This is a genomic window from Mucilaginibacter paludis DSM 18603 (genome assembly GCF_000166195.2).
Lineage (GTDB): Bacteria > Bacteroidota > Bacteroidia > Sphingobacteriales > Sphingobacteriaceae > Mucilaginibacter > Mucilaginibacter paludis.
Genome location: NZ_CM001403.1, coordinates 7,509,588 through 7,624,930, shown reverse-complemented (window position 1 = coordinate 7,624,930; position 115,343 = coordinate 7,509,588). Strand labels below are relative to the sequence as shown.

At 41.8% G+C, this 115,343-nt stretch carries 85 protein-coding genes, 1 CRISPR repeat array and 1 riboswitch (2 of these 87 cut by a window edge); of the genes, 32 read left to right on the top strand and 53 right to left on the bottom strand.

What is annotated here, in order from left to right:
• The 4 genes from MUCPA_RS32350 to MUCPA_RS32335 form a co-directional block, all read left to right on the top strand.
• A protein-coding gene (locus tag MUCPA_RS32350) for a metallophosphoesterase family protein (protein ID WP_008512445.1) crosses the window boundary here: on the top strand, positions 1–128 show its end. It extends 1,039 nt beyond the left edge of the window; the window shows 128 of its 1,167 coding nt (coding positions 1,040–1,167); the start codon falls outside the window, past its left edge; the stop codon is at positions 126–128.
• 246 nt (positions 129–374) lie between these two features.
• Complete coding sequence (locus tag MUCPA_RS32345) at positions 375–1,541, top strand: PepSY-associated TM helix domain-containing protein (protein ID WP_050982191.1); 1,167 nt, start codon at positions 375–377, stop codon at positions 1,539–1,541.
• A gap of 126 nt (positions 1,542–1,667) precedes the next feature.
• Positions 1,668–4,049 (top strand): TonB-dependent receptor, encoded by a 2,382-nt coding sequence (locus MUCPA_RS32340; protein ID WP_008512441.1) that lies wholly within the window; start codon positions 1,668–1,670, stop codon positions 4,047–4,049.
• Positions 4,050–4,286: 237 nt separating this feature from the next.
• Positions 4,287–5,315 carry a LacI family DNA-binding transcriptional regulator gene (locus MUCPA_RS32335; RefSeq protein WP_008512439.1) on the top strand — a complete coding sequence of 343 codons (1,029 nt, stop codon included), beginning with the start codon at positions 4,287–4,289 and terminating at the stop codon, positions 5,313–5,315.
• A 48-nt stretch (positions 5,316–5,363) separates the two neighbouring features.
• Positions 5,364–21,258: a CRISPR direct-repeat array (repeat unit 30 nt; unit sequence ATTTCAATTCCAACATGGTACGATTAAAGG).
• Between the two features lie 207 nt (positions 21,259–21,465).
• Here MUCPA_RS32335 and cas2 read toward each other — a convergent pair.
• From cas2 to cas6, 8 genes are all read right to left on the bottom strand, one after another.
• The gene (gene cas2 / locus MUCPA_RS32330) at positions 21,466–21,729 is read right to left on the bottom strand and encodes a CRISPR-associated endonuclease Cas2 (protein ID WP_008512437.1); all 264 of its coding nucleotides are present in this window, start codon (positions 21,727–21,729) and stop codon (positions 21,466–21,468) included.
• A 24-nt stretch (positions 21,730–21,753) separates the two neighbouring features.
• Positions 21,754–22,758, bottom strand: coding sequence for a type I-B CRISPR-associated endonuclease Cas1b (gene cas1b / locus MUCPA_RS32325; protein ID WP_008512436.1), 1,005 nt, complete (start codon positions 22,756–22,758; stop codon positions 21,754–21,756).
• 12 nt (positions 22,759–22,770) lie between these two features.
• The gene (gene cas4, locus MUCPA_RS32320) at positions 22,771–23,283 is read right to left on the bottom strand and encodes a CRISPR-associated protein Cas4 (RefSeq protein ID WP_008512435.1); all 513 of its coding nucleotides are present in this window, start codon (positions 23,281–23,283) and stop codon (positions 22,771–22,773) included.
• Between the two features lie 6 nt (positions 23,284–23,289).
• Complete coding sequence (gene cas3 / locus MUCPA_RS32315) at positions 23,290–26,046, bottom strand: CRISPR-associated helicase Cas3' (RefSeq protein ID WP_008512434.1); 2,757 nt, start codon at positions 26,044–26,046, stop codon at positions 23,290–23,292.
• On the bottom strand, positions 26,021–26,794 hold the full coding sequence (gene cas5 / locus MUCPA_RS32310) for a CRISPR-associated protein Cas5 (RefSeq protein ID WP_008512433.1): 774 nt from the start codon (positions 26,792–26,794) through the stop codon (positions 26,021–26,023). Before cas5 ends, cas3 begins: the two co-directional genes overlap by 26 nt.
• A gap of 6 nt (positions 26,795–26,800) precedes the next feature.
• Complete coding sequence (locus tag MUCPA_RS32305) at positions 26,801–27,733, bottom strand: type I CRISPR-associated protein Cas7 (protein WP_008512432.1); 933 nt, start codon at positions 27,731–27,733, stop codon at positions 26,801–26,803.
• 20 nt (positions 27,734–27,753) lie between these two features.
• Positions 27,754–29,616, bottom strand: a complete 1,863-nt coding sequence (locus tag MUCPA_RS32300) for a hypothetical protein (protein WP_008512430.1) — start codon at positions 29,614–29,616, stop codon at positions 27,754–27,756.
• A gap of 325 nt (positions 29,617–29,941) precedes the next feature.
• A complete protein-coding gene (cas6, locus tag MUCPA_RS32295; RefSeq protein ID WP_008512428.1) occupies positions 29,942–30,724 on the bottom strand; it encodes a CRISPR-associated endoribonuclease Cas6 in 783 nt (260 codons plus the stop codon).
• 195 nt (positions 30,725–30,919) lie between these two features.
• On the opposite strand from cas6, the gene MUCPA_RS32290 reads away from it, so the two are divergent.
• Positions 30,920–32,044 (top strand): CofH family radical SAM protein, encoded by a 1,125-nt coding sequence (locus MUCPA_RS32290; RefSeq protein ID WP_008512420.1) that lies wholly within the window; start codon positions 30,920–30,922, stop codon positions 32,042–32,044.
• A gap of 365 nt (positions 32,045–32,409) precedes the next feature.
• Here the strand turns inward: MUCPA_RS32290 and MUCPA_RS32285 are convergent, their stop codons facing one another.
• Together MUCPA_RS32285 and MUCPA_RS32280 are read right to left on the bottom strand one after the other, a co-directional pair.
• Complete coding sequence (locus tag MUCPA_RS32285; protein WP_008512418.1) at positions 32,410–34,302, bottom strand: RecQ family ATP-dependent DNA helicase; 1,893 nt, start codon at positions 34,300–34,302, stop codon at positions 32,410–32,412.
• A 70-nt stretch (positions 34,303–34,372) separates the two neighbouring features.
• Positions 34,373–34,648, bottom strand: a complete 276-nt coding sequence (locus MUCPA_RS32280; protein WP_008512416.1) for a hypothetical protein — start codon at positions 34,646–34,648, stop codon at positions 34,373–34,375.
• A 154-nt stretch (positions 34,649–34,802) separates the two neighbouring features.
• On the opposite strand from MUCPA_RS32280, the gene MUCPA_RS32275 reads away from it, so the two are divergent.
• The 5 genes from MUCPA_RS32275 (at position 34,803) to MUCPA_RS32255 (ending at position 41,077) form a co-directional block, all read left to right on the top strand.
• Complete coding sequence (locus tag MUCPA_RS32275; protein WP_008512414.1) at positions 34,803–35,066, top strand: hypothetical protein; 264 nt, start codon at positions 34,803–34,805, stop codon at positions 35,064–35,066.
• Positions 35,067–35,168: 102 nt separating this feature from the next.
• Positions 35,169–35,600 carry a DUF6526 family protein gene (locus tag MUCPA_RS32270; protein ID WP_008512412.1) on the top strand — a complete coding sequence of 144 codons (432 nt, stop codon included), beginning with the start codon at positions 35,169–35,171 and terminating at the stop codon, positions 35,598–35,600.
• A gap of 15 nt (positions 35,601–35,615) precedes the next feature.
• Positions 35,616–36,398: a S1/P1 nuclease gene (locus MUCPA_RS32265; RefSeq protein WP_008512409.1), complete on the top strand. Its 783-nt coding sequence runs from the start codon at positions 35,616–35,618 to the stop codon at positions 36,396–36,398.
• Positions 36,399–36,671: 273 nt separating this feature from the next.
• Positions 36,672–39,908 carry an amidohydrolase family protein gene (locus tag MUCPA_RS32260; protein WP_008512407.1) on the top strand — a complete coding sequence of 1,079 codons (3,237 nt, stop codon included), beginning with the start codon at positions 36,672–36,674 and terminating at the stop codon, positions 39,906–39,908.
• A 470-nt stretch (positions 39,909–40,378) separates the two neighbouring features.
• On the top strand, positions 40,379–41,077 hold the full coding sequence (locus MUCPA_RS32255) for a DsbA family oxidoreductase (RefSeq protein ID WP_008512405.1): 699 nt from the start codon (positions 40,379–40,381) through the stop codon (positions 41,075–41,077).
• Between the two features lie 1,272 nt (positions 41,078–42,349).
• Here MUCPA_RS32255 and MUCPA_RS32250 read toward each other — a convergent pair.
• Positions 42,350–43,564, bottom strand: coding sequence for a BaiN/RdsA family NAD(P)/FAD-dependent oxidoreductase (locus tag MUCPA_RS32250; RefSeq protein WP_008512404.1), 1,215 nt, complete (start codon positions 43,562–43,564; stop codon positions 42,350–42,352).
• On the opposite strand from MUCPA_RS32250, the gene MUCPA_RS32245 reads away from it, so the two are divergent.
• Together MUCPA_RS32245 and MUCPA_RS32240 are read left to right on the top strand one after the other, a co-directional pair.
• The gene (locus MUCPA_RS32245) at positions 43,563–44,165 is read left to right on the top strand and encodes an NADH-quinone oxidoreductase subunit A (RefSeq protein WP_040626756.1); all 603 of its coding nucleotides are present in this window, start codon (positions 43,563–43,565) and stop codon (positions 44,163–44,165) included. The two genes, MUCPA_RS32250 and MUCPA_RS32245, sit on opposite strands and share 2 nt — an antisense overlap.
• Positions 44,158–44,658, top strand: coding sequence for an NADH-quinone oxidoreductase subunit B (locus MUCPA_RS32240; RefSeq protein WP_008512402.1), 501 nt, complete (start codon positions 44,158–44,160; stop codon positions 44,656–44,658). The genes MUCPA_RS32245 and MUCPA_RS32240 overlap by 8 nt, the downstream gene beginning before the upstream one ends.
• Before the next feature lie 72 nt (positions 44,659–44,730).
• Here MUCPA_RS32240 and MUCPA_RS32235 read toward each other — a convergent pair whose 3' ends face one another.
• Together MUCPA_RS32235 and MUCPA_RS32230 are read right to left on the bottom strand one after the other, a co-directional pair.
• Positions 44,731–45,306, bottom strand: coding sequence for a fasciclin domain-containing protein (locus MUCPA_RS32235; RefSeq protein ID WP_008512401.1), 576 nt, complete (start codon positions 45,304–45,306; stop codon positions 44,731–44,733).
• 213 nt (positions 45,307–45,519) lie between these two features.
• Complete coding sequence (locus MUCPA_RS32230) at positions 45,520–46,137, bottom strand: hypothetical protein (RefSeq protein WP_008512400.1); 618 nt, start codon at positions 46,135–46,137, stop codon at positions 45,520–45,522.
• 364 nt (positions 46,138–46,501) lie between these two features.
• Between MUCPA_RS32230 and MUCPA_RS32225 the strand changes: the two genes are divergently transcribed.
• Complete coding sequence (locus MUCPA_RS32225) at positions 46,502–47,641, top strand: 5-(carboxyamino)imidazole ribonucleotide synthase (protein ID WP_008512398.1); 1,140 nt, start codon at positions 46,502–46,504, stop codon at positions 47,639–47,641.
• Positions 47,642–48,372: 731 nt separating this feature from the next.
• On the top strand, positions 48,373–48,879 hold the full coding sequence (gene purE / locus MUCPA_RS32215; RefSeq protein ID WP_008512396.1) for a 5-(carboxyamino)imidazole ribonucleotide mutase: 507 nt from the start codon (positions 48,373–48,375) through the stop codon (positions 48,877–48,879).
• 106 nt (positions 48,880–48,985) lie between these two features.
• On the opposite strand, the gene MUCPA_RS32210 is transcribed toward purE, so the two are convergent.
• The 20 genes from MUCPA_RS32210 to MUCPA_RS32105 all read right to left on the bottom strand — a co-directional run bounded on the left by MUCPA_RS32210 (position 48,986) and on the right by MUCPA_RS32105 (position 71,041).
• On the bottom strand, positions 48,986–51,940 hold the full coding sequence (locus MUCPA_RS32210; protein ID WP_008512395.1) for a TonB-dependent receptor: 2,955 nt from the start codon (positions 51,938–51,940) through the stop codon (positions 48,986–48,988).
• A gap of 561 nt (positions 51,941–52,501) precedes the next feature.
• On the bottom strand, positions 52,502–52,885 hold the full coding sequence (locus MUCPA_RS32200; protein ID WP_008512390.1) for a DMT family transporter: 384 nt from the start codon (positions 52,883–52,885) through the stop codon (positions 52,502–52,504).
• 59 nt (positions 52,886–52,944) lie between these two features.
• The gene (locus MUCPA_RS32195) at positions 52,945–53,913 is read right to left on the bottom strand and encodes a sterol desaturase family protein (protein ID WP_008512387.1); all 969 of its coding nucleotides are present in this window, start codon (positions 53,911–53,913) and stop codon (positions 52,945–52,947) included.
• Between the two features lie 20 nt (positions 53,914–53,933).
• Complete coding sequence (locus MUCPA_RS32190) at positions 53,934–54,845, bottom strand: N-acetylneuraminate synthase family protein (RefSeq protein ID WP_008512385.1); 912 nt, start codon at positions 54,843–54,845, stop codon at positions 53,934–53,936.
• Position 54,846: 1 nt separating this feature from the next.
• The gene (locus MUCPA_RS32185; RefSeq protein ID WP_008512383.1) at positions 54,847–55,407 is read right to left on the bottom strand and encodes a KdsC family phosphatase; all 561 of its coding nucleotides are present in this window, start codon (positions 55,405–55,407) and stop codon (positions 54,847–54,849) included.
• A gap of 8 nt (positions 55,408–55,415) precedes the next feature.
• Positions 55,416–56,219, bottom strand: coding sequence for an SDR family oxidoreductase (locus MUCPA_RS32180; RefSeq protein ID WP_008512381.1), 804 nt, complete (start codon positions 56,217–56,219; stop codon positions 55,416–55,418).
• Positions 56,220–57,563, bottom strand: coding sequence for an aminotransferase class III-fold pyridoxal phosphate-dependent enzyme (locus MUCPA_RS32175; protein ID WP_008512378.1), 1,344 nt, complete (start codon positions 57,561–57,563; stop codon positions 56,220–56,222). It lies immediately after the preceding gene.
• Positions 57,564–57,604: 41 nt separating this feature from the next.
• Complete coding sequence (locus MUCPA_RS32170) at positions 57,605–58,543, bottom strand: transketolase family protein (protein WP_008512375.1); 939 nt, start codon at positions 58,541–58,543, stop codon at positions 57,605–57,607.
• A gap of 1 nt (position 58,544) precedes the next feature.
• Positions 58,545–59,387 (bottom strand): transketolase, encoded by an 843-nt coding sequence (locus MUCPA_RS32165; protein WP_008512373.1) that lies wholly within the window; start codon positions 59,385–59,387, stop codon positions 58,545–58,547.
• Positions 59,388–59,442: 55 nt separating this feature from the next.
• Complete coding sequence (locus MUCPA_RS32160; protein ID WP_008512371.1) at positions 59,443–60,264, bottom strand: cytidylyltransferase domain-containing protein; 822 nt, start codon at positions 60,262–60,264, stop codon at positions 59,443–59,445.
• Positions 60,265–60,269: 5 nt separating this feature from the next.
• A complete protein-coding gene (locus MUCPA_RS32155; protein WP_008512368.1) occupies positions 60,270–61,331 on the bottom strand; it encodes a hypothetical protein in 1,062 nt (353 codons plus the stop codon).
• Between the two features lie 209 nt (positions 61,332–61,540).
• Positions 61,541–62,779, bottom strand: a complete 1,239-nt coding sequence (locus MUCPA_RS32150) for an MDR family MFS transporter (protein ID WP_008512366.1) — start codon at positions 62,777–62,779, stop codon at positions 61,541–61,543.
• Positions 62,780–63,766: 987 nt separating this feature from the next.
• Positions 63,767–64,519, bottom strand: coding sequence for a hypothetical protein (locus MUCPA_RS32140; RefSeq protein WP_008512362.1), 753 nt, complete (start codon positions 64,517–64,519; stop codon positions 63,767–63,769).
• The gene (locus MUCPA_RS32135; RefSeq protein ID WP_008512360.1) at positions 64,506–65,240 is read right to left on the bottom strand and encodes a PspA/IM30 family protein; all 735 of its coding nucleotides are present in this window, start codon (positions 65,238–65,240) and stop codon (positions 64,506–64,508) included. The genes MUCPA_RS32140 and MUCPA_RS32135 overlap by 14 nt, the downstream gene beginning before the upstream one ends.
• A 288-nt stretch (positions 65,241–65,528) precedes the next feature.
• Positions 65,529–66,269 (bottom strand): putative periplasmic lipoprotein, encoded by a 741-nt coding sequence (locus tag MUCPA_RS32130; RefSeq protein WP_008512357.1) that lies wholly within the window; start codon positions 66,267–66,269, stop codon positions 65,529–65,531.
• Between the two features lie 243 nt (positions 66,270–66,512).
• Positions 66,513–67,061: a hypothetical protein gene (locus MUCPA_RS32125; protein ID WP_008512356.1), complete on the bottom strand. Its 549-nt coding sequence runs from the start codon at positions 67,059–67,061 to the stop codon at positions 66,513–66,515.
• A 17-nt stretch (positions 67,062–67,078) separates the two neighbouring features.
• Positions 67,079–67,879 carry a CHAD domain-containing protein gene (locus MUCPA_RS32120; RefSeq protein WP_008512354.1) on the bottom strand — a complete coding sequence of 267 codons (801 nt, stop codon included), beginning with the start codon at positions 67,877–67,879 and terminating at the stop codon, positions 67,079–67,081.
• Positions 67,880–68,064: 185 nt separating this feature from the next.
• The gene (locus MUCPA_RS32115; RefSeq protein ID WP_008512352.1) at positions 68,065–68,673 is read right to left on the bottom strand and encodes a class I SAM-dependent methyltransferase; all 609 of its coding nucleotides are present in this window, start codon (positions 68,671–68,673) and stop codon (positions 68,065–68,067) included.
• 72 nt (positions 68,674–68,745) lie between these two features.
• A complete protein-coding gene (locus MUCPA_RS32110; RefSeq protein WP_157544026.1) occupies positions 68,746–68,970 on the bottom strand; it encodes a hypothetical protein in 225 nt (74 codons plus the stop codon).
• Positions 68,971–70,201: 1,231 nt separating this feature from the next.
• Positions 70,202–71,041: a phosphatidylinositol-specific phospholipase C/glycerophosphodiester phosphodiesterase family protein gene (locus MUCPA_RS32105; RefSeq protein WP_008512347.1), complete on the bottom strand. Its 840-nt coding sequence runs from the start codon at positions 71,039–71,041 to the stop codon at positions 70,202–70,204.
• A 237-nt stretch (positions 71,042–71,278) separates the two neighbouring features.
• Here MUCPA_RS32105 and MUCPA_RS32100 point away from each other — a divergent pair, with 237 nt between their 5' ends.
• Entirely contained in the window at positions 71,279–72,082 is an 804-nt protein-coding gene (locus tag MUCPA_RS32100) for an SDR family oxidoreductase (RefSeq protein ID WP_008512345.1), read from the top strand.
• Between the two features lie 23 nt (positions 72,083–72,105).
• Here MUCPA_RS32100 and MUCPA_RS32095 read toward each other — a convergent pair whose 3' ends face one another.
• Positions 72,106–73,131, bottom strand: coding sequence for a S66 peptidase family protein (locus tag MUCPA_RS32095; RefSeq protein ID WP_008512343.1), 1,026 nt, complete (start codon positions 73,129–73,131; stop codon positions 72,106–72,108).
• A 225-nt stretch (positions 73,132–73,356) separates the two neighbouring features.
• Between MUCPA_RS32095 and MUCPA_RS32090 the strand changes: the two genes are divergently transcribed.
• The 6 genes from MUCPA_RS32090 to MUCPA_RS32065 all read left to right on the top strand — a co-directional run bounded on the left by MUCPA_RS32090 (position 73,357) and on the right by MUCPA_RS32065 (position 81,601).
• Positions 73,357–76,083, top strand: coding sequence for a bifunctional YncE family protein/alkaline phosphatase family protein (locus MUCPA_RS32090; protein ID WP_008512342.1), 2,727 nt, complete (start codon positions 73,357–73,359; stop codon positions 76,081–76,083).
• Between the two features lie 152 nt (positions 76,084–76,235).
• On the top strand, positions 76,236–77,045 hold the full coding sequence (locus tag MUCPA_RS32085) for an SDR family oxidoreductase (RefSeq protein WP_008512341.1): 810 nt from the start codon (positions 76,236–76,238) through the stop codon (positions 77,043–77,045).
• Between the two features lie 190 nt (positions 77,046–77,235).
• A complete protein-coding gene (locus tag MUCPA_RS32080) occupies positions 77,236–78,078 on the top strand; it encodes an NAD-dependent epimerase/dehydratase family protein (protein ID WP_008512339.1) in 843 nt (280 codons plus the stop codon).
• Between the two features lie 97 nt (positions 78,079–78,175).
• On the top strand, positions 78,176–79,792 hold the full coding sequence (locus tag MUCPA_RS32075; protein ID WP_008512338.1) for a Na+/H+ antiporter: 1,617 nt from the start codon (positions 78,176–78,178) through the stop codon (positions 79,790–79,792).
• Positions 79,793–80,054: 262 nt separating this feature from the next.
• Positions 80,055–80,816: an oxygenase MpaB family protein gene (locus MUCPA_RS32070; protein WP_008512337.1), complete on the top strand. Its 762-nt coding sequence runs from the start codon at positions 80,055–80,057 to the stop codon at positions 80,814–80,816.
• Between the two features lie 11 nt (positions 80,817–80,827).
• On the top strand, positions 80,828–81,601 hold the full coding sequence (locus tag MUCPA_RS32065; RefSeq protein WP_008512336.1) for a DUF817 domain-containing protein: 774 nt from the start codon (positions 80,828–80,830) through the stop codon (positions 81,599–81,601).
• Positions 81,602–82,557: 956 nt separating this feature from the next.
• Here MUCPA_RS32065 and MUCPA_RS32055 read toward each other — a convergent pair.
• From MUCPA_RS32055 to MUCPA_RS31995, 13 genes are all read right to left on the bottom strand, one after another.
• Complete coding sequence (locus MUCPA_RS32055) at positions 82,558–83,277, bottom strand: RluA family pseudouridine synthase (protein ID WP_008512334.1); 720 nt, start codon at positions 83,275–83,277, stop codon at positions 82,558–82,560.
• Between the two features lie 98 nt (positions 83,278–83,375).
• Positions 83,376–84,071 (bottom strand): sulfite oxidase-like oxidoreductase, encoded by a 696-nt coding sequence (locus MUCPA_RS32050; RefSeq protein ID WP_008512333.1) that lies wholly within the window; start codon positions 84,069–84,071, stop codon positions 83,376–83,378.
• An 8-nt stretch (positions 84,072–84,079) separates the two neighbouring features.
• Positions 84,080–85,090, bottom strand: coding sequence for an LLM class flavin-dependent oxidoreductase (locus MUCPA_RS32045; protein WP_008512332.1), 1,011 nt, complete (start codon positions 85,088–85,090; stop codon positions 84,080–84,082).
• 272 nt (positions 85,091–85,362) lie between these two features.
• Entirely contained in the window at positions 85,363–87,465 is a 2,103-nt protein-coding gene (locus MUCPA_RS32040; protein ID WP_157544025.1) for an LruC domain-containing protein, read from the bottom strand.
• A gap of 430 nt (positions 87,466–87,895) precedes the next feature.
• Positions 87,896–89,236 (bottom strand): DUF5074 domain-containing protein, encoded by a 1,341-nt coding sequence (locus tag MUCPA_RS32035; RefSeq protein WP_008512330.1) that lies wholly within the window; start codon positions 89,234–89,236, stop codon positions 87,896–87,898.
• A 44-nt stretch (positions 89,237–89,280) separates the two neighbouring features.
• On the bottom strand, positions 89,281–90,168 hold the full coding sequence (locus MUCPA_RS32030) for a hypothetical protein (RefSeq protein WP_008512329.1): 888 nt from the start codon (positions 90,166–90,168) through the stop codon (positions 89,281–89,283).
• Positions 90,169–90,194: 26 nt separating this feature from the next.
• Positions 90,195–91,337, bottom strand: a complete 1,143-nt coding sequence (locus MUCPA_RS32025; RefSeq protein WP_008512328.1) for a YncE family protein — start codon at positions 91,335–91,337, stop codon at positions 90,195–90,197.
• 4 nt (positions 91,338–91,341) lie between these two features.
• Positions 91,342–93,384 carry a TonB-dependent receptor plug domain-containing protein gene (locus tag MUCPA_RS32020; protein ID WP_157544024.1) on the bottom strand — a complete coding sequence of 681 codons (2,043 nt, stop codon included), beginning with the start codon at positions 93,382–93,384 and terminating at the stop codon, positions 91,342–91,344.
• A gap of 104 nt (positions 93,385–93,488) precedes the next feature.
• Positions 93,489–93,677, bottom strand: a riboswitch (cobalamin riboswitch).
• A gap of 297 nt (positions 93,678–93,974) precedes the next feature.
• Positions 93,975–97,052: a PAS domain-containing hybrid sensor histidine kinase/response regulator gene (locus MUCPA_RS36565; RefSeq protein WP_008512326.1), complete on the bottom strand. Its 3,078-nt coding sequence runs from the start codon at positions 97,050–97,052 to the stop codon at positions 93,975–93,977.
• 240 nt (positions 97,053–97,292) lie between these two features.
• The gene (locus MUCPA_RS32010) at positions 97,293–98,546 is read right to left on the bottom strand and encodes a glucuronyl esterase domain-containing protein (RefSeq protein WP_008512324.1); all 1,254 of its coding nucleotides are present in this window, start codon (positions 98,544–98,546) and stop codon (positions 97,293–97,295) included.
• 25 nt (positions 98,547–98,571) lie between these two features.
• A complete protein-coding gene (locus MUCPA_RS32005; RefSeq protein ID WP_157544023.1) occupies positions 98,572–99,897 on the bottom strand; it encodes a sensor histidine kinase in 1,326 nt (441 codons plus the stop codon).
• 146 nt (positions 99,898–100,043) lie between these two features.
• A complete protein-coding gene (locus tag MUCPA_RS32000; RefSeq protein ID WP_008512320.1) occupies positions 100,044–101,168 on the bottom strand; it encodes a DUF3810 domain-containing protein in 1,125 nt (374 codons plus the stop codon).
• A 110-nt stretch (positions 101,169–101,278) separates the two neighbouring features.
• A complete protein-coding gene (locus tag MUCPA_RS31995) occupies positions 101,279–101,815 on the bottom strand; it encodes a pyridoxamine 5'-phosphate oxidase family protein (RefSeq protein ID WP_008512317.1) in 537 nt (178 codons plus the stop codon).
• A gap of 158 nt (positions 101,816–101,973) precedes the next feature.
• Here MUCPA_RS31995 and MUCPA_RS31990 point away from each other — a divergent pair, with 158 nt between their 5' ends.
• Positions 101,974–102,966 (top strand): Gfo/Idh/MocA family protein, encoded by a 993-nt coding sequence (locus MUCPA_RS31990; RefSeq protein WP_008512314.1) that lies wholly within the window; start codon positions 101,974–101,976, stop codon positions 102,964–102,966.
• Here the strand turns inward: MUCPA_RS31990 and MUCPA_RS31985 are convergent, their stop codons facing one another.
• The 4 genes from MUCPA_RS31985 to MUCPA_RS31970 all read right to left on the bottom strand — a co-directional run bounded on the left by MUCPA_RS31985 (position 102,967) and on the right by MUCPA_RS31970 (position 106,671).
• Positions 102,967–104,214 (bottom strand): glutamate-5-semialdehyde dehydrogenase, encoded by a 1,248-nt coding sequence (locus MUCPA_RS31985; RefSeq protein WP_008512312.1) that lies wholly within the window; start codon positions 104,212–104,214, stop codon positions 102,967–102,969.
• An 11-nt stretch (positions 104,215–104,225) separates the two neighbouring features.
• Positions 104,226–105,260 (bottom strand): glutamate 5-kinase, encoded by a 1,035-nt coding sequence (proB, locus tag MUCPA_RS31980; RefSeq protein ID WP_008512310.1) that lies wholly within the window; start codon positions 105,258–105,260, stop codon positions 104,226–104,228.
• A gap of 100 nt (positions 105,261–105,360) precedes the next feature.
• Entirely contained in the window at positions 105,361–105,648 is a 288-nt protein-coding gene (locus tag MUCPA_RS31975; protein WP_008512309.1) for a hypothetical protein, read from the bottom strand.
• A gap of 15 nt (positions 105,649–105,663) precedes the next feature.
• On the bottom strand, positions 105,664–106,671 hold the full coding sequence (locus tag MUCPA_RS31970; protein WP_008512306.1) for a zinc dependent phospholipase C family protein: 1,008 nt from the start codon (positions 106,669–106,671) through the stop codon (positions 105,664–105,666).
• 113 nt (positions 106,672–106,784) lie between these two features.
• Between MUCPA_RS31970 and MUCPA_RS31965 the strand changes: the two genes are divergently transcribed.
• The 4 genes from MUCPA_RS31965 to msrB all read left to right on the top strand — a co-directional run bounded on the left by MUCPA_RS31965 (position 106,785) and on the right by msrB (position 109,204).
• Positions 106,785–107,165, top strand: coding sequence for a DUF4174 domain-containing protein (locus MUCPA_RS31965; protein ID WP_008512303.1), 381 nt, complete (start codon positions 106,785–106,787; stop codon positions 107,163–107,165).
• Positions 107,166–107,177: 12 nt separating this feature from the next.
• Positions 107,178–107,972: an SDR family NAD(P)-dependent oxidoreductase gene (locus MUCPA_RS31960; protein WP_008512301.1), complete on the top strand. Its 795-nt coding sequence runs from the start codon at positions 107,178–107,180 to the stop codon at positions 107,970–107,972.
• A gap of 22 nt (positions 107,973–107,994) precedes the next feature.
• Positions 107,995–108,612 (top strand): fasciclin domain-containing protein, encoded by a 618-nt coding sequence (locus MUCPA_RS31955; protein ID WP_008512299.1) that lies wholly within the window; start codon positions 107,995–107,997, stop codon positions 108,610–108,612.
• Positions 108,613–108,718: 106 nt separating this feature from the next.
• Complete coding sequence (gene msrB, locus MUCPA_RS31950; protein WP_008512297.1) at positions 108,719–109,204, top strand: peptide-methionine (R)-S-oxide reductase MsrB; 486 nt, start codon at positions 108,719–108,721, stop codon at positions 109,202–109,204.
• Here the strand turns inward: msrB and MUCPA_RS31945 are convergent.
• Positions 109,194–109,553: a GIY-YIG nuclease family protein gene (locus MUCPA_RS31945; protein ID WP_008512295.1), complete on the bottom strand. Its 360-nt coding sequence runs from the start codon at positions 109,551–109,553 to the stop codon at positions 109,194–109,196. The two genes, msrB and MUCPA_RS31945, sit on opposite strands and share 11 nt — an antisense overlap.
• Positions 109,554–109,634: 81 nt before the next feature.
• On the opposite strand from MUCPA_RS31945, the gene MUCPA_RS31940 reads away from it, so the two are divergent.
• Genes MUCPA_RS31940 through MUCPA_RS31915 form a run of 6 tightly spaced genes read left to right on the top strand, consistent with a single transcriptional unit; the run spans position 109,635 to position 113,896 of the window.
• A complete protein-coding gene (locus MUCPA_RS31940; protein ID WP_008512294.1) occupies positions 109,635–110,411 on the top strand; it encodes an XRE family transcriptional regulator in 777 nt (258 codons plus the stop codon).
• Between the two features lie 60 nt (positions 110,412–110,471).
• A complete protein-coding gene (locus MUCPA_RS31935; protein WP_008512292.1) occupies positions 110,472–110,861 on the top strand; it encodes a hypothetical protein in 390 nt (129 codons plus the stop codon).
• Positions 110,862–110,919: 58 nt separating this feature from the next.
• Positions 110,920–112,038, top strand: a complete 1,119-nt coding sequence (locus MUCPA_RS31930) for an aminotransferase class I/II-fold pyridoxal phosphate-dependent enzyme (RefSeq protein WP_008512290.1) — start codon at positions 110,920–110,922, stop codon at positions 112,036–112,038.
• A complete protein-coding gene (gene bioD / locus MUCPA_RS31925; RefSeq protein WP_008512288.1) occupies positions 112,035–112,652 on the top strand; it encodes a dethiobiotin synthase in 618 nt (205 codons plus the stop codon). Before MUCPA_RS31930 ends, bioD begins: the two co-directional genes overlap by 4 nt.
• The gene (locus tag MUCPA_RS31920; RefSeq protein ID WP_008512286.1) at positions 112,649–113,542 is read left to right on the top strand and encodes a 3-hydroxybutyryl-CoA dehydrogenase; all 894 of its coding nucleotides are present in this window, start codon (positions 112,649–112,651) and stop codon (positions 113,540–113,542) included. Before bioD ends, MUCPA_RS31920 begins: the two co-directional genes overlap by 4 nt.
• A 60-nt stretch (positions 113,543–113,602) precedes the next feature.
• Positions 113,603–113,896 carry a YXWGXW repeat-containing protein gene (locus MUCPA_RS31915; protein ID WP_008512284.1) on the top strand — a complete coding sequence of 98 codons (294 nt, stop codon included), beginning with the start codon at positions 113,603–113,605 and terminating at the stop codon, positions 113,894–113,896.
• A 107-nt stretch (positions 113,897–114,003) separates the two neighbouring features.
• Here the strand turns inward: MUCPA_RS31915 and argS are convergent, their stop codons facing one another.
• Positions 114,004–115,343, bottom strand: partial view of an arginine--tRNA ligase gene (gene argS, locus MUCPA_RS31910; RefSeq protein ID WP_008512283.1) — the 3' portion only. It continues 430 nt past the right edge of the window; 1,340 of the gene's 1,770 nt are visible here — the last part of the coding sequence; the start codon falls outside the window, past its right edge; its stop codon occupies positions 114,004–114,006.

Below are 115,343 nucleotides of genomic sequence, written 5' to 3'. Positions count from 1 at the left end.
TGATATCGCTCAATACAAATAAGCAAACGCTTACCGTAAGCGAATGTTTGTGGAATACCGAACCCCAAAATCCCTCGCAAAAGGTAATCATCGGCCAAACTGCTACTGTGTCGATTAAAGTACCGTGATAATAACCCGGAATGGCCGACGTTTTTCGGTCTACAAAGAAAAGTGGTTTGCCATCTGCGGAAGCAGCCAACTACCATCATGGATAACGGCGTTATACATTTTCTACTATTGCCCGAAATAAACAATCAAAAACTTGAATCTTATTTGGATTAAGTCTAATTTAGTTGCAAAATACCACTAATGTAATAATTAAGGATATACTTTGGTGCTGGCGACAAAACCATAGCGGAAACATTAAAACTGATATGCAAGGAAAATTAAAAAAGGCCACAGGCTGGCTGCATTTATGGCTGGGTTTGGTTACTGGTGCCATTTTAATTATTGTGGCGCTTACCGGTAGTCTGCTAACCTTTGAGGATGAACTTGAAACGTTGCTTTTCCGCCATGACCACGTGGTTACCATCGAGCCCAACCAGCGTTTACCTGTAGATAGCCTGATTAAAATAGCACAAGCCAGCTTCCCGGAAAAAAAGGTGAGCCGGGTAACAATACCGGCGGAAGCAGACCGTAGCGTAGAGATCCGTATGGGGATAAAAGGCGAATCAAAAGGCGCTAAAGTACTTTTTATCAATCCATATAATGGCTTAATACTTTACCAAGGCGACTACAGCCAGCGCTTTTTTCAGCAGGTGCGCAACCTGCACCGTTACCTGCTGTTAGGCAGCACTGGTAAAATAATTACAGGTATTTCATGCTCCATTACTTTATTTATGGTAATCAGCGGGTTAATTATCTGGTGGCCGGCCAATAAAAAAGCGATTAAGCAACGCTTCCGCATCAAATGGAATGCATCGGGCAAAAGGCTCACGTGGGACTTACATGCGGTATCGGGCTTCTATGTTTCGATCATTTTGCTGCTGATCACGCTGACAGGGTTGATCTGGAGTTATGACTGGCCCGAAAAACTGATATTCCGCCTGACCGACGGAACGGTTGAAAAGGAAGCTAAAATTAAAAATGCATCCAAGGGAAAGCAGGCTAATGCCGGTATCTATCAGCAAATGCTCAACCAAACAGATCAGCTTTACCCCTACCGCGGCGAGCTTTTAATGGCCATACCACCTAAGGCCACGTTAGCGGTAACTGTGCAAAAAGAAGATGCTAACCATACCATTACCACCAGTAATGCAGCCTTTTTTGATAGTAAAACGGGGGCTATGCTTAAAAAACAACCTTATCAAAACCTAAGTACGGGAACAAAAATCCGTAAAATGATGTTGCCCGTCCATACCGGCAGCTTATTAGGCTGGCCCACTAAATTATTATACCTGCTGGTAAGCTTGTTTACAGCCAGCTTACCTGTTACCGGCTTACTGATCTGGCTAAACAGAAAGAAAAAAGGAAGCGCTGCCCGCGCTAAAAAACGTCACCCGGTGTTAACAAAAAAGAAAGCCGCGTATACACCGGTGTAACAATAAACCGGGTTACAAACCTGCATCAAGAAAAATTTTCATCGATTTCTTTCATTTAATTAGACTTATTATAAATAATAATTAGTTTTGTGGCATCAAGTCATGTCTAAATTCTGATTATTTTTGATGAAATCTTTATCTGCCATTCTGTTCAATCTTTTCTTAATTTGCTCTATCAGCGCATTCTCACAAACCACGGGGAACATCAGCGGGAAAATAACTTTGGTAAACGGCGAACCTTATGCCTCGGCATCAGCAACCCTGGTTGAAACTTTAAAGACCACCCTTACCGACATCAAAGGCAATTATTATTTTTATAACTTGGCGCCGGGAACTTACCATGTTAAAATACAGGTATTGGGAGCGGCACAACAGGTTTTGGAAGTTAACGTAATTGCCGGACAAACAGCCATGGCCGATTACCAATTCGCCAAAGAAAACGTGCAGGCTTTACAAGAAGTAACCATTGCTTCCAATACCAACAAGTTTGCAAAAAAAGAAAGCATCTATATTGCCAGGCTACCCTTAAAAAACCTCGAAAACCCGCAAGTATATAATTCAGTATCCAAGGAACTGATCCAGGAGCAGATGGCGGTTGACCTGGGAAGCATTTCAAAAAATGTGCCGGGTGCGGGTATCCCGATGATAGCCAACCAGGGGCGGGTAACTTTTCGCTCACGCGGATTTGAAACTGAGCCCAATGCCCGCAACGGTGTTGCTGGTGCAGCCTTTTCCACCATCGATCCGGCTAACCTGGAGCGCATAGAAGCCATTAAAGGCCCATCGGCCACATTATTCGGTACCAGCGTATCCAGCAGCTATGGCGGTTTGTATAATCGCGTTACCAAAAAACCTTACAATGGCTTTGGTGGCGAGGTGGCTTATTTTGGCGGCAGCTGGAACTTCAACCGCTTTGCGCTCGACCTTAATACACCTATCAATGCCGATAAAACCGCACTATTCCGTATCAACGCCGCTACATCGTTCGAAAAAAGTTTCCAGGACCAGGGTTTCACCAACAGTTTAAGCATAGCGCCCAGTTTCTCGTATCAGGTTACCGACAGGCTTGCCCTATTGGTTGATATAGAGTTCGGACAGGCCAAAGGCACATCGGTGGTCCGTTTTAACCCCTATACAGGCGGCGCGGCCAGAACACTATCTATTGCCAATATGGGCTTTCCTTATAACAAAACTTTTTTTGGCAACGATATCACTTATGATACCCAGATGCTGAACTTTTTTATCCAGCTAAATTATAAGATCTCTGAAAGCTGGACCTCGCAAAGTATCGTTTCGCGGGCGCGCTCTTCCATCGGTGGCTACATTACCGCGCTTAACGGCCGCAGCGATACCGAAATTAGTCCGCAGGCAATTGTTGGTTCAACAGCTTTCATCGCTACCGACCTGCAACAAAACTTTATCGGCGATTTTAAAATAGGCAGTTTCCGTAACAGGATGGTGGTTGGATTGGATTACTACAACAACTCGAACGATTTTGACCGCGTAACGGTTAACCTGCCCAAGGTTAGCTTTGTAAACACGCCGTCCACCTACAGGGTTAGCCGTTTTAAAATCGATTCGCTATCCAGCACCGGAACTTTGCGTAAAGAAAAAAATGGCGACGACACTTACGCTGCTTACGTATCCGACGTTTTTAATGTAACCAGTCAGTTATCCGCTATGTTGAGCCTCCGGGTAGACCGTTATCAAAATAACGGTGTGTACAATATTTCTACCGGCCAAACATCGGGTGGACTAAGTAATACCGGCGTACAAACCGGCCCTTTTGGCCAAACCTCCCTGTCGCAAAAAATGGGATTGGTATACGAGGTATTCCAAGATCGCCTTTCGTTGTTTGGCAATTACCTCAATGGTTTTTTCAACAAAAGTGGCGTAACATCAGATGGAAGCGCGCTGAAGCCGGAACACGCCAATCAACTGGAATTTGGCCTGAAGGGCGACGTATTTAACCACAAATTAGCAGGCACCATTAGTTACTACGATATCAGGGTGGCCAACTCAACCCGGCCAGACCCTGCTAACACCCTCAACTACCTGGTACAGGACGGAACCCAGGTGAGTAAAGGTGTAGAGGTAGATGTAACAGCCAACCCCTTTTCGGGCTTCAACATCGTGGCGGGCTATGCTTACAACTATAGCTTGTATACCAATGCCGATGCTACCGTAAATGGCTTACGCCCCGCTTTATCGGGCCCGCCTAAAACTGTTAATTTCTGGGCAAGTTACCGCATTCCCCAGGGCGACCTGAAAGGCCTGGGCGCAGGTTTCGGCGGAAACTATGGCACATCATCGTTCCAAACCAATACCCAAACGGTTAAAATCATTATCCCGTCTTATACTTTATTGGATGCTACTGTATTTTACGATCAGCCTAAATTTCGCATCGGCTTTAAGGTGGATAACCTCACCAACCAGAAGGCCTGGTCGGTACGTTTAACCCCGCAAGCCCCGGCCAGGTTTATCGGCAGCCTGAGTTTAAAGTTTTAAGGGCGTCAGCAAATTAAACGATGAGAATTGAAGTTAAAAAACATGAATGATACCATATTGGTCAATAAATACTAATTATTGCTAATAATATGTCAAAATTTCATAACGCCTATACCCTATCTAAGTGTAAATTTGTGCATAAACCGATCAATTTCCTTTTCACATGCTAAGCCCACGCTGATATCACTTGCGCTTATGCGGTTAGGGGCATTGATGTTATTTAACTGATGTGCGCGGATGTTTGAACCTGTAAAATTAAAAGATATTGCCAAGGCACTTAATGTTTCTGTTTCTACAGTATCCCGGTCATTAAGCGGCGGCCACGAGATAAGCGAAAAAACCAGAAATATTGTATTACGCTATGCACAGAAATTAAACTATCGCCAAAATCCTATCGCTTTAAGTTTGAAGGAACGCCGCAGCCGCTCTATAGGTGTGGTGATATCCGAAGTTGCCAATAGTTATTTCTCGCAGGCCATCAGCGGTATCGAATCCATCGCTTACGACAGAGGCTACCATATTTTCATCACCCAAACACACGAATCCGCCGACCGCGAGATTGCCAATGTGCAGCATTTATCGTCGCGTTCTGTAGATGGCCTTTTAATTTCCCTGGCATCCGAAACGCAGGAAATCTCCCATTTAAAATCACTGCACGACAAAGGATTGCCGATTGTATTTTTCGACCGTGTATCGCCTGAAATTGAAACGCATAAAGTAATCGCCAATAATTACAAGGGGGCCTTTGAAGCTACGGTACACCTCATCAAGTCGGGCTTCCGGCGGATAGCGCACATTACGGGTGCGCACCACCTATCTACCAGCAAAGACAGGTTGAGAGGTTACCTTGCCGCCCTCGACCTGTATAGCATACCCTGCAAGCCCGAATATATCATTTATTGCGAGAATGGTGGGATGATACAGGCAGAAACCGATGCCGCGATAGCACAGCTGGCGCTTATGCCCGACCGGCCCGACGCCCTTTTTATCGGCGGCGACAAGCTGAGTACCGGCTGCCTATCCGCACTGAAAAAACAAGGCCTACAGGTGCCGCAAGACATCGCAATCGCCGGGTTCACCAACTCCGATGTTGCCGAATTATTTAAACCCTCCTTAACCGCGGTAAGCCAGCCCGCTTATCAAATTGGCCAAAAAGCAGCCGAAATGCTGATCCAGCTAATTGAAAGTAAAAAACCAGTCACCCAGTTTGAAACCGAGATGTTCAGCACCGAGTTGATTGTGCGGAAGTCGACGGATAAGGTTTAGGGGAATTGGACGTGGTGAGCATGCGGTTTTGCCTAATTTTTGATTGGGAGTTCAATTGCAAGATGGAGGGATTAAAGGCATCAGTAAGGCAGAGCTGGATTCGCAGCTGCCAAGCAATTTCAATTCCAACATGGTACGATTAAGGGAGCGTGTCAGCTGACACAATAGCCGCGTTAACCAAATTTCAATTCCAACATGGTACGGTTAAAGGCGGGCAAGGTCATTGATCTGGAAGGTCGCAGCTATATTTCAATTCCAACATGGTACGATTAAAGGTAGATTTTGGCATGCATAAACTCAACATCTGCATATATTTCAATTCCAACATGGTACGATTAAAGGTTACAAACGGGAATGCTCTGCCAGTATCTGCTGTGTTATTTCAATTCCAACATGGTACGATTAAAGGCATAAACAATTCACAATTCAATTTTCAAAAGACAAAATTTCAATTCCAACATGGTACGATTAAAGGGAATCAGCGCGGTAATAATGTTAGCTACTTCCGGATATTTCAATTCCAACATGGTACGATTAAAGGTTAGAAAGCTTTATTTTCATGCGCTATCATATCAAATTTCAATTCCAACATGGTACGATTAAAGGCCAGCAACATCAAATACTTTTTTAATGTAATTTTATTTCAATTCCAACATGGTACGATTAAAGGGAACTTTAATCCTGTAGCTTCCTCAGCTATATATTTATTTCAATTCCAACATGGTACGATTAAAGGTTTATTTTGTCGTTAACGATATTAGCAACAGCGACCAAATTTCAATTCCAACATGGTACGATTAAAGGCCTCGGTAAGGACGTACGCCGATATTATTACGTAATTTCAATTCCAACATGGTACGATTAAAGGCGGCTGTTGAAAATGTAAGAACGGGCAATATATCTTTATATTTCAATTCCAACATGGTACGATTAAAGGGCTGCTCTTTATCGAAGATGTTGTTTTTGATCCAGATTTCAATTCCAACATGGTACGATTAAAGGCGTGGCTACGGTTCGGCCCAGGCTTCCTGATGTAATTTCAATTCCAACATGGTACGATTAAAGGTGGTAATAGCATAGGTTATACCAAAAGTATTCCCAATTTCAATTCCAACATGGTACGATTAAAGGAAAGTATTGATTGATGACGTTCAGGAACTTAGGTTATTTCAATTCCAACATGGTACGATTAAAGGTAAAAGGATTCATAATTGTGATAAGGTTAGGTTGAAATTTCAATTCCAACATGGTACGATTAAAGGATCATTTGAAAAGGATATGGCCCAGGCTGAAATCGTATTTCAATTCCAACATGGTACGATTAAAGGGAATAAGGGTGATATGCGGATGGATAAATTTGATGATATTTCAATTCCAACATGGTACGATTAAAGGGCTTATTAAAAGCGATCCATCGAAGTTTTGTATGAAATTTCAATTCCAACATGGTACGATTAAAGGATGCGCTGGATCATCTACCGGTGGTTTTCCATCTGTATTTCAATTCCAACATGGTACGATTAAAGGGTAAAACATATCTTCCAAAAGGCGGCCCAAATCAAATTTCAATTCCAACATGGTACGATTAAAGGCCGTATTCCCGAAGCAGGGCCGCCGTGTCTTCGCTATTTCAATTCCAACATGGTACGATTAAAGGAGCGAACAAAAAAAGATATATCTGAAAGTACGTTATTTCAATTCCAACATGGTACGATTAAAGGGACTTTACAGGATGTCGATGGATGGATCAATATGGTTATTTCAATTCCAACATGGTACGATTAAAGGTTAGGTCGTACCGTGTTTTGCGCATACTCTGCCTTGATTTCAATTCCAACATGGTACGATTAAAGGCTTGGATAGGAATTGGAAATGGAATTGTACCATTCAAATTTCAATTCCAACATGGTACGATTAAAGGCGTTGGGAGCGTTCAAATCAGATCAACTCCAATTAACGAATTTCAATTCCAACATGGTACGATTAAAGGTGAAATACCACCAATACCAACACCACCAGGTTAAAATTTCAATTCCAACATGGTACGATTAAAGGTTGTTCCAGTTGACTTTACGAAGCCTGTTCCATTAATATTTCAATTCCAACATGGTACGATTAAAGGTTCAACTATATCAATTGATTTGTCGCCTAATTCCTATTTCAATTCCAACATGGTACGATTAAAGGTAGTTAAACTTAATATAATTACGCTATGATAGCACATATTTCAATTCCAACATGGTACGATTAAAGGTTTGCATACAAAGTTGTACCCGTATATGGCCCGTAAACTTGATTTCAATTCCAACATGGTACGATTAAAGGATAACAGTTGTAGAAGGTCCGTACAGGCCCGTATCGATTTCAATTCCAACATGGTACGATTAAAGGCCTCAGTTTTTTCTTCACCAGTTTCAAGGTTTATTTATTTCAATTCCAACATGGTACGATTAAAGGTTGGGTACAGGAACTGCAAGTAGCAGTACAATTCTGTAATTTCAATTCCAACATGGTACGATTAAAGGGGCCCCGGCTGTGAATGACTGGCCCGGCGTGTAGGTAATTTCAATTCCAACATGGTACGATTAAAGGAGCTTCATAGTCTATCCGTTGACGTACAGGTGCATATTTCAATTCCAACATGGTACGATTAAAGGAAGGCTTCAAAGAAGTTAGCAATTAACGAAGGTGGTATTTCAATTCCAACATGGTACGATTAAAGGTAGATTCGATAGGATAAGCCACAAGGTCAAACTTGATTTCAATTCCAACATGGTACGATTAAAGGGTGCTGGCGCTCGTTTTGGCTACCGGCTTTGCAAATTTCAATTCCAACATGGTACGATTAAAGGATCAAAAAAGAATTTCTCAACCTCGTTAGCATGAGCGTATTTCAATTCCAACATGGTACGATTAAAGGCAATTGTCCATGTACCGGCTATCTTTTGCGCGAACATTTCAATTCCAACATGGTACGATTAAAGGCTGTTAGGCCTGCGCGAAAATACTGCAGTCTTAAAAAATTTCAATTCCAACATGGTACGATTAAAGGCCATCGGAACCGGTAAATGCTACCTTATCATCAGCGATTTCAATTCCAACATGGTACGATTAAAGGGGCTCAAACATCCTACTATATCGAACGAATAATTAAATTTCAATTCCAACATGGTACGATTAAAGGTCGGTTTAGGGCTTCCTCCTGTGTCATATTATCGTTTATTTCAATTCCAACATGGTACGATTAAAGGCCACGGGACCGAACAAAGAATTACACGGCACCCCTATTTCAATTCCAACATGGTACGATTAAAGGCAAAGGCGCTTACGTGGCTACAGATAGCCGGATGTTATTTCAATTCCAACATGGTACGATTAAAGGATGGATTAGCGGGCCAGAGCTACAGCGCCAACGGATTTCAATTCCAACATGGTACGATTAAAGGATATTAAATTATTTAGAAGTGTATATCTGTACCCTATTTCAATTCCAACATGGTACGATTAAAGGTTTGTTTTTTTGTTCTGTTACTTCGATACGCGCCTCTATTTCAATTCCAACATGGTACGATTAAAGGCAACTTTGATTTTTCATTTACGGATAGAGCTTGAGCTATTTCAATTCCAACATGGTACGATTAAAGGACCGGATGAAAAAGAAGGATTGCTACCTAAATTTATTTCAATTCCAACATGGTACGATTAAAGGTACCCATAGGCAGCCCGGTTTCTGCTGCTGTTAAATATATTTCAATTCCAACATGGTACGATTAAAGGTGTATTTTAAAAAATGATTGGGCTTGTAAGTTCATATTTCAATTCCAACATGGTACGATTAAAGGGGCCATTACGCCCATTTTGAGCCTGTTTTTAATGTTATTTCAATTCCAACATGGTACGATTAAAGGTGAGCTGGGTCATCTACAGGGGGCTTGCCATCGGTATTTCAATTCCAACATGGTACGATTAAAGGTGTTTGCGGCCTCGATTGGCGCGGCTTAGTATTATATTTCAATTCCAACATGGTACGATTAAAGGGAAAGATTATCGCGAAGAGACTTTATACGCTCTTATTTCAATTCCAACATGGTACGATTAAAGGTATGCCTTTTATTCGGTGATGCCATTGTTAAAGAAATTTCAATTCCAACATGGTACGATTAAAGGAAATACTCCGTTTGATAAGTTTGAAAAGAAAACGTATTTCAATTCCAACATGGTACGATTAAAGGTAAGTTTAACCTTGATTGCCGGAGCAAATGGGACATTATTTCAATTCCAACATGGTACGATTAAAGGCCCGAACCCATAAGCCAGTAATTGTTTAGTTGATATTTCAATTCCAACATGGTACGATTAAAGGGACCTTGGCGGGGCTGACCTTCGCGGGGCTAACCTATTTCAATTCCAACATGGTACGATTAAAGGATGGAGCACCGCATCACATTGTAGTAACTATTAAATTTCAATTCCAACATGGTACGATTAAAGGAGCGCTTGTTAAAGAGGTTAAAGACAATGATGAAAATTTCAATTCCAACATGGTACGATTAAAGGAACTGGAGATTATTTAATTGTTCGTTTGCTGCCTTAATTTCAATTCCAACATGGTACGATTAAAGGACCTACTGTAATAGAGAAAATGTGCATATTATGCTATTTCAATTCCAACATGGTACGATTAAAGGCTAACCTTGGCGACGCTAACCTTGGCGGGGCTAACCTATTTCAATTCCAACATGGTACGATTAAAGGTTCAATAAAGTAAGTTGGTTAGAACCTCAAGTTGAATTTCAATTCCAACATGGTACGATTAAAGGCACCATTCCAATCAGTTTTTTCGGTATCAATTCTTATTTCAATTCCAACATGGTACGATTAAAGGTCGTTATCTCATTACCTAATAAAAATGGAAATACATAATTTCAATTCCAACATGGTACGATTAAAGGTCGTTATCTCATTACCTAATAAAAATGGAAATACATAATTTCAATTCCAACATGGTACGATTAAAGGAAATGGGAATTAAAAACAAAGCTTCGTTAGACGTTATTTCAATTCCAACATGGTACGATTAAAGGGGTGTATATGGGTTCCATATCCTTAGTTTACTTTATTTCAATTCCAACATGGTACGATTAAAGGCGCCCATGGCCATCAACTACGATCGCGTTGTCTGTATTTCAATTCCAACATGGTACGATTAAAGGATTGAGCAGAAAAAGCAGATAGTTTCTGGCTGGACTAATTTCAATTCCAACATGGTACGATTAAAGGCAAAAAGTACACTTCTCTTTACCTAACAGCCGACAAGATTTCAATTCCAACATGGTACGATTAAAGGAGCCGCCTGAGACGCGGTATCAAGAGCCAGTCCATATTTCAATTCCAACATGGTACGATTAAAGGGGCAATACCGGGTATCCGGCGAGGCTATTAATGCTATTTCAATTCCAACATGGTACGATTAAAGGCATTAGTGGGGTTGAGGCGGCAATAGCTGTTTTATATTTCAATTCCAACATGGTACGATTAAAGGCCGAAAAATAACCGGTACGACTGCATCAGGATTACATTTCAATTCCAACATGGTACGATTAAAGGTTGCACAACAGCCACACCATCACCAAATGACCCAAATTTCAATTCCAACATGGTACGATTAAAGGGAGGACATGGGCAACAATAAAGACTTTAATCTCTTATTTCAATTCCAACATGGTACGATTAAAGGCCGCTAATGCCAAGGATGGTAACAAAATGCGCTCAAATTTCAATTCCAACATGGTACGATTAAAGGCCGTATCCCCATTGCAAGGCGTTATGCCATTATCTAAATTTCAATTCCAACATGGTACGATTAAAGGGCTTCACGAATTTGGGAAAATGTTTTTTGTAGAAATTTCAATTCCAACATGGTACGATTAAAGGTCCATTTTTGGGTATAGGTTCAGAGCCTAATCAAATTTCAATTCCAACATGGTACGATTAAAGGTATAGCCAGCTTGTGTTATCCTGGTTGGGTGTGTTATTTCAATTCCAACATGGTACGATTAAAGGTCGGCTCGGTTACTTGAAATTGGCGGCAAAGAAATTATTTCAATTCCAACATGGTACGATTAAAGGTCACGGTGGTAAAAATTAAACGCTTCGCATAACAATTTCAATTCCAACATGGTACGATTAAAGGTTAAGGCTAAAAAACTTCGTGGCAAACGTATTTTATATTTCAATTCCAACATGGTACGATTAAAGGAAAAGGTAAATTTAGTATCTCCAAATGAAAGTGTTATTTCAATTCCAACATGGTACGATTAAAGGATCATCTACCCACGGGTTGCCAAGAATTGCATTCAATTTCAATTCCAACATGGTACGATTAAAGGTTCATACCAACGACCAATCAGCTAAAGGCAATATTATTTCAATTCCAACATGGTACGATTAAAGGTTTTGCGCAATGGCTATTTTCGCTGTTTGGTATTCAATTTCAATTCCAACATGGTACGATTAAAGGAAGATAGGATAAAAGCTGAAGAGTTAGCAAGCGAATTTCAATTCCAACATGGTACGATTAAAGGCAGAGCCGATTACAATATCAAAGTTATCCAACGGGATTTCAATTCCAACATGGTACGATTAAAGGTATATTCAGCTACGGTAGTTTCACGCGGATTAATATTTCAATTCCAACATGGTACGATTAAAGGACATTGTAAACAATTGGAGACGCGCTAATGTGATTGATTTCAATTCCAACATGGTACGATTAAAGGGGGAATTGTTTTTTTTATAGTTATGCAAGGTATTAATTTCAATTCCAACATGGTACGATTAAAGGTGTTGGTTTTCATGAGAATGTTTTTAATAATTATTATATTTCAATTCCAACATGGTACGATTAAAGGGTGGCTGGATAACCCAGATCTCCCGGAAACTATTTTATTTCAATTCCAACATGGTACGATTAAAGGAGCAACCAAAGAACAAACTAAGATGCCAGACTTATCATTTCAATTCCAACATGGTACGATTAAAGGAGCCACTTTGATATTTCGTTTTTAGTAGCTTCTTTATTTCAATTCCAACATGGTACGATTAAAGGCTAAACAGAATTACAAACAGCTATCTAATCCCCCTATATTTCAATTCCAACATGGTACGATTAAAGGCAAGACGGTTGTATATACCGATCTTGGAATATCCCGATTTCAATTCCAACATGGTACGATTAAAGGGCGGCCTCTGCTTCTTTTTTATCAGCTTCGATTTATTTCAATTCCAACATGGTACGATTAAAGGTTTCGATAGGCTTCAAGTTTTTCCTGAAAAATACCATATTTCAATTCCAACATGGTACGATTAAAGGAAAGAAGGCGGCTTTGATTTTGATAGGTTTGATGAAATTTCAATTCCAACATGGTACGATTAAAGGATCTTCCGAATTAACAATCGGTGGTTCTGTAGGTGATTTCAATTCCAACATGGTACGATTAAAGGTTAGTGAAACTTATAAAATGCCTAATCGGGATTCGGATTTCAATTCCAACATGGTACGATTAAAGGTCAAAGATCTGCCAGAACAACCAATTGAGTTCACCATTTCAATTCCAACATGGTACGATTAAAGGATTATTGAGGTTCCTGAGTCTTTTGTTAAATTCAATTTCAATTCCAACATGGTACGATTAAAGGATCATAGAAGGCCATAAGGTCGATACAAAAGATATTATTTCAATTCCAACATGGTACGATTAAAGGGATCAGGGCAACCGTAAAAACAAAATGGGCTAACGTATTTCAATTCCAACATGGTACGATTAAAGGTCACTTCGTCATTAAGAATTACAGCCGGGCAATATTATTTCAATTCCAACATGGTACGATTAAAGGCTATTTTCCCGGCGCTTTCCTGTATTGCTTTTTCGATTTCAATTCCAACATGGTACGATTAAAGGATGATACGTCAGCGGAGTTTACTGATACGGATATTATTTCAATTCCAACATGGTACGATTAAAGGAAAACGACTTGCCTCGGCATTAGGTGGCCGCAATAATTTCAATTCCAACATGGTACGATTAAAGGTAGGGCAATCGCAAATGGCCGAACAATGGCAGACGATATTTCAATTCCAACATGGTACGATTAAAGGTGCCATGCTTTATGGCTAATCTTTTGCAGTACTTTATTTCAATTCCAACATGGTACGATTAAAGGTGGTATGTATGACTTTGAAACAGGTCACTTTATAAGATTTCAATTCCAACATGGTACGATTAAAGGAAAGCATGTTAAGTATCTTACAGATGTATTTACCAGATTTCAATTCCAACATGGTACGATTAAAGGCAATCTTCTGCTAATATTATTGGAGGCTCGCATGGCATTTCAATTCCAACATGGTACGATTAAAGGTTCGTTCTGGAAAGTATAAAACCCCTTACAGCCCAATTTCAATTCCAACATGGTACGATTAAAGGATTTTTATAGCCATTAACGAGGATAAGAAAGTAGATTTCAATTCCAACATGGTACGATTAAAGGATTCACGGTTATCATTCGGATATACTTTGGTTCAAATTTCAATTCCAACATGGTACGATTAAAGGGAAATAGCGGAAGGCCTAACATTGGATAATGTTAAATTTCAATTCCAACATGGTACGATTAAAGGTAATTACTATTAGTAAGCCTATAGTACTCAAAAAATATTTCAATTCCAACATGGTACGATTAAAGGCAAAGATGTGAATTACTAAACAGATTATTAAAATCAATTTCAATTCCAACATGGTACGATTAAAGGTGTCAACTTCATACCAATACTAAGGCCGATATACAAATTTCAATTCCAACATGGTACGATTAAAGGACATAATTGCCCTGAGCATCTTTAGTTACGTGTGTTATTTCAATTCCAACATGGTACGATTAAAGGCATAAACACTGATAGCCTCATTACGTAATAACCAATTTCAATTCCAACATGGTACGATTAAAGGAGTTCTGGATCTGATTTTGGTAGTTATCATTGGTTTAATTTCAATTCCAACATGGTACGATTAAAGGTAAAAGACAAGCTAAGGCGAGCTACATTATCTGCATTTCAATTCCAACATGGTACGATTAAAGGAATGCCCGGCCTAAACCTCCCTGGCCTTTAAAAAATGATTTCAATTCCAACATGGTACGATTAAAGGCAAATACTTTAAAATCACTTTCGGAAACCTCTCCGATATTTCAATTCCAACATGGTACGATTAAAGGCAGGCTCTCACATGGATGGCGCTCAATTTATAATATTTCAATTCCAACATGGTACGATTAAAGGGATTCAAGTTGTCTATTTGCTCATAATTAGATATTATTTCAATTCCAACATGGTACGATTAAAGGCAGGGCATCCCCTTGTTCCTGCTATATTTAAAAACTATTTCAATTCCAACATGGTACGATTAAAGGAATATAAGCAACTTTCTTACCTTGCCGTTCATAATGAATTTCAATTCCAACATGGTACGATTAAAGGATTCAAAATAATCTGATATTTGGTCTAAATTAAAAATTTCAATTCCAACATGGTACGATTAAAGGCATCGTATACGTTATTTGGGTTATTGTAATTCGATGATTTCAATTCCAACATGGTACGATTAAAGGTTCTAATAAGTGTTTAAGTACATATTTTGTAAGTATTTCAATTCCAACATGGTACGATTAAAGGCAACTCCTTACCCTCATCAACATGCTTTATCCATATATTTCAATTCCAACATGGTACGATTAAAGGAAATCTATCATGATTAAATTGGTTTTCTATATTCGATTTCAATTCCAACATGGTACGATTAAAGGAAAAAACCGAAGCTTATATACAGCAATGGGTATAATTTCAATTCCAACATGGTACGATTAAAGGTTGATATCCCGCCCTGGCTACCCTTTAATGCTAATATTTCAATTCCAACATGGTACGATTAAAGGACTCAACACTTTTAAAGCCTAAATCGTCGACCATATTTCAATTCCAACATGGTACGATTAAAGGTTGTTGATTCGCAAAATGGTAATATTAGTTTGTAGTATTTCAATTCCAACATGGTACGATTAAAGGCCAAGTTTCTTATTGAAAACAAATCAGCCTTGATAGCATTTCAATTCCAACATGGTACGATTAAAGGACAGCAACCCATAGAGGTCATTGTCTTGGTTCTGGATTTCAATTCCAACATGGTACGATTAAAGGCCTAATTTTTGGTAAATCGTAAAAGCTCATTATAAATTTCAATTCCAACATGGTACGATTAAAGGTGTGTAGCGAGCTTTAAAAACCATTGTGTAAATTTAATTTCAATTCCAACATGGTACGATTAAAGGTTTTAAAGAACCCAACAGCTGCCAATAAATCTTTATTTCAATTCCAACATGGTACGATTAAAGGGCGGTTAATGTAGTTGGCGAGTTTAGAACGGTTAAAAAATTTCAATTCCAACATGGTACGATTAAAGGCTGTACTGGTCGCTTATCGCACTTAACCGCATAAATTTCAATTCCAACATGGTACGATTAAAGGTTCGCCTTTTTCGTTTATTAAGCCCAAGCCTACTGCAATTTCAATTCCAACATGGTACGATTAAAGGTCGGTAGCCCAGGAATACAGCAAGCCGAAGTTAATATTTCAATTCCAACATGGTACGATTAAAGGTAATAACCAATTACCACACGGTAAAAAACACAAGATTTCAATTCCAACATGGTACGATTAAAGGTGTGCCTGGCTTCGGGTTCGCTTACTAATTTGACTTAATTTCAATTCCAACATGGTACGATTAAAGGATCTCCGCTGAATTAGAAGCTGCAAAGTTGCAGGCATTTCAATTCCAACATGGTACGATTAAAGGGTCAGTAGCGCCGCTCGTAAATGATAGTCCATTTGTTGCATTTCAATTCCAACATGGTACGATTAAAGGCACATTTTCATTCGGATAATGGATAACATAGTATGATTTCAATTCCAACATGGTACGATTAAAGGCTTAGCCAATGCCTCAAATTCGCTTATCAGCGATAATTTCAATTCCAACATGGTACGATTAAAGGTGGGCAGGCCTAATCATATCCGGCATTAAAGATATATTTCAATTCCAACATGGTACGATTAAAGGCATCATATCCTTCAAAACCTGAATTTATGTTAACAATTTCAATTCCAACATGGTACGATTAAAGGTCACGTTATAGAGCCATCAGGCCGGGCGCAAATACATTTCAATTCCAACATGGTACGATTAAAGGATGACGCCGCTATAATTGGTGGCGACTTTGCATTATTTCAATTCCAACATGGTACGATTAAAGGAGCTTCACAATAATAATTCCCGGATTCTATTTGCTATTTCAATTCCAACATGGTACGATTAAAGGTTGGAGAAGATTATTGCAGAACAAGACAAATTAATATTTCAATTCCAACATGGTACGATTAAAGGCCATTATTGCCATGAGAGAAAGGCAGTTGTTTATATATTTCAATTCCAACATGGTACGATTAAAGGATTGCACGGTACGTTTTAGGCTACCAATAAGCGAATTTCAATTCCAACATGGTACGATTAAAGGGGCTTGCGCTTTTGGCAGTAAAAAGCAAATCGAAAATTTCAATTCCAACATGGTACGATTAAAGGCCTTGATGCTGCTGTACCACTTCTTTTAGCATCGATTTCAATTCCAACATGGTACGATTAAAGGTCTTTTTTCAGGCAGGTTTATTAACTCCTGCTCTAATTTCAATTCCAACATGGTACGATTAAAGGCAGGTCATAATCAACGTGTTCTTTTTTAATTTGGTATTTCAATTCCAACATGGTACGATTAAAGGTAGCGCACTTAGCTAAAGAAAAAGAATTATCATTTTTATTTCAATTCCAACATGGTACGATTAAAGGTTGAAACACTTTCAACATGCGTCAATCTAAAAGTATTTCAATTCCAACATGGTACGATTAAAGGCCTGATCGTTAAAAAAGACTTGAATGTAAAGTCAAATTTCAATTCCAACATGGTACGATTAAAGGTAACGCATCTAAGATAATTATTTATTATGTATATTATTTCAATTCCAACATGGTACGATTAAAGGCAGAGTTGGCAGCGTTGATCACGCACTTGAATCTATATTTCAATTCCAACATGGTACGATTAAAGGGGTGGCTTTTTTTATTACATAAGAAATAGGGCTTAAATTTCAATTCCAACATGGTACGATTAAAGGAAGTTGGCCGGATTTGATGTTATTGGATGCAATGAAATATTTCAATTCCAACATGGTACGATTAAAGGCGGTTTGTAGTGCCGGGCGTAATGTAGCCGAAGTACCTATTTCAATTCCAACATGGTACGATTAAAGGTTTCTAATAAGTGTTTAAGTACATATTTTGTAAGTATTTCAATTCCAACATGGTACGATTAAAGGGTGGGTGTCCGGCAATGCGTGGGTGAAATCAAATAAATTTCAATTCCAACATGGTACGATTAAAGGAATATGCTTCATATAATGGGTTCAAACAGATCGAATTTCAATTCCAACATGGTACGATTAAAGGTGAAATGGAAAACATTAGGGTTAAATCGGTAATTAAATTTCAATTCCAACATGGTACGATTAAAGGCGTGCCCTTCACCTTTGATGTTATCTCCCATATCTAATTTCAATTCCAACATGGTACGATTAAAGGTCCATTTGGGAAAACGTTTAGTTGGTAGCCGGTAAATTTCAATTCCAACATGGTACGATTAAAGGCTCATGACCATGAATTGTTTTTGCCTTTAAATAAAATTTCAATTCCAACATGGTACGATTAAAGGATATCGCGTAAATTAACTGAATGGGGCCACACAGGGATTTCAATTCCAACATGGTACGATTAAAGGGTGTTTAATATTGTGTTTGATTGTGGGCAATATTATTTCAATTCCAACATGGTACGATTAAAGGTAATGGGCGTTTTTATTGTAGGCAGAATAATTATATTTCAATTCCAACATGGTACGATTAAAGGTGTGCCTGGCTTCGGGTTCGCTTACTAATTTGACTTAATTTCAATTCCAACATGGTACGATTAAAGGATTGCAACATTGGAAACGGCCGCTAACCTTGACCAAAATTTCAATTCCAACATGGTACGATTAAAGGCACATTTTCATTCGGATAATGGATAACATAGTATGATTTCAATTCCAACATGGTACGATTAAAGGCGCTTCACAATCAGAATATCTACGATATATGTCTAAATTTCAATTCCAACATGGTACGATTAAAGGCCGGAACCAAAACAGTGCAGTTTATGCCGATTCCATTTCAATTCCAACATGGTACGATTAAAGGAATTGCCAATGCTGGCTAATAATCTCCCTATTACTGTATTTCAATTCCAACATGGTACGATTAAAGGAGTTGCAAAAAAAATCAACATCGGTTTTTATTTTATTTCAATTCCAACATGGTACGATTAAAGGTATTCTTTTTTGGTAAATTCAATAGATTCAAGTGCGATTTCAATTCCAACATGGTACGATTAAAGGCGGTGAATGTATCGCTGCCAGGAATTGAACCTTTTATTTCAATTCCAACATGGTACGATTAAAGGTTTTGCAACGCCTGCGAACACATTAGCATGTCATGGAAATTTCAATTCCAACATGGTACGATTAAAGGTTTGAGCATTATCGACTAATCCTTTTTCGGCATCATATTTCAATTCCAACATGGTACGATTAAAGGCTGATCAATTCCAGTCATTTGAAGATATGGGGCTGATTTCAATTCCAACATGGTACGATTAAAGGTATAAGCTATTTGAATTAAAAAAGTAGATTATTAATAAATTTCAATTCCAACATGGTACGATTAAAGGCCGAAACCAAATCATTTGTTTCAATACAAAAATATATTTCAATTCCAACATGGTACGATTAAAGGCCCACGACTTTTTAATTACTGGTTTACGATTCATAGATTTCAATTCCAACATGGTACGATTAAAGGGAATAATTCTCCTGCTCGTGCTTTAAATTAAGCGAATTTCAATTCCAACATGGTACGATTAAAGGGTGTTAAACCTTCGGATAATTCTGATTTTGAAAGATTTCAATTCCAACATGGTACGATTAAAGGAAACTTCGGAAAAGATTATCGCTACGAAGTATATTTATTTCAATTCCAACATGGTACGATTAAAGGTTAATGAAGGATATAATATCAGTAAGGATACATTATTTCAATTCCAACATGGTACGATTAAAGGAAGGGCCGAATTGCTAAAGTCATCGGGTGTGCACAAATTTCAATTCCAACATGGTACGATTAAAGGTTTCATGTGGGTGATGGTAGCGAGCCATTGCCAATATTTCAATTCCAACATGGTACGATTAAAGGAATCTGCCTTAGACACGTATCTCGCAACACAGGGATATTTCAATTCCAACATGGTACGATTAAAGGTATTCCTTCATGCCTTATCTGCTTAATCACTATATTATTTCAATTCCAACATGGTACGATTAAAGGTCATAACCGGGGTGGCTTTCTTTATTTGTTCTTTTATTTCAATTCCAACATGGTACGATTAAAGGGTTTTGATCCATTGATCAGGCCCTGTTGATCGGCGGCATTTCAATTCCAACATGGTACGATTAAAGGCCGGAACCGGGGCGGGAACGTCCCCCACAGTAACTGATTTCAATTCCAACATGGTACGATTAAAGGAAGTGTTCCCTGAAATAGAAAAAAACATGACATTATTTCAATTCCAACATGGTACGATTAAAGGCCTTAAATCCAGTTAATGTATATAACTCAATTAAATTTCAATTCCAACATGGTACGATTAAAGGCAATGCCAATTCTGCCTTATTAAGTGCTGTAAGTAATTTCAATTCCAACATGGTACGATTAAAGGCCAAAAGAGGCCAGCGACATTCATGGTTTTACCGAATTTCAATTCCAACATGGTACGATTAAAGGCAAGTTAAGCGGGAATTGCCGCGCATATTGGCCAAATTTCAATTCCAACATGGTACGATTAAAGGCTCTGATCAAACACTGCCATTTTCAGGTGTTCGGATATTTCAATTCCAACATGGTACGATTAAAGGAGATTTTGCAGCATGTGTACCGACTTAACTTCAGTAATTTCAATTCCAACATGGTACGATTAAAGGAAGTGTTCCCTGAAATAGAAAAAAACATGACATTATTTCAATTCCAACATGGTACGATTAAAGGTCAGTTATAAATACCTCTTCTGATTGGTATAAAGAATTTCAATTCCAACATGGTACGATTAAAGGTCGGTAGCCCAGGAATACAGCAAGCCGAAGTTAATATTTCAATTCCAACATGGTACGATTAAAGGGTTTAAATGCGAGCATGAAGAAACTGGACATATAAATTTCAATTCCAACATGGTACGATTAAAGGGAGCTGCATAAGCCTGTAATGGAACTGGTAAACTAAATTTCAATTCCAACATGGTACGATTAAAGGAGCAAGAGAAAGGCCACGATCTATTTAGGCTGTTAAATTTCAATTCCAACATGGTACGATTAAAGGGAGGATGCTACGGGGAATACTTTGGCAAGTTCATATTTCAATTCCAACATGGTACGATTAAAGGTAGGCAACCCGTGGGTAGATGATAACTCCAGCATCAATTTCAATTCCAACATGGTACGATTAAAGGGAATAGCCGTTAAGGTAAATAGCAAAAGGCAATTATTTCAATTCCAACATGGTACGATTAAAGGCCCACAACGCTAAAGAAGTCATTTAACCTCGCGATATTTCAATTCCAACATGGTACGATTAAAGGCGGGTTATAACATTTGGCCTATGGGGTGTGCTGATATTTCAATTCCAACATGGTACGATTAAAGGCCGTTAAAAAACGGCTAAAAACATGCTCAAATATAGGCTTAAACTGCGTTTAACACACGGATATTTGATAAAAAATTAGTCGCTGTGCAATAACCGGTTTTTACCGGGGTACCGACAACCGCTTTTAATAGGGCTCTGGGCTGCTTTTACTGCTAAAAATAAGTTTTCAATACGTCAAAGAACCATCTTCGTCATCTCACCGACAACTTATAGTATCGTATCAAGCGTGTTGCGCTCCGCTCCTATCACCTGTTTATCAAGCCATTTCTGTTCCCTGCTTTTAAAAATAATAATGCTGTCGGTCTCAGGCTCAATAATCAGTTTCGATTTAGCTAACAGTTCTTTCAGCTTCACCGGTGTTATTTCGCCCTCAAATACCGAATTCTGGATCCAGTTTAGGTATTGCCTGCATAGTTTCAGCATTTTACCAACGCGCTTTTCGCCAATATCGTAAACCAATATTACATACATAGTTTTATCATTAATTGCCTCATGTTACCACCTTGCCTTATAGGGCTTGTATTCGTCGAGGCCGAGCAGGTGTTTGCTTAGTTTATAGCATTCCAGTTTAACCAGATGCTTATAGCTCACATTACGGTTAAGTACGGGGTGCTTAAATGTTTCGCCAATACGTTCTTCCCAGGCACGAACGTAAATTTTCTTGCCCGATTCTTTCAGCATACAGCCGTTCATCTTCAGGTCGAAGTCGTTTTTACCGATCTCCTTTTTATTCAGCAGCCTGAAGATGGTACGGTCGACCAGGATGGGCTTAAATATTTCGGCCAGATCAAGCGCGAGCGAAAACCTGCGGAAACCAGGTTCGTGCAAAAAACTGATGGTGGGGTTAAGCTGGGTATGATAAAGCTGGTTAAGGCAAAGCGAATAGCACATCATGTTACCGAACGATATCATCGCGTTCAGCTCGTTTGCGGGCGGTTGCTTGCTGCGCCCCTCCATGGTAAAATTATTGATGATGGTATCAAAGGCCTGGTAGTAGTACTGGCGGATATTACCCTCGATGCCCATCAGTTCGTCAACAGCGGTAGCGCTTTCTATCTGTAATGCCAGGGCCTCAATACATTCAACTTGCAGACTTACATCCTTTTCGCGGTTAAGGTAGTACCTAAGCGTTTTTACCATATTAAAGGCTGCCCCGCTGATAAACTTGTGGGCAATGATCATCCTTTTTTTATTATCGATGTAGTGCCGGGTTTGCGAGATCTGCATTTTGCCGGCCAGCAAGTATTCTTTAGGGCAAAAGCTCCCCGTATAATTTTCGTAGTAATCAAAAAAATGAACACCTATACCCGCCTTGCCTAAAAAATTATAGAGGGCGCTGTTGGCATCCAGGCTGCCGAAACAAAACAGATCAGAAACGCCCTCTACCGGAATGTATTTTGGCGTACCATCGTTCCCGTCCTCATCAACGGGTACAAATTTAAGGGTATTATCTTTCCGGCTCATCCGGCCGGCATTAAACAGGTAATAGGTTTTCTTCATGGTGATGATCGCTTATTCATTATCTTCCTGTATGTAGCAAAAATCGAAATAGCTGCATTGCTTGCAAATAGGCTTGCGTAATAAAGGCGGGCATTGCTCGCCGGTAATAATCTGTTTGATGCTTTGCTCCCAGCCTGCTATGGCGGCATAATCGGCAGGTTCAAGGTTCACCGTTTCGCGCTGCCGCAGTTTGGGGTATTCAATAATACCTGTAACGCCTTCAATGCCCTGCTTCTGCAATTTATAAATATAATACTTCACCTGGGCAATGTGGGCATTTTCAACCTTATCGCTCTTTTTAACTTCGTGTACTATTTTGTTGCGGGCATCATAAAAATCTATTTTGATGCCGTCAACCTCAATTTCGGTATATTTTTCGGCCCGATTAGTATATGTAGTTTCGCCTATGAGTTTGCCTTCGGCTACCGTTTCGCTGGTATGCTCCATGCGGATGCCGTTGGCATGGAGCCAAAGTTCGCGGTGGCATACATGGTATAGGTTGATGTAGGTGGCTGTGATATGCATTTTGGGCTAAATAAAATAAGAGTCGTTAAATGCCTTACTGTTTAGGCCTGTATGATAATCATACAGCCTGCCTTCGCTCCTATGCTCATCACAATGCGAAAAATAAACATAGCCGTACTCCTCTCGCCCAAAACCATCTTTAATATTCGTTACATCTTTTGAAGCTTGTATTAAAGAGAAAGTAAACTTCGACAAAATACGTTGTAAGCTTTTAAAATCAATCTGGGCTTTTAAATCAAATCCTTGGGGCTTATTATTAATCAGCAGTTTGTAAACCTCCCAAACCCGTTGACCGTCAACTTCCTCGTCTCCATGATTATACCCTCCGAAACGTTCTAAAAAGTCCAGATCGGCAGCTTCAAAAATGCGTTCCAAACGTCCCTCTCCGGCAGCCGCAATAGTAAGTGGTAAAGCAAGCGGTATAAATACGGATACATTGTTCTGGTCAATAATTTTGAACTCACGGTTTACCTTTTCATAATTTAGTTTGTCTACATAATCGCTAAAACCAGAAAAATTATCGGCGTAATTTAAAGCGTTATCCTGGTTTATTTGGGCAAAAACCTCGTTATATAAAAACCTGAAGTCTTTTTCTTTAAGTATCCGTTCATACAATGCAAGGTCTATCTTTTCACGGGTAACCTGGTATCGCTTGTCTTTACCATACAACAGTTTTGCTTCGTTCACCTTAAATAAATAAACCTCACAATTCAGTTTGTTCCCGTTACGGTTTACCCTGCCGGCCAATTGTTCGTCAGAATCGATCAAAGAGATATTTTTAAATCCCAGATCCATATCTATATCAACTCCTGCTTCTACTACCTGGGTTGTTATAAGTAAAATATTTTTATTCCTGTTAGCAGGATTTTTCAAGAAATTAATAACTTCTTTTCGGCGCGATTCTAAAATAGTGCCCGACAAAACTAAAATTTGAACATAGGGATTCGACTGTTCCGAAATTAACTGATGAAACTCTGTAGCCGTTTTTTTGAATATAAACTCAACAATGGTATGCACGCTTTTATGCCGTAAATTAGATGCGGCATATGCTTCCGATTTTGTTATCACAGCATCTGCAAGTGTATCAAGCTCAATCTCGCCTTCAAACAAATCAAACCGGAAGTTAACCCGCTTGCTGAAATTAGGATTTCGAATATACTTGATTGCATTAGGTAATAAACTTACAAATTCGTTTTTCTCCGTTATTAATTGCAAATCGCCTATTTTGGGTAAAGTAGCCGACATTAAAACAAAACGGACGTTAAAATATTGAGCATACTGGCTAATAAAAAAAAGCATTTTATCCCAGATATCCGGGCTGTATGATTGTAGCTCATCGATGATGACTACCGAATTGGCCATTCGATGCAGCAAATAATTAACCTCTTTATTGTTGGATTTTAAGATGTCGAAAAACTTAACGTGCGATAATACGGTAACAGGGAATAAGGCAAATAGCCGGTCGATATAATCCTTTTTTTCATCGCCAAATTCGCCGTCGCTCTTTTCTTCCTTACTTTTAGGGTTGGCCTTTGAATGTAGCTCGGTTAACTCATTTGTTGTTAAACCTAATGTTTCTTTTAATACCTGGTAAGTTTGCGTAATAAGCGTAGTGAACGGAAAAACATAAAAAACTTTATTAATCTCAGGATTGGCCTCCAGTAATTCGGTAACGGCAATCATAGAAAGATTGGTTTTTCCGCCACCGGTGGGAGCTTCGATATAAAACAACCGCTTGTCCGAATTTTTACGGATGGTATGGATTAACTCAACGGCCATTTCCTGCCTGAGCAGGTTAAGATTTTCGTTGGAGCAATCTTGTAGGTCGGCTTCTTTAAAATGATATGCTTTTTCTGTATCGAAAGTATTCCGGTTATGCTTGTAACTTCGCAGAGAAGAAACAATTTCGTTTATCCTTGATCTGTTACAAAAAACGCCGAAATCTATCGTTTTCGAATCACTCATATACTCATGGGTAGCCAGGTAATCCGCAGCGGTAAGCAATGAGAAATTAAGTTTTAACAAAGCAAACAACGGAAATCCTTTTCTATCGGGTAAATCGAATAAGCCATCAAAACAACGATCTTTCTGACTTTTTCCTTCTGTATTTCGGAAAGCAGGATGTTTATAAAACTCCCCACAATCTTCAAAGTCAAATAATTCAAGATAAAATTTCAGGTGAATTTGCAACTCCTCTTTAAAGTCAACATCAGGCTTAACATCACTCAATCGTGATGCGTGATGTTTTATAATCGGATAACTAAACCCAAAAATGAGGCCATATACAAACATCTTTTCATCACCATTCAGCATCAGGCTACTGGCCAATTTTAGGTGATGTACAATATAGATGTACGCGCTTAAAATAGAATGCTGGGAGTCGATTAAATTCGGTTTTTTCTTAAACAACGGATTTTTATTCCGCATCCGTTCAAGCTGAAAATTTTCATTAACCTTTCCATAGTCATGATAAACGGGCACATTAAAAAAAAGTAATTTTATAAATGTGCCCAGTTCAGGGTTTGTGGCGCCAGCAGGTAAACTGTCAAAAATTAACTTGTCAATCACTTGTTCCAGATGATGATCCTGTGCCAGTTGAGTGAAATAATGAAGCACTAATTCATTATGATCATTAAACGGCTCCGGTTTTTTTTCTGAATGCGTATGAGCCCAATAAATCGCCGCATTTTTTATCCCGTCGGCCTTGTAATAAGCCTTCTTCAATCCGGCAAATGTTTCAATAGAGTTGGATATAGTGATCATGCTTTATTTTAAATAGTCTCCCGCCAATGGTATAAGTGGAACTAAGTTGAGCATTGGTATGCTTAAAATCGCCCAGGTTGTATTGTATAAATGGCTTTTCAATAAAATCAACCGGGAGGCGCTCAAAGTAAAAATAAGGTGTAATGTACTCCAACTCATCAAGGCTATTTTCAAGAACAGGCGTAATTTTTTCACCGGTAAACATCCCTTTAAGTTTAAAATTCTCAGTTGGATTAACTTCCTCAACCGGATATTCCCGGAATGAATTTTCGCCGGTAAATTCGTCAAGCCACCAGGCCTGGTATTCATTTTTACCCAGATACGGGATAAATTCGGCTTTGCCTTCTTTTAAATATTCGTACAATTTAAAATGTTCAGGCTGTTCCTCATCCAGCAACAAATAACAACGATAGCAGGGCTTCAGCAACATGGTTTCTTCTATCAAGAGCGTCCCGTCCTGGTTAGCATACCCTACAGTGTTGGTATACTTGACGGATACTTTTTGAAAATTGCCCTTTTCGCTGCCTATTGGTTCAATATTGATCAATAAACTTTTAAGCCTGGTATAATATGCAGGTAGCTCACCTTTTTTTTGATAGCCCTGCAAACCAATTATGGCACCCAGCACCCCTAATAATGCAGGCTTATGCAGCATATTATAGGATAACAGCAGGCCATCATTATAATCGGGCTTTTTAAAAAACGCGAAGTTTGCCTTTAAATCGATAGAGATTAATTTTTGCGACATGATAGGTTAGCATAAGTCAAACAGTTGGGCATTTTCGGGCTCATTAATCACTTGAGTTATGGTTTGGTTATAATAAAGTTCCACCGTATCAATTTCCTTTTTTATGTGTTCTGCCGAAAGCAAGGAGGATATTTTGCCTAAATCAATCTCTTTATTCTCATTTACAGATATTAATTCAACAAAGGATGGCAGAACCAACTTCGAGCTCTCTTTTAATTGTACCCAAAGTAATAATTCATTCTCAACACCCGCTTTGGAGGAGGAATCATAAAAAGTGGCACCGTTTCTTAAGGCTTCTTTTAATATTGCAATGTCGCTTTTTGTAACGCCGTCGCTGTTAACCACTTTATTCATCTCTTCCAAATTGCGGGGATTAACAGAAAGATGATGTACATAATGGCCCTCCTTTAATTTAAACTGCGTGCCCAATGTAGTTTGCATAGAATCGGTGCTTTTATCATTGGAATTTCTAAATGGAGAAGATATTTGTTCCGAATAAATTATGCCTTCAACAAAGCGGTTTAAGCCATGCGTAAATTGCACTGTTCCGTGTAATGATAAATTGGCCCCCTCTTCGGCAAAAGTACCGCCAAACAAGCGCACATCAATACATTTCAATAGGTTTTCCAATACAATTTTTCTGGCTTTAACAGCTTCTTTTTTATCCACTTTAGGAAATTCGCCAAAGTGATTCACATAATTTTGCTTTAAATCGCGCGGCTGCATATCATCATTAACGCTTTTAAAATAAAACACCTTTTCGTTTCCAAAATTTTTGTTGAGGTAATTACGCACAGTGTATTTTAACGCCTTATCGGTAGCGTAAACTGTCCCGTCGGATAGTGTGCGGGGTTGATGTGTAAAATCGGCGTTGTAATTGGCGTTAATGGCTTTGATAATTACACAGCCAAAAACCCGGTTTGTAAATGAATTACTCATATATAAGTTATTTAAGTTGATTATTCTGTTTCTTCTAATTCTACCATATCGGCCTCATCTAAATTGCTAAACAACTCATTAACCGAAAAAATTCCGGCGAGCATGGTAGGCATTAAATCGCGAAGATTTGCTTTTGTTTCATAATCCATTACTTCGGCAAAAGGCCGTCTAAAATTGCTGGAAAAATTTTCGTGCTTGTGAGTATCGAATAAGCGCGCGATAGCTTTGTTTAACTCTTTAGCATGAACTTGTTGCAGAAATGGTTCCAGTCGTTTGTAACTTCTATCTGCAGTTTTGCTCTTTGAAAGCAGGTAATATACTACCTGTCCTATAGCAAAAGCATACTGATCATCAGACTGAATAGATTCTTCTCCTTTGGCTAATTTTTGTATAAAAGCCCTATGGTTTTGTAATTGACTTGCCATTGTTATTTGAGATTTATTTGATTGATTGAATTTTTCGGATAAACTAAACCAGATGTTTAACTTCTGCTTTATGTTAAAATGTTGGGAATGTGAGTTGTTTTTATACTCATCAAGCCTTATATCATCTAAAATACCGGTTTCCATAATGGCATTGAAGATCTGCTGGGTTACAGCCTTTCGTTGCGATTTAAATACAAAATCATAAAAAGCTTTCCTGTAGCTCATCACCATTAGGTAGGTGTTATCTGTTTTGCAATACTTAGCATCAATATCATCAAAGTATTTATGTTGAAAATCACCCGTCTTGGTTTTAGTAATTAAAGCATTGTTGAAAATGGTTACTAAAACCACATACTGAAATGTAAATACATCGGTAACTTTTGCGGTATACTTAATATTGAACCAATCTTTAATTTCCCAAGGCCTGCCATTTTCGTCTTTCAACTCATATTCAAACTTGCTTACAAAATCAAAATCCTTTATCTCGCCAAACTGGTAATAAAGCAGGTAATAGTTACCTAAATCATGATGATGTTTTTGATATAGGGCTTCCATAATATCTTTATAACTGAGCTTTTCGCCGGTTTCAGCTCCTTTTTTAAAAAGTGCAATGGCTTCTCTTTTTAATTCATCTTTATAAATAAACAGAGGCAATGGCTTAGGCATAATACCAATCATATTTTGAAAATCGTATAACGCTTTAGCTTCCAACGATGAAATACGGCTGGCAATATCAAAAGATGCGGTTTGGTGAGTTAGGAAGGGCTTTTTAGTGGGATAACCATTGAAGAAATCACTGGTACCAAAAACGGTTTCTTCAATAGTTTCATTAAAATTATTGGTATTAAACAGTTTGTCGGCCAGGTATACAGCATTGGTTCTCTGATAGTTTTCAATCGGCTCATCTAAATAAAAAATCACGTATTCAGCGTCCTTTAATTCCGCATAAGCCGGAATTTGGTCGAGCCAGGTATGCAGGCTTGCTTGATTGTTTAAGGCCTGCTTAAATATTTCAACCCGTTGTTTTTCAATTTCGCTTTCCAGTAGGTCTTCCGCCTTAGAAAAGTAGGCATTAATCCGATCGTAAACCTGCGATTTTTTCCCCGCCAGATTGCTTTGGTATTTTTCGCCATTCTCCAAATTCTCACGTTTAAGCGCGAGGCAATACGGCGAGCACGAATGAATGGCCTTTACAGGCAAATCAAAACATTTGTTGGTATTTACACACCAAGCCAATTGTGATAAGGATGCCATTTTTTTAAGCAAGGTCAAATCACTGGTCGTCTGCTCCTTATTTTTAGTTGACACCCATCCTGTTAACGATGATTGGTCAATAAACAGTTCCTGACCCACATTTTTGATAGTTAATAAAATATGCAGGCCGTCACGGGGCTTTACGCTTAGTGCTTTAAACTCCGGGTCAATATAATTTACAAAATCTGCAATCTCTTTTATCATAATTCATTTTCAAATATTCTACAACCGTTGCAAACACCGCAATGTCCATAAATGTCATTCTCTTTAATTCCACAACTGCTACATTTCTTATATATTGGCCTGTTCAATTCCATTTGCTTTACTATCATAAAAACAAATGTACAGTTTTTAATCAACATGAATATAAGTTAAAAAAATCAATCAAACACAATATCTCTTCTTTTTATTACCTTTGGGTTAATTAATTTATAGTTCATCATCGCACTATAATGGAATTGAAATACATGGATATAAATTAATTTCGATTACTTAGAAAATCCAGCCCGCAAGCGCTCCTTGCGGGCTATTATTTCACCTCCACACAACCAAACCCCATACTATTCATCCCGCCCAGCCCCACGTCCAACACAAAATTGATCACCCTGCCAGGCGCAGTCATCTCCAGGGCAAACCCGAAAAAGCCACGTACCTTAGTTTCGGCCGCTGTCCCTTCCTTAATCGTCACCAGGCGAGATTTTAGCTTTCCGGGTTCATGCTTTACCTTGATACCAATTCGCCCGCTATAACTATCATTATAAGCAACGGCAAGCTTATCGGCCAGGTTAATATGTAGCAGGGGTATAAAATCCTCATCTTCTGGCGATAAATAATCATCATTGCCTTTAGCGTTGGTCCGGCCTACAACCAAGGGCGAAAGCGGTTTAAACTGCATCGTGTGTATTTCGTCATCATCCTTAAAGGCAGCCGGGAGCGATACAATTTGCTCAACCCTAAACCGGCCCACGGCCCCGCTCCCGCCTATTGATATCAACTGATCGGTAAAAACACCGGTTATTAAATGCGCAGCAAATTCGGGCATGTGGCAGCAAAGCACAAACCCGGTTTGATTACCTTGCAGCAACAGGGCATTTTGCTGTGGCGTAAACCTACCTTCCAGGTTAGAGAAGGTAAAAAACTTAAAATGTTTGGAGTAATTGTTCAGGGCATAACCTTGCTGATGTAAAAAGTTGGCGTATTGCTCGTCGGCAGCGGCAACCTTTTTAAAAATTACCGCCGCAAGGGCATACTGATAATTGAATGGAACGGTCGTTTTACTGCCCGTAGGCAACAATGTTAATTTAAATCGCACAGGTTTATTCTATTTTTTAAATGTATTTATTTTTATCTAAAACAATTATAATATTCTATAATTGTTATTATTTTTTAATTTCATCTGTAATTGAATGATTGGATCAACACAATTTAATCCCCCCCCTCCCACCAAACAGCAACTTTTGACTTTCAACTTATAAACTTAGCTTCTTCATCCGTATCTTTGTACATCATGAATACAGCCGATCTGTTACAACGCGCATTGCAGTTTGAGTTTTTAACCAAAGAGGAAGGTTTGTTTTTGTACCAACACGCTGCTACGGCCGAGTTAATGTATGTGGCTAACGAGTTGCGTAAAATTCAGGTGCCACATGGCAAAGTTACCTGGCAAATTGACCGTAATGTTAACACTACCAACGTTTGTATAGCTAACTGCAAGTTCTGCAACTTTTTCCGCAGGCCGGGGCACGAAGATAGCTACATCACCGATATTGAAACTTATAAAATAAAGATCGAGGAAACTTTCCGCTATGGCGGAGATCAGCTTTTATTGCAGGGCGGCCACCATCCCGATCTGGGATTGAAATTTTATACCGATCTGTTTAGCCAGCTCAAAGAATTATATCCCGCTTTGAAGCTGCACTCATTGGGCCCACCTGAAATTGCGCACGTAGCTAAATTGGAAGGCATGAGCCACTACGATGTGCTTAAAGCGATGAAAGAATCGGGCCTCGACTCATTACCTGGCGCTGGTGCCGAAATATTGAACGACCGTGTGCGCAGGCTGATATCTAAAGGCAAATGCGGTGGTAAAGAGTGGCTGGATGTAATGCGCGCGGCGCACCAGTTAAATTTGCCATCATCAGCCACCATGATGTTTGGCCATGTAGAAACTTTAGAGGAACGTTTTGAGCATTTAGTTTGGATAAGGGAAGTGCAGGCCGAAAAACCTGAAGGCGCTTATGGCTTTGTTGCCTTTATACCATGGCCTTTTCAGGATGATGGAACCTTATTAAAAAAGGTGCGCGGCATTACCAATAATGTATCCGGCGACGAATACATCCGCATGATAGCGTTAAGCCGCATTATGCTACCCAACATCAAAAACATACAGGCATCGTGGTTAACGGTAGGCAAACAGGTGGCCCAAATTTGTCTGCATGCCGGAGCTAACGATTTTGGATCGATCATGATTGAGGAGAATGTAGTATCGGCAGCAGGTGCGCCCCATCGCTTTACCGCAAAAGGCATTCAGGATTCTATCCGCGAAGCGGGATTTGAGCCGCAAATGCGCAACCAAAAATACGAGTGGAGGCAGATACCTGTAGAGATTGAGGAACAGGTGATTAATTATTAAAACAATAAAGGCCCGGTAATACGGGCCTTTATTGTTTTATATAATCTATTATTTGCAATCAAACTACACTACATAAAAAAAGGGCCATACACTCTCGCAGCTCTGGCCCTTTTACATCTACCTATGAAAAACAGTCCTTATTGATAAGGACATGAATAGTTATTCAAAGGGTATGCCAATTTATTTATGCCCTTAAAAATGAAGGATTTGACTATAAGTTAACTCCTTTTAACCTTTACGTAGAAATAAATACTGTAGACCGTGGTAGATATTCCCCATGGGGCGCAATTGGATAACAATTCAACTTCCCGGCTTTCAATACAACCAATGCCGAATTAAATACCAGATACGATAGGGCTTATCAATTACAGATACAGCCGCTCACCATCCGTTTTAATTTTCCCGGCATCAAGCAAAAGGCGAATCACCTCTATCCTTTCTTTTTCTGTCCCGCTGGCCAGGGTAGTCACCAGGCCATCAAGCGGAAGCGGTTCAACACTTAACCAGCGTACTATTTCGTCGGTAATCCGGTCGGATAAATCATGTTCACCTTCCTTTCTTTTTTCTTCAAGGCAGATATCGCAAACTCCGCACTTGCGGGCATCAGGTTCGTCAAAATACGAAAGCAGCATACAACTGCGGCAAAACCGGGCCTCGGCATAATGGAATACAGCATCCATTTTCTGCTTAAATATCTGTTTACGCTGCTCAATATAGCGCTTATCGATAGTAACTTCCTTGATATCCAGCCGCGCATTTAAAAAGGTTACCTGGGGTTTATCTGTTTGTGGCAGGTAATTTAACAAGCCCATTTGCTGCAGCTGGTTTAAACCCTCAATTACCTGCTGCACGCTGGTGTTCATCCGTGTGGCTAAGTCAAACTCACGAATGCTGACGTAATTTTCAAACGAACCGCCGTATGACCGCAACAGCGTTTTAATAAAGGGATCCCAGCCCATATTCTGAATCTGGAAATGATACAACTCTTCGTTCATCACCAAAAACCTAAACCGCGACGGTAAAAAAACACTTTCGGTAAACGATACATAATCGTTCCGCTCCAAAAACTTGAGGCTATTCAAGGTTTTGATGGCATCCAACTGGTATTTGGCGCAAAAGCTACCCAAGTCTAAATCAAAGCTAACACCCGCCCCTGCACCATAAGCCAATTGGTAATAACTGCCTAAGTTGTGATAAACCTTCTTGATTTCATCTACGGTAGGGAAATTCAGCTCAAACTTTCGCTCCAGCTTAAACCTGTCTGCCTGGTTATAAAGCAGAACGGCATAAGCTTTTTGCTCATCTCGCCCGGCGCGCCCCGCCTCCTGATAATAGGCTTCCAAACTTTCGGGTAAATCCTTATGGATTACAAACCTCACATCGGGCTTATCAATACCCATCCCAAAAGCGTTGGTTGCCACCATTATACGCGTTTGGTTGGCTTTCCAGTTCTCCTGTTTTTTGGAGCGCTGCTCGGCTTCGAGCCCGGCATGGTAGTAATCGGCACTATACCCGTTTTGGTTAAGTACCTGGGCTATGTCAAAAGTTTCCTTCCGGCTCCTGACGTATACAATGCCGCTTCCCTTTACCCCCCTTACCACATCCAGCATCCGCTGCATTTTGTTTTCCTGGTGCTGTACTACATAACTTATATTTTTGCGTTCAAAGCTTTTGGTAAATACGTTGCGCTGCTTAAACAATAACTTATCCTGAATATCCTCGCGCACGTCGGCGGTGGCGGTAGCGGTAAGCGCCAGTACAGGCACATGGGGATGAATTTGACGGAGATCGGCTATGTGCAGGTATGGCGGCCTGAAATCGTACCCCCACTGCGAGATGCAATGGGCCTCATCAACTGCGATCAGGTTTACCTTCATGTAACTTACCCGCTCCTGCACCAGCTCTGATAACAAACGCTCGGGCGAGAGGTACAAAAACTTAACGTTGCCATAGATACAGTTATCCAGCGCAATATCAACTTCCCTTTTACTCATTCCGGATACGATTGAAACGGCCTCGATACCTTTGGCAACCAGGTTTTCCACCTGATCTTTCATCAGGGCGATCAGCGGCGATATCACCAGGCAAATGCCGTCCTTGGCCAGGGCGGGCACCTGGAAGCATACAGATTTCCCCCCGCCGGTGGGCAATAAGGCCAGCGTATCGCGGCCGAGTAAAACAGATTGGATGATTTCTTCCTGTAGGGGCCTAAACTTATCGTGTTTCCAGTAATGCTGAAGAATTTCTTGTATCGTCATCAATTAAATTATCCGCAAAAAACCGAATATAAGAAAAATGCCTGCGAACAAGAAAATTGGGTGTGCCAACTTAAACTGATGCTGACGGATCAAACGATGGCCCGGGATAAGATAAGATATAATTGGCAATCTCGGTTTGCGACTGATACGACAACTTATCCCCCTCGTAACTCCAAATATCATTGATAACGAAAATACTACCCAGGTTTGAGGCTTGGTTGCCCATGGTATAATTGCTATGCGTTCCGGCTAAAAACAGATGATACTCCTGCCCATCAGGAACAATCAAAATATTATTTAACTCGCCGTCGGGATAAATGCCTATTGTAGTTTCTTCTGATAACATAATTGGTACTATGTAAATTGAGTATGCTAAAATAATACATTTTTTTAACGGAAAATAAAAAAACCTCAAATCCTTTTGAAAGCGTTAATAGTTAAATGTATTTTATTTGCTTGTTTATCAAATAAATATTAACTTAGTTTATCATTTGTAAAACATGAGCAGGCCCAACCCTTATATCAATACCTTTTATCTGGCTGTTCACCTTGCCCTTAACATTTTGGTGGTGGCATTAATTGTTAACCTGATTGGTACCTATATTCCAATCAAACACTATTTTATGGGTTACCACTTCAATGTGCATAACATCTACACGCATATCGACATGCAGAAAAATGTGGCACCCATTGTAGCTATCGGCATTGCCGTATGGTATTACCAGCGAAGAAAAGCCAAAACCGATTCGGTTGAAAAACATTAACACTTAATGTTACCCTGACCCGTTATTTCATTCTCTGTTCGGCAAAAGTTAAACATTTGCTATCAGGCTTAAATTGTATCTTGGCCCGATATTTTAAATATCATGAAACCTCAGAATTATAACAACCATGCCCGGTACGTAACAGGCTATCACTTTGTGCTCAGTTTATTACTAACAGTGGGCTTAATTGTATCCTTACTTAATTTACATTGGCACATTAATGATAGTTTAATGGGCGTTTCTGTACTGATATGCGTGTTATTTATCTGCGGCGTATTTACTTTTTGGTTTATGCGCCAATTTGCAATTAAAGCACAAGACAGGGCTATACGGGCCGAAGAAGGACTTCGCTATTTGATTTTAAGCGGTAAAGCGTTCGACAGCCTTTTAACCATGTCGCAAATTGTAGCGTTACGATTTGCGCCCGACGACGAGTTATTGGAATTAACAGCAAGGGCTGTCAAAGAAAATCTATCGTCGGCAGAGATCAAAAAGGCTATACAAAACTGGAAGGCAGATCATCACCGGGCTTAAAATTAAACCGCATCCATGAGGAAATATCTTGCTGTAATTTGCACGGCGATTTGCTCGCTAACGTTAATATCCTGGGGCGAAACCGGCCATAGGGCTGTGGCAAAAATTGCCGCCAACCACCTGAGCCCGAAAGCGCAACTGGCTGTTAGAAATTTATTGGGGAAAGAAACATTACCAGACATTAGTACCTGGGCAGACGAAGTACGCTCGGACCCCGATTTCAAGACTACCTGGGTTTGGCATTACATTGACCTGCCCGCAGGCTACAGCTTTGATGAGTTTGCTAAAGCCGTAAAAACTATGCCCGAAGCTAACGTTTACAAAATGGTGATACGCTGCGAATACGATTTAAAAAGCCCTGCCACCTCTAAGGCTACCAAAGTGGCCGCCTTAAAATATATCGTTCATTTTATTGGCGACCTGCACCAGCCCATGCACGTGAGCCGTGAGGAAGACCGGGGCGGCAACAATATCCAAGTCAAATTTAACGGGTTTCCAACCGATCTGCACAGTTTGTGGGATAGCGGCCTGATTGATCATCTGAATTTAAACTATCAGCAAATGGCGGCCAAATTTGATGATGCTACCCCAGTAGAAATAAAAAAATGGCAAAGCGACGACTTGTTGATCTGGCTATGGGAATCGTACCAGATCAGCAACATCCTATACCAGGAAGCCGCCGCCGACCCGAACTTCACCGAAGATTACTACCAGGAACATTTGCCCACACTGCAAAAACGCATTGAAAAAGGCGGCATCAGGCTGGCTGGGGTTTTGAACGCGATATTTGAAAAGTAGAAGCAAGGGAATCAGGGTTACTTGCGAAATTAATGTGGGTTATATAATTGTCGGCAAATGTTATAATATGATGTGTTTTTTTATGAAGTATTAGGGCAATGGGCAATTATATGCAGCATCAAATAACGCACTGTTTATTTGCCCATTCACTAATCAGTCATTTACACATCCGCACATTCACTCATTTGCATATTATATTATTACACCCAATCAACAAGCACCGCTTTAAGCTCCGGGGCAAATTGCTAATTTAGCGCCTCAATTGCTGCCCTTATGAAAATACTGTATACCGCCACTTTACTCTTGCTGTTTACCGGCGCTATCAATGCCCAAACCAAATGGAACGTTGAGGCTCCTCCGGGATTATCAAAAAAAATAACTTTTACTACCGACGAAGGCACCTGGATGGATCTGGATGTGAGCCCGGATGGCAGAACCATTGTTTTTGATTTGTTAGGCGATATTTATGCCATGCCCATTACAGGTGGCAAAGCCACTTTGCTGGCCGGCGGCAAAGCCTGGGATGTGCAGCCGAGGTTTAGCCCTGACGGTAAATCGATCTCGTATACCAGCGACCACGATGGCGGCGATAACATCTGGTTGATGAATGCCGACGGAGGCAACAAACGCCCGGTTACTAAAGAGAATTTCAGGCTGCTGAATAATGCCAGCTGGACGCCAGATGGACAATACCTGGTAGCGCGCAAACACTTTACGGGTAGCCGATCTTTAGGTGCGGGCGAAATGTGGCTCTATTATAAAAATGGTGGAGACGGTATCCAACTCACCAAACGCAAAAACGATCAGCAGGATGCCGGTGAACCCGTTGCATCGCCGGATGGCAAATATATTTACTGGAGCGAAGATATTACTCCTGGCCCAAGCTTTCAGTATAACAAAGATCCTAACGCGGGCATCTATGCTATTAAACGCCTGAACCGCGAAACTGGGGAAATAGAAACCGTAGCCGGCGGTGCAGGTGGCGCGTGCCGCCCTCAACTATCGCCGGACAATAAACTGATGGCCTTTGTAAAGCGCGACAGGCTAAAATCGGTGTTATATATCAAAAATCTGGAAACACAGGAAGAGTGGCCAGTTTACGATAACCTATCGCATGATCAGCAGGAAACCTGGGCCATATTTGGCGTATATCCAAATTTCGCATGGACACCGGATAGTAAGAACATCATATTTTACGCCAAAGGCAAAATCTGGAACCTGGATGTAGCCAGCCTCAATGTGGCAAATATCCCATTTGATGTAACATCTACCCAAACCATAAGCGATGCGCTGCATTTCCCTCAAAAGGTTTTCCAGGATGAGTTTACCGTTAAGATGATCAGGCAGCTCACTACATCACCCGACGGTAAAATGGTAGCGTTTAATGCCGCCGGGTATATCTATACCAAAGCATTGCCTAACGGCGTGCCGCAGCGCATCACAACCGGAACGGACCTGGAGTATGAGCCTGAGTTTAGCCCAGATGGCAAATCATTGGTTTATGTGAGCTGGGCCGATGAAATGAAAGGCTCCATTAATACGATTGACCTGACCACACACCTGATTATGCGGTTAACTACCGACAGGGGTTATTATTACTCACCAAAATACGCTAACCGCGGCGATAAAATCATTTACCGCAAAGGCGAAGGCAACGAAGTATTGGGTTACTTTTTTGGCAATGCTCCCGGCATTTACATCATACCGGTTACCGGTGGGAAACCCCAATTAGTAATTAACAATGGTATTCACCCGCAATTCTCGGCAGATGATTCTAAAATATACTATCAGAGCAGCGAAGGTGACAAAAAAGCTTTTAAAGTAATGGACGTAAGTGGGGCTAATCAAAAAACCCTTTACACATCAACCTACGCCACTCAGTTTGCGCCCAGTCCTGATGGTAAATGGATGGCTTTTACCGAGCTGTTCAATTGTTACATCACACCGATGATTACCACCGGCGGCGCACAGGATCTGTCGGCCGGTAACAAAGCCATACCTTTAAATAGGTTAACCCGGGACGCCGGAACTTACCTGCATTGGTCAAAAGACAGCCAGCATATCATGTGGACGCTTGGCCCACGTTATTTTGCGCGCGATATCAAAGCGGCTTCTCCTTATGCTGATGGCGGATCTGACAAAACACCTGCTACAGATACTTTAGGGACAGATATCGGCCTCAGGCTTAAAACTGACGCCCCTACAGGAAAAATAGCTTTTAAAAATGCCCGGATCATTACCATGAAGGGCGAGGAAGTTATTGAGAACGGAACGATCATCATCGACCAGAACAAGATAACCGCTTTAGGCAAAAATGCCGACATCGCCATCCCAGCAGATGCCATGGTTTACGACATTGCCGGTAAAACTATGATGCCTGGTATTGTGGATGTACACGCACACCTGCATGCCAGCCCTGATGGTATTTCGCCTCAGCAAGACTGGAACTATTACGCTAATCTGTCCTTCGGAGTAACCACTTCGCACGATCCTTCCAGCAATACCGAAATGGTTTTCAGCCAATCGGAAATGCTAAAATCAGGCGCTATGGTTGGCCCAAGAGTTTATTCAACCGGCACGATACTGTATGGTGCCGACGGAGATTTTAAGGCGGTGATTAACAGCTTAGACGATGCGCGCTCAAATCTGCGCCGCCTGAAGGCTGTAGGCGCTTTCTCGGTAAAAAGTTACAACCAGCCACGCCGCGAGCAGCGCCAGCAAATTATTGCCGCCGCACGCGAGTTGCAGATGGAAGTGGTGCCCGAAGGTGGCTCTACCTATTTTACCAACATGAACATGATACTCGACGGGCACACAGGCATTGAGCACAATATTCCGGTTGTACCTATTTATAAAGATGTTAAGGCCTTATGGAACGGCAGCAAAAGCGGTTATACCCCTACCCTGATTGTGAGCTACGGTACGCAGTTTGGCGAAAATTATTGGTATGACCGTACTGAAGTATGGAAAAACGAGCACCTGTTAAATTTTACCCCAAGGGCAATTATAGATGCCCGGTCACGCCGCCGCACTACATCAGAGTATGGAGAGTATGGCCATATCGAGGTATCAAAAGCCGTAAAACAAATAGCCGATGGCGGTACTAAGGTAAACTTAGGAGCGCACGGGCAAATACAAGGCTTAGGTGCACACTGGGAACTGTGGATGCTCGCACAGGGAGGCATGTCGCCAATGCAGGCTATCCGTTGCGCTACTATTAACGGGGCAGGTTATTTAGGGATGGATAAAGAAATAGGATCATTGGAGGTTGGCAAACTGGCTGACCTGATTGTAATGAATGAAAACCCTTTAGACGATATCCGCAACAGCGAAAAATTAAAATACGTGATGGTTAACGGACGGTTATACGATTCGGACTCGATGAACGAGATAGGCAATCATCCAAAACCACACCTGCGTTTCTGGTGGCAGTTAAACCGCGGCGAAATGGCTAATCTGCCTGTAGGTAATACGGAAACTTATACATACACAGTTCAGGATGGGGATTAACCTCATTCTGAATAGATGTAGTATCATAAAAAAAAGTGGATTTTGTCAGGCTACTGTAGTTAACGAGGCCATTTTTTTGGCTCTTGCTGCTCTGATGTAAATTATAACACGGGTTATGATGAAAGCGATAATCATATTTTTTAGCCTTTGTTAGTGTAAAATTCAAACAGTTTGTAATACATTAAGTCGTATCGGCAACATTTACGTTACAAACATACAATTAATACATTTATTTTACAATACCAGGAAAAAATATTTTCTTAAAAGTTAAACTATGGAATATCTTCCATTGATGTAGTATCCAGACTGATTTCAAAACTTGTAACGCGCAAAAATCAGCTGTGTTCTTGCGCTAAAAAACCAAGTATAAGACCCTTATTTTACAGATTGACATACAGATGTTTTTCGGAATGAGGCAGAAGGGAACATTCCGCTTAACTTTGTATTCATTAGATTTTGAATATTAAAAAATGGAACAACAGAAATTGAAAGTCGAAATATGGTCGGACGTGATGTGTCCGTTTTGTTATATCGGTAAACGCCGGTTTGAAAATGCACTGCAGGAATTTGAGCATAAAGACGAAGTTGAAATTATATGGAAAAGCTACCAGCTTGATCCAAGCATGAAAAACAATACTGGCATCAGTTTATATCATTACCTGGCTGAAAGAAAAGGCATAACGCTTGAGCAATCGGCTCAAATGCACGATCAGATGACGGCTATGGCAAGCGAACTCGGCATTGTTTACAATTTTGATAAAGCAGTGATAGCTAACTCGTTTGATGCGCACCGTTTGTCGCATTTGGCTAAAGCCAGCGGCTTGCAGGACAAACTGGAAGAAGCATTGTTTAAAGCTTATTTTACCGAGGGCAAAAACGTAGCCGACTACGATACCCTGCTAAAGATAGGCACAGCCGTAGGCCTTGAGGCTGAAAGTGTTAAACAAGTACTAAATGGTAAGCAATATGCCGAAGAGGTAAAACACGACATTTACGAAGCTAACCAAATAGGCGTGCGCGGTGTACCGTATTTTGTTTTGGGCGATAAATATGCCGTATCCGGTGCGCAACATAGCGAAACATTTTTAGGCGCCTTAAACCAAACCTGGCAAGAAAACCAACCGGTTAGCATTGATGGCCCGGTTTGCGGCCCTGACGGCAATTGCTAATTTTGAGTACGGCAAAATCCGATTTGCCAAGCCCCTCTTCCGTTGTGCTACCGAAACAGGAGGAATTTTTCATGTGCGATAAGTGTTAATCTGACATAGAAAAGTCCTCTTCGTACCTCATCGGATGACACCGTTTTTTTGATGGTTGTTTTTTTTGATTAGCGGCATTAATAAACTCTGGAAGGCACTCACAAACTATGTCGACGACCAGCGAGAGGAACCTTTTGCGAGTAATATTCCTGCTGCGAAACTTGCACAGTTGCTGTCCTGACGCAGAAGATTCCTCTTCGTACCTCATCGGAATGACACGTTTTTTTTAATGGGCAGCACTCACAAACGATGTCATCCCGAGTATCCCACCGGGCCTCACCCCCGAAAAAACAGGGATGACATTTGAAACCTGTAGGCTATTTTGAGCAGATAGGAAAAGTGCGCAAAAGCCTGACTGCACGCCGGGCCGGGTTTGGCCTGTGGGCGGAAGGATCGGGCAGTCTTGATTTTATTCACCTGTGTTTGTTTTTTTAAGGTGTTCATGAGCTCCCGACGGTCGGTTTATTCATCTATTTTTTGTTTTTCAAGGTATTCATGAGGTCGCTTTCGCTTAGTTTTGGTTACTTTTTGTATCAAGACAAAACTGCGTTAGCAATCATTCACACCAAAAACAAACAAGAGTGAATAACGTAACAAGCCCTTCACGAGGCGATTGAGCGTGCCGATGATCTAAATTATGAATACTGATTATCTGAGCAAAGATAGCACATTGATAATCAGCGCACCGAATATGACGCATACTTACCGCTTTTAGAAGATCCCTCCTCCCGTCGGGATGACATGATGGAGGGAAGTTTAGTTTTGACAATCAATAACTTACATAGGTGCCATTATAAGTAATGGACCCGGCCAACTGAAAAAAAATAGGGATGACGTTTGAACCTTATAGATTACCAAGCGCAGATAGGAAAAGTGCGCAAAAGCCCGACTGCACGCCGGGCCGGGAGTTGGCCTTGCGGGGGGAAGGATCGGGCAGTCTTGACTTTTTGGTTACTTTTGTGTCAAGACAAAAGTAACAGCCCTTCCCGCGGCGATTGAGCGGGCCGATGCTATAAGTTAAGAATACTGATTTTTAAAGCAAAATACACATACTGATAATCAACTACTTACATAGACTTCATTATAAGGAGGAAACTTTTATACCCCGTTTTCTTAAAAGGCACCTTTCCCAGTAATTGAATACCAACCTGAGCAAAGACACCGACCGAGGTTTTCACTACCCTAAATCCCTTGGGCAATTACAAAACCACTGGCCCAGGCCCATTGAAAATTATAGCCGCCCAGCCAGCCGGTAACATCAACACATTCGCCGCCAAAGTACAGGCCCGGTATTTTTTTTGATTCGAGGGTTTTGGATGATAGCTCATCTGTTGATACACCACCACGCATTACCTCCGCCTTATCATAACCCTTATCACCGGCAGGTTTCACTTTAAAATGATGAATCAGATTATTGATATTTTCCATATCCTGCTTATTTAATGTGGCCAGATTTTTCTCTATCGGCAGGTATTTAGCCAGCGCCTCGGCAAATTTACGGGTATACAAACTGGCCAATAAGCCACCTAAGGGTCGCTTGCCATTCTGTAGGCGCTCCGCCTCTATTAGTTCCAGCACATTTTGATGCGGCAGCATATCCAGCTCAATCCACTGGCCCGGCCGCCAGTAAGACGAGATCTGCAAAATAGCGGGGCCGCTTAAACCCCAATGCGTAAACAGGATGTTTTCTTCAAAGCTGATCTGATCGTTAGATACCCGGCAGAATATGCTATTGCCCGATAGCTGCTCATACCATTCCTGGTCTTTCCCGGTAATGGTTAGCGGCACCAGGGCAGGTGCTGTTTCTGTAACCCGCAAACCCAACTTACGCGCTGTACGCAGGCCGAAGTCGGTGGCACCCATTTTAGCGATAGGCAATCCGCCCGAGGCTATAACTACTTTGGGCGTATGCAAGGTCTCTTCCCTGCCATCACGTTCAAAGGTGATAGCAAAGCCACCCATAACCTGATCTATCGCTTTCACTTCGGCATTGCACCATATTTCTTGCTCCAACTCCCGGCACAAACCGGTAAACAGGTTTACAATATCTTTGGCACTATCGCTCACCGGGAAAAGCTGGCCCAGGGTTTTCTCTTTACCTTCAATCCCGTAGGTTTCAAAAAATATGACGGTATCCTCAACCGACCATTGCGAAAATGCCGATTTACAGAAATGTGGGTTAGCGGATATAAATTGCATATCGGTAGCGTACATATTGGTATAGTTACAGCGACCACCACCGCTGATCAATATTTTAGCACCGGGCTTTTCGGTTTTCTCCAATATCAATGTACGTTTACCTAAAAATCCGGCCTGTACGGCACACATCAGTCCGCAGGCACCACCGCCAATAATTATAGCGTCGAAATGGGTTTGTTTTATTAAATTTGCAGTCATGGGCGAAGTTTCGCAAATATCAGAATTCGGCAAGATACTTATCTTTTTAATTACCGGTTTTTTGCTGGTAGGCATCACTTTATTTGTTAACAGGTTAATAGCTCCCCATAACCCCACACCCGAGAAACTAACATCGTACGAGTGTGGCGAAGAACCGGAAGGGAACTCATGGATTCAGTTTAACCCCAAATTTTATGTGATAGCCCTTGTTTTTTTATTATTTGATGTGGAGATGGTATTCATTTTTCCATGGGCAACCGTATTTGGCAATCACGAAATTATAAAAGCTACACCAACCTGGGGATGGTTCAGCCTGGCAGAGATGTTCATTTTTATAGGAATATTGATTTTAGGCTTGGTTTATGTTTGGGTAAAAGGAGATTTGGATTGGATTAAAGCCAAACCCATAACACCTACTGTTGATACTAAAATTCCGCAATCGCTGTACCAAAAATTAAACCTTCAGCAAAGCGGCTACCAGGTAAAACCATTTACAATGGAAGCTGAGATTGTTAAAGAACCTGTCTCTGCACCGGCCACCGCCACCCAGCCGCGTAAACCCATGTTTAAAGCAACCTTTAAAAAGCCCGAAAATGAGTAACGATATAACTAACGAAGGCGGCGGCATTATTGTAACCAAACTGGACGACCTGATGAACTGGTCGCGCTTGTCATCGCTGTGGCCCCTCAGTTTCGGTATAGCTTGCTGCGCCATTGAAATGATGGGCTCCATGGCATCAACTTATGATTTGGATAGGTTTGGTGTTTTCCCACGCCCATCAGCCCGCCAGGCGGATGTGATCATTATAGCCGGCACGGTAACCTTCAAAATGGCCGAACGCATTAAGCGCTTATATGAACAAATGCCCGAACCTAAATATGTGATCTCGATGGGCTCATGCTCCAACTGTGGCGGCCCCTATTGGCAACACGGCTACCACGTAGTAAAAGGTGTTGACCGGATAATTCCGGTTGATATATACGTGCAGGGCTGCCCCCCACGCCCCGAAGCTTTAATTGGCGGGATATTAGAACTGCAAAAAAAGATTGAAGGAGAACATTTAATGAGGGATAAAGGCGCGGTTACCGCCTGAGGAAAAAAATATAAAAAAAGCCCCAATGCCTCATTCGGCATTGGGGCTTTTTTATTGATGAAATTTGCGTTATTACTTGGTGGCTGGTTCCAATACAGCGTTTATACCATTAACTACACCGTTAGTACCTTGCAAATCATACAAAGTTACCTCGGCAATATGGCCTTCTGGGTCGGTAAGCTGTAATGTACTTTTGGGGCTAACGGATAACTTTAATTCTTCTCCATCAACCGTAGGTAGGGTTGCTTTACCTTTACCCGCTGTTAACGCCTTTATAATTTCGGCTTTGCCGTATTTGCCGTTAACTACATGTACCTTTAAAACACTTGCCAGTTTAGCGGTGTCTTTCATCAGGCTATCCAATTTACCTGCTGGTAATTTTGCAAAAGCAGCATTATTAGGTGCAAATATGGTATATGGACCGGATCCTGTAAGTGATGCATCTAAATTGGCAGCTTTTGCAGCCAATGCGGTAGTTGAATAATCCGAATTGCTTGACAAGGTTTTAACTACATTACCTGTGGCTGTAGCTGTTTCAGTAGTGGTAGCTTGCTTAGAAGTATCTTTAGTTGTGGTTTGTGCAAACGCATGGTTTACAAACAAACTCACCGATAACGAAGCTGCTAATATTAAAATGGACTTTTTCATGATTGATAATTTAATTTATGATTCACAAATAGTTAATAATATGTAGCTTTCTATCTTATAAATTTTACTTAGGTGATACCTTTTGTCGTTTTACTAAAAATCTAAACGCATTTTATGAAAGTATGTTGGCAAATAAATGGCATTTCACTTCAACAAACTGAATATCAGGATAAAAAAAACACTTAAAAAAGAAGGATTGAGCAGATGAGGTGCTTATCTGCTCAATATTTTACGGCGGTCTTCAACAATGTATCTCACCAGCGCCTGTACAAGGTAGGCGTTCCAATCGTTTAAAAAACTAAGGCTTTTATTTTGTTTGGGGTTATTTTTGTTGTGGATTACAAAGTAAGTGCGGTAACAGCTAATGCTGATCTGGTTGTAATGCAGGTTTTTGTTCTTGTCCCAGGTGATACCATCGGGATTGAAGGTGAGCTCGGATAAATTAAAGGTCTGGCCCATCTCATACAACTCAACATACAATTGCAGATGGCTCGAAAAATATTTACAATACACGTGATCAATAATTGCAGACCAAATTTCGTCGTACTTTTGATTGCGGATATTATAAACACTCGTTAGCTTGATTGTCGTGATGGCTCCGTTTTGATGTTTTAATTCAACAATAAATTGCCTGCCTAAAACGAAATAAATTCCCCTGATCCATTTTATACCGAGCCTGAAGGCAACCATATCTTCGACCGCAATAAATTGCCGTTCATCAAAGATGAATGGTTTTTCAATCACCAGGCCATCAAATTTTAAAATGAGCCGTTTACATATCCTGTTACTTAACAGCTCAGGAATTTCAATTATATGCTCGTGCTCATTCATCAAAATAAAAATAATAAAAAACGCGGGATTTGATCATATAAAGCCGTAAAATTAACGTAATTTAACAACGTAGCCCTGCTTTTGATATTGCCAGATTGCGCTCTGATACCGAATTATTTTTCAGTAGTTTAAATTGATCGTATTTCCGATCAAATACCATAAGTCAAAGCGTTAAGCTCTATACTTTGGTCGCTTTATATATTTGTCATAAGCCAGGGAAACTAACTTGAATTTTACGGCATTTGCTTAGTTGATGTTGACTAAATAGCCATACTAAAAATCTTAAACAAAGCCACATTGTCGATTACTGATTGATAAAGAATTTAGGGTTTTTGAAAGATTTGCCCTAAACTTGTATCATCAAATGAAAGCGTTTTACGGAGATCTGAAATTAGGAATATTAGGCGGCGGCCAATTAGGCCGGATGCTGATACAGCAGGCCATTAATTACAATGTAAACATTAAGGTTCTGGATCCTGACAGGGAGGCCCCTTGCCGCAAACTCTGCAATGAATTTGTGGTAGGCTCCTTAGGCGATTACGAAACTGTATATAATTTTGGTAAAAAAGTCGACCTGCTCACCATCGAAATAGAAAAAGTAAATGTTGACGCCCTGGAGCAACTTGAGCGCGAAGGTGTGATAGTTTATCCTCAACCGCGCATCATTCGGCTCATACAGGATAAAGGGCTGCAAAAGCAGTTTTTTAAAGAAAACGATATTCCTACTGCGCCTTTTATGGTGATTAGCTCCGCCGATCAGCTTAAGCAAAGTCCATTTCCATATCCATATATTCAAAAATTACGCCGCGATGGTTATGATGGCAAAGGTGTTTACAGGGTAACTGATGAAACATACTTGCATAAAGCCTTTACCGAACCAAGCATTATTGAGGAACTGGTTGACTTTGAAAAAGAAATAGCAGTTATTGTTGCCAGGAATGAAAAAGGAGAGGTGAACACTTTCCCAGTGGTTGAAATGGAGTTTAACCCGCAAGCTAACCTGGTTGAATTTTTAATATCCCCTTCTACCCTGCCCTTTGAAATACAGCAAAAGGCCGACCTGATTGCAAGAAAGATAGCCGAAAGTTTGAAAATTGTAGGCTTACTCGCCGTTGAGCTATTTTTAACCAGAGATGGGGAAATATTAGTTAATGAAGTTGCTCCACGCCCCCACAACAGCGGCCATCAAACTATTGAAGGTAACATGGTATCGCAGTTTGAGCAGCATTTACGTGCCATATTTAACCAGCCATTAGGCGATACCGCCAGCATTAACAACGCCATTATGGTTAACCTGCTGGGCGAACAGGATTACGAAGGACCAGCAGTTTATAAAGGTATGGAGCAGGTATTAAAATGCCCGGGAGTATACGTACATTTATACGGCAAGGCACTCACCAAGCCTTTTAGAAAAATGGGCCATGTAACTATTGTAGATGCCGACCGCGGTAAAGCTATTGAGAAAGCAAAATTTGTACAGGATACGCTGAAAGTGATTGCTTGATTAAGTTAGAAGCAAGAGGCGAGAACAAGGAAGCAAGTGAGCAGCTATACATTAGTGATAGTCAATTGCCTTTGCGAGGAACAAATCCGGCCAGCCGTAAAAAAATACGGATGACGTTTGAACCTTATAGATTACCAAGCGCAGAAGGAAAGCGCGCAAAAGCCCGACTGCACGCCGGCCCGGGCTTGGCCTGCGGGTGGAAGGATCGGGCACAGTCCAAAGCCCCCTATAAACCGCGTAGCGCTCATGCACACAAAAAAAATGAACACAGTGCATAATTTCCCCCGGTAGGGGAGACTTTTTAGGCCCTCCCTACCGAGGAGGGTTGGGTGGGGCTTCTTCCCGTGGCGATTGAGCGGGCCGATGTTCTAAATTAAGAATACTGATTATAGGAGCAATAGTATGCGAATTGACAATCAACAATTTAAACAAGCGCAATGATAAGCTGCATCAAAAAACGCCTCGTACAGGGCCATGCCGCACGTCCTTCGACAGGCTCAGGATGACAGCTTTCGCGCACAAAAAAAGGGCGTGTCATACTGAGTACGGCTCCAGCTTTAAATTACGAATAGTAATTTTTGGAGCAAAATATACAAATTGATAATCAGCAACTTAAGAAAAAGTCATTATAGTGAAGATATGCTGATATACTCATTATCATCAATAACTTAAATTACAATGACCACATTCTTAATAACTCAACAACCCGATAACACCATAAACAACCAACAATGATAAAAGTAGGAATCATCATGGGCAGCAAATCCGATCTTCCCGTTATGCAGGACGCCGCCAATGTATTAAAAGAATTAGGCGTTGATTTTGAACTCACGGTAGTATCTGCACACCGTACACCCGATAGGATGTTTGCCTATGCCCGCGGCGCTGCCGAACGTGGTTTAAAAGTAATTATCGCGGGTGCCGGCGGTGCGGCACATCTGCCCGGTATGGTAGCCTCGCTAACCCATTTGCCGGTGATAGGCGTCCCGATTAAATCAAGCAACTCTATCGACGGCTGGGATTCTGTATTGTCCATTCTGCAAATGCCTAACGGCATCCCGGTGGCTACGGTTGCGCTAAATGCCGCTAAGAACGCGGGTATATTGGCCGCCCAGATAATATCTACCGCCGATGACGCCATCGTTCAAAACCTGATCAGCTATAAAAATTCGCTTAGAGAAAAAGTTGAAGAATCGGCGGAGGAAATGAAAAGAGACGGGTTATTTACAGGTTTTTAAGCCTCCCGCACATCAAAAGCGGATAGGGCATCACTCCTATCCGCTTCAAAAAACTAACACCCGGAAATTTGCTTCCTTATTTTCTGACTCCCTTGATCACAAGCTCCTATTTACCTAATAAACCATCCAATGTAATGGATGCGTAATACAAGGCGCCTAATGTTGGGCCACCGGCATACTGGATATAGCGCTTGTTAAACAGATCAGTACCGCCCACTTTAAAGGTGGCGTTATATTCGGGTACACGAATGGTAACCTGAGCATCAAAAGTATGGATGGCCGGTACAGTTCCGGTTACCAGCGGGCTCTCCCACAAAAAGGATTGCTGCCACTTATAAACAACGTTGAAACCTAAATTTTTAATAATTTCACGATTACCAAAAGACAAGTTGGTTGACCACTGCGGCGTGTTAAAGCCTGTTACAAAAATATCCGTTGAGCTTTGCGATTCCATTTTGTTGAAGCTGGCGTTACCCGATACGGTATACTTTTTATAAAAGTTATAGGTAATACCTACAGAAGAGCCATAATTGTTATAAATATTTTTGGCATTGGTGTATACACGGTACCGGCTCTGGCCCGCACTTGCAGCGTTGGTTGATGTTGCGGTAGTAGGGTCGCGGTTAACATCAAGCATAGCCAATACCGCAGCATCCGTACCAACAGTAGCTCCATTGGGTACATAAACTTGCACCTGGCCTAAAAAGCCATTATAGCGGTTAGTATAAGCGTCGATATCAAAAAATACTTTGTTGTCTACAAAGTTACCTTTGTAGCCTACCTCGTATGATGTGATCTGCTCAGGGCGTGCTTTTGGTAAATCAGCAACTTGTAATAAGTTCCTGTTGGCTAAAGCGGTTGCGTCTGTACCGCTCGCGCTACCTGCAGCGGCGTTAACCGCAGCGTTAAAAGTAGCTACAGACGCCTGGGTATAGCTATTCCCTAAATAGTTCAATCCGTCGTTAATAAAAGGCAAACTGCCTACCCGTTTCACCCGACCGTTGTTTACGTAGGATAAAGCCTCAAACAATGACGGGAAGCGGTAACCCTCCTGGAAAGTAAACCTGAAACTATGGTTTTCGTTAACGCTGTAAACCGCCGCTAAGCGGGGGGTAAATTTAGGATCGAAGTACGGGTTATAATCAAAGCGTACCGAGCCAAATAATTTCAGTTTATCATCAAAAAATGTTTTGGTAACCTGGGTAAAGGCGCCAAACTTTTTATAGTAAACATCCTTACCATAGCTGCCATCAGCCAGCGGCGTATTTCTATCGGCTATGGGGCGGCTAAAATCAACAAAGTTATTGCCATCGGGGATGATCTGGTAAACACGTGCATCGCCCCCAACCAACAGGTCAAATATTTTTACCTTATCTGTCAAATCCCACTGTGCTTCGCCATTGTACATCCGGCTTTGCTGTACCAATGCCGCTCCACCGGTAACCGGCGCATTAGGTATCAGGCTCGATTTAATATCCCAGTTATTAATGCCGACGATCGTTTTTTTCAACTCATTAAAAGCTGCGGTGCCGGGTTCAACACGGCCGGCATCTGCTGCAGCGCGTGCAGCCACGGTAGCATCAGCAAGATTTGCCGATGTTAACGAACCGCCATGCGCATTCCCATAAGCTATCAAGGCACTTTTATAGGTAGCTGCCCATACCGAGTTGCTCGCATGGTTCAGGTCGAGATTATCGGCCAACGGTTTTACGTTGTAAGAATCCCCGGTATTCTCCAGCGATACATATCCTCTCACCAAAAAATTCTTGCCCTTTAACTCCACCTTATGGTTTTGTACGGTAGCACCGTTCAGGGCTATTTTATTCCCCCGTTGAAAAACACCATCCATCGTTCCAAAGCGGTAAGAGTAGGATATTTCGGTTGTTGGGTTTAATTTGTAAGCAAAACCGGCGTCAAATTTCAGATTTGACACTTTGGGATCCACCAGGTCGACTTCGTTATAGCCAGTACGAGCTACGGTTAAAGTTGGCCTCGCCACGCCATTAACAGTAATACCTTTAATAGCTACTGTATTGCTGCCTGCAAGCGCATCGTCACCATATTTATTCCAGCCATCATAAGCGGCGTTAGCACCGTTCAGTTCAGGATAAAGCGGGTTGGCGGTTTTAAGATTATTAGGGTTTTGATCGGCAATAGTATTTGATTGCCAATCCTGCCCCTGTAAATAGCTTACATTCACTTTAAAAGCAAATTTATCATTAAAAGCCCTGGCATACCTAAAGGCGTCTTCGGTGAGTACGCTCGGGCGGATACCAATCCCATCAACATGGTTTACACCTGTACGATGATAAAAACTTAAACCCTGGTATTTAAACGGATCTTTAGTAATTAAGTTAGCCAAGCCGTTAAGGGCGTTCATTCCGTAAAGGGCAGAAGCTGCACCGGGCGTAATTTCAATACTGGCAATATCCAGCTCGGTTGGGCCAATGGCATTGCCAAGCGGCACACCTAAAGTAGCCGACTGCATGTCAACACCATCAACCAATTGCATAAACCGGAAGTTGTTAGGGCTGTTAAAGCCGCGTGTATTAGGTACTTTTAATGTTAAACTTGATGTAGTCATCTGTACACCCTTTACATTTTCCAAGGCATCGTAAAAGCTCGGAGCAGGTGAGTTTTTTAGTGCACGGATATCTAATTTCTCGATAGCTACCGGTGAGCGCATTAGTTTTTCTTCCTTGCGGGATGCGGTAACAACAACCTCGTTAACCAATAAAGATTGGGTTGATAATTGCACATTTAGCTTACTGTTTGCGCTTTTAATATAAAACTCCTGCGGCTGAAAACCAACGGCCGTAAAAACCAGGGTATAAGGAAGTTTGATATTGGTTGTTAATGAAAATTTGCCATTAATATCGGTAGCCGTAGCATTACCAGTACCCTTTATTTTAACGGTAGCACCAATGAGCGCTTGCCCATGTTCATCGTTAACCTGGCCGCTTAGTATATATGACCCGTTAAGTTGGGCGTACGTTAGTGCTGGTAGCAGCAGTGCAAAAAAGAGCACACTAATTTTTAAAGCTTTAGTAAAAATATTCATGAATTTTATTTGAGGTTTAATTAAACTGATTGAATTTTTAAGTTATGCGTCGTTGTCATCAGCAACAACATGTAGCAGTGGAGCTCCGCATGTTGGGCATAATTGATGTTGGCAAAAATGTTATATACATAAAGTCTATAGGATTAATAGACAAATATATCAACAGCATGCTATTGGTCCAAATATTTTGGAAATTATTATGTATATATGCTAATAAATAAAATAAATCCGGTAAGGCAGATGGAATATCCGAACGAAATTGATTATAAAATCAATAGATACCTGCAGTTCCTCATAAAAATGCTGAACATATTTCAGTTGTCGCTGTCAGCTTTTATAAATGCGTTGACCGCTAAGTTTTACTCTGCCACCTGTAGTAAAATAGGCAGAGCACTTATAATTTTAACGTTAGGCTTATATAAGGCGTCGTGAAAATTTGTACATCGCGGCAGCTAAAAAGTACTATGGTGTTATTACAATAACTACCAATCACAACAGTAGCGTCCTGTAACCGTATGATAAAAGATTCGAGAAATGTACTGGTCTGTAATAATTTATCCTCTAAACAGTCTTTTCTGGTGGGCCGTAAAATTTTAAACCCATAATGCCGACGATAATCATGATGATAAAGCAAAATTCAACCACAGATATTTTTTGTTTAAAATAAAGCAGTTCAATTAATTTCAAAACAACAATAGTCATGGCTGTCCAAACGGAATAAGCTGTTGAGTTGCTGAGTGACTTTAACGCCAGCGAAAAAAAGAAGATATTGCCTACTCCAAAAATGATGTACCCTAACAGAGGAATCAATGCCGGAAGGCCACCATCCATTTTGTAAAAGTTATCAAACCGAATCGTTTTCAGGTTTGTCAGGCTAAAATACTTAACTGAATAAGTCCATAGGGCCTCAAATAACGAAGCGATTAACAAAAATAACCAGCGCAAGATGTATGTATTTTAGTAAACATTTATTAACTAACTAACCTGCAAGATATAAAATTGTTTTAAACATCCTGTAATTCGGGCTGTGCGGAATAATCAGCCTGCTTAACCTGTGGCGATTGGGTAGTTGGGGTAGTTGGTTTTGAACCGAATAGCTTTTTAAAATAGTTCATGATATCAGGCCTTAAATTATAATAGCGCTTAAACCATTTGTATTTTAATAAGCCTTGTTCATCAAACCTTTTTACCGAAAAAGCATGTTGCAAAAAGTAATCGCGCGGAAAATCATAATGTAAGCCCCAGTTTTCAGGTTCGTTACCTGGTTTATGGCCGGGGAAATAAACGGTACCAAATAAATAATCCCAGATGGCAAATTTGGTGGAAAAATTAGCGTGGAAAACTTCCTGGTAATTGGCATGGTGCCATAAGTGCAACTCGGGCGAATTGATCAGGTATTTTAATTTACCCATTTTAACGTTGATGTTGGCATGGATAAACATCCCCATGGTGGCGTCGATCATCGCCTTGATAGGCACCACAACAGAATCCGGCCCCAACAGGATAATGATAGGTGCAAACTCGATGGTTTGGTTGATAATGATCTCGACCGCATGCGAGCGTGATCCGGCCATAAAATCGACGTGTTTGCCGGAGTGATGAGCTTCGTGCGTACGCCAGAAAAACTTGCTGTAATGTTGAAAGCGGTGAAACAGGTAGATATAAAAATCGTGGGTTACCACAAAAAAAGTAACCTGTAACCACAACGGCCATGCCTGGAATGCCTGTACGCCATCCCAGTGCACGTGTTGCTGTATAGGTGCTATAATGTAATCAAAGATGAGAATCTTTAAAAAGAAACTCTGGATCAGCGTGTACCAAACCAGGTCGACCCAAAAACCGTCACGAAAAAATGGAAGCCCCTTGCGGTAGGGAGCTATACGCTCCCAGGCTATCATCAAAGCAATCCAACATACTAAAATGATGGTGGTTACCATCGTTACGTGCTGCAAATGTTCGTTAGGTCCGCTCATCTGTATTATATTATATTATATTATTTAACTTCACTTGGTGTATTGATATTTACACGCAGCCTTTTCATTGGGCCAATTTCAGATTCGTAAACTTTCTTGATACCGTCGCCCATCGCAATTTCAATATCGCGGATATCTCGTACTAAACGGTGAAAGCCCTGTGGCTCAACAGATGCTGCGTGGTCAGATCCCCACATGGCACGATCAAGCGTAAAATGGCGTTCCACAAATGTAGCACCCATAACTGCCGCAGCAACGGTAGTGGCCAGGCCGGTTTCGTGACCGGAATAGCCTATCGGAGCCTCTGGGTATTTAGCTGACAGGGTTGGTATCATTTTCAAATTCAGCTCTTCTGGCTTGCAGGGATAGGCTGAAGTTGAATGTGCAAGCATTACAGGATACTCAGGATTAAAATCGTAAACCAATTTCATCGCGTCTTCGATCTCCTGTATGGTTGACATACCCGATGATAACATTAACGGACGGCCGGTAGCTAATATTTTCTCGATCAACGGAAAATCAGTTAACGATGCTGATGCCAGTTTGTATACCGGTGTATCAAATTGTTCCATAAAATCAACAGCTTCTACATCCCAGGTAGATACAAACCAATCTATACCGGCTTGTTTGCAGTAAGCATCAATTTCACTGTACTCGTCAAAACCAAATTCGGTTTTTCGTTTGTAGTTGATGTAGCTCATACGGCCCCAGGGGGTATCGCGCATAATTTCCCATTGATCCTTTGGTACGCAGATCTCGGGAGTACGTTTTTGAAACTTTACCGCATCTACTTTTGCAGCAACAGCCTCGTCAATTAACTTTTTTGCAATATCAAGCGATCCATTGTGGTTTATACCGATTTCGGCAATAATGTAACAAGGTTCTCCCGGGCCTATTTTACGCCCAGTGTTTAAACTGATAGTTTTACTCATTTTAGTTTTTATTACTATTTGATTGAACCGAAATTATTAATTCGGCAAATTCTCTGAAACATCCTTTGCCACCATCTGCCTGGCAAACATAATCTACTTTATCCCGCACAAAAAATAATCCGTCTGCAGGGCTGGCGGTAAAGCCCACCATAGCCATAATTTCCAGATCATTGGCATCATCACCGATGTAGGCAATTTGCGAAGCATCCAAACTCAGGCTGCTCATGATGTGCTGCAAAACTGCAGGTTTATCTTTAATACCCAGGTACAACTGGCTTATCTTTAACTTCTCGGCGCGTTTAGCTACAGATGGCGATAGTTCGCCGGTTATAATACCGGTTTCAATACCCGCCAGTTTGCGCAAACGCTCCACGCCCATGCCATCGCGGATGTTGAATTTCTTCAACACCTCCCCTGCCTCGCCGTAATAAACGCCGGCATCGGTTAATACGCCATCGCAATCAGTTATCAGCATGCGTACTTTAAGTACCTTTTGCTTTTGCTCCTCGCTGAGGCTGTTCATCGGGTCGGCAGTGCTTATCTGTGGTTTATTTTCTGTCATCAGTATCGTTATATGGCTGTCCAGCCGCCGTCAACCACCAAATTAGCGCCCGTCATGTAAGCCGAAGCATCACTTGCTAAAAACACCAGGGCACCCTGGTAATCATCAGCCTTAGCCATACGGCCCAATAGGGTTTTGGCAGAGTAGTTGCCCACAAAAAATTCATCCTGGCTATTCTCTACCCCTCCTGGCGACAGGGTGTTAACCCTTACGCCTTTGTTACCCCAGTAAGCAGCTAAAAACCTGGTAAAATTAATTACCGCACCTTTGGTAACCGGGTATGCTGCCGATTTAAAGAATGTTTGCTCGCCGCATGAATTACGGTAGATACTTTGGTCGGGCCCAACCATACCGTAAGTTGAGGCCACATTGATAATGCTGCCGCTACCCTGATTAGCCATTACGGTACCCAATATCTGTGAGCATAAAAACACCCCGGTAACATTTACATCCAGCGATTTTTGAAAAGCATCCAGCGGATAGTTTTCAAACGCCGAAAGATCCTTAGCCATAGCCGGGTTTTCAAACATATCATTAATGGCGGCATTATTGACCAGCACATCAATTGAATCATATTTGGCAACAATTTGATCTCTTGCCACTTTTAACGATTCGGCACTGGTAACATCCACACCCAAACCTAAATGTTGCGCCCCCAACTCAGAAGCGAACATCTTAGCATATTCTTCGTTGATATCGGCAACTACCACATTGGCACCTGCGTGCGCCAGGGCCTCGCAATGTTTTTTGCCTATCAAACCTAAAGCACCGGTTACTACCGCTGTTTTATCTTTTAGTGAAAACAAGTCCATTTAAACCGTCGCTTTTTTGGGTTTAATGTTATAATCGCTCACCTTACGGAAAACAGCTTCTAATACTTCGCCCTTCAGGTATGATTTTACGTTTCCGCTTTCAATAGCTTCTTTCATAATAGGCATTACATCGCGGTATGCCGATAATGTATAAGCGATATCCTCATCACTATGGCTAAAGCACATATTATGGAAACCGGCCCAAAGTACACCGCGTTTAATCATTTCCTGCTGCATTAAAGCTTTCACCTCTAAACCGTTACCGGCATCAGGGGTAAAGGTTACCATGGAGCGGCAGTTATAACCAACACAACGGGTGTATTTATCCATACCGGTTTCAATAGCTACCTGGTTGTAGCCATCTTTAATTACGGCACCTTTTTCATCTAAATATTGAGGCACATTTTTATCGCGCAGCTCATTGATGGTAGCGATAGAAGCCGCAAGCGACAAAGTTTCGCCGCCGAAAGTTGTATAACTGAAAACTTCTGAATTAAACAGGTCCATCACGTCTTTGCGGCCTGTTAATATGGCTATTGGCATACCATTGGCGCAAGCTTTTGAGTATACGGCCAAATCTGGCTTAACATCAAAATACTCCTGAGCGCCGCCGATAGCGATACGGAAGCCAGTCCACATTTCATCAAAAATTAGCAAGGTGCCATTGGCTTTGCACACTTCGGCCAATTCTTTTAAAAAGCCCGGTTTAGGCGCTTCAAAAATAAAGGGCTCCAATATTAAAGCGGCAACGGTTTCATCCAATGCTTCTTTGATGGATTCGATATTGTTATAATCGAAGGTATAAGTCATGTTTTGGATAGCCTCGGGGATACCTGCGTTACGACTTGTAACACCGATATACCAATCGTGCCAGCCATGGTAACCGCAGCAAAACACAGTTTCGCGACCGGTAAACGCACGCGCTACACGGATAGCTGCCGAACAAACATCGGCACCTGTTTTTGATATTTTTACAGCCTCGGCGTTAGGGATAATTGATTGGATCAGTTCAGAAAATTCAACTTCCAATGGGTGCATTAACGAAAAAGTAATACCCTCTTCTAATTGCTTTTTGATAGCCTCATCAACCGCCGGGTAAGCGTAACCTAAAGATATTGGCCCAATAGCGGCATTAAAATCAATATATTCGTTACCATCCACATCCCATACGTGCGAACCTTTACCCTTTTGGATATATTTTGGCGCCACACCTTTAGTCCATTGGCCGGGGCCCTTGGCTAAAGTTTGCGTAACAGGTGCCTGCACTTTTAAAGCGCGTTCATACAGTTCGTCGGACTTGATAATTACCGGATAATCGGCGTTGAATTTTATGGTATTTGGCATTTTTTGAGGTTGAAATATTAAAATTTATAAACATTAATTTACTACTCGGCAAACTCCGGAGTAGCAATTACTGGCTGTACAGCATTAGTAGTATAGCCCAGTATCTTTTCGGCAATTTGCTTGCCTGTGAAGCCTTCGTATTCCAACACGGCGGGTAACAACGCTGGCTTAAACCATTTGCCATCCAAACCGTAAGGCATTACCTTGGCTGTGGTTTGATGTTTTAATAAGGTTTCTGCAACAATACTGTACAAGCCACCAGTATTAAAGTGATCTTCCAATGTAACCAGCAGGTTTGATGTTTGCGCCGCTTTTAAAATGGCCTGCTCATCAACCGGTTTCAGGCTGCGCATGTTGATTAAACCTACAGACAAGCCATGGTCTTTCAATATTTGTGTAGCAATTAAAGCTTGCTCAAACAATAAACCATAAGTTAATATGGTTACATCTGCTCCTTCGGCAACTACTTCGGCCTTGCCTATTTCAAACGGTGTGTGGTTATAAGTACCCGGACGGGTGTTGATACGCACGTATGCCGGATTTGGAGAATGCCATATCGTTGGTAACATACCTACCAGGTCCTGCTCATCCGCAGCGGCGAAAACAGTAACGTTAGGGATACCACGCATAATAGAAATATCCTCGATAGCCTGGTGCGTTGGGCCGTTACCATCCGACAAAAAGCCAGGGATAAATGAGCTTAGCTTTACAGGCAGGTTAGGGATACCCGCATCGGTGCGGATAAACTCGAAGGCGCGCATGCTTAAAAAAGTAGCCAGTGCGTGTAAAACGGGGATACGGCCACGTAAAGCCAGGCCTGCGGCAGCGCCAACCATGGTTTGCTCGGTAATGCCGGTATCAACAAAACGTTTACCTAATTTAGCGGGTAAGTTTCTTACCAGGGCACGGTTCTCGGCTGTCATTACAACAAAACGGTCGTCTTCCAGGGCAAGCTTGGTCAATAATTCTTCGTACGACATATTATCTTACTACTAATGTTTCTGATGTTAATTCTGTTACTTCCTCTCCGGCCAGTTCTTTTAACAACGATTCTACCTCGTCGTGCGTAAAATTACAGAACCAGCGGTCGGCCCGGGCCTCAATACTTGGCAAGCCTTTACCACGCACGGTATCCGCTATAACCACATTGAGTTTGCCTTCCTGGAAAGGATAAGCCGTGAATGCTTCGCGTAGCGCTTCAAAGCTGTGTCCGTCAATTCGCTTAACGGCGGCGCCAAAGGCGGTAAATTTATCGTGAAGGGGTTCTAAAGGGATCAGCTCTTCGGTAGGCATATTAGCCTGGAACTTGTTACGGTCAATCACAAAAATCAGGTTATCCAGTTTATGCGCGTTAGCTACCAATATGGCCTCCCAGCACGAGCCTTCGTTTAACTCACCATCACCTAAAATACAAACTACCTTATTGCTGCCACCGCGCATTTTGATATCCAATGCCACACCTAAAGCTACTGATGGTAAATGGCCCAAAGAGCCTGAGTGAAACTCGATACCATCAATTTTAGTGTTAGGGTGCCAGTAAATATGATCGGAAGTTGACAGATGGTTTTTCAATCTTTCGGGATCCATTAAACCGATTTCGGCAAAAGTGCCGTACAGGGCAGGTACATCGTGCCCTTTGGAAAGAAACAGATAATCGCGGTTTGGGTCGTCCAGATTATCTTTATTGATATTTAAAAATTCGGCGTACAGGTAAACAATCAGGTCGGCAGCTGATAAAGAAGCCCCTACAAAGCACCCGCCATCGGTTGACATGCGGATAATATGCTGGCGAACCTTAAATGCTATATCCTTTAAATTATTCATATATAAAAACGATTATGTTAATTGAACTAACAGTTCGGCAAAGATAGCAAGAATGTTACTGTTTTGTTAATGATTTTGTGTTTTGGGCGCCTACCGTTTTCAATTCGTCAAGATGATTACGATACCAGTTAACACCGGCGTAATCGGCGTTGATTTGGTAAATTTCGGGCTTGCTGCTCAATAACGTCAATATATCATCGCACGAAAAATTGTGTTTTGCAGGGTATAGTTCCTCGAAAACACGGTTGATAAACTGGTAGTCGGCAGGATAGTCGATAGTAAACCGGTGCGACATGGAATAATCCAAACCGGTTGACCATGTTACATTAGCAATTTTAAACTGACCGGGGTTTTCCCAAATATAAGGTGTGGTGTGTTCCAGCTCCAGGGGCCGGGTAGCTTCCTTCCACGTTTTTTCAAGGCAGGGCATCGTCATAATCTCTACATCGTTGCCGTCCGGAAATGTTGCCGGGTGCAGGTTGCTTACAAAATCGTATTCGCCTTGGTGTTCAAAATAAAAATCAAGTGCTTCATCAATAATGCGCGGATCAATCAGCGGGCAATCGGAAGGAATTTTAATAACGATACCGGCATCATATTTCTTGCCTGCCTGGTAATGCCTGTCGAGGCAGTTATCCAGGCTGCCACGGTAACAAGGTACACCTATCCGCAGGGCCTCCGCCTCTATCGCGTCATCCTGACCATCGGTTGAAGTGGCAATTACAAGAGTAGCCTGATGGCTGATCATTTGCAGCCGCTCAATCATCCTGTAAAGCAAAGTCTCACCTAATATGGGCAGCAATACCTTGCCCGGGAGGCGACTGGAAGACATACGCGCCTGAACTACGATAACTGTTTTATCTAAAGCCTGATCCATATTGCTTATGCAGATGCTGCCTTTAATATGGAACTATCAGTATATTTGAACAGCACGGGGCGAAATTTAAATTTCTTGGCAAAATCTTCTTTGGCTCCTTTAAATTCGGCAAAGCTCCGGCAAACATTGGCAATATTTCTTGATGAGGTACCTCCATTTTGGATAGGTGCCAAACGCTTCAGATCGTCAATATTAAAATAAGAATGAACTTTTTTACCTAAGGCGATGCCGGTATATACAACGGTTGAATACTGTGTGATCAACTCTTCGCAATTGGCTATCATCTCGTTGGTATTACCCGCCTGAAAGATCATCGTGTTAGCCGGTGCATACTTTTTTATTTCGGCCTGAGCCCGTGCAAATTTTTCGTTGGGATGCAACTTAAACAACATCGGCCTTCCGTTTGCAATAGCCACCGCCCTCTTGATGAATGCCGGCCTGTTTTCAAAGCGATAGGTTTCGCGCATATCTGTAGTTGCTACCATAACATAACCGTGGTAAGGAAAGTCGTTATTGGTGAACTGTTGTAGGTTATCATAATTAGGCATGCCCGTCACGATGATTTTTTCGGCATCGGTACCCGACTCTTCAAAATAGTTTTTATAACCCGGAGAAGCGGTGCAATACACATCGCATATATTGGACGAGCCGTTGAGCGATGTATCGCAACTGAGCCAAAGCGGAAGGCCAAGTGCCTTAACTACCTTGCTTTTTACATTAAACTTATCTACCATACCCTCCTGCACCCAAACGGTTTTGGTATTGGTCATCCTTTTGGGGATGATGAGGTCTGAGCAAAACACAACCAGATCGTAATCATGTTTTTCGGCGCGATAATCTATCTGGAGATTATGGCTCCTGAGGTAGCATTCGGACTTTTCTTTAAAATTGTTTCCAAGGGCGCTGCCATTGATAATGGTGGTGTGCTTTAAAGCGGTATTAATAATTGGCGAATCTGTAAACAGATGGCTAAACCAACAATCGTACTCCGGCAATTCTCTCGAAATCTGATGCATCTGAATCGTTTGATTCGGCGATCCGGTAGTAAATAATATTTTCTTTCGCATTCCTACGCTTCGGTATAAAATTTTATTAGTTTACAAAAATAGAAAATAGCTCGTCGTATTTCACATCAATAACTGATTATTAACCAATATTTGACATTAATTTAATATACGGCAATTGCAATTTTAATAATATGAACGCAATTATTACCCTTTTTCATCAATAGAAACTTTAAATTTAAAACATAATTAACAATTTCATATTAATTATTTTAATTATTTTGATGGACATGGGCTTTCAGGTCCTTGGGGGCACTTTCCGCATAGTTAAATTTATAAAGCATCAGGAAACCTAAAGAGGAAAAAGCACACATTACCCCTAACACCCACCATAACATAGGATAGCCCGAATAGCTAATTACCTGACTACCGATTGTTGGCGCCATAATTTGCGCGGCCGACCACGACATGGAATACAAGGCTGCATATTGGCCGCGATTGTAGGCTGTTGTACGGACGATCCAAAAAGAATTAATAAAAGGCATGCTCATAATTTCGCCAATGGTGATGGCTATGACTACCAAAATGGCAACCCATACAGAGGCCGGTAAAATATTCAATATTACAAAACCTACCCCCACCATCATTACGCCAATGCTGATATAGCGCAAGGGATGGCGCTTACCATCCAGGTTGTGGATCAGGATCATTTCTATCACACAAATTAACACGCCATTCAGTGCCATTAAAAAACCGATAAAACGTTCGCTAAAATGCCATTGAGTTTTATAAAAAACCGGCTGCATGCTAAATAATTGAAAAAAGCAGGTGGCAAATACTACAACAAGCCCTATAAATAGCAGGTAAACATGATCTCTATAAGGCGATGATGCACGTTGAAGATCGGCATTGTTGTGATGATGCTTAACTGTTTTAACCCGGGGCATTAATTTAAGCAGCATAATGGCAGCCAGCATATTGGTACAACCATCAACCCAAAACAACAAATGGTAATTGATTGATGCCAAAAAACCGCCGATAGCGCCGCCAAATGCCCAACCCAGATTAACAGCCAGGCGATTGAGCGAATACGACCGGGTTTTATTATCATCGGTACTGTAATAGGCTATTGCGGTACTGTTTGCCGGCCTGAAGGAATCGTTACAAACACTCAAAACAAACGTGCCCATGGCCAGTGTTAAAAATGTTTTTTGAAAACCCAACAGGATGAAGAACAGCCCACCGGCAAACAGGGCGAATACCTGAAGATCGTAAAAGCCGATCTTATCTGTTATTTTACCACCGATAAAGCCACCGGTGATTGATCCCAATCCAAAAATCGCCATAATGTACCCGGCCTGCGTTATGCTGAAATGCAGTTGCTGGGTACAATAGATGGTAATAAAGGGCACAACCATGGTACCGCTCCGGTTAATAAACATCACCAAACTTAAGTACCAGCTGCTGCGGGATAAACCACTATAGGCGTTTTTGTAGAGTTGAAGTAACATTTTAAATGTGCAAATGTGTGGTGTGCGGATGTGCAAATTATCAAGCCGCTGTTAAGTTTATGCTATGCAAATACGAAATACTCTAAATAATTGATTATCACTATATTTAAACAAAAATTCATCGAGAGGCACGAAGGAACCTATAATAATTCGATCCGTTTTGCAATTTGCTCTGTATAGTATAGAGATTGCTTCGTCGTACTCCTCAATGACAAGTTTAGTTTGTGAGCCAGGCATCGTACAGATTCCTCTTCAAAAACACCTCGTACTGGGCCATGCCGCACGTCCTTCGACAGGCTTATAATGACATCTATGTAAGTTATTGATTGTCAATGTTAAATTTCTCTCCATCATATCGTCCCGACGGGAGGAGGGATCTTCTAAAAGCGGTAAGTATGCGTCATATTCGGTGCGCTGATTATCAATGTGCTATCTTTGCTCAGATAATCAGTATTCATAATTTAGAACATCGGCACGCTCAATCGCCGCGTGAAGGGCTTGTTACTTTTTGTCTTGATACAAAAAGTAACCAAAAAAATCAAGACTGCCCGATCCTTCCGCCCACAGGCCAAACCCGGCCCGGCGTGCAGTCAGGCTTTTGCGCACTTTTCTTATCTGCGCAAAATAGCCTACAGGTTTCAAATGTCATCCCTGTTTTTTCCGGGGTGAGGCCCGGTGGGATACTCAGGAAGACAGCTTTCGCGCACAAAAAAGGGGTGTCATGCTGGTACTTCGTCAAGCTCAGTAGTCGAAGCACGGTGTGGTGGCCTCTGCAAGCGGCATTCCCTTGTCATTTTCACCCTTCACAGACGACCGGTTTATAAAATTCCCGCAATGACATTTTTTGCAAAACTACCTACCTCCGTATTATTACCTCGCACCGTTAATATTTTGCTGAAAAACATAAACGCTTAAAGCCACCGTTATTAAATAAAAAAGGCGATGAGTAAACCCATCGCCATAAATATCAATTTATCCTGAAAGGGTTTACCATAAAAACAAAGGGACATACCAAATTGGCGATACGTACCATGGATCGTAATACGGTTCGTAATATTCAACGGTTTCGTATACCACGGTTTCGCCGCCATCGTATGTATTGTTCTGCCGGTCTTCCTCGCGTTGCCTGATCTCTTCTTTCAGCAAATCCATCATCAGGTCGCTGCCCTGGCGGATCATATCTTCCATCGCGTCGGCGCCCACCTCTTCGGGTTTAATGGCGGTATCAACAATGGCCTCAATTTCTTTCCAGGTATTGTCGGATACCAGGTCCATCTGCCATCCCGCGGAAGCGGTATCAAACCTATTCTCGTTAATGAATGACATGAACACGATCTCCGCCGGATCTAACTTTTTAAACAGGGCAACCGCTATACGCAGATCATCAAACCGCTGATCGTCTGTAAAGCTCTGCCATTGCTCGTCGGTATCAAAATCAAAATAACGGGCAAAAGCAAATTCGCCTTTTTCCAGATCAACAAACGAGAATACATCATAAACCTTAAGGTACTCGCTATAGCGCTGCATAAAGGTGTCGAACACTTCGCGCCCCTTGGCAGTTGGCACATAATTGATGCCAGAAGTTGTAACATAGCCTTTTGACATCAGCTCGATAAACAGCGGCTCCAGGATTTTATCATCGCCGTTGGCGATGGTTTGAAACTGGTGTGTGCCGTTAATCAGCTCATTCAGCAGGATGATGGCCTTATACGTTTTTTTATTATCTTCACTTAGAATCATTGCCTTCGTTTAATAAGCGTGGTGACGATTGGGATTGTTGTAAGCGTTTGGCTTTGATAGCATCTAAAGCCGATGAGCCGCTGCTTAAAACTTTATTAATTTCCTGCTCTGTCGAGAGTGTCGAATCTTCAATCTGCGCGTAAGCGGCCGCACGGAATTCCTGGGCCGAAGCTCTTTCGTCCATCCGGTTCAGCGTTTGCATCAATCCATCGGTATCAACATTGGATAATGTTTTGTTGATCTTCTCCGATACCTCGGCTGTTTTAGCGCGCGACTGGATCATTTTGGCGCGGTTCTCTGTCTCGGCTATCTGATCTTTAATCTGCTTGATCTTCAGGTCCATTACATTGACGGCGCTCTCCTCCTTCTCGGCCATGGCCTTGTACTGCTCGGCATCTTTCAATGCGTCGGCATGTGCCCGGGCGGCTTTGGCTGCTAAATCGTTGCCTTGTGTTGGGTCAAGTTGCTTGCTGTCTATCCTGTCCAACAGTTCGTTGGTTTTCTTTTCCCATTCATCGGCCTTGTTGCGGGCCTGTAATTCGCTTGCGCGATGTGAAAGGGAAAGCGCCTTAATTTCGGCTTCACCCTGGATAGCCTGCTGATAATTTGCACGCAGTTCGCGCAAAATCTGGTCGGCCATCTTTGATGGATCTTCTAATTTATCTACCGCGGCGTTGGCTTCTGCCTTGCCTATGCGGAATAATCTGTCGAATATGCTCATTGGTTGGTTATTGGTTATTGTGTTATTGGTTATTGGGTTATTGGGTTATTGGTTATTGGGTTATTGGTTATTGGGTTATTGGTTATTAAGTTATTGGGTTACTTTGTTATTGGTTATTGGCGGTTAGTTAATGAGCCATTGAGCTTAATCAGTCTTTTGGGTTTTATGATTCATAAGTTCTGGTTAACATTCGGCTATTGTAACAATACTTCCAACCTATATATTTACTAAATTAACTTAATAACTCAATAACATAGTAACTCAATAACCTAATAACTAAATAACTACCTACCTTCTCCGGCCAAAGCTGCGGCTGCTGCCAAAACTTCTGCGGGATGATGAGCCGCTGCCGAAACTTGATGAACGGCTTGAGGAATTGCCAAAGCCACCGCTACGAACGCGTTGTGAGGTATTACGTGTACCAAACGAACGTTGCGAGCCCGAACCGCTTAAACTGCTTCTTCTGGGTGAACTTACCGCCGAACTTGTTGTGGGGCGATAATTGGTTACTACCCTCCTGCTCGAATAATAGGATGGGTAATAGCCGTAATGATACATCGGTACATAGTAACTGTGCGGACGCATCAGGTAGCTCAACAACAGAAAGTCGGTGAACGAAAAATGTGAATGGTACATGTAGTTATCACCTACATAACTCGGGTTACCCTGGATGTTGAGGTCGGCCGAATTGTTATTTGTAGGATCAACCTTGATGTTGGCCACGGTAACCGACTGATCTTTGCTGATATCGTCGACTATCGCTAACTCGTTTTTGCCTGGTTCTGTTACCTTCAGATAGTCAATTTTACCATCCTTATCCAGGTCAAGGTTGTTGATATTGTTATTGGGGGCGTTAATGGCTTTTTCTAAAACCTGCGGATCGGTACTGGTTTTAACAATATCGCCAAGCTTGTTTACATCAAACCCAGCGGTAGTATTATTGGAGATGCTTACATTATTTTGTTGCGGACGATTAGAGCAGCCAGCCAATGTTACCGCAAAGGCAGCGGTTATTAATATTTTTTTCATGAATGAACCTGGTTTGTTAGATAAAGATAGAAAATGGGAAGATTTCATTTTTCCTTTTTAAATTCTAAGAATTTAGATGCTGGTGATAGCGTAATTGTTACACCAATCGTTTTTTAATTTTCAACAACATTTTTTAATAATTGTTGTAGGCAAATTGACTATTATATTGCTAATAAGCAACAGTTTTTTGGCAAACCATATTTATTTACCGGCGAATGCCGATTTTAAGGCGGCAAAAAAATGCTAATTACCAGCGCCCATAAACGGATTATTCGTTTGAGGAATAACTAAACCGGGAGGATAGGTTGGAAACATTTTTTTAAGGTTTTGATTTTTTAGAGGGGCAGTATCAACAAAATACCACCTGATGCCATTGTTATGCGATATAGCAAGTACGTAAGAACTTGCCGTTATAGTGCTACCGTTATTTGCCATTTGCAAAATATCCTGCACAACACTGTATAAATCCGGCCCGGATTTAGTGATATCATTGATATTGCCTACGGTTGCCGATTTAAAAACCACGCCATAGGTTTGCATTTGCGCCATGGTAACGGTGAGCTTTTCTACCATTTTATCAGCACCGCCCATAGCCTTAATAATTGGCGGGTAAGTATAATAAGCCAATTGCTTATAGTTTTGTTGTGTTATTGTGGCAGCACAATCCTGTGCCTGCTTTTTTAAAGCCGATGTTTGAGCCACAGTGGCTTTAAACGGCTTTGCCTGGGCAGCTACAAAATATGGGCTAAGCACCGCAAGGATGGTGAAACAAAGAAGCTTGAATATTTTCATTAATTTTTTTTTGTAGATCAGCTGGGTTGTATAGTTGCCGTGTCACTTTCAATACCTGTAGCCCGGCGCATAAAATCCACAGCCAAAATAGCAATACTCTTTCGTAATTTAAGGCTGCTGCGCTGAAGCTTTCGCAACGTAGTTTTATTATCCGGATCAACCTGTCCGGCTAAATCAAGCGCCAGTACATTATCATGCCAGGCACCTATACTTTCCTGCAAGTCGTCAAGGTATTGGGTATTGAGCTGTAAATGCCGGCTAAGTGATTTATTGGCCAACTTATAATTATAAAGCAGGAATTTGATTTTTTTACGGCAATCGTGCAGCGATGGATTAAACTCGATGTTTTTTAAATATACAGCTATAGCGTCTATATTCTCGCGGTAAAAGTTCTGCACATAGCGGCTGTCCAATCCGTGAATACCATGTAGAAGATTTTTTTTAGCCTCTTTCATTTTTTTAAGGTAAAGCTTACCATCCTTGCGAAATGTATGGGTAGCCGAATCCATTAGCTCTTGCTGATGGTTAATAAACTGTTCACCATCCAGTTGATAATTATCGCTTAAACTTAAGTTGATGTGCGCGTTGCGGATATTGCCTGCTTTTTTAAATATCTTACCAACGGGTTCAAAACGTTTTAACAAATGACGATTTTGCGAATGGCTCTGCAATAAAATTAAAAAGGCTTTGAGCTTTTTAATACCTACCCTCAATTGATGAAGTTCTTCCTGGTCCGCCGATTTGATAAATTGTTTAACATGGGCTTTTATGTTTTTAAACTGCTTAGCTATTTGTTTTTTTTGCGGATTTGCTTTCATCTGTATAAGTATTTTAAACGAGGTTATCATCACCTGTACAAATAACACTTATTGGGCCAAGTTGTTCGCCTCATTAGCTTTGGAAGAACAATATACAAAGAAGTTTGATGACATTTTGTTATTAGGGCGTTGATTATAACACCCAAGCATCAACACCTAACACACAACGAAAAACAGAATGAATTTCACAAGCTATACTTTGTCATCCAAATGGTGTCATAACCGCAATCCGGATCGTTCACAACGTGCTTCAAAACCCTAAAATGATGCTTCTTTAAAACACTTTCATATGCTGCTGAATCCAATGAGGCATGATATAAATTTTCGCCACCGTTTAGTCCCCAGGCTTCACCATGTTCAGTGCCGGATGTGAAGAGCAAAATTCCATCAGGATTGAGATGCTGTGCAAAAAGTGCGAACATGGCCGGCTGATCGGCAGCGGGTAAGTGGAAGAAACTATGCCAGGCTACAATGGCGTCAAACCTTCTATTTAAATTAAGCAGCCGCATGTCCTGCAAAATAAACTCAACAGACGGGAAGTTAGCCTTGGCAATTTGAAGTATTTGGGTGCTTGCATCAAGCCCGGTAACATTCAGTTTTTTACTGATAAGGTATTTTAAAATCGGGTCTCCGGTACCACAACCCACATCCAAAACTGTTGCCTGGGTGGGTAAATGGCTTATCATCTCGTCTAAATAGGCTTTCTCCATTAAACCGGTAGGCCTGTTGGCAGCAAACCATGTTGCAATTTTGTTATAAACCTGGTAAACGTTTTGCCTTTCTCCTTTGTTCATCTTCTGCTGAATCAAAATTTATTCAGGTTGTGGTTGCTATAGTTTATGATCTTACGGAAAGCAAAAGCTTTGTTAAATCCGGTAACGCAAAGCTATCGTTTTACCAATAGCCATGGCAACTTCCACATCTCCGGCCTCTTCGGCAGGCAACCAGGAACGGTCGCGCTGTACCAGCGTTTTTGTTTCGCCATTAACCGAAACAATAATTTCCCTGGTTTCGCGGCTTAGGGGCTCCTTATTTAAGATCACAAAAGAATAATCAACGCCATTATGCGTCATACGCAACACTTGTCCCATAAGGTTCATAAAAATTTACAGGCATTAGCCCACAGTCAAGCTCAATATAATTATCAAATTTCCCAGTTAAAACACCCCCATGGTTCCGCAGCTCAATTCTGCCCACCTTTAAAGTGCGACCAATATAATACTAATTTAATTAGCATTGTAAATTTCAAACGGGCTTATTTAAAAAAATAACTTAATCATCTGTAATTAAATTTATTAAATTATCACCGTCGGATCATCAGCCATTCGTTGGTTTCAACCGCCTTGATCTTAGGTTATGTTACCAGATAAATTAGCAAAATACTTATCACCAAAATAAATTTACGGGGTAGCGATGAGAAAGTTAATGACTTGTAAAGATGTTACAAGTTGATCAAACCGAGGAGTATGATAGGAAGTTGCTATACTTAGCACCTCCTGTGGGTTTAATATTCAGAAAGCTCGGCAAGGACGTTTCGGAATGATTTTAAATATTTATGGCTCTGACGAATAGTATGGGTACTAAAAAATCAATTTGTAAGTGATAGGCTAAGCCAATATTTTACTATGATATTCTTCGTGAAATTCCACTACTGTTTTAAGATCTTATTTTTAATTTAACCATTGATTATCAATATTTTATATCTTAATAAGTAACAAACATAGCTAGCTGAAAAAAATAGCGATGATGTTTTGAACCTCAGTGATCTTCTCTTTTACACAGGCAAAGTGCGCAAAGGCCAGACTGCACGCCGGGCCGGGTGTTGGCCTGTGGGCGGAAGGATCGGGCAGTCTTGACGTTATTCACCTGTTGTTTGTTTTTTTAAGGTGTTCATGAGCTCCCTACGGTCGGTTTTGGTTACTTTTGTGTCAAGACAAATTGCGTTAGCAATCATTCACACCAAAAACAAACAAAAGTGAATAACGTAACAGCCCTTCACGCGGCGACTGAGCGTGCCGATGCTGTAAATTAAGAATACTGATTGTTGGAGCAACAACAGCACATTGATTACCAGCGCACCTGATATGCTGTAGACTTACTGCGCGCAAAAGATCCCTCCTCCCGTCGGGATGACATAATTTAGAAGATTTATCATTGACAATCAATAAGTTATCGTCGCGTTATTATGAACAGTTATTTATTGGTTTGTTTTTCAATTTACCCATACTATTCGTCAAGAGCCATATTTATTAAATCAGGCAAAACGTTTGTGCGGCAATCGCCGCACTTTAAACAACACATGGAACATCTGATTATGCTTTCTTAATTAACATTGGCAAAGCTTTTATTTTCATTCAGCAGAAAGTTTTTAAGCTTAACCAGTTTATCGGTATTAATCAAATCAACACCACAGCTTAATAGCTCTTTCCATACAACGCTATTGTCTGGCGAATTCCACAGTCTTACTTTTTTACCGTATAGATGGGCCGTATGTACGTAATCGCATAAACGCTGGCGCTGGTCGGCCGGGAATTCGCCTTTACCGGTCCATTTGATCAACCTCGAATATTTGCAACTGGCCATTTGATAAAAATTTGCCGACAGTGTATCCCGTTGTGCCTTAATTAAATCCTCATCCATAAATGCCAGCCGGTTTTGTTGAGCTTTAAGAAGTTTTTCGGGTTTATGACCGCTTAATACCACAGTGATTTGCCTTTGTACAAACTTACCATCTTCGTAACCAGAAATAAGAGATTTATACTTATCAAGCATGCACTCTAATTGACGATAGGTACCATCCGCTCCCGACTTGACATCGATCATCAATGTTACAGGATACGTTAAGCCGGTAAAAGCTTTATTTTCGCCATCGATACAATCCTGCAAAGGCTTAAAATACAAGCGTTCAAGTTCTTTTTTGCGCCTAAAAATTGGCAGTATATGTGCAACAATTAATTTACCCCGCCTTAAGTAAACATCAGCCTCGATGTGGTTATAGCCGTTATCGAGGGCATCAAACAGGGGCCGCTTATGCCAATAGTCGTTATGAGCAAAGGCGTTAACCAGCGGAACAGTTTGTGAATTGGCCCTAAATCCCATCAGGATGATCAAAATAAAAGGCAATAGTTTAGCGTGCTTGTAGCAAAAGGTTGCTGCTGGCATAATTAATTAGGGTTTGAACAAAAATAAACTTTTTAAGGAATTATTGTAATAAAAATATTACAATAATTTTATTCAAACCATAGTGCGAATTTCTTGTAAACCGCATTACAACATTTACCGATGTTTGGTACCAGATGAATATCTTTACGACTAAAATAATAAACACCCGTCGAAACATAAAATAATTTATCCCTTAAGCCAAGCCCGCAAAACCAACTTAGATTGAATAAACCCAATATGGACATCTACTTCAGCAACAAAATTATCTGGATAACGGGAGCGTCATCGGGTATCGGCGAGGCCCTGGCCTATGCCCTATCTGCCAATGGCGCAAAACTGATATTATCGAGCAGAAGATTAGCAGAACTGGAAAGAGTAAAACAAGGGTGCAAATTTCCGGATCAGGTTTGCCTGTTACCCCTTGACCTTTCGGACACCTCATCGCTTACAGAACATGTAGCAACGGCCATTCAACTTTTTGGCCAGATAGATATCATGGTTCATAATGGCGGCATCACCCAACGTTCCCTGGTTGTAGATACTGATATTGAGGTGCATCGCCGCGTAATGGAACTGGATTACTTTAGTTATGTGGTGTTAACCAAGGCTCTGCTGCCTCATTTTATAGCGAAGAAAAACGGGCACTTTGTAGTTACCAGCAGCGTTATGGGCAAAATAGGCACACCAATGCGGTCGGCCTATGCGGCGGCTAAACATGCGCTGCATGGCTTTTTTGATTGTTTAAGAGCCGAGGTTGCGGCTCATCACATCAAGGTAACCATACTTACTCCGGGTTATATCCGCACCAATATATCCTTACATGCGCTTACCAGTGATGGATCTGCCATGGGAAAACCCTCCGAAAATATCAGTAAGGGGCTATCACCTGATCGTGCCGCTTTACAAATACTAAAAGCAATTAAAAAAGGAGCATTTGAATGCTATATAGGCAAATTTAGCGGCGAGAAAATCGGCCTTTGGCTCAATCGCTTTGTACCGGGGCTGCTTATCAAAATGGCTCCGAAACTGGCTCCAAAATAATTTCAACAGCTATTCACCGGGCGTTAAATGGTACTTAGGGTACTCCCGTCCAAACTAACATCCAGCAAATGCGGCATCCCGCATCTCAGGGCGAAGTTGTTTCTTTGATGCCCCACCGGAAAATCAAAGCAAACCGGGTAATCATAGTCCTTTACTTTTTCCATCACAATTTGGTAAACGGTTTTGCCAAATTCCTCTCCCGGATCGTCTGGCTTTACTTTAAAGCCGCCAATAATTAACCCGGCAAGTTTGGTTAGCTTGCCCGTGCGCTTCAGGTTCCAGAACATCCGATCAATATTGTACAAATACTCCCCGGTATCTTCCAAAAATAAAATTTTATGTTTAGTCACCAGGTCCGAGGGTGTGCCGGCAAGGTTGGCAACTATACTTAAATTGCCCCCAACCAATTTACCCTCTACCCTTCCGGCGCGGTTTGCGAGCGCCGCCGGGGCAGGGTATCGAAGCTCCTCTCCCATTAATGCCTGCTTTATGGATAAAATGGTTGATACTTGTATAGGTTCTGCCGTGGCCCAATCGTCGGGGAAACTGTTGCACATTTTAGAATGTACACTGGCAATTCCAAAATTTTGATTGATATGGCAATGCAGTACGGTAACATCGCTAAAGCCGATAATCCATTTAGGCCTGTTCACAAAATGCTTAAAATTAAGCCGGTCAATAATCCTCACCAGGCCATAACCTCCCCGGGCGCACATCACCGCTTTGATATCCGGATTATCAAGCATCTGCTGAAAGTCTGCCAGCCTTTCTTCATCCGTACCACCATAGGTAAAATCCCTTTTGCCTACTGTTGTACCTATCAACACCTTAAAACCCCAGCTTTCCATCAATTGTACTGCCGGTGTTATCGCCTCCAAACTCATAAATCCCGCCGGGCTGCTAATGCCAATACAATCGCCCGACTTTAAAAAGGGAGGGATTTTATGCCTTCCTATTTTTTCGCCTTTCGCCGGGAGCGCAAGCGCCTCCAAAGTTGACAGGCCTACTCCCGCTGCAACCACAGATGAGATAAAATATTTTCTGTTCATTAATGTACTTCCAAATTAAATCAGAAAGGGAATATCTGATTTTTTAAACAAACACCGATATAAAAATCAGAATTAATAAAATATACCCTGCTAACAACAACTAATCACCAACACAAATGGCCTTTTACTTCCATATCGGCTAACAAGTTTTTAAATAGTTTTTTATTTGTTAATGTGTATTAACTGCTTATAGTTTATTTTTATCGCCAGTAATTTAACAACACCATGAGGAGATTCGTATCCGTTGCTTTTCTATCTATTTCCGTCACCAGCCTGATAACAGCCTGTCATAGTGTAACTACCAAAAGTAAACCTGCTAACAATGAGCAGGCCAATATGCATAGCAACTATGATGACAGTACACTTAACCGCCATATTTTACCGGTACTGATGCCCTATAACCGGGTAATTGCCCCCGCAGGCCGGGTAGTTTATTTTGGAGACAACGATGAGGAAAATCATGGTATGGATGTGCGGCTGATACCCGGAAGCCCAAAAATTGCAGTTGAAGACAGGTATGGCATTGCTATAATTGATACCGTTACCGCTAAAGTTGTTAGCCGATGGACCTATAAAGAAAACCCATTATACAAAGGGCTCAACAGCACTTACTCCGGGCTTAAGGTATTGAAGTTAGCTAACGAAACACAGCTATTTTGGAGCGCCGCAGTTGGCAAGGGGAAAGAATCAAAATCATATGTTTTCCAGGGGATACTTCAGGAAAACAAAATCAGCATAAAAAATACTTTTAGCTTTAAACCCGAAGGCGAATCGCCGCTGGCTTTACCTAATGATATTGCCGTTAACTATGAAAACGGCAGCCCTTATTTATACGTGGTTTTAAACGGCAATAACCAGCTTGTGAAAATTAACCTGGCAAGCGGCAAAACCATTTGGACCAAAACAACCGGTGTTGCCCCTTACGGGATAGTGATTGCAAAAAACAAGGCCTTTGTAACCAATTGGGCCGGACCGGAGGCAATTGATACCATTAACCGCGAAACGGCTGGTGTGCCGTACGGCAAAGCATATATTGACCCTAAAACCGGTGCCATAGCTCAAGGTACCGTAAGTGTAATTAACCTGGAAACGGGTAATGCCATTAAAGAAATTAAGGTTGGCCTGCACCCTAACGCCATCATCAGCAGCCCGGATGAGGCCTTTATTTACGTAGCCAATGGCAACAGCGATATGGTATCTGTGCTATCCACCATTACGCTTCAACCGGTAGAACAGATAGACGTAAAACTTAACCCCGGTAAAAAAAGCTACATAGGCGATACGCCCAACGCTTTGGCCATTAACGCCAGCGGTACTACGCTTTACGTGGCCAATGGGCTTGATAATGCTGTGGCTGTAATTAAGTTAAGCAAATGGGTATCAAATAACACTACCGGAAATACCACCGTTGAGGGATTTATACCCACCGAGGCTTATCCCGGCGGCCTGGCCGTTGATGGCAACATTTTATTTGTAACTAATTTGGAGGGCGAGGGCTCACGCATCAACAGCAAGGAAATTGACACACCAGACCCCGTTACTAATTTGGCCAACCAGGGCCCGGGCGCGTACAATTCGCATCATCAAAAAGCAACGGTATCTATCATTCCATTGCCGGATGCCGCGCTATTGCAGCAATATACTAACAGGGTAAAAAATCTTAATTTAAGTTTCAGACAGCAAATTGCACAATTACTACCACGCAAAAATATAGCGCCTCGGCCAATACCAGAACGCATAGGCGAACCATCGGTATTTAACCACGTTTTGTATATCATCAAAGAAAACCGCACTTACGACCAGGTTTTGGGCGATATGCCGGAGGGTAACGGGATGAAATCACTTTGTATTTATGGTGATACGGTTACCCCTAATCAACATAACATAGCCCGCAACTTTTTGCTGCTTGATAACTATTACGCGTCGGGAAAATGCTCTGCTGAAGGGCACCAATGGACTGATGCTGCCATGGTAACCGATTATGTAGAAAAAAGCGTACGATCATGGTTTAGAAGTTACCCGCACGTGCAGGAAGACGCGCTGGTTTATGATGGTAACGGTTTTATCTGGAACAACGCGGCCGATCATGGTAAATCCGTCAGGATTTATGGCGAGGCCTGCCAGCCCCGATTTAATAATAAGCTCACTTGGACAGATATCTATAATGATTACATGGCGGGTAAACCGTTTCAATTTACAAATACCAGCACCATATCGCGGGTGCGGCCCATGCTATCGCAAAACTTCCCCGGATCCGACGAGCACAAAATCAACGAACAGCTACGCGCCTCAACCTTCATCAAAGAACTTAATGCCTATGAGAAAATGCCAGGTGATAAGCTACCGCAACTGATGATCATGGCGCTATCGTCAGACCATACCGTTGGTACCAGGCCCGGCATGCCTACGCCTGAGGCGATGATAGCTGATAACGACCTGGCCCTCGGCCGCATAGTTGAGGCAGTATCTAAAAGCAGGTTCTGGAAAAACACGGTTATCTTTGTTACCGAAGATGACTCGCAGGCCGGCTGGGACCATGTGTCTGCCTACCGTACCACGGGTTTTGTGATAAGCCCTTACAGCAGATTGCAGGGTAAAGTAAGTAAAAACTATAACCAAACCTGTATGGTACGCTCTATTGAGCAAATACTCGGCCTGCCTCCCATGAACATTATTGATGCCACCGCCCTGCCTATGTTTGATTGCTTCACCAATAAACCAGCTGCTTATGTTTATCAACACCTGGATAACCGGATTCCGATCAATACCATGAATCCTAAATTATCCATGTTGAAAGGCGCGGCATTACACTATGCCATACAATCGTCAAGGCCGGAGTACGACCACATTGACGGCGGGAATGATGATGTGCTGAACAGGATACTCTGGTTTGCAGCCAAGGGCAAAAAACCATATCCGGCTAAGTTAGCCGGTAAAGATGCCGACGATTGATTTTAAGTCAAGAGTACTGAGTTTAGCGCTTAACCAAATGCCTATTGGGCGTTTGGAGATAAGCGCAAAACAAATTTCCACCTTGTTTTTTAATTTGCATCTTTACATGTCTAATTTTAAATCAATACATCAGCATCAATATCAATTCATCAATGAAAAAAGTAATTCTTGTAACAGGGGCATCATCGGGTATAGGTTTAGCCTGTGCAAACGCACTACAGGCTAATGGCCATATTGTATACGGCTCGGCCCGTGATTTGAAAAGATTGAAAGGCACACCGTTTAAGCCCATTGAATTGGATGTTACTCAGGATGATTCGGTAAAAGCCGCTATTGACGCGATTATTAAAGCTGAAGGAAAACTGGACGTACTTGTAAATAATGCAGGTAACGGCGTAGCCGGACCAGCATACGCCATGCCGGTTGAAAATGCAAAAGAGCAGTTTGAAGTAAACTTTTTTGGCGTTGTTAGAATGTGCGGTGCCGTTTTGCCAGGCATGATAGCTAAAGGGCAAGGTTTAATTGTTAATATCAGTTCGCTGGCAGGTTTATTCGGCTTGCCTTATCAAAGCATGTACAGCGCTTCAAAATATGCTATTGAAGGTTACTCGCAAAGCTTACGCATGGAGCTGCGCAACACAGGTATTAAAGTATCGATCATCAATCCCGGTGATTTTAAATCCGACTTTAGCCAAAACCGTAGCAAAATACCTTTTACCATAAAAAATGAGAAGCTTGAGCAAGAGTATAACGCTGCTGTAGCTGCCATGGAAAAGGATGAAAGTATAGCGCCAAGCCCGGAGTCGCTTGCTAAACAGTTATGCAAAATTGTTGATGCATCAAACCCATCGCACCGCTACCTGGTTGGGCAGGTTGGCCAAACTATTGCACCCACGTTAAAACGGATATTGCCAGGCTCGTTATTTGAAAAACTAATGAACGACCATTACGGTATTAAATAGCAACTTTAAAGCTTCTGGTAATAAAACCCGGTATATCCATGCCGGGTTTTGTTGTGTACAGCTGGGGCAATTATAAAATCCCGGTTAAGCTTAGGTCGAAAATCATTAATGTTCAATCAAAGACAAATTTCACTCCCGACTATAGACTAAGTACGCTTAACTTATTAGTATTTTAGAAAAAAAAACAGCTATGAAAGTATTGGTTACCGGTTCGGCAGGTAAACTCGGGGCGGCAGTTATGGCCAAGCTAAAGGCAGCAAGTGTGCAAGCCATCGGTGCCGACCTCATTCCCAGTTCCACTACCGATTTAATTCTCGATATAAAACATAAGGATCAGGTTAATCAAGCTTGCCAGGATATTGACGCTATTATTCATACGGCGGCAATTCATGGTAAACATTATGATCTAAACTATCCGAGAGAGGAGTTTATTGATACTAATATTTACGGTACATTAAATTTATTAAACGCCTCAGTTCAGCTCGGTATTAAGCAGTTTCTTTATATCAGTACTACCTCCATTTATGGCGATGCAATGGTCAATCCGGTACAGGCTGTTTGGGTAGACGAGCTGTTACCTGAACGGCCAAGGGATATCTATGACATTACCAAACAGGCGGCTGAGCAATTATGTAGAGATTTTTTTTATAAAGAGGGCCTGCAAACTTCGGTGTACCGGGTTGGACGCTTCTTACCTGAAGAGAGCAACCTGCAAGCTAATCACCGGCTGTATCGTGGTCTTGACGAGCGCGACGGAGCAGAGGCGCTGTACTTAGCCTTGCAGCATCATTTTGAAGATTTCGAGATTTTTAATATTGCGAGTAGCAGCCCATTTACCAAAGATGATTTAAAAATATTGAAGGACAACCCGGTTGAAGTTATCCTTAAGATGTACCCGGAAGCTGCTGATATTTACCGAGCAAAGAATTGGTCGTTCCCCAAAAGTATCGACAGGATTTATGTTACAGACAAGGCAAAGAAACTATTAGGATATTCCCCACAGTTCACGTTCAAGTATCTGCTCAGTAATTGATCTTTAAGGTTTAGAGCCTATATTTTTTTAGAAAAGCATAACATACCAGCGCCCTGGCTGTAGTCATGATATATTCGTAATTATTGTGTTTTAGTTTATGCATCAAATTGTTATTCAATACACCTGCCTGCTAATCATTATTTTGTTCACGGTTATGCTGGCACAAAAAATAAAAATAGCTTATCCTATTTTACTGGTTTTGATTGGTTTGCCGCTTGGTTTTGTACCTTTTTTACGTGGCATAGAAATAAAACCCGAACTTATTTTTGTGATTTTTTTGCCGCCACTCCTTTATGAATCGGCCTGGAACACGTCATGGAAAGATTTTTGGAAATGGCGCCGGGTAATCAGTAGTTTTGCCTTTCCCGTTGTTATCATTACTTCGTGCGTGGTGGCCTTTGTATCATCGGCACTTATACCTGGGTTCAGTTTAGCAACCGGGTTTTTATTAGGCGGAATTGTTTCGCCACCGGATGCTGTTTCGGCCAGCGCGATATTAAAGAACATCAAAGTACCCAAACGATTTATCACGATAGTGGAGGGCGAAAGTTTGATGAACGATGCTTCCAGTTTGGTGGTTTTCAGGTTTGCGCTGGCAGCTGTATTGACAGGCAGTTTTGTTTTTAGCCAGGCTGCCGTAAGTTTTGTATTGGTTATTGTGATGGGGATTGCTATAGGCCTCGTGATAGCTCTTTTATTTTATGCCATGCACAGATGGCTGCCCACATCGGCCAATATGGATGTGGTGCTTACTTTCATCACACCCTATGCCATGTACATCACGGCAGAAGAGTTTCATTTTTCGGGCGTACTGGCCGTAGTAAGCGGTGGCTTGTTCTTATCGGCACAACGGCATAGTTTTTTATCAAACCGCAGCCGTTTACAAGGCATTAATGTATGGGAAGCCGTGGCGTTTGTACTTAACGGATTCGTTTTCATCCTGATTGGATTAGAGTTCCCGATGATTGTTAAAGATCTGGGCCGTGATGGACTGCAATCAGCTATAATTTATAGCTTGATTATCAACGGAGTGCTTATCGCAACACGATTTGCCAGCACATTTGGCGCAACGCTAATCACCATGTTGATGAGCAAAATTATTACCGTAGCCGACCCAACGCCGGGTTGGCGTGCCCCGATACTATTTGGATGGACGGGCATGCGTGGCGTTGTATCGCTGGCCGCGGCTTTAAGTATCCCGGTGGCGCTGAGCTCCGGGCAACCATTTCCATACCGAAGCCTGATCCTGTTCATTACCTTCACCGTAATTTTGGTATCGCTCATTTTGCAGGGACTAACCTTGCCAGCCTTAGTAAAATGGGTTAATATGCCCGACCCAGATTATACCGTATCATTCGAACAGCAAAAACAAATGGTCAGGAAAAAGCTCTCTAACCTCGCCTTAACCATACTAAAAGAGCAATATCCACAACAAGCTCAGCAAAATAATATGGTAGTTTCGTTGAAACTCAAACTGGAAACAGACATGGAATTGCTAAAAGATTGGGAGCAGGACGGTAATCAGCAGCGCGCAGACGAATATTATGATGAATACCGAAAAATTATGACTCACCTGACGGGCGAACAACGTAAACTATTGCTCACGCTTAATAAAAAAGAAAACATTGACGACGACATCGTTCGCCAACAACTGGAACTGCTTGATCTGGAAGAAGAAAAGCTACGTCAGCATTTTAGTTTGGGCGAAGAATAACTACATGGGTTAATACTATCAAACAGAGAAAATCAATTGGTTTTATTAATCTTGATTTAGGGTTATCTCCTTATAGTTGTTATCGCTTTGTTTAAAAAGTGATACGCTTTTTAAGCAGTAAATTCAATTACTCTAAAGCCGAAATTTTAGCCACAATAAAGTCCGTCCTTTTAAAAGTATAATTTATTGCGACACCATTATCCTTGCAAAGCTCAAAAAACATCAGTTACTTTGTAATTCAAAGTACTTTTAAATATAAACAATGAAATACTTCGTTGATAAAAAATCAATAGTGCGCCAAATTTGGGGTAAGGGCGATACCATACTGTTCATTTTTGCTGGCGCCTCTGCCGAATTTGCTTTGAACAAGGCTGTGGACTGGCTTTATTTTACGGGAAGACTGCCATCGGATCCCTTAGGCAGGTTGTTTTCTACAGTGGCTTACGCGAGGCAAATCATTTTTTCAGAATACGACAATGCGATTAAAACCATCGATCAAATTACAGCCATCCATCAAGGTGTTGAACAAAGCCGGGGCGAAAAAATACCTGACTGGGCCTACCGGGACGTATTGTTTATGCTGATCGATTACTCTATCCGCTCTTTCGAACTATTGGAACGCAAATTATCGATAGCAGAAAAAGAAGATATTTTCGCTGTGTTTTACCAGGTAGGCTTGCATATGCGCCTGGCAGGCTTACCCCTTAACTTTAAGCAATGGCAAAGCATGCGCGAGCAACATCTTCAGGAAAACCTGGTTCGCAGCAAATTTACGGTCAACCTGTATCAGCAATACCTGAAACATCTGGGCTCCGCAAGATACCAGGCGCTTAAACAGGCCCAGGTTTTGGTAGTACCTAAAAAGGTAAATCAATTACTTAATTTAGGTGGTATACGCTGGTTATATCCCGTAGTGGGCCTATACCGCCTTGCACGTACAATCAAGCTGGAAGGGATATTAAAAAACGCCATTCTTCCGCCAGCTTATAAAGCGCAGATCATGGACCTGGACATAGCCGATTGAAGTACCATTCAATGAAAATAGCTCTTCGCCAACTCTGGCTTTTTGGTGTTCAGCAGGCATTATCCTGTTTGTTTCCGGCCTTAATATTTCTTTCGCTGGCGCTATCGCACCTGTTTACAGGTTGGTTGCCCCGGTATGATTTTATGCTGATGATGTGTATACTGATCCAGCTGGTTATGTATTTTACTAAACTGGAAACTAAGGGTGAGGTATTGGTGATAGGTGTATTCCATTTGCTCGGCTTGATGATGGAACTCTTTAAAGTATACGTGGGCTCATGGAGTTATCCGGAGGCTGCTCATACCAAATTTTTCGGAGTGCCTTTATACAGTGGCTTTATGTATGCCAGCGTAGCCAGCTTTATGTGCCAGGCCTGGCGGCGTTTAGATATACAGATTATCCATTGGCCACAACATATCTGGGCCAGGATAGTTGCTGCGCTTATTTATGTTAACTTTTTTACCAACCATTTTATTCACGATATGCGCTACCTCATCGGCTTATTGGTACTTGCTGCTTTTATCCGCTCGGTAGTGTTATTCCATATCGAAGGCAAAATTTACCGTATACCCGTGATCATCGCCTTCTTTTTAATTGGCTTTTTTATTTGGATAGCCGAAAACGCGGCTACCAAACTCGGTGCCTGGCAATACGCTTATCAACACAAAGGCTGGACAATGGTGAATCTGCAAAAATTAAGCTCCTGGGCATTCCTGGTTATTGTAAGTTTTATTATCGTAGCCGAGTTAAAGATGCTTAAAACTGAGATTAAGGGGGACAGGTAATAGAAAGTTTGACTGAGAGTAACTATTGATAATCAATGTTTAAGTTAAGCGATATTGCACGCGAAGCCACTAAGGAGCAAAGTTTTGAAGACATTGCTGATAGCTTTTGTGGTTCTTATGACGTTTTGTATGGGTAGTAAAATTAGATTTGTAAGTGATATGCTAAGCCATGATTTTGCTAATGATATTTTCAGTAAAATTTCATTATTATTTTAAGATTTCCTTTTTTAAATTCGCCATTGATTATCAATACTCTATACCTTCACAAGTAACAGATCGGGCCAGCCAAAAAAATAACGATGACGTTTTGAACCTCCGTGATCTTCTCTGGTACACAGGAAAAAGTGCGCAAAGGCCCGACTGCACGCCGGGCCGGGTGTTGGCCTGTGGACGGAAGGATCGGGCAGTCTTGACTTTTTGGTTACTTTTGTGTCAAGACAAAAGTAACAGCCCTTCACGCGGCGATTGAGCGTGCCGATGCTGTAAATTAAGAATACTGATTATCGGAGCAAAAATAAGCACATTGATAATCAGTGCACTTAATATGATGCATACTTACCGCTTTTAAAAGATCCCTCCTCGCGTCGGGATGACAAAATAAAAAGAGAAAAACACTGATAATCAACAGCTTAATAAGAATTCATTATAAACTGTGATTTACTGATTTGTTGTTCATCAGAAAAGCAGCAAACCTAATGGGCTTTTTTTTCATTACAAATTACGGCTTAGACTTCCAGCGAACAAACTAAAACTATTCATGTCATGGTGCCTTTTTTTATTTACCCATAATATTAGTCATAGAGCCGATTTTTTTCTGTTACGATAACCAACCGCTCAAATGCAATTTGCCCCATTAAAGTCGGATTTAGCCTATGGGGGAAATTTTAACGCTATCCTACTTTCCTGTAATTATTGTTAGTTATGTTCGATAAAAACCCCTCCTCAATCTTTCAACTTCACGAATCAAACTTCTCTAACAACTTCAACAGCGTATCAAAATCTTTTGGATATGGCGCATGGATGGTAATTTCGTTATCTTCATCCGTTTTAAAAGTAACTTCGTAAGCATGCAACGCAAAGCGTTTCATAATAGGCAATTCCTCCTGCTCTTTTCCTAAACGGTAGCCGCGCTTAATGGCAGATAAAAATACGGGCTTGCCTTTATACATTTCATCACCGGCTATCGAGGCGCGCTGTGTAGCCAGGTGAATCCGGATCTGGTGCATGCGCCCGGTTACAGGCCGGCATTGAACCAGCGTGTAATGCTTAAAGTATTTTAACGACTGGAAATGCGTTTCGGCGCGCTTACCCTCCTGCCTGCTAATGGTTACATTGCCTTTACCGGCATTTAATATCGGTAAATCAATCTGCAGGTCTTCAAACACGTGAGTCCCCTCAATAATGGCGTGGTATATTTTCCTCACCCGGCGTTTTTCAAACTGGATGGATACAAAACGGTATGCCTCCGGATTTTTGGCGATGATTAAGGCGCCTGATGTTTCTTTATCCAAACGGTGGCAGATCTGCGCATCGGCCCAATAATTTTTAGCCAGGCGCAACATATTAATTTCACCGCCTTCACGCTCATCCAGCGAGCTGATGAATGGGGGTTTATTTACAACAATAATATCAGGATTTTCAAATAATATCAGGTCCTGGAACTTGGGTATCTTCATTAGCTGCAAATATCGCAGAAATGACGGACTTTAGGAATAATGCTTTTAATATTAACTTAACACCACCTCATCGTCAAAAAAGCCCAACCATTGAGCCCTCAATCGCTATACCGGTCATTTCTCCAGGGGTAGGCTGTGTTAGAGTACCCCCTGTCTTCCCAGAAACCCAATTTATTTTCCGTTAAAAACTCGATACGCTTGATCCATTTAGACCCTTTCCATGCATAAAGCTGAGGTGTTATCATGCGTACAGGTCCGCCATGCTCTATGGGCAGCGGCTGCCCGTCATAGGTATGTACCAGTAATACATCAGGCTTCAGAGCTTCTTCCAGCGAAATATTTGTGGTATAGGTATCGTAACCATAACACATCATATGGGTGGCAGTCTCTTTAGGATGTACCAGGGCAGCCAGATCAAGCAGGCTCACCCCTTTCCAGTGCATATCCAATTTGGACCAGGTGGTTACGCAATGAAAATCGGACACATCCTTGGTTTGCGGTAAAGCCAAAAAATCTTTCCAGGTTAACCTCACGGGATTTTCAACCGCGCCGTCAATAGTTAGCCGCCACCGGTCGAGCGGAATATTAGGCTGATAGCCAAGATCCAGCACGGGCCATTTCACTGTAGCAGTTTGCCCGATGGGGATGGATGGCATGCCGTGGCGGTTAGTTTTACCCGAACCTTTAGGAGCGTCATCAGCTACAGAAGGCGTCAGCTTCATTTTTTCTTCAAAGCGGGCCTTGAGCTTCATGCGCGATTCGATGATGCGACTTAATTTTTCCGACTCTTCCATCCCCTAATTTAAGCCGATTTAAGCATTTCTGCAAAAATTTTATAGGAGCGCATTTTAGCATCATGATCAAAAATATGAGATGTTGCCATCACCTCGTCAACCTGCGTTTGATCAACAAACAATTGCATCTGCTGTTTAAGGGTTTCGGGGCCGCCCACAAATAAATAGCCCAACATTTGTTCTACGGCTTCCCGTTCGTAAATATTCCAAATCTCTTCCATATTGGCTACTGGTGGCTGTAACAACTGGCGCTTCCCTGTAATTACCCCCATAAAAAACTGTTTCAACGATGTGGAAAGATACTCTGCCTGTTCATCCGTATCGGCTGCAACAACATTGATGCAAGCCATTACATAAGGTTTATCCAGATGTACCGACGGCCTGAAATTTTCACGGTACAATTTTATGGCCTCCATAAAGTAGGTGGGTGCAAAATGGCTCGCAAAGGCATAAGGCAAGCCTTTAGCGGCTGCCAAACGTGCACTGTCGGTGCTTGATCCGAGTATCCAGATGGGGATATCCAAACCCTCGCCGGGATTAGCGCGCACCTTGCTGTTACGATTATCAACCGAAAAGAAATTCTGCAACCTTTCCACATCCTGCGGAAACTGATGAGAGGCATTCATATTCTCGCCGCGGATTGCAAGGGCTGTTAGCTGGTCGGTTCCGGGTGCCCTGCCTAAGCCAAGATCAATACGCCCGGGGTATAATGATGCTAATGTACCGAATTGCTCGGCTACAATTAAGGGCGCATGGTTTGGCAGCATAATGCCCCCCGAACCTACCCGGATGGATTGAGTACCACCGGCAATATAACCGATAAGTACCGCAGGGGCCGAACTGGCCACGCTCATCATGTTATGGTGTTCGGCAAACCAATAACGTTTATACCCTAATTGTTCGGCTTGTTGTGCCAGGGCAAGGCTATGTTTAAAAGTATCGGCTGGTGTTTGCCCCTGTGCTATTGCTGCCAGATCAAGTACCGAAAATGGAATTGCTGATAATTGCTTCGAAGTCATTTCGTTTATATTTATACCAGGATGTCCATTCATAATAAACTATCCCATCCAAAATTATAACTTCCGGACTGCAACGCGAACCTGGCAACCAATTCGTGACTTTCAGTTCACAAAATTGGCCAAAGATGGAGTTACAATTATAATTGGGGCACCGGGATTTATATTGAACGGACTGCGCTATCCGGTTAATGGTTAGCCAGCCTAAGCTGATATTAAAAAAGCCCGCAAGTGATAACTTGCAGGCTTACATTGATCAGATGAACCTAAATATATTATTTCAAATATAAATTACTTGTTGTGCGATAACCCGAGGCGGTGTTACTATACCAATCTGTAAAATTTGAACCTGCAGAACTTGCCCAATCGGTAAAGTGCGGGTAAGCATCCGTTATTTTAACTGTTTCCAAAGGATAAACAAATGAACCGTTGAAACTCATAGCCCATGGCCAGTTATCTTTTGAGATATAGTACTTACCTGAAGCTGGTACCGAAGTATCATCATTAGTACCGAATAATTTAGTATCCGCTTTATCAGTAGGTGCGTATCCCGGCAAGTGAATTTCGTAACCGCGCCTTTCGTTACTGATCAGGAATGGATTTAATGATGATGCAGTTAAAGTAGTTTGAGCTATAGGCGAGGTTAAAGTAATTAACACCGTAGCTGTAGTTCCCTGTACTTTACTAAGCGTATTAAGCGTATTTACAAAATAAGCGTTGCCCGGATTGGAGATCAATTTATTCGAATTATCAAACGGAATAATTACGGCCTTGCTCTGGCCTGCTTCTACCCCATTGGACGCTAATGTGATATAATTATCTAAAAATTGCTGACCTGTTACAGATTTTACCGCTGATGCCGCGATAGGAAGCTGTACGCCAAAACCGTTTTTATAAGATGCACCAGCTGCCGCCACGTTATAATCGCCCTGAATGGTAACCACTTGGTTTTGCGCATTGGTTACAAAAGTATAGCGATAGTTTACAACCAGGTCGTTCATATCATAATCACCTTTAAGCGGCCAGTTATCTTCAAAAGCGAGTGTGGCATAGCCTGTTTGCGAAGGGAAATAACTGATATAGGCCTTCGTAGCATCGTTTGGAAATGCATCCAGCGCATCAATAACGCCGTCGCCATCTGTATCAGAAGCTTTATCAACAGGAGCTACACCTGTATTTGATATACCGGTAACAGGGTTTGAGGTAGCGTAAAAAACGATATCGTTAAAGTCGTTATCACAGCTTGATGATTGCCTGTTCAAATCTTCAAAGCCTATTAAGGTAAGTTGGTGCACATCGTCATACAATACTGCGGTATGCCTTTGCAATGTAGCATCTGTTTCCGGATTCAGTTTGCTATCCGAGTAAAATTTGGTTGCATTTACGTTAACCCCCTTACCAGTCCACCCGTTGCCTATCAATATAAAACCGATAGAAGTACCTGCATTAAATGTTCCTATCTTAACTTTATTGCCAGCGCTTAAGCCACCGCCAGATCCTAAACCCGATGCGTTTGGAAAAACAAGTGTAGCGTTTTTGATATCAGCCTCTGTTGCGGGCGGGTTGCCAGTTGTATAGGTATAGAATGCCAAACTGTTTAAATTCCCTGCTCCTTCGGCTACAAAAGTTATCCAAACATCAGATTTAGCAATCACATTTAGGGTTGAAACAGCAGTGTTTGCAATGTAATCAGGATGGGTAGTTGGCAAAGGTTTGGATTCTGGTAACGAAGCGTTTACATATTTAAGTAACGAAGCAGAAATAACATCGGATGTTGTTTCGAGGTATTTGGGAACTCCGTAGCTTAAAGGAAACTGCGTGGTATTTAAAACCGCGTCATCAGTAGAAGTATATGGTGAAGGATAAGCAAAAACAATGGATGTACCGGTGCTTAATAAAGATACATCAGATGTTGAACCTGATGCTACAGTTATCGTTTCAGGAACAATATCGCCACTATAGCCGGTTGCGCCGCCAATGGTTGCGGTTACAGCGTTACCGTTAATGTTTGCTTTGGCACTACGCAACAAACCAAGATACGACGGGTCGATAATAATTTGTGTTAGCGATGCAGGTACGCTGATCTGGGCCGATAGAATACCATTGCTATTTGTAACTCCTTTAAAAATTGAGGCATCGGCACTGGTATTAGCCGGGTTGTAAACGCTTACTACAACACCTGATAAGGGGTCGCCATTGGTGGCCTTCAGGGTTAAATTTAAAGTAACCGTTTTAGCCGTACTGAAATTAAACCCATCGGGTGCTATTTTGTTGCCAGTAGGTGTAACAGTATTATCAGTAGTATTGGTGCTGTTTTTTTTGCATGCTACTAAACCGGTGAGGCTTATAATGAACAGGCTTGTAATTAGTTTTTTCATATTATCATTCATTGAGGTTCGCTTTGTTCGTGCTATAATTTGATATAATGGCCATTACAAAATGTCTGCCACTATTAAGAAAGCCTTATTATTAAATAATAGGGCTATTTATAACTATAATGTTTCCAGTTATGGGAAATATATTCCACATTGTGGAATCCGTTATCCCAATTTATATTCCATCAATAAATGCCATGCCTGTTGATATACGTTGATGAGGATTTAAACGAATGCAATAATTAAAAGTTACAATACTTTACAAACACTTAAAATATTAACCCTTAATGATAATTCCGCATAAAACCTACTGTTCTAATGTTTTCCAGCTAAAGATGCGAACTGTTTAAGACAGAAAAATCAGGTAAAAAAAAGTCCGCTTATTTGCGGACTTTTTGATTAAAGTATATTGAACATATTCAAAGTGTACCAGTTAATGAAATACATTGACGGCCGGGAAATAATAACCACTGAATGGGATATCTTTTACCAGAGTGCCAGAAGTTGCATCGTAAAAATCAAGATCGTTAACGGCAAAATTTGCACCAAATCCAGATTGCACCGTATTGATAACCAATTGATTTAAAGCAGCATTATAACCAATGCCGCACCCGTATAATTCTTTACCTGCGATGATAGTTATAAATGGACTTTGTAAAGAAGCTGGGCTGCCATCAACATATTTATAAACAGCTTTTCCGCCCGAGAAAGTACTATTCTGGGCCAGGAAGATAATATTATCTTTAGTTGACGCTGTTATAGAACCCGGATGCCATGCCGCCCATGCGCCATATACGGTAAAAGGTACTGTAATGGTAGTAACAGTAAGGGTTGCCGGATTTATTTTTATTAAGGATGTGCCGCCAGCAGCCCATACCGAACCATCTGGAGTTTGAGCAAACGCCACCAGCATACCGCCAATGGTTTTGGCAACCGAATAATCTGATGCGTTAAGGATAACCACACCCTGCGATGACGACAATACGAAGATATAATTACCCGCTTTAATCATGTCGCCAATTTGCCCCGACACGGTTGAAAGCTTAGTACCCACTGCAAGAGTATTCAGGTCAAGGGGATAAACACCAGTTTGCGAACTGATTAAGGCATGTCCGCTGTCTAAGCCAACAAATGCGCGCCAATCGCTGGTAGATGCAGCAGCTACGCGGCCACTTTCCTTCATCGAGTAAGCATCCATTACCACTAAGGGGCCATGCGCTTTAGTAAGCAAGTAAAATTTATCATTAAAAATAGTAGCATACTCAACAGTAGAGGTTGCCGGGTTGAGATCTTTACCTGGGTTCTCTTTGGTAGTTATACTATCTTCTTTAAGCTGGGTATCATAGCGGTAAAAACTTACCGAGCCTGTACCATGCCCGTACCAGCCCTCGTTGGCTATAAAAAATCCATTTTCGTATTTACCAAAAACGTGTACTTTATAATCAACCGTGGCAGATCCTCCGGCATTGGTAGCTTTAAAACGGATCTGGTAATCACCGCGGGTATCTGGTGTATAGGTTAAGGTAGAATCTGTTCCTTTTTCAATGCCATTCACCGTCCAGCTATAACTTAGGCCCGTTTTGTTGCTCAATACAGGGTGCAACAACACTGATTTACCTATTGTTACCGTATCAAACCCATTTTTTCCGTTAGATTTTGTGATCACCGGGCTATCGGGCAATGGCTCGTCATGATTTCTTTTACAGGACGAAGCTGTAATGATCAATATGGTAAAGGCGGCGATCCAGAATTGTGATGTAATTTGTTTTTTCATTCTTGTAAACGATTATTTATTTGTTGAAACTGATGAGATGATAGTTAATTTTTGAGTTGACTTAAATCGGCGGCGCCACCTACCTCGGTAGATTGTTCGCCCAGCCAGCCCATATTATATTGAATTCCGGTTTGTACTTTGATAAAATCGATGCCTTTAAGGGTAACCCTGTCTCCGTTTGAATCAATGGCATTAGCAATATCCACCTGATCGCCACCGGCAGTGTTATCAGCATAACCAAAATCAAAAGGTGCACTTGTAATGTAAGATGGATTACTGTTATCAATATTGCTTGAAGGCAATAAGGTACCGGTTAACGTATAACTGTTAGCTTTGATACCTATCGGGAAATAAGGCTGGGTGTGAAATATATTGGTTTTCACTACACCTGTTTTGCCCTGGCTATCCTTCCAGAGTACACTACAGGTATCGCAGCCTGGCCGCGTATAGGTAACCGAATAATTACGCAGATATCCGGTTTTATATTGCGCGCTTCCCGTTAACTCGTACCAGGTATCGTCGGGTTTGCCGTTACCATTACTATCCTGCATTACCCAAACTACACCTGGCTCGGCAAATCCTATAAAGGCATTTCCATAGATGATAAGATCAGGTTTTCCGGCCACATCCAACACAGTATGGTCAAAACCAAGTACAATATAACCACCCCAGGCACCCAGGCTCACCAGCCCCTGGCGGCCGTTTAAAATAGATTTGGCAGCCGTTGTATCGGCCAGGCCGGTATTGTCAAACTGGCCAGGCGCCGGGTTAAAATCAAACAGCTGGGTAAGATATGGGCTACTTTGCGCCGTTACCGGGCGAATGTGCTCTTGCAGCGTTAGCGAACTATCCTTTTTGCAGGATGCAGCAAAGGCCATAACGGCTATCAAAACCGCAGGTACTTTAGCATAATTGAAGATTTGTTTTTTCATAAGATTGTTTTTATATAGATGCAGGGTTAATAAACAAAAGCAAAATGCCCGGGAATGTCGCCGGTAGTAACCGACCATTCTTTTTTACCAGCGCTGTCGAAGCAATAGAGCACACCCGGCGTTACATAATCTTTTGCATCGGTTACATAAACTTCTTTGGTAACTGGGTTCACAACTATGCCATACGGGATGGTTATCTGTTTATCAGTACCGTCGGTAATAAATTGCTTGCCCAGGACGGTTTCGTCCTTTACATTGATCATAGCGTATTGCACGGTATTTTTACCGGTGAGGTAACTAAAGTTTGCGCTGTAGATATAGGCATTATCACCATCTATCCAAAGATTACTCACCGGCATATCAAAAGTTTTTTTAACCTGACCGGTATGGGTATCGATCACAAAAAGCCTTGACGGGATTTGATAGTAGTCGCCGCGTGACGTAACGTAGATATCGCCGTACTGGTCCGCCTTTAAACGATCCAGATTGATGGCTACATCAATACGGCTGCTCTCGGTAAAGGTAGCCAGGTCTATCACCGATACAGTACGCTCATAGTTCGGCGGGCTGTATCCGCCGGAGTTTGCCACATACAATTTTTCGGCTACGATAGCCATTTCTTCGGGCTGCCTACCCACGGTTACCTTGCGGGTAACGCCTAATGTAGCCGTGTCAATTTCAGCAACTATCCCGTTAGGCGCTGCCGGATCTCCAACGGTACCCAGGTAAGCACTCACATAAGCCTTACCGTTATGGAACGTAACATAGCGGCAATTGGTAATGTCAATTTGCCCAAGTCGTTTTCCGCTTTGCGCGTTAAGCACCTCCACCTTATTGGAGTTATTGACTACAATATAAAGCTTGGAGCCATAAATTCCGGCATCATTGCCAACATCGCCTAAGCCCTTGGTTACGCCAGGGTTAACCTCGTTGTAAATATTTCGCCGGTATAAACCGGTAGTAAAGTCCACATAATCCAGTGATGCTTTGTTGGAATTCATGTTGCCCTCGTTAAGCAAATAAAGACCCTTAATTGTACTGGCAGGCTGCGCCGGGAACAAGGTTTGTACTTGCTCATTAATTGGCTGCGCATCTTTACGGCACGAAGGAGATAGCAGGGCAGCCAGGGCGGCGGATATTAAAAACCGGTAATTGTTTAATTTGATCATCTTTTTAATAGGTGTAGCTGATGGAGAAACGGTAGGCGCGGCCCGGCATAGGGAAATTGGTAATCACCTCGTAATACTGATTTAAAAGGTTATTGACTTCCACAGAAAATTTAACCTGATGATGTTTAACCGGGGCGGTATAACTTGCCGACAGATCGTGAGTATACCAGGGCTGTAGGTAATTAGCCGGAATATTAGCTTTTTGATCGTACCGGTATCCTACATAAATAAAACTATAATTAACAGATAGCCTGCGCCAGTCGGCACCAGCCAGGAACGATCCGCTATTGAGCGGGATATAAGGAATCTGTTGGTTTGTGCTATCATCTAAAGCACGCTGGCGGGTATAGTTAGCGCTGGTATGCAGCACAAACTCTCCTGTTAGCTGCCATAAAGCTTGTGCATTAATTTCGAGCCCTTTAATGGCTACCTTGCCTATATTGAACATCGTCCAGCTGTTCAGGTTGGCATTGGGTATGGCAACTATCTTATCGGTAACCTGGTTGTAATAGGCGTCCGTTTGTACTGCAATACTACTTAGCGCTCCCTTTGTAAAGTTTTTTTGGTAGGTAAATCCGGCATTGTATTGCTTGGTAAACTCGGGCCTTAAAAACGGATAACCTACCACGGTATAATAGAGATCGTTCAAGGTGGGCATCCTGAAAATATTTTTATAAAATCCTCTCAGCCTCAGGTTAGGTGATGCAAGTGGCTGCCACGACAGCAGTATGGTTGGTGTGTACTCTTGCTTATTGCCGGCACCTGTAAAATTGCTCACCTTGTCCTGAACCAAGGTACCCAACAGGTTGGCCTGAATATCTAACCGGTAAAAATGAAATTGCGTAGCCAGCGCCATCAGTTCGGTTTGGCGTACCGGGTATGGAAAGTGGTAAATATTAGCATCCAGCTTATCCCACAAATAATCGGCAGACAAGTCGATATCCCACCAGGAATTGATACGATAGCGATTGGCCAGCGATAAATAAATTTGCTGCTCGCGATAGCGGTTATCCAGAAAGCCGGTGGTAGTTATATATTCGGGATCCAGGTATCGGGTATAATTATTGGCATATTTTAAGTTAGCCATTAAGCTATACCTTTTATTGGTATTGGTTTGATAAGATGATTGAACGAAGAAATCCCTGTCCCATAGTCGTTGCGAATAATTAAATTTATTGGCTATGATGGCTCCGGGCAAACCACGCTCCGATTGATAATAATATCCCCTTGCCGACCAGGAGCTACTGTCTTTCATTATTCCATATAAGCCATCCTCAAATCGCACAGCGCGGATGTCCCCGTTCTGCCGAACGGCTGTGGTATCGTAAACGCCGTTGGTATACCTGAATTTGTATTGACCGTTAGCATTGATCAATTCGGAATTGAAGCTATTGTAGCTATGAGGACTTAGTTTATACTGCCATAAAAACGAGGGATTGATTAAACCGAATGAGCCGGTTTTGAGCGTGATTTTCTCAATACTGTTGCAGCTATCCCGAAAAAGCGGGCGCTTACTACTAAGGTATAACGAACTGCCCGATGTAAAACCTTTAGCCGGTTGAAATATGGTACTCTTTTGCCCGTTGTAAAGCGCAACCGCATCAATATTATCCAGCGAAAACTTACCCAGATCCACCTGCCCGTTCTGTGCGTTACCCAGTTCAATACCATCATAAAAAACGGCAGTGTGGTTACTGCCCATGCTGCGTACGTTGATGGTTTTGAGCCCCCCTATTCCACCGTAATCTTTAAGCTGTACGCCAGAAAAATAGCGGATAGCCTCGGCTACCGAAAAACTGCTCAAGCGATCAAGCTGCTTGCCCGAAAGTAATTGCAATGGAGAAGCCGAAATAGCTACCTCGCGCTGATTGCCGGCATTGATAAGCACCTCCTGCAACTGGTGTATCTTGGCGGTATCGTTTAAAACGGGCAATTGCGCCAGGGTATTGAGGCCACAACATAACAAGGGAACAATTAAAATTGTCCGTTTACGCCAAACCCATAAATAACTTGCACGCAAAAGCATGCACAGCACGGTTAATACCATTTTTTTGTTGTGAGTTAATACCCACAGCAAACAGAAAGAAGGATACCAAAAATGAAACGCACGGCAAGGCACTTCCCATTCAGCTTCAATCCCCGAAAGCTATGAATTAGTAAATGCTGGTGGCAGGTATTCTGACTTGCTCCCCTGGTCCGTCTTCCCATGCGCAAAACACACAGTGACTTTAGAATGGACTTCGGTTTTAAAGAGCTTACAGCTGCGGGACAGTTCCGGATTTACACCGGATTCCCTTTTAATCCGGGTTTTCACCCGGAACCAAAAGCACGGCAAAACTATGACATTAATTGATGAAAAAAGAAGGACGTGAGCTTAAAAAATGTTAACACATATAACTGAGAGATATACATATTAAAACCAAGGTATATTTATCATTGCCAAAGTTCAAAAACACAAAAGTATTGAGCCATTTTAACATCTTGGCGAGTTGGGGCAAATTAATCCCGGTAGAATTGGTATCACGGCCATCAAGCGTGATCATTAAATACGTCCCCACCCTGCGTTTATATTCGCAACAGAGGAGCTATAGTTTTACTATAAACTATTCAAAATCAAACATTTAAAACCATTTTGTTTTACCGACTATTTTTGGACTTTTTACTATAATATGCAATTTTCCGATAAAGTTCATCGGGGTTAAATGGTTTACTAATATAATCGTTCATCCCCACAACAAACGCTTTATCCTTATTATCCAGCATAGCCGATGCCGTAAGCGCAATGATAGGCAGCTTCCGGAATCTCTCGGCAGGTTGCAAATTCCTGATCTGCTCAGCCGCGGTATAGCCATCCATTTCGGGCATTTGCAGATCCATTAAAATAACATCATACAAGTTACTTTGTGCTAACTCAACTGCCATCAGGCCATTTTCGGCCACATCGCATTCTACATCCCATTGTTTTAAAAATTGCCGCGCCAGTAACACATTAATCTGATTGTCCTCGGCCAACAAAATGCGGATACCTTTTAAACTACCTTGTATGCCCGGAGGCTGAATGACATTTAATGCTTCAGGCTGTAGTTCACTGTTTTTAAATTGGAGGTTAAAACTAAATGTAGAGCCTTTACCGGGCTCACTATCTAATTGAATAGCGCTGCCCTGCATTTCAAGAAGCCGTTTAGTTATGGTGAGCCCTAAGCCTGTTCCGCCATACTTGCGGGTAGTATCAGAACTTGCCTGGGTGAAGCTCTCAAATATGGCCTGTTGCTTCTCTGTAGGTATGCCTATCCCGGTATCTTTAACTTCAAAGCTCACAATAGTATATTCGTTATTGCGACTTACCAGCGAAGCCGATACAACAACCTTGCCTACGCTGGTAAATTTTAAAGCGTTGCTAATTAAGTTGCTTAATATCTGGCCCAATCTTACAGGGTCGCCTATAACAGCCTGCGGCAAATCCTCATCAACCAGCAGTTTGAGCTGTATACCCTTTTCGATGGCTCTTTGCTGCATTGCGGCGCGGATGTTACGAACGAGATCTTTCAGATTAAAATCAACATGTTCAAATTCCAGCTTACCGGCTTCAATTTTACTAAAGTCCAAAATATCGTTGATGAGTACTAAAAGGTTCTCACCCGAAAATTTGAGTATTTTAAGATATTCAACCTGGTCTTCCCGTGGGTTTTGCAATAGCAAATGAGTAAAACCTATTACCGCGTTCATTGGGGTGCGTATCTCGTGGCTCATGGTCGACAGAAACTGCGTTTTAGCACTTGCCGCGTTTTCTGCCTGCTCCTTCGCCTGGATGAGCGCCTGTTCTGCTAATTTTCTATCAGTAATGATCTCGGTAAACATAATGATGCCGCCAATCTCTTTATCTGTTTCAAACCAGGGCCTTATCTCCCATCTAAACCATTGCGTACGGCCATTTTTCCGTACGAAGCTATCCTCCGTGTTGCTCAAAATCTCTCCTGCCATTCCGCGCTCATGAATTTGCCTCCAGTGCAAGGATGCTTCGGGAAACAGATCATAGTGGCATACGCCAATGATATTCTTACGCTCCAGTTTGTAATCCTGCTTCCATAAATCACTTGCCGCTATGTATCGCATTTCCTTATCAAATACGGCAATTGGCGCAGGCGATACTTCAATAAAAGTATTTAATTGCGCTTGTTTCATCAGGATAGCTTCCTCGGCCTTTTTATACTTGGTTATATCGATAATAGCGCCGTATAACCTGGTGGCCACGCCCTGGTCGTTGTAAAAAGGTTTACCAATAGCCTGGATATATTTTAGCTCGCCAGTCTTCAGAATAATACGTAAATCAAAATTTGAGGTTAACCCGCCCTTTAAAGCCTGTTTAATAGCGTTAATATATTTTTCCCGGTCGTCCGGATGGATCATCCGGTCAAACTCTTCTGTATCAGGGCCTGCGCCAACCGGCTCTAATCCAAATATCCTGAAAGCCTCGGCCGACCAGAAATTCCTCCCGGTTTTAAGGTCAATTTCCCAACTGCCGCTGTGCGTTAGCGCCTGCGTCTCCGAGAGCAACGATTCATTCCGTTTTAACTTTTCTTCTGCTTTTTTTCGCTGGGTAATGTCATGCCATACCACCAGCAACACTCGCTTTTGATTAAATGCAATAGCGTTTAAAGTAACCTCAACGAATATTTCCTTGCCATCCATCCGCTGATGTACCCATTCAAACCGGTGTGTCCCTTTTTCATAAGCAAGGCTATCCATCTTTTTGGCCTTGTCTATTGATTTTTGGCCGTCAGGCTGATATTCGGGCGAAAAAATGGCCGGATGGCACGACAGCAGGTGCGCTTTATTTTCGCATCTCAGCATCTGTACCGCAGCATTGTTACAATCTATAATACCGGTTTCGTCAATCAATAAATGTGCATCGGTTGATTGCTCAAATATTACACTGTTCCGTTCTTCTATTTGCTTTTGTTCCGTTATGTCCTGAAGTACACCACACAGGCGGTAGGGCTTTCCTTTTTCCATCATCAAGCTGCCGCTTGAGCGTACCCATATCAAATTGCCCTTAGCAGTTAATAACTGTAATTCAATATGATAAGGTTCACCGACGGTCAACGCTTTATCCAATGCCTCTTTAAAAACAAGCCGGGAAGAAGCTTCATAAAAAACAATTGCCGATTCAATATCTATCATACCGCCTGGTTGCATTTCATGCAAACGAGACATCCCATCAGACCATTTTACCACACCTGTTTGCAGGTCAATCTCCCAAGTGGCAATTTTAGCGAGTTTACTGGCCTGGCTTAAAAACTGATTATTATTGTTGACAGCGGTTCTAAGGTCGGCTAAAATAGTAAGGTCGGCAAAAACACCGTTTAAAAGCACTTCATTTTCAAACCCGCTGCACTGCCCTACCGCTTTAATCTGTTTATGCCAACCGGCAGGTGTAGCTACCATTCCGTGCCATTCAAAATTGGTTAAACTATTTAACGCCCTATAAATATGCCCTGTCAGTAACTCCCTTTCCCCATATTCTATCAAAGCCAATAAGTTATGAGCGTCGGCAATGATATCATCGCGATTAATTCCAAATACCTCCCAACAGTTCTGGTCTATGTTAAGGATACTAATTTCGCCGGCAGAATTCAGTTTGCATTGAAAAAAACACAATTGAATATCTTGTGATGGTACAGGGCCAATAGATGCGAGGTCAACTTTTGCAATCATTTAAAAAAATCTAATCAATACTGTGCCAATATTTTCAGCCGCGTACGGCTGACACTTCGAGCACTACAGGTTTACAAATTGGCAGCTTAATGTTTAAACCGGGATATGTTTATTAAACGTATCAGCTTAAAATAAAGTTACCAATTGTATCCCAATAAAATATTAATTAAAATAGAAAGAAAAATAACCCCTCCAATATTTCTTGAAAACGCACCAAATTAACAATTAAGATAAAAGCAACTATTTCAAATACCTATCTGCAAACTTGAGGTACTGTGCCCAATCGTAATCGGTTACGTTATGCCCTCCTGGCCGCACATGATAGGCTATCCGGCCGATAACCGGCGTACTCACAGGCGGCCAGCTGCTGGCCGGCAAGCCATCGGTTCCTAATAAACGGTATACGGGGTCTGCTCCCTTTGCTCCCCAAAACTCGGCTTCTGGGTTTGAGTTGGTGTCTCCTTCGGCACTGGCAATGTACACCGGCCTTGGCGCTATCAAAGCAATAACCATATGCTGGTCAAAGGGTAAAATGGAATCCTGATCCATATATTTTTTAAAATTCCCACAAAACCAATGCGGAAATTTGGTGCACAACCTGCGGATTCTTTCGCCCCCGGTATAGTGGAAAAGCTTTGCACCACCTGCACCCGACTCATTGCTGATAACCAGCGGGAAGCGCTCATCCGTGGCACCAGCCCAAACCGCAGCTTTACCTAAACGCGAAAAGCCGAATACTCCCACACGTTTGGCGTCAACAGCTTTATCGGTTTCCAGGTAATCCAATATCCTGCTTAAACCCCATGCCCACGCTGCAACTGTAGCAAAATTATCGCCCCGGTTTTGTAATTGGGGATACAGGCCCTGTACACCGTTTTTAAATCCGTCATCATAATCGGGGTCAATATCGCCCCGGTACACCGTTGCTACGGCGTAACCTTTTGCCAGTATCATTTCCAACGGCCATTGTCCGGCATCAACACCACGCGTAGCTTCGGTAGCGCGGTTATTAACCACACCTTTGGTTTTATCCATCCAACTGTTACTCATCTTAATTGCCGGATCATTATTAACGGATTGATTTCCATCAAAATTAAGGCCTACTATGGCAGGCACCTTATGCTTAACCTGGTTAGGCAGATACATCAGAATATCCATTTGCGGCCCATCGGCCTTGCCGTTAAAATAAACTGTTATTTGTTTACGGGTGGCCTTTCCGCCCAAAGCTTTCGTATCTGTATCAAAAACTTTAAATGTCATGTTAACGGGTTTACCCGGCGACTGGCCGTACATTTCTTTTTTAAAAAAGGTAAGTAACTCGGGGCGCCGCTGGTTTCTCCATTGCCTGGCAGTGGTAACTTTAATACCGTTGTTCATTGTTAATACGTCCGGAAGTTCCATTCCGTTCAATTTCTGTTGCGCAATTGAAGGATTGGCTAAAGCGATAAAAAAAATGCCCAAAAAAAAGCGATACGCTGTACGATGTAAGCCCATGAGTAAACTGATATTTTTTAATAAATTAACCTGGCAACGGGAGTTTAACCGTAAAGGTAGTGCCGTGTCCGGGCGTCGAATTTACAAGAATTTCTCCTTGCATTTGCTGAATCATGTTTTTAACAAGGTATAAGCCCACTCCCTCGCTATGGTCGTTCTTTTTAACCATAAAATCTTTTTCAAAAATATGTGGTATATTTTCCTCGTCAATTCCAATGCCGTTATCCCTAACTTCTATGATAAAATATAGGGGAGTGGTACTTGATCTGATGATGATGAAGGGCTGTTGTTTATACACATCCGAATATTTAACGGCGTTGGATATTAAATTATTTAAAATAGTTAACAGCTTGGTGGCATCGCAATAAATATCGGTCACTCGCAGTTCTTTGATAAATTGTATTTCCTTACCATTCAGCATGGTGTGGTTTTGAGCAATAACATCGTCCACAACATGTGCAACATCACATAACTCCCTGGCCACAAGGTTTTGTTTCTTGGCAGATTTTAAGACGCTCTTGATAAATTGATTTTGTTTTTCGATACTGATCTTCACCATTGAAATGTAAGGCTTGATATTACTCAATTCCGTTTGCTTATCAATAAGCCCAATCAAACCGCTTATTGACGTAAGCGGCGATCTCAGATCATGCGTTACACTGTATATCAATTGGTCGAGATCCTTATTAACAGCTTTTAAGTGCTCATTTTGTTCAAGTATTTTGATGCGCGATGCTTCCATTTTATGTATCACCCTACCTGCATAAAAAACCGCGCTTAAAATAATGATCAGCGTGGTTAATATATTAGCAAAAAATATGTAGGAGTTAACCTTTCGGCAAACAATACCAAAAGTTTCTGAAAATGCCTGCTCCTTAATGGTTAATTGCATCGTGAGGGCATTTACCTTTATAATCAAAGCATCTTGTTCACGAGTGCTTAATCGCCTTGTACTCGATATCTGATGGATTTTAACACCCAATTGCCGTAACTGCTCTATCATCACATCCCCCTGATACCAAATATTAATCGCTTTGGCAAACAAATCAACACGCTCAAACCGTTTAAAAAGCCACAACATATCATCAATATCCTCAGGACTATTGTTAGCCTGCAAAAAGCCTTGCCTGGCTATAGCCTCGTTTTTGTGGACAGCGAGCGCCTCTCTGGCCACCCTGTCGCCAATAGGGATTTTTATATTCTTTATAAAAGATGAATACGCAGCCGGATCTCGCGAATGGATATAGGTTATTAATAGACTGGAAGCATCTTTCTGGCCTTTTGAATATTGTGATTCGCCGGCGATGTATGCTCTTGATGCAGATAATATTTTTATTGTATAATAATTCATAAGTATCATAATTGCGGATGCCACAACTACCATACTCAGCAGAATTATATTAAGCCCTTTTAACTGATTTTCAGGCTTCCCCATATTTTTATAGAACTATGTAATAAATAATACAATTCTAATACCCATGGGTTTAAACGAAATATTTATGGTTTAGGTTCAGTATTTACAAAGCTTTTTTTGAAGTGGTTTTTAAGATACCATGCCATTACCAGCCGCACCATCTGGTTGTAGGTTTTTAATCCTTCCGGCTGGTTGTTTGTTTTTAAATAATGATCGTATAAGATACCACTGAAGATACCTGCCTTACTCTCAAAATCCTTCCAGTAGGCCCGGTCGGTTTTAAAATCTTGACGTACCAATGGAGATATCCTGGTTTTCAATAACCGGAATGCGATGGTATCTTTTCGCCCTATGGCATACATAAATTCTTCTACCCCGGCATAATAGGTGGAGTATTTGAGCAGCCTGTCCCGGGAGGCTATCCCAGCCAAAAATCCCCCGAAATTGGCTTCATCTTCGGCACCAAACCCCATTTGATGCGACATTTCGTGGCAAGCCGTAAATGATTTAAGGTACACAGGCATTTGGTAGTTCATCTGAGCTTCGGAAGTAAAAGGATTGAAATAGCCCGATGTACCCAGATAATTAAGAAAATAGGTTAGCATTGAGGGTTTAATGTCGGGATGATATGCCGGGAAGCCTTTTGAACGTGCCGCAAGCGTATCCACTGCACCAATAGCCGTTTGATAAATTGTTTGATCTGTTTGCGCCAAATCGGCGGCTGTTAATTGAGCGCGGCTGGCATTGGCGCTATCTATCAAAATTGAAGTAACTAATTTAACATCCTCAAAGGTATAACTGCTATCCTGAAGGTTAAGGCGATTAGCAGCCGACGGCCTGAAATAGTTTAATCCCCATAATAAATAAAAAGAAAGTATGATGAGTTGGAACCCGATAACTAACTGAAGTACGTAAACCAGCAACCGTATAAATCTCTTTAGAAATGCCAGCCTGATTATGTTTACCAAGGCAAAAGCAAGGTAAATAATTAGCGCTATATAGATTACATCGCCAACACTAAACGGCAACAGGTTAAATACAGGATGTAATAAACGGCAAATAACTAAATATAAACCGTCAGAATACCAACGTTCCACCACATCCGGATAGTGCATCAGCCAGATCACCATGAGCCAGATGACGGCAAGCACAAATATAGTTGCAACTTTTGATTCAATGGGGCCTTTGCGGTATTGGTAACGGATCATGAAATTCAAATATAGCGCATATCCGGGTTTATTGTGACGGCCAAATCAAAATCAAAAAATCCCCCGCAATAATTACGGAGGATTTTAACCTTCAAACATTTGCTTCAAGTTTATACTTCCAATGTACCTTCGATAGAATCGTCCATGGTTTTACCTGTAACCAAAGATGCTGCCATTTTGATAAAGGCAACCACATTACCGTGTTTATTATCCCAATAATAACCTTTAAGCGGGTTAACCTTAATTACGCTGATCAGCGGATCATCCTTACCGCCCTGAAACCATACCTTAGCAATGGGGTCCCAAAGCTCATCTATCTTAGCCTTATCATAACTAATTTCTGCAATGCCGTAAATATTGACAAAGCCTGAATGCGCTGATGCCTGGTAAAACAGATGAACAAACGGATCGCTCGCTATCTCTTTATTATGATCGCTGTCTTTAACACTTAAAAACCATAGGTTGCCTTCGTCATCCACCTGCTGGGTTGACATTGGCCGCGCCGATACCGGCAAACCTGTTTTAATGTTGGTTATAAAAAAGCAGGTGTCGGCTTTTTTGGTTAACTCTTTAATCTTTTCAACAGCTTCTTTTCCTTCTAAAGCTTTAATGTGTTCTTCTTCCTGTGTTGCATTAATGGTATCCATAATGTTTTTCTTTTTTTAGATTGTATAATACACAACTTAAAAAAGTAAAATTTGTGTGAATTATTTTAATTAAAAAGAAAAAATCAAATAGTAATCTAAAATTTAAACCTGTATGCAAAGTTTATACCTTTGGGCATCATCAATCCTAAAAACATCCTATGAAAAAATCACGTTGGGGTATATTAAGTACGGCCAAAATAGGTTTAAAGCAAGTTATACCGGCTATGCAAAAAAGCAGCTATGTTGATGTAGTTGCCATAGCCTCACGCAATTTATTGAATGGTAAAGCCGCGGCGGACGAATTAGGTATACCCCAGGTTTATGAGAGCTACGAAGCCCTTTTAGGCGATGCTAATATTGATGCGGTTTACATCCCGCTGCCCAACCACTTGCACGTTACTTATACCATTAAAGCTTTACAGGCAGGCAAGCATGTGCTTTGCGAAAAACCCATCGGGCTGAATGCCGCCGAAGCACAACAAGTTGCCGATGCAGCCAAACAGTATCCGCATTTAAAAGTAATGGAAGCATTTATGTACCGCTTTCATCCGCAATGGTTAAAGGCCAAACAATTGGTTGACGAAGGCGTACTGGGCGAAGTAAAAACTATCCAGTCGTTTTTTTCTTATTTTAACGATGATGCAAACAATATCCGCAATAAGCCCGAAACCGGAGGTGGCGCCTTGATGGATATTGGCTGCTATTGCTTATCGTTCCCCAGGTTTATCATTAACGGTGAGCCTCAAAGTGTTTTGGGATTGATAGATACCGACCCTGTTATGAAAACCGATAGGATTACATCAGGAATATTAGATTTTGGCCAGGGCCAGAGCGCAACATTTACCTGCTCAACACAATTGGAGCCTTATCAGCGGGTTAACATTGTTGGCACCAAAGGCCGTTTAGAAATCGAAATTCCGGTGAACGCTGTTGCGGATGAACCCGCACGTTTGTGGCTGCAAAATAATAAGGCGATACAAGAGATTACAACGGAGCCGGTAAATCAATATACCCTACAGGCAGACGAATTTTGCAAGTCGATCATAAACAATACCGCCGTACCAACGCCCTTAACCGATGCCGTAGGTAACATGAAGGTGATTGACGCTTTATTTAAAAGTGCAGCCGAGCGGCAATGGGTAAAAATATAATTACCTCACTTGCCCTTCGCCCCTGACGAACCATTTTTCGGTTACCAGTTTTTCTAAAGCAAAGGGGCCGCGCGCATGTAATTTTTGGGTGGAGATGCCAATTTCGGCGCCTAAGCCAAATACCCCGCCATCGGTAAACCGGGTTGAAGCATTAATATAAGCTGCCGCCGCATCTACCTCATTGATAAAGCGTTCCGCCAATTGCATATTCTCAGAAAGGATAGCTTCGGAATGCCTGGACGAATGCAGGCTGATATGGTCCAGAGCCTCCTCAATACCCGCAACCACCTTAACCGAGCATTTAAAATCCAGAAACTCGCGGCCAAAATCGTCGCGCCGGGCTTCGCGCAAATGTGGATAATGTAATTCCTTTAATATATCATGGCTCTCTTCGTCGGCAAATATTTCTACATCATATGCCAACAGGCCCGGCGCAACCAATTGTAAAAAAGGCCTGGCAATGGCACGGTCAACCAAAATGGTATCTAACGAGTTACATACCGATGGGCGGCTTACCTTGGCGTTTACCACCACCGCGGCAGCCTGCTCCAGTTTGGCTGTTTTTTCTACATAGGTATGGCAAACCCCTGCCCCGGTTTCAATGACCGGCACCTTTGAGTTTTCGCGCACAAAATCAATCAATTGCTGTGAGCCTCTCGGGATGATAATATCGATATATTTTACCGCCGTCAGCATTTCCTGGATAAACTTACGGTCAGTCGGCAACAACTGCACGATGGCCTCATCCAAACCAAACTCGCGTAAAACATCGTGTATCAGGTTAACCAGGCAAATATTGGTGTAAAGGGCATCGCTGCCTCCTCTTAACACGCAAACATTGCCCGAGCGGATACAAAGTGCGGCCACATCAATGGTGACGTTGGGTCTTGATTCGTAAATTATGCCTACCACACCTAAGGGTACCGTTTTTTTTTGAATGAACAGACCATTGGCGGTAGTATGCTCCAAAAGTATCTTTCCGCTTGGATCGGGCAGGGCACTGATATCGTTGATACTGGTAAACAGATCGGCAATGCGGGCATCGTTGAGCAGCAACCGGTCCTTTTTGGGGTCGGTATCGGGCATGCGATCCACGTCTCTCTTATTTTCACTAATAATCTGTTCTTTATTTTGCGACAGCACAACGGCTAAACGGCTTAAAACCGTTTTCTTTTGTTCATCGTTAAGTAACTTAATAGCTCCCGATGCCTTATGAGCCTGATATAATAGATTTTCGATAGATTCCATACTTTTGCTAATTAAAGTAAAACGATATCATCAGCGTTGGCAATAATCAGCTTTTGCGTTTTCATATTTTGCAACACATCGTCCGATGATATTTTAGCGCGGCCAACCGCAATGCTTACGTGGTTTTCGTCTAATATCTCAAAAACCTCGCCCTGCTCAAATTTATCTACAACGGCAGTAACGCCCACAGCTAACAGGCTATGCCCGTTTTGCAGGGCCTTGCAGGCACCGGCATCAATCTGCAGGCTGCCCGTTACCAGGCTGCCACTTGCCAGCCATTTTTTTCGTGCAGGCATTGAGCATTTTTGAGGATGGCACAAGGTGCCGGTTTGTTCTTTAATGGCGTTTATTATACCATCATCAGTTCTGATACCGAAAATAACCACCTTAATGCCCATACGGGTAGCCAGGCGGGCAAAAGTTAATTTTGATACCATGCCACCTAAGCCCAGCGACGATTTTTCTTTGTTAGCCAGGCCCAGCGCAGCTTTATCTATTACCGGTATTTCGGGAATTACGTTACCGTCTGCATCTAATACACCGGGCACAGAGGTACTGAATAACAATACCGAAGCTCCAAAACCTACGGCAATTAAGGTGGCAAGTTCGTCGTTATCAGAAAACTTGAGCTCAAGGCTGCTCACCACATCATTCTCGTTAGCTATGGGGATGATATCATTATCCCAAAGCTCCTCATACGTTTTTTTGAGTTGCAAAAATTGGTTCCGGTTTGAAAAATGTTGGCGCTCGCACAAGCTTTGTGCTATGTTGATACCATAGGGCGCAAAATATCCGGCGTATTTACTAAGTAGCAAGGGGTTGCCAATAGCTGCGGCAGCTTTACGCTCGCTAATGGTGGCCGAATAGTTTTTAAGCAGTTTCTTTCCGGCGGCAACCGCGCCGGATGATACCATAACGATATGATAATCATGGTGTATAATTGCCACTTGCCGGGCAATTTCGGCCATTACACTTTCATCCAGATCGCCATTTTGATGGGTGATGGATGCTGTTCCGAACTTAATAACGAGTATGGGCTTTGTCAATGTGTTTTATAAAAATTGCTCAAAGCTATAAAAAGCCTATTAAAAACGTAGACTACATTATATTTTTACTTACGCATGGTATAGTAATTCAGTGTAAAGTTTATTGCAAAGCCTGATGAGCTAAAAACTTTTGATAACCACGTTCAGCTGATTTAAAATCCCAGAGGGCGAGTAATATCCCCATCAAACAAAATAAAAAACAACAGATCAGAAAATCAATCAAATCAAATTGATCAGTACTGAAACGGATTTTTAAAAAATAAACAATAATTGCTACAGGTAATCCACGCACCAATATGCCATTCTTTAAAAGATACTTTCTCTTATCAAGTCTTTTTACGGCCCATTGCTGCCAGTATTTTTGCCTTCTTTCTGTATTAGCTACCATGCCATCATCAACAATTTAAAACTCTTTTTCGCTTTTTATACCAAACAATTTGCCTTGTTTAAACAAATCTTTCTCTTGTGCTAAAGCGGGTGCGTTACGTTGTGTAAGTTCTTCCGGGTCAAGCTCGTTCAGGTCGGGCTTACCCGCATTTACCCAGGCGGTATACCAAAAACTGGCTGTGGTGGCAATGGCCCCACGCAATTGTCGCTCAACCATGCCTTTCAATTTTGTTTGAAATGCCTTTGAATAAGCAATACTACCGGTTGAATCTTTATACATATTAAGCTTAACCTTTCCGGCCGCGTCCCTATCCCACTTTTTTCCGGCAGGAAAAGAGGCAGTTAAATCTCTGTCGGCTTTTAATAGGGTATCGGCAGTACTGTTTGACGACATTACAATTCGCCAGGTTTCTTTCTGTATATCAGCAACATACTGTACCTTACCTGTATTATAATGATAGGTATTTCCAAACAATTCGGGCAGGCGCGATTCAAACAAGGCATGGATACCTACCTGGTTGGTTTGTTTGCCATTATGATTTACGGAGGTATGCAGAGGCATATAAGCATCGCCAATATAATGGCCCAGATCGGCAGCCAATAACAGGATATCCGATTTATGTTTGCCCTTAAAGGCGATAGTCAATTTATCCATCATCACCTGGATGTACCAGGGCAGCATACCATGTTCGGCAAAAAAGTGAGCATTGTATTTTGCAAAAGCCTCTTTGGGCGATTTGGGTATGCTGTCGATATTGCCAAAACTTTCCAAATGGATATGATGCCGTGAAAATTCGGCAGAATCGCCTAAGGTATACTTACGCACATCGGGCAAGTTGGATTCAACCGTCATAAAATCAATATGGTTATAAAAAAAACCTTGCATAGGCACCGGCAAACTCATCACCGCCGCCCGGTTGATATGTTCGTGCCCGTATTTACCCCACGAAATAAGTGTGATACAAATAGCTAAAAACAACCCTGATTTGCATAAAAACGAACCTGATCTTCTTGAAATTTTCATTATGACAATATGCTTACTCAAAAATAGCTAAAGCTGATCTGTATCAGGATTATATTTTCGTTAAATTGATGAATGATTGGTAACAATATCGCGTTTTTGCTGTTAGTGATGATATGTTTGCCTTTCAAGTAAAAATTATTGCTTTGTTATTAATTTGCCCCCTGGTTGCCAGCCAGCGGCCAAGTAACCGTAGTGTTTTAATTTTTGCCGATAAAGGTGATAACGTGAATGCAATACAACAGATTAATATTTTAAAAGCAGACCCTAACGGGATAAAAGACCGCGACATTATTTTCAAAGTAATCACTTATTCTGAAAGTAATATGCAGCATTATAAAAAATGGCACATACCAAACGCACCTTTTACCGTGATACTGATCGGTAAAGATAATGGCGAGAAATTACGGAGTCATCAGCCTGTAACATTAGCCAGGTTGTTTGATCTGATTGATAACATGCCTATGCGGCAGCAAGAAATGAAGTACAAACATTAAGCTACAACAAAAATGGATTTTAATTTAAAAAATAAAACAGCCCTGGTTACAGGTTCAACAGCCGGAATTGGCTTTGCAATTGCAAAGCTGTTGGCCGGTGAAGGCGCCACGGTTTATATAAACGGCCGCACAAGCAAAAAGGTAGATGCTGTAGTTAAGCAACTTAAAGAAGAAACCGGCAATGATAAGATTGACGGAATAGCATGCGATTTTTCGAAACCCGATGAGATTAATAATTTGCTAACCCAACTGCCGCAAGTTGATATACTGGTTAACAATGTTGGTATTTTTGAGCCTAAAGCTTTTAAAGACATAAGCGACGAAGATTGGTTTAAGTTTTACGAGGTTAACGTGTTAAGCGGTGTACGCCTTTCGAGAACCTATTTTCCTGAGATGCTGAAAAAGGATTGGGGGCGGATTATTTTTATCAGTAGTGAATCGGCCGTGCAGATCCCTGCCGAAATGATCCATTATGGCATGACCAAAACCGCGCAGTTAGCCATATCCCGCGGGCTGGCCGAGTTAACCAAAGGTACAAACGTAACGGTAAACTCGGTACTACCCGGGCCTACTTTATCCGAAGGTGTTGGTGGCTTTATTGATGATCTGGCCAAAAGCCAGCATAAAACAAAGGCCGAAGTAGAGCAGGATTTTTTTGAACACATGCGCCCCACATCGTTAATACAACGTTTTGCTTCTCCCGAAGAAATAGCTAACCTTGTAGTTTATTTGTGCAGCACCTTATCTTCGGCTACTAACGGCGCCGCTTTGCGCGTTGAAGGTGGCTTACTTAAAGGCGCTATTTAATTTGATGATTGTAACTACCTGTATGAAAAAAAATATATTGATAGCGGTATTATGTTTGAGCACTTTTTATGCTAATGCCCAAACCGCTACTACACAAGCCGCCGCCCGAACGCCAGATACCAACAAAAACGACACGCCTAAACATGTAAAAATAAGAGTAATTGGCGGCGGGCAAATGAGCTCGGCAGATGATGTAGTCCAAAATATAGCTAAATCAAAAGAGCATACCACCTTTACAAATTCTATTGCGGTATGTGGCCTGGCAGAAACACTTAAAAGCCGCGGCCCCTTAACTATCTTTGCCCCAACTAATGATGCTTTTAATAAACTATCGCCTGGAATGTTGGATACCCTGCTTAAGCCCCAGCACAATGCCGAGTTAACCAGGTTGCTAACGTACCATGTTATACCAGGCAAGTTAACATCAAAAGATATTGCCAGGCAGATTAACTCCAATAATGGCGAAGCTACTTTCACCACCCTGTCCGGCTCAAAACTGAAAGCCAAAATTAATGGCGACCGGAATATCGTTTTAATAGACGAAGGCGGTAACGAATCGGTAATCAGTCAATTTGATATTGAGCAAAATAACGGAATAATTGATGTTGTAACCGGGCTACTCATCCCGAAAAACAAATAGCATTGATAAAAACAGGCGCAATTAATATCATTGGCTATAATTATCATGGCTTTGTAAACTACACGTTGTTTAAAACTAAATCAAATTGCAATTCGTAAATTTAGGTATGAAAAGGATAATCAATGTTTTAGCAATAACTATACTGATAGCATTTTGCGGATGCCAGAATAGTACAGGGCAATCAAAAGCTAATGCCAGCCGCCCTAAATATAAACCTGATGCCGAATGGAAAAAACTGCTCACTTCCAATCAATATTACATTATGGTTGAGAGAGGCACAGAGCCCCCTTTTAAAAATGCATATTTTGAAATGCACGATAAAGGCGTTTTTGTAAGCGCCGCCACGGGCGAAGTTCTATTTTCGTCGGCTGATAAATTTGATAGTGGCACCGGCTGGCCAAGTTTTGTTAAACCGGTTGATGCCAGCAAAATTGAAATTGTTAAAGATAACAGCTACGGCATGAGCCGCGATGAAGTTATTGAAAAAAGCACCGGCTTACATTTGGGCCACGTGTTTGACGACGGCCCGGCAGACAGAGGCGGTAAACGCTACTGCATGAATTCAGGCGCGTTAAAATTCATTAAAAAATAATCCGCTTTTTTGAGTTGGATGATATCGACGGGCGAAACGCCGGTCTCTTACTCATATTAGTTTCAAATTTTAAACCAATGGTCAGGTCTACCCAGTCGGGATTAACAGATCTGATCATTTTTTCTTTTTGGGCACGGGTAAACCGACTAACCACTTTAAAGCGTTCCATGGCCATCTCCTCGTTATTAATCTCCTCAAAATAAACTAACCGGTTAAGCTGTTGCGCGCTGTCAAAAAACAGGTTCGGCATCTCGGTATAAAAGTCGATGGTCTTAATCAAATCATTGCTGGTACCAATGTGTAAGCAATTGCGGTTACGGTCTGTAATGACATAAATGAAGGTGTTCATAACTTATATTTTGTTATTTTAATTTTAATTGCTAATTTTATTGGCATAAAAATACTAACAATTTTAGTAAATCCAAATTTTATGTCAAATATTTCTTCCAATATTAAATTCCTCCGGAAAAAAAAGGGTTTAACACAGCAACAGTTTGCAGATGAGCTGGATATCAAGCGTTCGCTTGTTGGTGCATACGAAGAAAACAGGGCCGAACCCAAGTACGATTTACTAAAAAAAATAGCATTATATTTTGAATTGAGCGTTGACGATTTTATTAACGAGGCGATAGATGATAAATGGACGCCTAAACCTAAAGGCAATCCCGCCAATTTAAGGATACTTAGTATCTCTGTTGATAAGGAGGATAACGAGAATATTGAGCTGGTGCCCGTTAAAGCAAGCGCCGGTTATATGAACGGCTACGCCGACCCTGAATATGTAGCCAAGCTGCCCAAATTTTATTTACCCATGTTTAATAAAGGCACCCACCGCGCCTTTGAAATTAAGGGCGACTCCATGCTTCCCTTACCATCGGGCTCTATCATCATCGCCGAATATGTAGAGAATTGGGCCGATGTTAAAACGACCGAAACCTATGTGGTTGTCAGCAAATCAGAAGGTGTGGTATATAAAAGGATAGGTAATAAGTTTAAGGATCAAAAGAAATTGAAGCTGGTATCGGATAACCCCGTTTACGAGCCGTACGAAATTAGCGGGGAGGATATACTGGAATTATGGAAAGCTAAGGCTTATATTTCAACACAGCTCCCGCAACCGGCTCCCGAACCTACCATGGAAAGTTTAAATACCATGATGATGCAAATGCAGCGGTCGATAGCTAAAATGAACCAAGGCAACAATTAAGTTACAGGCTTGTAGTTAAACTATTTGCGCTTATCTTTATCATATAATAAACTTAAAAAAATGAAAAAGATATTAATGGTGTGCTGCTTTTTAATAAGCATGGTATCCTTGAGCAAGGCTCAGGGTGGTGGCCGTATGCAGAGAAGCCCGGCTGATCAGGCTAAGCAATTACAAACTACATTGAGCTTAACCGACGATCAAACGGCAAAAATAACTGCTATTTATACAGCACAAGCTGCAAAAAGAGATAGCTTGATGAAAGCTGCCAATGGCGACAGAGAAGCCATGAGAGGCAAAATGATGCCCATGATGATGGCTACCAATGATAAGATCAAAGCTGTATTAACAGACGATCAGAAAAAAGCATTTGAAAAAATGCAAGCCGAAAGAATGCAGAGAATGCAACAAGGCGGCGGTGGTACTCCTCCCCCTCCTCCATCACAAAAATAATGATTTAGAAAAGCGGCCTTGAGCCGCTTTTCTTATTTTAGCGCAAATTATTGTTACATTGAATAACACCGATATTTATATCCAAAATAAATTAAACGAAAGAAAATCGGCAGGCACCTACCGGGCCCTGAAAACAGAAAGGCCACTGACTGATTTTTGCTCAAATGACTACCTGGGGTTTGCCCGCTCTGTTAGCTTAAAAAAAAATATCAATAATTACCTGGAGCGCCATGGCGATTATTTAAACGGGGCCACCGGTTCAAGATCATTAAGCGGCAATACCGCATTTTGTGAAAAACTGGAGGCCGATATTGCCACTTACCACGATGCTGAAGCAGGCTTGATATTTAACTCCGGCTATGACGCCAACCTGGGCCTGTTCTCTTCGCTGCCGCAACGTGGCGATACGATTATAACCGACGAACTGATCCACGCCTGTATCATCGACGGATCGCGGCTAAGCCATGCCAACCGTTACATATTTAAGCATAATAACCTGGGGAGCCTGGAAGACAAACTGAAACACGCCACAGGCAATACATACGTAGCGGTTGAAAGCGTTTACTCCATGGATGGCGACATTGCCCCCTTAAACAATATTGTAGCCTTAGCCGCCAAGTATAATGCGCAGGTAATAGTTGACGAAGCTCATGCCCTCGGCGTCTTTGGCAAGGGTTTAGTAAACAGCCTTAATTTACAGGATAAAGTGTTTGCGCGCGTGGTGACATTCGGCAAAGCACTTGGTGCCCATGGCGCTATTGTTTTAGGGAGCGATATGCTGAGGCAATATCTTATTAATTTCGCCAGGTCGTTTATTTTTACAACGGCGGCATCTTTTCATCAACTGGTTACGGTAAAAATGGCGTACGAGATGTTAAAAGAATCATCTGCCCGGCAACAGCAACTTTCAAATAACATCGGCTTGTTTAAATCGCTGATAAAAACTGATGGCAAGCTGATAGCAAGCAGTAGCGGCGTACAAAGTATCATTATAGTAGGAAACGAGAAAACCAGGCAGTTGGCCGCCCACTTACAGGAGAGCGGCTTTGATGTAAGACCAATTTTGAGCCCCAGCGTTCCAGCCGGTACCGAAAGGCTGCGCATCTGCCTGCACTCATTCAATAGCGAACAAGAAATTACTAACTTAACACAGTTGTTAAACACCTACCAGGCATGAGTAAACAACCTTTATTTATAACCGGCATTGGCACCGGCATTGGTAAAACCATCATATCGGCTATACTGGTTGAAAAGCTAAAGGCCGACTATTGGAAACCCATTCAATCTGGCGATCTGGATAACAGTGATACCCTGATGGTGAGGGGTTTGGTATCCAATAACACCTCTGTATTTCACCCGGAAGCTTACCGGCTCACGCAGCCTTATTCGCCCCACAAATCGGCTGAGCTGGATGGGATAACGATCAACCCGGCAAAAATCATCCTCCCGGAAACGGAAAATCAATTGATTATTGAAGGAGCAGGTGGATTGATGGTACCACTAAACGATGAGTTTTTGATGATTGACCTGATTAAACAATTAGGTGCCCAGGTGATCCTGGTATCCCAAAACTACCTCGGCAGCATCAACCATACTTTACTTTCTGTTGAGCTTTTAAAATCAAGATCAATACCGGTTAAAGGGATTGTTTTTAACGGCGAAACGGACATTCATTCGCAAAAACTGATCCTGGAATATTCAAAGCTTAGCTTGCTGGGCAACGTGAGTACCGTATCAACCATCAACGCAGAAACTATACAGCAATTAACAAACCAGCTATCAATTCAATGAAAAACATTACAGTTATAGGTTCAGGCACCATGGGGAATGGTATTGCCCATACGTTTGCTCAATTTGGGTATCAGGTTAACATGGTTGACATTGATAGTAAAGCCTTGGCAAATGGAATGGATAACATTCAAAAAAATCTGGACCGCCAGCTTTCAAAAGGAATAATCACCGAAGAGATCAAGGCCAAAACACTAAGTAAAATCGCCGTTTTTACCAATACTATCCAGGCCGTTGCAAACGCCGACCTGGTGGTAGAGGCGGCCAGCGAAAACATAGAGCTGAAACTCAAAATCTTTAAGGAGCTTGATGCTATTTGCCCGCTGGATACCATCCTGGCCAGTAATACCTCGTCTATATCCATCACCAAAATAGCCTCGGTTACCAAACGGCCGGATAAAGTGATAGGCATGCACTTTATGAACCCCGTACCGGTGATGAAACTGGTTGAGGTGATACGTGGCTACGCTACCAGCAACCAGGTTACCAAAGCGGTGATGGATTTATCGAAAAAGCTGAATAAGGAGCCTGTTGAAGTAAACGATTATCCCGGCTTTGTGGCTAACCGCATTTTAATGCCTATGATTAATGAAGCGATTTACACTTTATATGAAGGCGTTGCCGGTGTAACGGAAATTGATACGGTGATGAAACTGGGAATGGCGCACCCCATGGGGCCGCTGCAACTGGCGGATTTTATTGGGCTTGATGTTTGCCTGGCCATATTGAATGTATTGTACGATGGCTTCGGCAACCCCAAATATGCACCTTGCCCATTGCTGGTTAACATGGTTAATGCCGGGAACAAGGGTGTAAAATCGGGCGTAGGATTTTACGATTACAGCAAGGGTACCAGGGATATGTTTGTAGCCGCAAATTTTAAAAAGAGATAGGCTCAAGATTTGAACCTTTGAAAAAAACATTCGTCGTATTCATATCAATAATTACATACGATGAAAACCATTTCAAGAATTTGCACTATAATAACGGTATCGGCTGCGCTTTTTGCGGGCTGTGCCACCAGGGCATCTTTTGTGGTACACGAAAGGCCCGCCGAAATTGTATACGAACGTCCGGCCCCGCCATACGATGGTGCTGTTTGGATCCCCGGAGAATGGGTATGGCGCGATGGAAGATATGTGCGCACCCACGGCTACTACGTACGTGCCAGCAGCCGGGTTTGGGTTGAAGGACATTGGCGCCCCGCGCCCGGAGGTTACGTTTGGGACAGAGGGCATTGGAGGTAGTTTAGTCCGGAGGTCTTGAGCCGGGAGTTCTGAGGCCGGAGTCTTGAGTTAGAAAAGTTGCTCTAACTCAAGGCTATTGAACTCGGGACTCAAAACTCAAAGGCTAACTACATCCGTTCCGGCACATTGATCCCCAATAAGCTCATCGCTTTACTGATAATTTTGGCGGAAGCTGCAGACAGTTCCAATCTGAATTGCATAATAATTTCGTCTTCGGCCTTTAAAATTGGTTTTTCCTGGTAAAACTTGTTGTATGTTTTTGCCAGTTCGTAAACGTAATTGGCAATAATAGCCGGGCTATAGTCTCTTGCCGCCTGCATAATGGCGTCCGGATATTGGTTAAGGGCCAATATCAACTCCCTTTCAACGGTATCTAATTCCTTAGTACCACCATTAGTTTGTCCAGATTTAAAACCGGCACGCTTCAATACCGACTTGATACGGGCATGTGTATATTGGATAAACGGCCCTGTATGGCCCTGAAAATCTATTGATTCGTTAGGATCAAACAACAAACGTTTTTTGGGCTCTACTTTAAGCAAAAAGTACTTCAAAGCGCCCATACCTATATTATGGTACAATTGCTTTTTTTCATCCTCATCAAAATCATTTACCTTGCCAAGTAATTCGGTTTGAGCTTTAGCTGTCTGCTCCATTTCGGCCATCAAATCGTCGGCATCAACTACGGTACCCTCACGGGATTTCATTTTGCCCGATGGCAAATCAACCATACCATACGATAAATGGAACAGCCCCTGTGCCCAGCTCTTGCCCAATTTCTGCAAAATCAGGAATAAAACCTTAAAATGGTAATCCTGCTCGTTGCCAACTACATAAATGGATTTATCCATATGGTAGTCGTTATATTTTAGCTGCGCAGTACCAACATCCTGTGTAATATACACCGATGTACCGTTTGCCCGAAGTACCAGTTTTTCGTCAAGGCCATCGGCGGTGAGGTCTATCCAAACCGAACCATCTTCTTTTTTAAAGAAAACGCCTTTGGCCAGGCCCTCATCAACAATATCCTTCCCTAATAAATAAGTTTTCGATTCGTAATAATACTGATCGAAATCAACACCCAGCTTTTTATAAGTCTCGGCAAAACCGGCATACACCCAACCGTTCATGGTTTCCCACAGGCTGATCACTTCCGGGTCGCCGGCCTCCCACTTTTCGAGCATCTGCTGGGCCTCGATAATAAATGGAGCATTCTTTTTGGCTTCATCTTCGGTTTGCCCTTCCGCTTTTAATTGGTCAATCTGCTTTTTATATTGCTGATCAAAAACAACGTAATATTTACCAACCAAATGATCACCCTTTAAACCTGTAGACTCCGGCGTTTCGCCATTGCCAAACTTTTGCCAGGCCAGCATTGATTTACAAATATGGATTCCCCTATCGTTAACCAGGTTGGCTTTAATTACATCATACCCGTTAGCCTTCA

Excerpts from the sequence above, each read along its gene's own strand:
- MUCPA_RS32305 (WP_008512432.1), bottom strand. The coding sequence starts at position 27,733 with ATGAGTAATTCATTTACAAACCGGGTTTTTGGCTGTGTAATTATCAAA.
- MUCPA_RS31915 (WP_008512284.1), top strand. The coding sequence starts at position 113,603 with ATGAAAACCATTTCAAGAATTTGCACTATAATAACGGTATCGGCTGCG.
- MUCPA_RS32235 (WP_008512401.1), bottom strand. The coding sequence starts at position 45,306 with ATGAAAAAGTCCATTTTAATATTAGCAGCTTCGTTATCGGTGAGTTTG.
- MUCPA_RS32210 (WP_008512395.1), bottom strand. The coding sequence starts at position 51,940 with ATGAATATTTTTACTAAAGCTTTAAAAATTAGTGTGCTCTTTTTTGCA.
- MUCPA_RS32175 (WP_008512378.1), bottom strand. The coding sequence starts at position 57,563 with ATGCCAAATACCATAAAATTCAACGCCGATTATCCGGTAATTATCAAG.
- MUCPA_RS32260 (WP_008512407.1), top strand. The coding sequence starts at position 36,672 with ATGAAAATACTGTATACCGCCACTTTACTCTTGCTGTTTACCGGCGCT.
- MUCPA_RS31985 (WP_008512312.1), bottom strand. The coding sequence starts at position 104,214 with ATGGAATCTATCGAAAATCTATTATATCAGGCTCATAAGGCATCGGGA.
- cas1b (WP_008512436.1), bottom strand. The coding sequence starts at position 22,758 with ATGAAGAAAACCTATTACCTGTTTAATGCCGGCCGGATGAGCCGGAAA.
- MUCPA_RS32050 (WP_008512333.1), bottom strand. The coding sequence starts at position 84,071 with ATGGAAGAGTCGGAAAAATTAAGTCGCATCATCGAATCGCGCATGAAG.
- MUCPA_RS32275 (WP_008512414.1), top strand. The coding sequence starts at position 34,803 with ATGAGCAGGCCCAACCCTTATATCAATACCTTTTATCTGGCTGTTCAC.
- MUCPA_RS32125 (WP_008512356.1), bottom strand. The coding sequence starts at position 67,061 with ATGAAAATATTCAAGCTTCTTTGTTTCACCATCCTTGCGGTGCTTAGC.
- MUCPA_RS31975 (WP_008512309.1), bottom strand. The coding sequence starts at position 105,648 with ATGGTAGCTAATACAGAAAGAAGGCAAAAATACTGGCAGCAATGGGCC.
- MUCPA_RS32150 (WP_008512366.1), bottom strand. The coding sequence starts at position 62,779 with ATGTTACTTCAACTCTACAAAAACGCCTATAGTGGTTTATCCCGCAGC.
- MUCPA_RS32270 (WP_008512412.1), top strand. The coding sequence starts at position 35,169 with ATGAAACCTCAGAATTATAACAACCATGCCCGGTACGTAACAGGCTAT.
- purE (WP_008512396.1), top strand. The coding sequence starts at position 48,373 with ATGATAAAAGTAGGAATCATCATGGGCAGCAAATCCGATCTTCCCGTT.
- MUCPA_RS32020 (WP_157544024.1), bottom strand. The coding sequence starts at position 93,384 with ATGGTATTAACCGTGCTGTGCATGCTTTTGCGTGCAAGTTATTTATGG.
- MUCPA_RS32190 (WP_008512385.1), bottom strand. The coding sequence starts at position 54,845 with ATGAGTAAAACTATCAGTTTAAACACTGGGCGTAAAATAGGCCCGGGA.
- MUCPA_RS32280 (WP_008512416.1), bottom strand. The coding sequence starts at position 34,648 with ATGTTATCAGAAGAAACTACAATAGGCATTTATCCCGACGGCGAGTTA.
- MUCPA_RS32025 (WP_008512328.1), bottom strand. The coding sequence starts at position 91,337 with ATGATCAAATTAAACAATTACCGGTTTTTAATATCCGCCGCCCTGGCT.
- MUCPA_RS32055 (WP_008512334.1), bottom strand. The coding sequence starts at position 83,277 with ATGAAGATACCCAAGTTCCAGGACCTGATATTATTTGAAAATCCTGAT.
- MUCPA_RS32285 (WP_008512418.1), bottom strand. The coding sequence starts at position 34,302 with ATGACGATACAAGAAATTCTTCAGCATTACTGGAAACACGATAAGTTT.
- MUCPA_RS32130 (WP_008512357.1), bottom strand. The coding sequence starts at position 66,269 with ATGAAAAAAATATTAATAACCGCTGCCTTTGCGGTAACATTGGCTGGC.
- MUCPA_RS32005 (WP_157544023.1), bottom strand. The coding sequence starts at position 99,897 with ATGAATTATTATACAATAAAAATATTATCTGCATCAAGAGCATACATC.
- MUCPA_RS32170 (WP_008512375.1), bottom strand. The coding sequence starts at position 58,543 with ATGTCGTACGAAGAATTATTGACCAAGCTTGCCCTGGAAGACGACCGT.
- MUCPA_RS32230 (WP_008512400.1), bottom strand. The coding sequence starts at position 46,137 with ATGAATGAGCACGAGCATATAATTGAAATTCCTGAGCTGTTAAGTAAC.
- MUCPA_RS32075 (WP_008512338.1), top strand. The coding sequence starts at position 78,176 with ATGCATCAAATTGTTATTCAATACACCTGCCTGCTAATCATTATTTTG.
- MUCPA_RS32180 (WP_008512381.1), bottom strand. The coding sequence starts at position 56,219 with ATGGACTTGTTTTCACTAAAAGATAAAACAGCGGTAGTAACCGGTGCT.
- MUCPA_RS32340 (WP_008512441.1), top strand. The coding sequence starts at position 1,668 with ATGAAATCTTTATCTGCCATTCTGTTCAATCTTTTCTTAATTTGCTCT.
- cas3 (WP_008512434.1), bottom strand. The coding sequence starts at position 26,046 with ATGATCACTATATCCAACTCTATTGAAACATTTGCCGGATTGAAGAAG.
- MUCPA_RS32225 (WP_008512398.1), top strand. The coding sequence starts at position 46,502 with ATGAAAGCGTTTTACGGAGATCTGAAATTAGGAATATTAGGCGGCGGC.
- MUCPA_RS32155 (WP_008512368.1), bottom strand. The coding sequence starts at position 61,331 with ATGCGAAAGAAAATATTATTTACTACCGGATCGCCGAATCAAACGATT.
- MUCPA_RS36565 (WP_008512326.1), bottom strand. The coding sequence starts at position 97,052 with ATGATTGCAAAAGTTGACCTCGCATCTATTGGCCCTGTACCATCACAA.
- cas2 (WP_008512437.1), bottom strand. The coding sequence starts at position 21,729 with ATGTATGTAATATTGGTTTACGATATTGGCGAAAAGCGCGTTGGTAAA.
- MUCPA_RS32110 (WP_157544026.1), bottom strand. The coding sequence starts at position 68,970 with ATGGGACAAGTGTTGCGTATGACGCATAATGGCGTTGATTATTCTTTT.
- MUCPA_RS32300 (WP_008512430.1), bottom strand. The coding sequence starts at position 29,616 with ATGATAAAAGAGATTGCAGATTTTGTAAATTATATTGACCCGGAGTTT.
- MUCPA_RS32135 (WP_008512360.1), bottom strand. The coding sequence starts at position 65,240 with ATGAGCATATTCGACAGATTATTCCGCATAGGCAAGGCAGAAGCCAAC.
- MUCPA_RS31955 (WP_008512299.1), top strand. The coding sequence starts at position 107,995 with ATGAAAAAAAATATATTGATAGCGGTATTATGTTTGAGCACTTTTTAT.
- MUCPA_RS31995 (WP_008512317.1), bottom strand. The coding sequence starts at position 101,815 with ATGGATACCATTAATGCAACACAGGAAGAAGAACACATTAAAGCTTTA.
- MUCPA_RS32030 (WP_008512329.1), bottom strand. The coding sequence starts at position 90,168 with ATGAAAAAACAAATCTTCAATTATGCTAAAGTACCTGCGGTTTTGATA.
- MUCPA_RS32245 (WP_040626756.1), top strand. The coding sequence starts at position 43,563 with ATGGGCGAAGTTTCGCAAATATCAGAATTCGGCAAGATACTTATCTTT.
- MUCPA_RS32345 (WP_050982191.1), top strand. The coding sequence starts at position 375 with ATGCAAGGAAAATTAAAAAAGGCCACAGGCTGGCTGCATTTATGGCTG.
- MUCPA_RS31940 (WP_008512294.1), top strand. The coding sequence starts at position 109,635 with ATGTCAAATATTTCTTCCAATATTAAATTCCTCCGGAAAAAAAAGGGT.
- MUCPA_RS32115 (WP_008512352.1), bottom strand. The coding sequence starts at position 68,673 with ATGAACAAAGGAGAAAGGCAAAACGTTTACCAGGTTTATAACAAAATT.
- MUCPA_RS32010 (WP_008512324.1), bottom strand. The coding sequence starts at position 98,546 with ATGGGCTTACATCGTACAGCGTATCGCTTTTTTTTGGGCATTTTTTTT.
- MUCPA_RS32165 (WP_008512373.1), bottom strand. The coding sequence starts at position 59,387 with ATGAATAATTTAAAGGATATAGCATTTAAGGTTCGCCAGCATATTATC.
- MUCPA_RS32160 (WP_008512371.1), bottom strand. The coding sequence starts at position 60,264 with ATGGATCAGGCTTTAGATAAAACAGTTATCGTAGTTCAGGCGCGTATG.
- MUCPA_RS32000 (WP_008512320.1), bottom strand. The coding sequence starts at position 101,168 with ATGATCCGTTACCAATACCGCAAAGGCCCCATTGAATCAAAAGTTGCA.
- MUCPA_RS32100 (WP_008512345.1), top strand. The coding sequence starts at position 71,279 with ATGGACATCTACTTCAGCAACAAAATTATCTGGATAACGGGAGCGTCA.
- MUCPA_RS31920 (WP_008512286.1), top strand. The coding sequence starts at position 112,649 with ATGAAAAACATTACAGTTATAGGTTCAGGCACCATGGGGAATGGTATT.
- MUCPA_RS32195 (WP_008512387.1), bottom strand. The coding sequence starts at position 53,913 with ATGAGCGGACCTAACGAACATTTGCAGCACGTAACGATGGTAACCACC.
- MUCPA_RS32040 (WP_157544025.1), bottom strand. The coding sequence starts at position 87,465 with ATGAAAAAACTAATTACAAGCCTGTTCATTATAAGCCTCACCGGTTTA.
- MUCPA_RS32095 (WP_008512343.1), bottom strand. The coding sequence starts at position 73,131 with ATGAACAGAAAATATTTTATCTCATCTGTGGTTGCAGCGGGAGTAGGC.
- MUCPA_RS31960 (WP_008512301.1), top strand. The coding sequence starts at position 107,178 with ATGGATTTTAATTTAAAAAATAAAACAGCCCTGGTTACAGGTTCAACA.
- MUCPA_RS32065 (WP_008512336.1), top strand. The coding sequence starts at position 80,828 with ATGAAAATAGCTCTTCGCCAACTCTGGCTTTTTGGTGTTCAGCAGGCA.
- msrB (WP_008512297.1), top strand. The coding sequence starts at position 108,719 with ATGAAAAGGATAATCAATGTTTTAGCAATAACTATACTGATAGCATTT.
- MUCPA_RS31945 (WP_008512295.1), bottom strand. The coding sequence starts at position 109,553 with ATGAACACCTTCATTTATGTCATTACAGACCGTAACCGCAATTGCTTA.
- cas5 (WP_008512433.1), bottom strand. The coding sequence starts at position 26,794 with ATGTCGCAAAAATTAATCTCTATCGATTTAAAGGCAAACTTCGCGTTT.
- MUCPA_RS32090 (WP_008512342.1), top strand. The coding sequence starts at position 73,357 with ATGAGGAGATTCGTATCCGTTGCTTTTCTATCTATTTCCGTCACCAGC.
- MUCPA_RS32185 (WP_008512383.1), bottom strand. The coding sequence starts at position 55,407 with ATGACAGAAAATAAACCACAGATAAGCACTGCCGACCCGATGAACAGC.
- MUCPA_RS32240 (WP_008512402.1), top strand. The coding sequence starts at position 44,158 with ATGAGTAACGATATAACTAACGAAGGCGGCGGCATTATTGTAACCAAA.
- MUCPA_RS32105 (WP_008512347.1), bottom strand. The coding sequence starts at position 71,041 with ATGCCAGCAGCAACCTTTTGCTACAAGCACGCTAAACTATTGCCTTTT.
- MUCPA_RS32255 (WP_008512405.1), top strand. The coding sequence starts at position 40,379 with ATGGAACAACAGAAATTGAAAGTCGAAATATGGTCGGACGTGATGTGT.
- MUCPA_RS32045 (WP_008512332.1), bottom strand. The coding sequence starts at position 85,090 with ATGACTTCGAAGCAATTATCAGCAATTCCATTTTCGGTACTTGATCTG.
- MUCPA_RS31990 (WP_008512314.1), top strand. The coding sequence starts at position 101,974 with ATGAAAAAATCACGTTGGGGTATATTAAGTACGGCCAAAATAGGTTTA.
- MUCPA_RS32140 (WP_008512362.1), bottom strand. The coding sequence starts at position 64,519 with ATGATTCTAAGTGAAGATAATAAAAAAACGTATAAGGCCATCATCCTG.
- MUCPA_RS32265 (WP_008512409.1), top strand. The coding sequence starts at position 35,616 with ATGAGGAAATATCTTGCTGTAATTTGCACGGCGATTTGCTCGCTAACG.
- MUCPA_RS32250 (WP_008512404.1), bottom strand. The coding sequence starts at position 43,564 with ATGACTGCAAATTTAATAAAACAAACCCATTTCGACGCTATAATTATT.
- MUCPA_RS32290 (WP_008512420.1), top strand. The coding sequence starts at position 30,920 with ATGAATACAGCCGATCTGTTACAACGCGCATTGCAGTTTGAGTTTTTA.
- cas4 (WP_008512435.1), bottom strand. The coding sequence starts at position 23,283 with ATGCATATCACAGCCACCTACATCAACCTATACCATGTATGCCACCGC.
- MUCPA_RS32070 (WP_008512337.1), top strand. The coding sequence starts at position 80,055 with ATGAAATACTTCGTTGATAAAAAATCAATAGTGCGCCAAATTTGGGGT.
- MUCPA_RS32035 (WP_008512330.1), bottom strand. The coding sequence starts at position 89,236 with ATGAAAAAACAAATTACATCACAATTCTGGATCGCCGCCTTTACCATA.
- MUCPA_RS32080 (WP_008512339.1), top strand. The coding sequence starts at position 77,236 with ATGAAAGTATTGGTTACCGGTTCGGCAGGTAAACTCGGGGCGGCAGTT.
- MUCPA_RS31970 (WP_008512306.1), bottom strand. The coding sequence starts at position 106,671 with ATGAAAATTTCAAGAAGATCAGGTTCGTTTTTATGCAAATCAGGGTTG.
- bioD (WP_008512288.1), top strand. The coding sequence starts at position 112,035 with ATGAGTAAACAACCTTTATTTATAACCGGCATTGGCACCGGCATTGGT.
- MUCPA_RS31935 (WP_008512292.1), top strand. The coding sequence starts at position 110,472 with ATGAAAAAGATATTAATGGTGTGCTGCTTTTTAATAAGCATGGTATCC.
- MUCPA_RS31965 (WP_008512303.1), top strand. The coding sequence starts at position 106,785 with ATGTTTGCCTTTCAAGTAAAAATTATTGCTTTGTTATTAATTTGCCCC.
- MUCPA_RS32120 (WP_008512354.1), bottom strand. The coding sequence starts at position 67,879 with ATGAAAGCAAATCCGCAAAAAAAACAAATAGCTAAGCAGTTTAAAAAC.
- MUCPA_RS32335 (WP_008512439.1), top strand. The coding sequence starts at position 4,287 with ATGTTTGAACCTGTAAAATTAAAAGATATTGCCAAGGCACTTAATGTT.
- MUCPA_RS32085 (WP_008512341.1), top strand. The coding sequence starts at position 76,236 with ATGAAAAAAGTAATTCTTGTAACAGGGGCATCATCGGGTATAGGTTTA.